Source organism: Sorangium sp. So ce367 (genome assembly GCF_051520455.1).
GTDB lineage: Bacteria > Myxococcota_A > Polyangia > Polyangiales > Polyangiaceae > Sorangium > Sorangium cellulosum_B.
Window position 1 is genome coordinate 3,215,343 of sequence record NZ_CP150334.1, and the last position, 113,927, is coordinate 3,329,269.

Sequence of the window (113,927 nt, forward strand, 5' to 3'; positions counted from 1 at the left end):
GAACTCCTCCGCGAGGAGCTGGATGTCCACGTAGTGCTTGCCGTAGGCGAGGATGTTGCTGAGGCACAGGAAGGAGAGCTTCCTGACGACAAGGCCGCTCTCCTCGCGCACCTCGCGGACGGCGCAGTCCTCGAACGACTCGCCGAGCTCGAGGTGGCCGCCGCACCACGAGTAGCTGCCGTCGCCGTGGCTGCCGCGCCGCCGCGCGAGCAGCACGCGCCCGTCGCGCACCAGCATGACGCCCACGCCGACCAGCGGTCGCTCCACGGCGTTCCCTCCGACGATCGCCTCTCCCAAGGACACCTCCCCGCACGCGACGCCGCCGTGCGTGGAGCGCGCTCTAGCACGGCGCGCTCTGGCACGGCGCGCTCTGGCACGGCGCGCTCTGGCACGGCGCGCAGCGGCGCCGCTCGGAAGGCGTCCGGTCGACCCGCCGCCCCCGCTGCGCCAGCCGCGCCGCACGGAGCCACCTCGCGCATGTGCAAGCGCCGGTACCGATTGACTTTTCAGTGAACACGCGTACCGTGCCAGACACGATGGATGCGTCCTTGCCCTGGGAGTTGAACCCCGTCCTCCAGCAGAGCCGGCTCGTCCTCCTGGCGCAGACGGCGGTCGATGTCCGCAACAAGGCGTTCAGCGAGGCGAACCGCGAGGAGGGCGATACCAGCTGGGGCATCGGCTGCAAGGCGCACGAGCGGTTCGGTCATTCCCTCTGCAAGCTGGCAGAGAGCGGAAAACATCCCTGGCTGTCCGTCCATCGAGACGGGCTGTACTTCATGCCGCACATCGAGGGCGTCGCCGTGCGCGTGTACCGCGGTCCGGCCGACAAACCCTCGCAGCGGCACCTCGAGGCCGCGCGCAGCGAGCACGGTCGCCGCTCGGAGTCGCGACAGATGGCCTTCTCGTTCATGGGGCAGGAAACCGAGCCGGATGGCCCGTGGTTCTGGATGATGGCCGTGGAGACGGACGTCGAGGGGAGGGCGCTCCGCGCCGTGTTCTTCCAGGCCAACGAGGCCGGCGGGACCCGACACGCATGGGAGGCCCCGGTCGAGTGCGTGTCCGCCGAGCCTGCGCCTGCGCCCGAGCCTGGAGACAAGCCTGCGCGCCCGGCGCGACCGCGCGCGGCACAGGGCCAGCCAGCGAAGGATGCGCTCCTGTCGCGCGACGGACGGCCGCTGGTCCGCGCGCAGACGATGACCCTTCCGCTCGTGTCACAGCCGAGCTGACGGCCGGCGAACGAGGCAGAGCCGCTGGAACGAGGGCTGTCCTGTCGCGGGGTGCAGAGTCGTGCGCTCCGCGACAAGGCGGTGAGCCCCCGCCGACACACCCGCGCAGGAGCCCGGGCTATACCGGTATTCCCATCGTCCGGCGGAGCGCGTCGAGCTCCTCGGTGAAGCGCCCGTTCCCGCCCCGCAACACGAGCGGCGGCTCGACATGGCACGACGCCACGGCCTCGGCGCGGCGCAGGGCATAGACCGAGAACAAGGCCGCCTTGCCCTCCTTGGGCACGACGTCGCGCCACACCTCGAGCGCGAGCCCGGCCGCCGCCGCCGCCGCCTCGACGCGAGGCCGCTGCCGCGCTCCGGCGCAGGCCACGAACGGCGCGCCGGGGGCGAGCAGCCGCGCGGCCGCGAGGCAGTAGTCCTCCACGCCGCCGCGGTGCTCGAAGCGGCACGGCCCGCACTGGACCCGATAGGACTCGATGCCGGTGCCGACAGGCAGGTACGGCGGCGTCCCCGTCACGAGCTCCGCCGGCGCCAGCCCGTCGAGCACCGCCGGATCGCGCAGGTCCCCCCACCGGACCTCGCCGCGCGCGTCGACGCCGTTCCACGCGACCGAGCGCCGCGCCATCGAGGCGCTCACCTCCTGCGCCTCCACGCCCACGCAGCGCGCGTCCGGGAAGCGCCATGCGGTGAAGAGGAGCACCGTGCCGATGCCGCAGCCGAGGTCGACCGTGCGGCGCGGGGGCGCGTCCGCGACCCGCTCGGCCGCGAACCAGGCGGTCACGAGGTCGTCGGCCGACCAGCGGTGCCCGTCGAGCCGCTGCAGGATCCGGAAATCGCCCGAGAGATAGCAGAGGTCCTCGCCGGGGCCGGGCCAGACCTCCGGGCGATCCGGCGTCACCGGCCGCGGCCCAGGGGCGACCCACCCGGGCGGCCGACGCGCAGGGCGCACGACCCCGCCGCTCGGCGCGAGAGAGGGCTGGACATCAGGAGGAGCGATCATCGACCCCGTGTACCACGCCCCTGCGGCGTCGGGGGCGCGCGCAATGCCGCTGGAGCGCGGCGGCCTCGCGGCGTCAGTCGTCCGGGGGCGGGGTCACGCAACCGTCATCAAGCGAGGGATCATCGCAAAAGAGGCAGGGGGTGGCCTTGCAATCCATCGCAGGGCACGACGCGGGGCAGGCCGGGTCATTCGGGTCGCAGTGGATGAGCTGCCATGTGAGCGAGCTCATGTCCTCCGGGTCCGCCGGGCAACGGCACCCGGTGAAGGCGTGCGACGCAGTCAGGGTGAGCGTGTGGCACTCCTTCTCCGGCGTCACCCCGTCTGTCGGGAGCGTGAAGCTGTCGAAGTCCAATTCGATCGTGAAGGCGCGCTGTCCGCCTTCGATGGTCCCGGCCGCGATCGACCCCGGGGACACCTCTCCTCTCCGGTACGGCCTCCCGAAGCGGCTGCGCCTCCCATAATCGATGTACTGGGCAGTCTGCACGGGGTCGCCGTTGTCCTCGGACAGAACGGTCAAGCTTAAATTCAGGATACCTTCTCGCCCCGGGATGATGTGGATGGGAAGGTGGGGAGGAGGGAAGACCGCAGAGAGCACCGGCGCGGTCTGCTCGGGATGCTCGTACGTCGGCGGCTCGAGCACGAGGCAGCCCGTGGTCGACGTGACGATCGCTGCCGCCGCGAACGAGCGGACGAGCGCGGCGGAATAGCGCGGGCGCGCCGCGAGGACAGGGGCACGGCGAAGGGGAGGGCGGGACGGGGCGATCATGGTGGCGCTGTGCAGGGGCCGATCGGGTCGGGGGCCGTGCTGGATGCTGGGACTTTACCCGCTGGGGCGACGCGCGGTCGATCTAGCTGGAATCTGGCGGCCGCCGCCCGCGGAGGCGCGCCCGCGGCCCCTCCACGCGCGCGGCGGCGTCACTTGCGCGGGCTCGCCGGCGCGCTCTCCAGCGCGTAGACGACCTTCACCTGCGTGCCGAAGGGGACCTCGCCGGACGACACGGGCGTCCCCATGTCCGCGGAGTACCCGCCGGAGGCGAGCGCGGCGCGGGGGGCGTAGATGGGGCCGTGCTCGACGACCTCGCTGATCGAGACGACGCGGCCGAGCGAGACGCCCTGGAGCCTGGCGAGCGCCTCGGCGCGAGCCCGCGCGTCCGCGATCGCCTTCTCCCGCGCGCGCGCCTCGAGCGGGTCGGTCTCGTCGAGGCCGAACGAGACGCCCCAGACGTTGTTCGCGCCGGCGGCCACGGCGGCGTCGAGCACCGCCCCGACCTGATCGAGGTTGCGGATGACGACCATCACGGTGTTGCTCACCTGATAGACGTGCGACGGCGGAGGCGGCGCTGCCGGCGCCAGGTCGGCAGGCGGCGGCTTCGGCGCGGGCGGCTGAGGCGCCTTCGGTCCGCGCCCCGCGGGAGCCGCGGGCGCCGCGGCCGGGGCCGCCGGCGCCGGCGCGACGGGGGCGGGCTGCGCGTAGCCCATGGCCATCCAGGGCGGCACGTCGGGCTGCCGCACGAGCTGGATCGAGTAGTTGCTGGTCTGGATGTCCTTCTCGGCCAGGCCGGCGTTCTTGAGCGCGGCGAGGATCTCGGTCATGCGCGCCGCGGCGAGCTTCGTCGCCTCGTGCACCGTCGGCGCCATCACCTCGATGCCCATCTGGGCCCGGGCGATGTCAGGCCTCGCGCTGACGTCGCCGCGGCCGACGACCGTGATGGTGTTGACCTCCGGGGCGGCGGCCACGGCCGGCGTCGCCTGCGCCGCGCACGCGGCGAGCAGCGGTGTGACGGAAAGCATGAGCCCGGCGAGGTACGCGCGGGACAGGGAGCGCTGGTTCTTCATGCCCGTGCAACGCGCGCCGCCCAGGTCGGCTTACAGGGGGCGCGCGCTTCGACGCCCGCGCGCTCGCCGCCGCGAGCAGACCGACGGGCCGCTCGCCGAGCCGCTCCGGCGGCGCGCCGGCGATGCCCGAGGCGGCGGCGTGGCTCCCCCCCCGGCAAGTTGTTCCACGCCGCGCCGGGTGCGCTATGGTCGTTCACGTGCTCACAATACCCAGCGATGAAGAGGCGCTCGGAGGTCTGCAGGGTGCCACGATCGGCAGCGACCTCTCGCCAAGCATCGGCTACCGGATCGTGTCGCGCGCCGGGGCCGGGACGATGTTCGTCTCGTTCTACGCGGTCCGCACCGCGCCCGAAGGCGAGACGCCCGTGGTCGTCAAGATCCTCCGGCCGTCGCTCTTCAGGCAGATGGGTCCGTCGGCGGCCGTCATCGTGAAGAAAGAGGCGGTGTCCCTCGGCCGCCTCAACGAGCAGGTCCCTCCGACCCCCTTCGTGGTCCGGCTCATCGACACCGGCACGTTCGAGGTCCGCCGCGGCACGAAGGCGCTCAACCTCCCCTGGATCACCATCGAGTACGTGCACGGTGGCGTGCAGGGCGTGACGCTCCGGCAGCGGGTGCAGGGGACCATCCAGGCCACGGGCCACGCGTTCGATCCGGCGCGCGCGACGCGCGCCATCGAGTGCATCACGAGCGGGCTGTCGGCGGTGCACGACGTCGGCGTCGTCCACCGGCAGCTCACGCCGGAGAGCATCCTCTGCTGCGGCTCCGGCGACGACGAGCTGTTCAAGATCAGCGACTTCGGCATGGCGCGGCCGCGCGGCATCCGCGAGACGATCATGGCCGGCGTCGTCGGCAACGCCGGGGTCGCGCCGCCGGAGATGCTGTCCGCCGATCCGAGCACGATCGGCCCGTGGACCGACATCTTCAACCTCGCGTCCGTCATCTTCTTCCTGCTGACGGGCGAGGAGTACATCATCGCGGAGTCGCAGGCGCAGGCGCTCATGGCCGCCATGGCGCGCACGCGCCGGAGCATCGTCGAGACGCGGTGGCTCCACCCCGCGCTGCGCGGCAACGACCAGGCGTGCAAGTCGATCGACTTCGCGCTCCGCTGGGCGTCCACCGGCGAGGCCCAGGAGCGCCTCCAGGAGGCGGTGGCCGTGGCCGCGATGCTCTCGCCGTACCTCCGCCCCGCGTCGCCGATCTCCGCGCTGGAGCAGCGGATCGTGGCGAGCGCGGGGGAGCAGCGCGTGCGCGCCGCGGAGGAGGTCGGTCCGATGACCGTCCCGTCCACGCACATGAACGCGCCGGTGCAGCTCAAGGGCGAGCTCGGCCAGACGCTGCTGTCGCCGCGAAACGCCAAGGCCGCCGAGCGCCCGAGCCAGGACCGCCCGATCGAGGCCGAGATCATCAGCGCGCCCCCGCGCGCCTCGCGGGAGCCCGCGCCGCGCCTGTCGGCGGTCGTCGAGCGCTGGACGTGGAGCGTGCTCCACCACCCGAGCCTCGATTCGGTCATCCGGAGCGTGGCCTGGGACGGCTATGGCCGGTGCCTCGCGGCGGCCACGGGGGGGCTGCTCTTCTGGAACGGGACGAGCTGGAGCGAGGCGTCGTCCGGCGGCCTCCCGAGCCCGCAGGGCGTGCGCTTCGTGCACCGGATCGGGCCCGGCCGGTGGCTCATCGGCGGCGACGCATCGACGCTCGCCGTGTACACGACGGGCGGCGTGACGGGCGTCTTCCAGCTGCCGGGAGAGCCGCAGAGCCACGTCGCGCTGAGCGGCGACCTCGAGGACATGGGCATCCTCGTCTCGACGACGCCGAACGATCCGCGGCCGCTCCTCCACGCGTTCATCGCCAAGCGCTGGCTGCGGCCGATGCCGGCCGACGGCGTCGCGCTCCTCGCCGCGGTCGCGCGCGTCGAGGACGAGCGGTGGCTGGTCGTCGGCCGGTCGACCAAGGGCGAGGGGCTCGTCGCGCTCTACGCGCCGCTCGACTGGCACCTGGAGCGCATCCCGGCGCCGCCGGCGCGCGCGTTCGTCGCGTGCGCCGGGCGGCCCGATCTCGGCGTGGGCATCGCCGTCGGCGCGGAGGGCAGCGTCGTCTGGCGGTACGGGCAGAGCGTCTTCACGGAGATCATCGAGCCGCGGCGCGCCCTGTCGTCCGCGACGATCGACGCGGAGGGGCGCGCCTGGGCGGGCAGCGCGGGGCGCATCTGGGTGCGGCGCGGCGGCATCCCGCCCATGGCCGGGGTGTGGGAGTGCGTCTGGGAGAACGACGCCTGGGTCGGCCCGGTGGTGTCGCTGTTCGTCGACGGCGAGGTGGTCGTCGCCATCACCGCGGACGGCGGGATCATCGAGGGCCGCGTCACCGGCTGACGAGCCCGGTGAGCCGCCATCACCGCGGCGCGCGGTACCTGCCCACGACGATCGTGATGTCGTCGTCCGGGCTGGGGCACCAGCCGTCGACCTCCCGCAGGATCCGGTCGCGGATGTCGTCGACCGGCGCGTCCTGGGCGGCCTCGACGGTGGCGCAGAGCCGCGAGAGCCCGAACTGCTCCCGGTGCGCGTTGCGCGCCTCCGTCACCCCGTCGCTGTAGAGCACGAGCAGGTCGCCGTCCTCGAGGACGAGCTCGGCGTCCGTGGTCATCGCGTCGATGGACGGCAGGACGCCGACCCACACGCCGGAGCTCGGGATGCACTCGCTCCTCCGCGTCCTCGCGCGGCACACGAGGATGTCGTCGTGCGCGCCCGCGAACGTCACCCGCCCGTCGCGCTCGTAGCGCAGCAGCAGCAGGGTCGCGTGCTCGTCGCGCTTCAGCCGGTCGCGGATGTTGTCGTAGATCGCGCGGTTGAGCGCCGAGACGACCTCGCCCGGGCGGGCGCGCGGATCCCTGCGCGTCATGGCCGCGACCATGCTCTGGATCATCAACATGACGAGGCCCGCCACGAGCCCGTGCCCCGCGACGTCGCCGATCCCGAGCCACCCGCCGTCCCGGGTGGGGAGCACGTCGTAGTAGTCGCCGCCGACCTCCGCGGCCGGCCGCATCATCGCGGAGAGATCGAGCCCCTCCACATGCAGGTGCGCCGGGACGAGCGTGGTCTGGATGTGCTTCGCGACCAGGGTCTCCTGGTCGACCCTCTCCTGCTCCAGCCGCTCGCGCACCTCCACGTGCCGGACGATCTCCCGGTGCATCGACACCGCCTTCATCGCGGAGCCGATCTGGAGGCGCGCCGCGTCGTAGACCATCTCGTTCGCGCCGCTGTTGACGAGCGCGACGCCGTAGTTCTCCGTCTCGCCGAACGTGAGCGGCATCGCGACGACGCTCCAGCGCTCCGACGAGCTCAGGAATCCGGGCGGCGCGAGGCGCGAGGACGCGAAGCTCGCGGGCGGCGGCTCCACCTCGCGGCTGTTCTCCATCAGAAAGAGCGACTGCAGGGTGGCGCCCCGGGGATCGTCGAAGAGCGATATGGCGACGTGCGTGAGATCCAGCTTCGGCAGCTCCGCCGCGAGCGTGCGCCGGAGCGTGGGCATGCCGAGGCAGGTCGAGAAGAACATGCCGGTCCAGCTGAGGTTGACCGACGCGCGCTCCAGGTACAGCCGCTTCTCGCCCTCGGCGCGGACGGAGGCGTGGCTGATCAGGATGCGGCACGTGTGCCAGAGCCGCTCGAGGCGGTCCTCGGAGGCGCCGCCGGGCGCCCGGCCGATCTTCGCGCGGAGCAGCGTGATCGCGCCCTGGAACTGGTCGAGGGCGACGCCCTCGCGCCCCGCCGCGTCGAGGAGGTCCTGGAGCGCCGTCAGGAAGCGGCCCTCCTGCCCGCTCAGCTCCTCCTCGAGCGCGGAGAGCAGCTCCCGGGGCCACGCCTCGCGCGACGCCGCCGGGACGGTCACGCACCGCGCGAGCGCGCGCTCCAGCGGCTCCCGCTGCGCGGCGATGGAGAGCGGCTCGCGGCGCGGAGGCGCCGCGGTCGCGCGCGGGAGGGCAGCGTAGTAGCCGCAGCCGCACGACTCGCGCCGCGTGAGCTCGACGGGAAGGAGGCTGCACTCCGGCACGCGCTCGCCGCGGAGCTGGCGCACGACCGTCTCGACGGCGAGCGCCCCGAGCTCCTTGATCGGGTGGCGGACGGTCGTCAACGACGGCCTGGTGACGCGCGAGACGGCGACGTCATCGAACCCGCACACGAGGACGTCGCCAGGGACGTCGATGCCGTGCGCCTTCAGCGTGTCCATCGCGCCGAGGGCCATGTTGTCGTTGCCGGCGACGACGGCATCGAACTGGACCCTGCGCCCGAGGAGCTCGCGCATCGCGCGGCGGCCGCCGTCGATCAGAAAGTCGCCGTACACGAAGAGGCGCTCGTCATAGGGGAGCGCGCGCGCCTCGAGGGCCCTCCGGTACGCCACGGCGCGCAGCTTCGCCTCCTCGTTGTTGGCAGGCCCGCTGATGTAGGCGACGCGCTTGCACGCGTGGTCGTCGAGCACGTGCGCGACCGCCGCCTCCCCCCCGACCGCGTTGTCGACGATGACGCTCGGGATGCCGTCCAGCGCGAGCCCCACGCTGCACACGGGCAAGGGCGCGAGCGATCGGCAGAACTCGCGCGCTCCGTCGGGGCCGACGTGGTTCGTGAGCGCCGACGACATGATCACCGCCCCATCGACCGTCGTCGCGCCGATGAGCGAATAGATCCCGCCCCGGGCGTCCAGCGTGTAGCCCTGGCGGGCGCGCGTCTCGCCGAAGGCCACGATGAGGTTGACGTCGTGCGCCTCGGCCGCGCGCTCGACCCCGAAGCGCGCCTCGGACTGGTACTCGCCGCAGAGGTAGTCGGTCAGGAGGGCGATCGTGTGGCGCTTCGCCGCCATGATCTATCGCTCCCCGTTCACTTGTCGTGGATGGAGACGAGGCCGGGGGACATGCGCTCCAGGGCCGCCAGGCTCCGCCGCTGCCACCCGAGCCTCGCGTCCGTGACGAACCGGATCTTGCAGCTGGGGCCCTGGCCGGTGACGCCGGCGATGAAGGCGATGAACGCCTTCAGGCAGCTGGAGTTCAGGAAGTACAGCGCGCGTATGTCGAACTCTACCGCTGCGAGCGAGAGGCGCCGGACCTCGTGCTGGACTTCCTTGCAATAGGCGCCGAGCGGGGCGGCCGCCGCCATGTCGCCCGTCCCGGTGAGCTTGATACTCAGGCGATCGCCGAGCAGCGCCGGCTCGATGCCGAAGCTGTCCGTGGTGATGCGATCAACCCTTAGGCTGTCCATTCATCCTCCACCGCTCGAGCGGCGCGTGCGCGATGATCGTGAGCTCGTTGCCCTCGATCTTGTAGTCGACGTCGAGCCCTCCCTCGGCGCGGACGCGCGCGAGGCCGAGGCCGGAGACGCCCTCGACCATCGCTGTCTCCGTGATGAGGTCGTCGTAGTGCTTCAGCGGGTCGCTCGCGGTCTTCAGGTCGAGCAGCCGCTTCTCGACCTCTCGCAGCCGCTCCGGCGACGCCTCGTTGCGCGCGCGGATCTTCATGATGTGCGACCGCTCGTCCTCCTCCAGCGCGAGCTCGAGGCTGACGCGAGGTCCGGTGGAGTATTTGGTGATGTTCTCGGCGAGCTCGTGCGCGGCCATGTAGAACCGCGAGCTCACATTCGCGTCGTCCAGCACGGCGCCGCAGAAGCTGGACACCAGCCGCAGCACCGCCGTCGCCAGGCGCTCGCTCGGAAAGAAGGTGATGCAGAGGAATAGCGAGGCGCTCTGCGTCGGTTCGGGGGATGACACAATCTGTTATGCTACGCCGCCCTCGCGCAGGATCCAACCACTAGTTCCGCTGGCGGCGCGGCTTCTTGCTCCCCTCTCGTTCCCCTCACGTTCCCCTCTCGTGAGAGCGTGAGCGCGGAACAAGGGAGGGCACCCGGAGCGAGCTCCGCCATCGCGCCTCCGATGTGATGCGGTTCTCACCTCGGAATGTGATGCGCTTCGCAGTTCGCGCGACGAGCGCGCTTTCCTCCAGGGCATAACGCGACGCGTCGCCCACGGCGGAGTGGCATGCTCGTTGATGACGAACGTGGCGTCCATCGGTGCCCAGGTGTGTCCATGGATCCGGTGCGGCCACCGCGCGGCTCGCGCACATGCGCCTTCACCTGAGGGAAACATCCGGCCGGGCGACCCAGCAAGGAGGGTATTGCTGTATGGAACAACGATGCTTCTCGCTCGGGCCGCCCTGGCCACTCGGGCCGTCGCGCCGCCGCCCACGTCGCTTGGCGGCGATGACGGGCGTCCCTTTTCTCGTGATGCGCGGCGTCCTGGCCGGCGCCGCTGCAGCGGCGGCGATCGGCTGCAGCTCCGCGCCCGGGACGGAGGGCGAGCCCGGGCGCCCCTCCGGCGCGATTCCCGGCGTCGGAGAGGGGGATTCGGCGGCGCTCGGAGCGGCCTCGGCGGCGCTGTCGAGCGATGGTGCGGTGTGCGTCACCATCCAGCGTGGAACGCTCGGCACGGTGAGAGACGCGACACTGTGGCAAAACGCTCCGGGGTGGAACGACTCCGCATCTCCGAACCTCTCGACGGGGTGGGCCGCGGGCGCCGGCCGCCGCCGGTCTGTCGTGTACTTCGGGCTCTCTCCCGTGCCCGTCGGCGCGACGGTCCTCTCTGCCTCGCTGGTCTTCCATCAGACGTACGCGGTGGAGAGCAGCGCTGTGAGCGTACACCGCGTCACGGTGCCGTGGGACGAGCGCACCGTCACCTGGTGGAGCATCGGGGACAGCGGCTTTGAAGGCGAGAGCGCGGCGACCCTCGCGGCCGAGGCCGGCGTCGGCGCTCGCGCGACGGACGTGTCGGCGCTCGTGCAGTCGTGGGCGCTCGGGACGGCGCGGAACGACGGCGTGCTGCTCGACGAGGAGCGCGCGCACACGACCTACCTGAGGAGCAGCGAGATCGGCAGCGCGCAGGAGCGCCCGAGGCTCGACGTCTGTTACGTGACCTGCTCGGACGGGGTGATGAACGGCCTCGAGGTGGGCCTCGACTGCGGAGGGCCGCGCTGCGCTCCCTGCGCGGGCCCGGCGGCGGCCACGTCGAGCGCCGCCGCGTCGAGCGCGGCCACGTCGAGCGCCGCCGCGTCGAGCTCGACCGGCGCGTCGAGCGCGGCGGACGATGAGCCGTGCGCCGACGGGGCCGCGCTGCCGCCCGATCCGCTGCCGCCCGCGCGGCTCTCCCAGACCGGGCTCTACGCCGACATCACGACGCGATCGCGGGCAGCGGGCACGCGCGAGTTTCGTCCTGCTTACGAGCTCTGGTCGGACGGGGCGGCGAAGCGGCGCTTCGTGTACCTGCCGCCCTGCTCCACCGTCGACACGAGCGACATGGATCACTGGTCGCTGCCGGTGGGCGCGCGCTTCTGGAAGGAGTTCCGCGCGGAGGGCGTGGCCGTGGAGACGCGGTTCATCCACCGGTTCGGGCCCGGCATCGACGACTGGCTGTTCGCCGCGTACGCGTGGGATCCGGCGAGGAACGACGCGTTCCTCGTCGAGGCGGGCGTCGAGGACGCGCGCGGGACCGCGCACGACATCCCGCGGACCGCGGACTGCTGGGAGTGCCACGGAAAGCTCCCGGAGCGCGTCCTCGGCTTCAGCGCGCTGCAGCTGAGCCACGATGGACCGGGCGAGACGATGGCGTCCCTGAGCGACGCCGGGTGGCTCACCGTCCCGATGCGGGGAGGGGTGCGCCCGCCGGGAGACGCCCGGGCGGCCGCCGCGCTCGGCTATCTCCATGCGAACTGCGGCAATTGCCACAACAGCACCGGCGTCGCGACCCTGCGGACACGCCTGCTCGCGGCGAACACCACGGTGGAGAGCACCGATACGTATACGACCGGCGTGGGCGTGACACCCAGCTTCTGGGAGCCCGGCGCGCTCCACCGGATCACGCCGGGAGATCCCGAGTCGAGCGCCGTCGTGCGGCGGATGGAGCACCGCGGCTCCAGGGCGCAGATGCCGCCGATCGCGTCGGACGCCGCCGACGCGGCGGGCCTGGCGGCTGTTCGCTCGTGGATCGAGGGCCTCGGGCCGCCGCCCGAGGCAGGGAGCGGCGGTGGCAGCGCGGGCGGCGCCGCAGGCGGCGCGAGCGTTGGCGCCAGCGGCACGAGCGCGAGCTCCGGCAGCGGTACCAGCGGCAGCGACGGCTCCGGCTCCAGCTCCGGCGCCGGCAGCGACGGCTCCGGCTCCGGCGCCGGCAGCGGCGGCTCCGGCGTCGCGTGCGCCGGGGTGCCGCGCCTGAAGCTCACGCAGGTCGCGGCCGGCCTTGCGACACCCGTCTTCCTCGCGAGCCCGCCGGGCGACCGATCGAGGATGTTCGTCCTCGAAAAGGACGGCGTCGTCCGCCTGATCAAGGACGGTGTCCTCCGGTCCACCCCGTTCCTCGACATCCGCGGCGGGACATCGTGCCCGCCCTCGCCGCCCGCGAGCGCGAACCCGCTCGTGTGCGCGCCCAGCCCGACCGCGGAGGGCGGGCTGCTCGGGATGGCGTTTCACCCGGCCTACGCGGAGAATGGCAGGTTCTGGCTCTTCTACACCGCCGCGCCCAGGGGCAACGTCACGATCGCCGAGTTCCGCCGCTCGGCCTCGAACCCCGATGTCGCCGACACGTCGCCGGGGAGCGTGCCTGTCCGGACGCTCCTCGACGCGAGGCACGGCGGCTGGAACCACGTGGGCGGCACGCTCGCGTTCGGCCTCGACGGCTACCTCTACGCGTCCGTCGGCGATTCGGCCGTCACGCCGTATTCGGCCTCTCCGGCGAAGGATCTCTCGTCCCCGCTCGGCAAGATCCTGCGGATCGACGTGGACAGCGGGCTCGGCCCGCCAGGCAACCTCTCCGGCGCGGGCGTGAACCCGCTCGTCTGGGACTACGGACTGCGCAATCCATGGCGCATCAGCTTCGACCGGAGCACGGGGGATCTCTACATCGCCGACGTGGGACAGAACGCCTGGGAAGAGCTCGACATCGAGCCCGCGCGCACCGGGCGGCGCAATTACGGGTGGCCTGCGATGGAGGGCGACCACTGCGTCGCCGCCGGGTGCTCCCGCGTCGGCGTCGCGCCCGCCGTGGAGCACAGCCACTCGAGCGGAGAGGGCGGCTCGATCACGGGCGGCTACGTCTATCGCGGCTCGGCGATTCCGTGCCTCCGGGGAAGGTACGTTTACGGCGACTACGGGACACACCGCTTCTGGACGCTGCGGTGGGACGGCTCGAGGGCGCGGGATCACGTCGAGATCACGGCGGACCTCGAGTCGCGCCTGCCCGCGGCCTCGTTCGGCGAGGACGCCGCGGGCGAGCTTTACGTCGTCATGCTGACCGGCGAGGTGTTCCGCGTCGATCCGAGGTGAAGGCCCCGCGCCCCGGCGGCGCTATCCCGCGAGCTGCCCGTCGCCCGCCCGGAGCTTCGCGAAGCGCGGGCGCCAGGCCCGGCTCTGGGCGAGCAGCGGCGCGGTGCGCGCGAGGAGCAGCGCCAGATCCTCGGGGCGGCCGGCATCGACCAGGGCGCGCGCCCGCCAGTAGAGGAGCTCGACCCGCTGATCGGCGCTGAGGACGCCGCCCAGCTCGCCGGGCGGCTCCCCCTCCTCGCGCGCCGTCGCCCGCGTGCGCGTGCTCTCCATGCCGGACCTCGGGTCCTTCACGGCGAGCTGCATGACGCCGAGGAGGGCCTGGGCGTACGGCGGGAGATCCGCGACCGCCCCCTGCGCCCTGAGCCACCGGAGCTGCCGGCTCGCGTCCGCGTGCTCGTCGCGCATCGCGTGGATCCGCGCGAGCAGGAGCGCGCTCCTGTAGGCCGGCCTGTCCTTGAGCTGCTCGTCGAGCGAGCGCGCCTGCCGCACCAGGGGCAGCGCCTCGTCCTCGTGCCCCCAGAGATAAAGCAGCTCCGCGAGCTTGATCGTCGCGTCGCGCTCCGCCAGGGCGCTCGCCTCCTCGCGGGCCAGCTGGACCGCGCGCCGGAGGTCCGCCATCGCGCGATCCGGGGCGTCGAGCGCCGGCCAGAGCTCCGCGCGGCGGACGAGCGCCGCGCAGAGGTGGGCCCGGTCGCCGCGCTCCTCGCAGCTGCGCACGGCGTCGTCGAAGCGCCGCTCCGCCTCCTCGAGCTGGCCGGACCGCGCGAGCACGCAGGCCAGCAGCGTGAGCCCGGTCACGTGCGTGTCGTGATCGGCCTCGCGGACGCGCTCCACGCCGTGCGTGAGCCGCTCGAGGGCGTCGTCCAGGTTGCCCTTGCGAAACGCCGAGCGGCCGGCGGCGACCTCGAAGCGCGCGGCGAGCGCTGCGTCGGCGCGGCCCTCGCGGGCGTCGAGCAGCGGGATCACCTCCTCGACGCGCGCCGCCGACTCCTCCCAGGCGCCCGCCCAGTCGAGCGCGGTCGCCTCCTCGAGCAGCGCCTCCGCGATCATCCGCGGGTCCTTCATCGTCCGGGCCAGCGCCCCCGCGGAGCGGAGATCGTCGAGCGCCTCGCCGGTGCGCAGGACGCGGTAGCGCACGCGCGCGCGGCCGAGGAGCGCGAGGTACCGCTGGCGCTGATCGTCGCCGTCGGCCCAGAGGAGCGCGGACGCGTAGTGGCCCTCCGCCACCGCGTTGTTGTGCTGGTCGCGCTGGAGATCGCCGAGGAGCAGGTACGCGTGCGCCGCGCGCGCGCGCGCCCCGGCGGCCGCGGCGTGGCGCGCGATCGGCTCGAGCAGATCCGGCGCCCTCGGCCGGGCCTCGGCCATGAGCTCCCAGACGGCGAGCGCGTGCCGGTGCATCGCCGCGCGCTGGTCCTCCGCGAGCAGCGCGTAGATGGCCTCCTGCAAGAGCGCGCTCCGGAAGGCGTAGCTGGCGCCGCCGCAGAGGGTGCCCTCGCCGTGCGCGGCGCCGTGCGCGCCGCGGGGGACGAGGAGCCCCCGCGCCACGAGCGCGCGCAGCGCGCTCGGTACGTCGACGCGCGCGCGCAGGGCGCTCGGGACATCGACGTGGTCGACGCTCGCCGCCGCCGCGTCCTCGCGCTCGCCCTCGCGTTCGAGCGCGCGTTGCACGCTCGCCGCCACGTCCTCCGAGAGCTCGAAGCCGAGCACCGCGCAGAGCCTCGCGCACGCGGCGAGCTCCGGCGGGAGCGCCTCCAGCTGCCCCGCGGCGAACCACTGCCACGCGGGCGACGGCGGGAGCCTCTCCAGCTCGGCGGTCGCGAGCTGGTGGCCGCTCGATCTCGCCCGCAGCCGCACGAGGCCCGCGCGCTTGGTCGCCCGTGTGAGCTCCACGAGGGCGCGGGGGTTGTAGCCGGCCCACGCGCAGATGCGCCGGAGCGTCGCGCTCGGCGGAGGCTCCGCGGGCCGGAGGAGCTCCGCGCAGAGCAGGAGCCCCGCGGCGTCGTCGAGCGGCGGGAGCGCGACGTGATCGCGCGCGTGGCTGCGGGCGCTCAGCGCGTGGCGCCGCGGCGCCGGCGAGCAGCGCGCCGGGGCGCCGGCGAGCAGCACCCAGAGCGAGACCGACGCCTCGCGCCGCGTCGCGAGGTCGAGCGCGTCGAGCGTGGCGCTGTCGGCGAGGTGCACGTCGTCGACGATCACGACGACGGGCCGCTCCATCGCCCTCCGGCGGAGCCCCTCGGCGAGCGCCCGGATCACGCTCCCGCGGCGCGGCGGCGGCCGGCCTGCGGAGCCGCCCGGCCAGCCGAGGATCGCGGCCACGGCGGGCCACACCTCGCCGCCGAGCGGCTCTCCGAGCCGCTCGACGCAGAACGCGCGCGGGTCGCCGGGCGCCGCGAGGGCGCCGTCCCTCGCGCCGAGCACCTCGGCGAGCAAGGCGGCCGCGGTCCGGCCGTAGCCGCCCCCGGGGCGCGCGCCGAGCTCCGGCTCGGCGCGCAGCGAGATCACGAGCGCGCCGGGGTGCGCGCGCCGGCTGCTCTCGGCGATCTCCTCGGCGAGGCGCGACTTGCCGGCGCCGCGCTCGCCGATCAGCGCGCAGAGGCCGGGCCCGAGGCCCGCGAGCGCGCGCTCGCGGCTCTCCTCGGCGGCGCTCTGGGCCTCGCCGCGCCCGACGAGCGGCGGCGCGGCGCGCGCGGCGCCGCGATGGCCCGAGGGCGGGGGCGCGTCCGGGGCGAAGAAGTAGCGGCCGTCCTCGCTCGCCGCGGCGACGTCGAACCCGGCGTGGGCGGTGACGAGCTCGGCGCTGAGCGCGATGCCGCGCCACGGATCCGAGGGCAGCCACGACTCGGGCCGCTCCACGGCGATGCCGGCGGCGTGGACGCCCTCGGCGTCGCGGCGGAGCTTCAACGGCGCGACGTGGATCGCGAGGGGCGCGCCGACCGAGGCGACGATCTCCCGCCCCGCGAGGAGCGCGCGCTCCGCGGCCGCCTCTTTCGGGCCGGGGAAGATCGCGACGAAGCGGTAGCCGCGCTGCCGCGCGAGGTGCCCGCCGTGGCGGGCCACGGCGGCGCGGACCTCGGCCTCGGCGCCGCGGGCCTCCAGGGCGAGCACCACCGTGTCGTGCCGGTCCGTGGAGCCGGTGGCGGCGTCGTCTCCCGCGATCGCCGCGGCGCCGGCGGCGCCGCCGGTCAGGGCGAGCGCCTCGGCGCCCGCCGACGCGAGCGCGGCCCGCAGGCCCGCGGCGTCGGCCGGGCGGCGCGCGCGCTCCTTGGCGAGGCAGGCGAGGACGAGGGCCTCGATGGACGGCGGGACCGGGGCGATCCCGCTCGGCCTGGGGGGGAGCCGGCCGAGGTGCCCCTGCGCGACGTCCGCGGGATCGCCCGCGAACGGAGGGCGCAGCGTGAGCAGCTCGAAGAGGAGCGCGCCGAAGGCGTAGAGATCCGCGCGCGCGTCGAGCGGCTCGCCCCGGAGCCGCTCGGGCGACGCGACCTCGGGCGTCCCGAGCATGGCGCCCAGCGTGGTGAGCGCGCTGTCCGCCGGGTGGCAGACGACGCCGCGCTCGCGCTGCGTGAGGCCGAAGTCGAGGAGCCGCACGCCGCCGTCAGGCTCGAGGAAGACGTTCTCGGGCGCGAGATCCAGGTGGACCAGGCCGCGCTCGTGCACCACCTGGAGGCAGCTCAGCACGCCGAGCGCGACGTCGAGGGCGGAGCGCAGGTCGGGCGCGGCGGGCAGGCCCTCGAGGTGGGCCGCCAGCGTCTCGCCGCGGAGCCGCTCCATCGCGATGTACGCGCGGCCGTCCTCGAGCACGCCGTTCTGGAACAGGCGAGGCGAGGCCGGGGGACCGAGCTGCTCGAGCGCCCACGCCTCGCTGCGGAACCGCTCGCGCGCGAGCAGCGAGTGGGCCCTGCTGATCTTGAGCACGGCGGGAGCGCCGTCCTCCGACCGCGTCGCAGCCCAGAGGACCGAGAAGGCGCCCGCCGCGAGCGGCGAGCCGACGCGGAAGCCCGCGACGGACGGCGGCGTCTCGGCGTCGAGATCGACCGGCGCCGGGCGGGACGGCGCCGTGGCTCCGTCCGTCGAGCAGGAGGTGAGCACTGCGAGTCGGCGATGGCAGGAAGGGCAACGCGGCAAGAAGACCTCGGATGACCTCGGGTGGGGCCCGGCGCGATCCGTGACCGATATTACCGGTGTTGCGGGTTGTCACGAGCAGGAAAACCGCATTGCGCGACACCTCCTTATGCCCATGGCGAAAGTGGGTGCTCGGTCTGCTCGGTCACCCGCGACATCGTGGGTGTCGTGTCGACACCGGAGGACAGCGGCGTCCCTCGCGCTGCGCGAGAGGGATCGCGGCTGTTGTCCTCCGAGCAGCTGTGCGAGCGATCGGCAGGGGTGAATCTCCGTCGAACACCCACCTTCGGAGAGGCGGAGTCGGGTCCGCGCGTGACTGTCGCGCACGGACGTCGGCGGGGCTCGGCTGAGCCGCGCCGGTCCGCGAGCTGTGGTGTATGCTGTTCCGAGCGGTCGGAGGGCTGGATGATCCATCGACAGACGGGCGAGATCGAGCTCACATCCGGGCTTCGCATCGGGCCCTCGTACTCGGAAGCGCAGTTCTTGTCGTCGCCGCTCGCGCGGATGGCCAACGCCCTGAGCCAGACGCAGCCGTGGAGCGGATACCGGATGTCGCGCCAGCGCATCGGCTTCAGGACCTTCCGCATCACGCTGCACTTCTGCAGCGGCAAGATCGCGTGGGTCGAGCTGTTCGAGGTGGGCGCCGAGTCGAAGGCGTTCTGGAACGACTGGTCCGAGAAGGAGGAGGCGGAGCGCAAGGCCAGCCACGACGCCTGGCTGGCGTCGATCCTCGGCGCGCCGCCGTACGAGTATCCCTGGGGAAAGATCACCTCCCAGCACGATCCGCGGGGCGGCTACAGCAGCATCGTCGTGCGCTTCGGCTAGCGCGCCGGGGCGCCGGGGCTCGATGCCGTCGCTGGTGCACGGGCCGGCGCCGCCCTCGGCGGGGCACCCCGGGGCGCCGCCGCCCTCGGCGTGGGATCCGGGGCGCTACAGCGCTCGCCGGTAGCGGATCTCCGGGAGGCTGCCGGCGCCGACCCGCGCCCACCGCCGCGCGCCGTCGCGGGTGAAGCCGGAGAGCTCGTAGAAGCGGCGCGCGCGGGTGTTCCCCTCGAGGACCCAGATCGTCATGGTCCTGTGGCGGCGCCGGGCCAGGTCGGCCTGCGCCGTGTCGAGCAGCGCGGCGCCGAGCCCGCGCCCCCACGCGGCGGGCAGGAGGTAGATCGTGTAGAGCTCGCCGACGTCGCCCGGGTCGTCGTCGTCGCGCGTCGGCCCGGCGCTCGCGAAGCCGAGCCCGGCGTCCTCGGCGCAGAGCACCCAGGTCCGCGTCCCGGTCGCGCCGTCGCGGCTCAGGATGCGCTGCCAGCTCACCTCGCGCGCCGGCACGGAGAGGGCGTTGAGATCGGCCGCCGGCACCAGGCCCAGGTAGGCCGCCTGCCAGGAGTCGACCTCGATGCGCGCGATGACGGCCGCGTCGGCCGGCCGCGCCCGGCGGATGACCGCCCCTGTGATCCGCTCTGACATGGTGTCTCGCACCCCAGGTTGGCTTTCGCCGCGGCGCCTCGCCGGGGCGCCGCCCGGCGCGCTCGCCCGCCGGAGGCGCGATCAAGCGGCCCCCGACGCCGCATTCATCATGATGCTCCATCCCTCGCCCGCGATCGTCCCCTAAGGTCCTTTTGTGCGCGGTGACGCTGCCGAGCGCTGCAAACGGAACCGAAGGAGGGAACCATGCTGTGCAAGGAGATCATGAAGCAAGACATCCAGAGCGTCCTGGCCGACGACACCATCCAGACGGCCGCGTGCAAGATGCGCGACGCGAACATCGGCTTCCTTCCTGTCTGCGATAGCGCCGGGAGGGTGCTCGGGGCGCTGACGGACCGCGACCTCGCCATCCGGGTGCTGGCCCACAACCGGCCGCTGAGCACGAAGGCGGGCGACGTCATGACGCGCGGGGTGGTCGCGTGCCGGCCCGACGACGACGTGCAACGCGCGGAGCAGCTGATGGGGCAGCACCACAAGTCGCGCGTCCTGTGCACCGAGGCGGACGGCCGCCTGGTCGGCATCATCAGCCTGTCGGATATCGCGCAGAGCGAGGACGACAGGCACACCGCGCAGACCATCCGCCGGGTGACCGAGCGGGAGGCGGTGCAGCACGAGAGCACGCGATAGCTCGCCTGAGCGCCGCCAGCGCGCCTAGCGGCGCCTTCACCCCGGCGCTTCGCCGCCGATCGCGCCTATCGCTTCGGCCGTGAGAAGGCGCGTCCTCCGGCCCGACGCGAGCGTGAGGTGCTGTCCCCAGCTCGTCTGGTGCGGCATCTCCCCCTCGACGAGCTCGCTCGCCCGGATCTCGAAGCCCGCCGCGCGGTAGGCGGGGCGCAGCGTGTCATCGACCCACGCGTCCGAGAGCTCGGGGAGCCCGAGCCGCGCCGCGTAGGGCCGGTCGTCGAAGACGCTCTGGTTGAGCAGCGCGATGAGCTCCCCGCCCGGTCGGACGAGCCGGCGCAGCGCCTCGAGCACCGGCGCCTCGGGCAGCACGAGGGCCGAGAGCAGCGAGGCCCAGGGGAAATTGAGGGTGAGGGTGTGGGCGAGCCCGGTGAGCTCCTCGGGCAGCGCCTGCACGGACGCGACGACGAAGAGCGCGTTCGGCCGGCCGCCCCGGGTGACCTTGCGGCTGGCGCGCCACGACACCTCGCGCATCCGCTCCCCCGCGGGGTCGACGCCGATGCAGTACGTATCGGCGTTGGCGCCGGCCGAGCGGTACACGAAGCGGCCGTCGCCTGTGCCGACGTCGATGAGGACGCGCGCGTGGCCGGCGAGCTTCGCCTCGAGGTCCGCGCGCGTCCACGTGACGGACGTCTTCCCGAGCTGCACGATCATCGTCGCCTCGAGCGCCGCTCTCCCCGGTTCCTCGCTCAGCCGGGGGCGCCCCCGCCCCCCGGGCGGTGCCCCTCGGCGCTCGCCGCCGCCAGCTCCCGGCAGGCGAGCGCCCGCGCGAGGTCGTCGCTCGCCTCGCGGAGCATCCGGACCAGCATCGGCAGCCGCGGCGCCGCCGGCGCGCCGTCCGGGGCCCGCCCGAGCGCCGCGGTCCGCGCCTCCGCGCGGGCGACGAGGTCCCGCTCGACGCGGTACGAGGGGAACAGATGCGTGAAATACGCGGACGCGAGCTCGTGCGTCCGCGTCTCGAAGACCTGCTGCACCCGCTCGAAGAACGCCTGCGCGTACGGCTCGAGCAGCGCGCGCTGGAACGACCAGTTGAAGCCCGACATCGCCGCGCTGGTGAGGTGCAGCGAGCCGTACCCTTCCTCGTGGAAGCGCGCCCACGCCGCGGCCTTCGCCGCCGGATCCGGGCGCGCCGTCTCGGCGCGGAGCGCGGCGCGCTGGCCGCGGTCCGACGGGTCGCGCTCGCGCTCGGCGGCGAGCCGCTCCTCCGCGCCCTTCATACCGCGCGCGATCCACTTCACGGCGACCGTCCAGCGCATCTCCTGGTCGATCTCGAGGCCGTCCACCTCGATCTCGCCGTCCGCGAGGCGCGCGGCCAGCGCGAGATCCGGCGCGGAGTACGCCGCGTTGAAGAGCGCCCGCGCCCACACGATCTGCGCGTCGCCGCGGGGGGCCGACCGCAGGGCCGCGAGGGCGAGGCCGGTGAACGCGCTCGCCTCGGCCTCGCGCAGCGGATCCGGCACGTAGCGCGCGAGCGCCGTCACCGCGTTCGTGAGCACCGGGTCGACGAGCGAGAGGTCCGGCTCGGCGGGCAGCTTGTCCCTCACCAGCGCGAGGTACGCCGGGGAGGCGAGCTTCTGGTCGCGCACCATGCTCCAGAGCGACGACCAGAGCAGCTGGCGCAGGAGCGGATCCTCGACGCGGCCCATGTGCTCGCGCACGAACGCGAGCGAGGCCGGGTCGAGCGCGATCTTCGCGAACGTGAGGTCGTTGTGGTTGGGGAACACGAGGAGCGGCGCCCGCTGCCCCCGCGCGGCCGCGACCTCGGTCGCCGCGCCGTCGATCTCCGCGGGCACCGAGTCGACGACGAGCGCGCCGTTCTCCTCGCGCGCGAGCGCGACGTCGATGCGGTGCGGCCGGAGGGTCGGGTAGTCGGCGGGCGCCGTCTGCAGCACGCGGAGCCGGCCGATGCGGTCGCCGTCGGGCTCCCACTCGGCCGTCAGCGTGTTGAGGGACGCCTGCTCGAGCCAGAGGCGCGACCACGCGCCGAGGTCGCGGCCGGAGCCCTCCTCCAGCGCGGACAGGAACTCGCGCAGCGTCGCGTTGCCGTACTGGTAGCGCTTGAAGTACCGGCGCATCCCCTCGCGGAAGGCCGGGAGGCCGATCGCCGCGACGAGCTGCTTCATCGCGGCGGCGCCCTTGCCGTACGTGATGCCGTCGAAGTTGAGGAACGTGTGCTCCGTGTCGGCGAGCTCCCCGGCGATGGGGTGCGTCGTCACGAGCTGGTCCTGCCGGTAGGCCCAGCTCTTCATGACGTTGAACGCCTTCCACACGGCCGGTTGGAACCGGGTCGCCTGTTCCATCGCGAGGAAGGCCATGTACGTGGCGAAGCTCTCGTTCAGCCAGAGATCGTTCCACCACCGCATGGTCACGAGGTTGCCGAACCACATGTGGGCCATCTCGTGGAGGAGCACCTCCGCGCGCGTGAGGCGCTGGTGGTCCGTCGGCGGGTCCCGGAAGATCATGCGCTCGCTGTGGGTCACGGCGCCGACGTTCTCCATGGCGCCGGCGTTGAACTCCGGGACGAAGACCTGGTCGTACTTGCTGAAGGGGTAGGGGTAGTCGAAGAACTCCGGGTAGAAGTCGAAGCCCTGCTTCGTGATCGTGAAGAGCTCCTCGGCGTCGAGGTGCCTCGCGAGCGACCTGCGGCAGTAGAGCCCGAGGGGGATGCCGCGGTGCTCGTCGCGGACGCCGCTGTACGGGCCGGCGATCAGCGCGAAGATGTAGGTGCTGAACCGGGTCGTCTCCTCGAACACCCGCGTCGTGCGCCCGAGGCCGGCGCCGAACGTGCGCGCGACGCGGGCGTTGCCGATGACCTCCCAGTCCTCGGGCGCGGTGACGGAGAGCCGGTAGCTCGCCTTGATGTCCGGCTGATCGAAGCAGGGGAACACGCGGTGGGCGCTGAACGGCTCGAGGTCCGAGTAGACGTAGTCCTCGCCGTCCTCCGGGTCGCGGAAGTGATGGAAGCCGTCGCCTGTGTGATCGTAGTCGTTCTCGTAGACGACGCGCACGCGCGTCTCCGGGGCGAGCAGCCTCCCCGGGAGGAGGATGCGGCAGTCGGACCACGCGGGCTCGATCTCGACGCCGTTGATCTCGAGCCGCTCGATGCGCCCGCCGCGGAAGTCGATGAACGTGTCGCCGTGGCCGCGGACGTCGAAGTACGCGACCGCCTCGCCTCGGTAGCCGCTCTCGCCGCGCGAGAGGTCGAGCGAGAGCTCGTAGCGCGCGCTGCCGATGCGCGCGGCGCGCTCCTCGGCCTCTTTCTGGGTGAGCACGTCCCTTCCAGGGCCGCCGGTCTTCTCCGTCATGACGGCACACCGTAGGACGAACCGCCGGAGGGTGGCCAGCGATCTGCCGCGGTCGCGGTCGCTGCGCCGTCGGGCGACCGCCGCGCCTCCGTGCCCATCGGCGCCCACCAACCATAGGGCGCGCGCTCGGCTGAGCGTCCGTGAGAGCGGCGAGGCCGCGACAGAAAGTCCTGTTAAATTGGAAATTTGTACTATGGACCACAGCGGGCGGCTCAGGGCGCCGGAGGGCTGCGGCGCCACACGAGCGCGACGGCGATCCCCGCGAGCGCGAAGGCCGCCTGGAGGAGGTGGACGAGCAGCGAGATCGCGACGGCGGAGCTCGCGGTGAGGCCGAGCAGCGAGGCGGCGAGCGTGAAGGCCCCGTCGGTGGCGCCGATCTGGCCCGGGATGAGGTCGCCGGCGGCCGTGCCGGCGGCGCCCACGCCGTACGCGGCGAGCGCGCGGAGGGGGCCGCTCTCGGCGCCGACGACGGCGAGCAGCACGCCGTACTGCACCGCCTGGAGCGCGCGGCCCGCGAGGCAGGCGGCGAACGGCCAGGCCGGGACGGGCGGGCGCTCGTGGACGGCCTCCTGGAAGGCGGCGGCGAGCTGACCGGCGCGGGCGAACCGCCGGGTGATCCACGCCGAGGCGGCGCGCTGCCGCGCGGCGAAGGCGACGCCGAGGCCGCTCGCGACCAGGAGGGCCGCATGCGCGAGCACGCCGAGGGCGAGCGGAGAGGCGCCGCCGATGTGGAAGAGGGCGACGGCCGCGAGGAGCGACAGCGGGGCCGAGGACAGGAGCGCGAGCGACTGGTTCGCCGTGGCGATCGCGGCCGCGCGCGCGGCGCCGACGTGGGGGGAGAGCAGCGCGGCCTTGACCGCCTCGCCCGCGGGGCGGCCGGCCGGCATCAGCGTGATGACAGGGTAGGTGACGGCGTGGATGCGAAGGAGCTCCGAGGCCGGGATGCGCCGCGGCGCGCAGAGCACGCCGGTCGCGAGCGCCTCGCAGCCGACGCGCGCCGCCTCCAGCGCGATCAGGAGAGGCACGAACGGCGCGGCGCGGGTCACCGCGGCGAGCATCTCCGCCGCGCCGACGTGGCGGATGAGCGCGGCCAGGGCGGCCAGGCCGAGGCCGCCGAGCGCCGCGTGGAGCAGCGCCTTTCGCCGCGCGCGGCGGGCGGCGGGCGCGTCCGGGGCGGCGGGCGGAGCGGCCGGGACGCGCGCGTCGCCGCCGGGCGCGGGCCTGGGATCGCTGCCGGCGCATTCCGCTGCCGCTCGGGCCGGAGGCAAGGGAGTCATGGGAAGGGGATGCGCTGCGAGGAGCATGCCGGCGCCGTGTGGGTGCAGCGTGCGCACGCGGCGGTGAGCTGCCTCGCGGAGCGCACGCGCCGTGGGCATGCGGCGTGCGCACCCGGCGGTGAGGTATCTCGCAGAGCGCAGACGCTCGGAGCGCGCAGCGCGCCCGCGGCGGTGAGGTATCTCGCAGAGCGCAGACGCCCGGAGCGCGCAGCGCGCGCACGCGGCGGGATGCCACGCGGAGCGCGGGCGAGCCGAGTGGCGAGATGTCAGGCACAGATCGTCCTCGTCCCTCAAAGGCCACCCGAGGTAGGGGGGATCAACGGAGTTGACTTCCTTGAACAACCACAAGCTTCATGGCGGGAATTTTACAGGTCCTGGTCCGAGGGCCGTGGTCGCGCTGCTGGTCGCCCTCTCGACGGGCGGTCTGGTCGCGTGTGGCTCGGCCCCGGTCGACGGTGTGCCGGCGAACCGTGCGCCGGTCGACGGCGGGTCGGGCGGCGGCGGGTCGGGCGGCGGCGGGGACACCACCCCTCCCGAGATCCCGCCCGCTGCGCCGGGCGTCATCGCGCAGCGCCTGACCAGGCTCCTCTGGAGGGACGAGGCGCTGGCCGGCGAGATCAGCGCGCGGCTGCGCGCCCCGGTGCAGGCGCGCGCCGTCCAGGAGCTGGCGCGCGAGATGCTCCAGGATCCGCGCGCAAGGAGCGGCGTCGGGCGCTTCTTCGGCTGGTGGCTGCGCTCGAAGCTGCTCCTGGGCTTCACCCCCGAAGGCGAGCCTGTCGACGATCCGCTGCTCGCGTCGATGCGCAAGGAGATCGAGGCCTACGGGAGCGCGGTCGTCCTCGACGAGGACGGCACCCTGGATACACTGATGTTCGCCCCGTACACCTTCGTCGACGCGCGCCTCGCGGAGCACTACGGGATGAGCGGCGTCGAGGGCGAGGAGCCCACGCGCGCGCCGTACGGCTCCCCAAACCGGATGGGGCTCTTCACCAGCGCCTCGGTGATGCGGACGTTCAGCAGCCCTTACCCGGTCACCTGGCCCGTGAGGCGAGGCTGGCTCGTCCGCTCCGCGCTTCTCTGCACGGCGCTCCCCGACATGTCGCCGCCCGAGGAGCCCGCGCTGGGGCGCTCGATCCGCCGGCAGATGATCGAGGTGACCGCTCCGGCGTCGTGCGCCACGTGCCACGGCGAGCTGAACCCGCCGGGGTTCGCCTTTCTCCGGTTCGACAGCATGGGCCGCGAGCTCGCGGACGACGGCGGCGAGCCGTTCGACACCTCCGGATGGATCACCGGCGTACCCGGCGAGCCGAGGTACGGAGATGTCCGCGAGCTGCTCGAGATCTTGAAGGAGCTCCCGGAGGTCCACGGGTGCATCGCGAGTCTCCTGATGCACTACGCGACCGATCCTCTCTCTCACCCCAACGCGGTTGTCCCGGAGGCGCTGGCGCCGCGCGTCGCCTCGCTGGCAGCGGCCTTCGGCCGGTCGGGGCGCAACCTGCGCGAGCTGCTCCTCTCGGTGGTGGGGACCCCCGAGTTTCTCGGCGAGCAGGAGCTCACGTGGGGACCTCCGGACGAGCAGCCGTGAGCGCCCCCGGGCGGTCGTGGACGCGACCGCTCTCCTGGCGCCCTTGGCCTCTCGGCGGCTCTGATCCCTCCTGCCTCGCCTCCGGTGCGCTCAGGACGCGCTCGTCCTTCCCGAACGGCGCGCGCGAAGCACGGCGTCGGCGCTGAACACCGCGAGCCCCGTCCAGATGCAGGCGAAGCTCACGGCCTGGGCCGTGCTGAACGGCTCGTCGTAGACAAGCACGGCCAGCAGGAACTGGCCGCTCGGCGCGAGGTACTGGAGGAAGCCGACGGTGGTCAGCGACAGGCGGCGCGCCGCGTTCGTGAACCAGACGAGCGGCAGGGCCGTGATGATGCCCGTCGCAGCGAGCAGGAGGTGGGTCCGCAGATCGGCGCGGCCCGCGGCGCCGGCGCCCTCGGCGTGGAGGGCGGCCAGGTAGGCCGCGCCGAGCGGGGCGATGAACGACGTCTCCAGGGTGGAGCCGGGGAGCGAGCCGACGGCGGCGACCTTCCGCAGCAGGCCGTACACCCCGAACGTGCTCGCCAGGCCCAGGGCGATCCAGGGGATCGAGCCGGCGCGCACCGCCAGGTACACGACGCCCGAGGCGGCGAGGCCGAGCGCGAGCCACTGGGCGGGCCGCAGCCGCTCGCGCAGGAAGAGCATGCCGAGGAGCACGCTGAGCAGCGGGTTGATGAAGTAGCCGAGGCTGGCGTCGAGCACGCGCCCCACCGCGACCGCGTAGATGAAGAGGACCCAGTTCGCCGACACGAGCGTGCCGGTCACCGCCATCGCCGCGACGACGCGCCGGTCGCGCAGGGCGGCGCCGAGCGCGCGGCCCTGCCCTGTGGCCAGCGTGAGCGCCACGAACGAGAGCAGGCTCCACACGGTGCGATGGGCCAGGAGCTCGACCGCGCCGACGTGCCGGAGCTGCTTCCAGAAGACGGGGACGACGCCCCAGGAGCTGTAGGCCGCGATCCCGTAGGCGACGCCCCACGCGGCCTCCTTTCGGCTGTCGCGGGCATCTTCGGGCGTGGGCATCGGGGTCGTGCTTCCTCGGCGGCGTCGCTCGACGCCGCCCGCCGCCCGGCGCCGCTGCTACGAGGCGCCGCTCGCGTTCGATCGGACGGCGAACATGGCGAACCTGCTCGGCCATTTCAAGCCCTGCCTGCGAGCGCCGGGCTCGCAGGCTCGCCGCGAGGCCGCATGGCATCGGCGTTGCTGGATGCGGGGCGCGGCGCTGAGTCCGCAGCGAGCACAGCGAGGTGGGTATGCGAAGTGTCTACGCTTCAGCAGGGCTATGTGCAGCGATGATGGTCGCGTGCACGGGAGAAACGACCGGCGAGACGCGGCCTGGAGGCGCACAGCCTGAAGACATGGGGTTCGTGACCGTCCAGTGGTCCATCGAGGACAAGACCGACGCCGCTCAGTGCAAGGCGCGCGGCGCGACGGCGGTCGAGCTGGTCCTCATCAACACGAAGAGCAACGAGGTCACGCGGCAGGTGGTCCCCTGCGAGCGGTTCGACGCGAGCGTGCAGCTCATCGCCGACGACTATGTCGGGACGCTCTCGCTCGTCGACGACAACGGCAGGCCGGTCAGCGATCCGCAGGCGGTGGGGCCGTTCGAGGTCTCCGGGGACGAGTCGACGACCCGCAAGATCAGCTTCCCCGCCGCCGAGCGGCAGCGAGGCACGCACCGGCAGCCCGAAAGGCCGCGGCGGTAGGCCACAGGCGAATCGCGCCACGCGCGCCCGAGCCCCTTCACGCACCGCTGGCGGCCGCCCGCCCGCGGAGGAGCGCTATCGAGCCGCCCTCACGACGGTGAGGGCGCTCGGTCCCTCCCCGCGCCGCCGGGGAGCCCGCCCCCTTCGATCAGCCGGAGGAGCTTGTCCTTCGTGGTCAGCCCCACGTGACGAGCCACCTCCTTGCCCCCGGCGAACGCGACGACGGTCGGAAAAGCGCGGATGCCGAGGCGGCGGGCGATGGCCGGGCACCGATCGCCGTCGACCGCCACCACCTTCAGGCGCCCTGCGCCTTCCTCCGCCAGCTTGTGCAGGATGGGCGCGAGCGCGCGGCACGGCGGGCACCACTGCGCGGTCAGCTCGACGAGGACGGGCACCCCGGCCTCCAGCACCTCGGCGTCGAAGCTCGCCTCATCGATCTCGCGGACAGGATTCGTGGACATGGCGTGAACCTCCATGCCCTGGCAGGTCTCGAGGGCGGCATCCATTACAGCGCTCGCCCGTTGTAATGTGGTCGCGGCTCGACACCTGACCTCCTGGACCATGGGCGCCATCAAGGACGCGGACGATCTCCTCAACCATGTGTCGCACCTTGTGCGCTCCGAGCGTTCGGCGCTCGCGGCGCTGGCGCGCGCGGAGGGGGTGACACCAGAAGATGCGGTCGACTGCGTGCAGGAGGGCCTCTGCACGCTGCTCACGCTCGCGCAGCGGGGCGCCCTCCCGGAGGACGTCGGCGCGTGGGGGGGCGTGCTCGCCGGGACGGTGCGGAACGCCGCGCGCAACCGGCGCCGCCGTCACTTCCGCGCCCGGCCGCACGACGACGTGGACGCGCACCCGGAGGCCGCGGGGGACGTGCCGGCGACCGACGAGGCGATCGCGCGCGCCGAGGAGCACGTCCGCCTGCGCGCGTGCGTCGAGGAGCTCTGCGAGATCCAGAAGGCCGTCGTGACGCTGCGCATGCTCGAGGAGCAACCCGGAGAGGACGTGGCGCGCGCGCTGGGCATCTCGGCCGGCCACGTCGCGGTGCTCCTGCACCGGGCCAAGCTCGCGCTGCGCGCGTGCATGACGTCGCCGCACTGAGCCCGCGCGCCGCGCGTGCTGCCGCGCGCCCTCGCGAGTGCGCGCGCGGCGCGGGCGCGCCGGTGTCTGCTATGTCTTGGGCGAGACGTCATGAGCTCTTCTTCGTCCGCTTCGCCAGCCTTGCGCATCCTCGCGCCCGATGAGCCGCCCGCGTTCGAGGTGGTGAACCCCGAGGGCCGCTCCAGCGCGGTCCTGCTCTGCGACCACGCGTCCAACGCGGTTCCGAGGAGCCTCCCCGAGCTGGGCAGGCAGCACGAGGCGCTCCGCGAGCACACCGGCTGGGACATCGGCGCGGCCCGCCTCTCGCGCCGCCTGTCCGCGCTCCTCGACGCGCCGCTCGTGCTCTCCGGCTACTCGCGGCTCGTCATCGACTGCAACCGGCCGCTGGGCGCGCCGACGTCCATCCCCGAGATCAGCTGCGGCGTGCCCATCCCCGGCAACGCCATCGACGCCGCCGAGGCCCGCGCGCGGGCTGACGCGTGCTTCTGGCCCTACCACCGCGCGATCACCGCGCTCCTCGACGCGCGGCGGCACCGCCGGGAGCGCACGGCGATCCTCAGCGTGCACAGCTTCACGCCCGCGATGCCCGGCCAGGACCGGCCGTGGCACGCGGCTGTCCTCTACGGGCGCGACCGCAGGCTCGCCGCGCCGTTCCTCGAGGCGCTGCGGCGCGAGCCCGGGCTCTGCGTCGGCGACAACGAGCCCTACCGCGTGACCGAGGGCGGCGACTACGGGATCCCCACGCACGGCGAGGCCCGCGGCCTGCCCTGCGTGCTCCTCGAGATCCGCCAGGACGGCCTGCTGAGCGACGAGGGCGTGGAGTCCTGGGCCCAGCGCCTCGCGGCGAGCTACCGGGCCATCGAGGCGAGCGGCGTCGACCTGAACGCCCTCTCCCCGGACGCCTCCGCCGGTCGGTGACGTGGACGGGGCTCGGGGCCCGGCTGACACCTCCGAGGCACCTTGTCTCACGTGTGACGGCCTGACGCAGGCGAGCCTCCGCCGGGGGCGGCGGAGAGCGTCACTCCGGGACGGCGCACATCGCTGCGAACAGCCCGATTCCCATCGGTTTCCGGCAAAGGCTCGGGGCGGCACCGTTCGTGTATCGCCGGGCTCATGGCAGCGCTCGGCCCTCGCGCCGGCGCTCGTTCAACGGAGTCGATGGAGGTACCGATGAACCATGCAGTCAATCCGAGGTGGTGGGATGATCACAAGACGTCCGGCTGGGACCGCGTGAAGGAGGCGCTGCGCCGCGACTGGGAGCAGACCAAGGCGGACTTCACCAGCACCAAGGGGCAGGAGCTCAATCAGGACGTCGGCGATACGGTGAAGCAGGCGCTCGGCAAGCAGCCGATCCCGCCGCGCTACGCGCCGAACACCGACTGGGACCAGGTCGAGCCGGGGCTGCGCTACGGCTGGGGCGCGGCGGGCCATTACAGCGATCACACCGACTGGGACGATCGGGTCGAGAGCAAGCTCAAGGAGGAGTGGAACGACCTCAAGAGCGGGCGCACCTGGGACGAGGCGAAGAGCGCCGTGCGGCGCGGGTGGGATTCGGCGCGGCGCAAGGTCTCCTGAGCCGCGCCCTCGACCGGATCACCGCTTCGACGGCGGGAGCAGCTCCCTCAGCGCGTCGTGCAGGCGGCGGTACGTCACGACGTCGCCCCGCGCCACGCCCTCGCGCACGAGATCCCGGGCGACCTCCGGGCCGATGCCGGCGAGCACGCAGGTGCTGCCGAGCAGCCTCACCGCCGTCGCCACGCGCAGGAAGAGCGCGAGCGCGCTCGCCTCCATCCGGTCGAGCCCGGTGACATCGATGACCACGGCGCGCGCCCGCCTGGCCGTCACGGCGGAGAGGAGCCGCTCCATGAGGAGCGCGCACCGCTCCTCGTCGACGAAGCCGATCACGGGGACGCAGAGGATCCGGCTCCAGACCTCGATGATGGGCATGGACAGCGCCCGGATCGCGGCGCGCTGGTGCTCGATGAGCGTCAGCTTCTCGGTGATCTCCCGCTCGTACGCGAGGTCGCGCGCCCGCGCGAGCTCCTCCTCGGCGCGGGCGCGCGCGAGCGCCTGCGACGCCGCGGGTAGGAGGCGGCGCACGAGGCTGACGTGGCGCGCGTCGAAGAAGGCGCGGTCCGGATGGACAAGCACGAGCAGCGACCGCAGGGGGCCGGCGTGGAGCGGCGCGTGGAGCGCGGAGCCGTAGCGCGCGAGCACGGGCTCCGGCTGGCGCTGCCACTCGGCGAGCTGGCGGAGGTCGAAGCTGGCGACCGGCCGGCCCTCGAGCGCGCGTGAGAACGCGGGCCCGGCCTCCCATTCGGTCGCCGAGAGGCCCGGATCGGTCGCGACGAGGGCGCGGCCGTCCGCCCCCTCATCGAACGCGATCACGAGCCCGGCGGCGGCCCCGAGCCGCTGCGCGGTCGCCTCGACGACGCGCGCCAGCGTCTCCGTGAAGCTGCCCGGCTCCGTGAAGCGCAGGAGCACCTCCGCCAGCCCTTCGGCCTCCAGCCGGAGCGCTCGCTCCTCCTCATGCGCGCGCCGAAGCTCGGCGATCGTCTCGTGGGCAGCCTCGTCCATCAAATCTCAGTCTCCGAGCAGGACGACGCTGATGGAGAGGTTCGCGTGCTGGTTCTTGCCCCGGGTGAAGCACCCCTGCTCGCCGAAGGTGAACCTGCCGAGGAACGGCGTCTCCCCGAGCGACGCGGCCACCCCCTGGACGACGCGATCGAGCTCGCCGCGCACGGCGAGCATGCACCCCGCGCAGAAGATCACGAGCGCGCCCTGCGCGCGGAAGGAGGGCGGCGCGGCCCCCAGCGCGGCGTCGACAACGGAGCGGACCCGGCCGATCACGCTCTCGCGCGATCCCTGCATGAGCACGAGCTCGTCGCCCTCGTGGATGTTGGCGCCGAGCGTCATGGAGTTGTCCTGCTGCACGGTGTCCGGGTGGATGAGCAAGAACTGGGGGACCTTGCCGATCCAGCCCGAGGGCCGCCCGAGGGGGTGGAGCGCCGTGTGCTCCAGGATCGTCCCGCCACCGAGCTGCGCGGAGATCAGGCCGCTGGTCCAGCGGTTGTAGACCTCGGCGGCCGGGAGCCCGTCGATCTCGGGCAGGCGCCTGCCCTCGGCGCGGGTCACGCGACAGCGGTGCTCGGTGGGGGCATAGCCGCTGCTGAACGCATAGGAGATCTCCCCGGACGGGTAGAGGGCGGTCAGCAGCACCGCGCCCTCGTGGGCCAGCCCGCGCTCCATCTGCGATTGCCTGCCGACGATGGAGTCCGCCGCGGTGGAGCCGCCGAACACGGGCACGTTGGGGCCCACGACGTCCTCGATGCCGAGCAGGACGTCCTCCTCCGCGCCGGTCTGCACGCTGAGCCAGAGCAGGGCCGGGAGCTCGCCCGAGCGCCCGGCGTCCTCGATCGCACGCGCCGCGGCGCGCGCGCCGGCGGCCCGCGGGGCGCCGCCGATCCGCTCGGCCGCGACGCCATAGGCGCCCTGCGCGTCGGCGACCCCGAGCAGGGCGAGGCCGGGGCCGGGGGCGCCATGAACGCCGGCAGCGGTCATGACCGACTGGCACGAGCTCGATCCGTGGACGCGAACCGACGGCGGCAGCGCCGCGGTGGCGCGCGCGAGCTCGTCGACGTCATAGGAGGCCGTGTAGCTCAGGAAGACGTGATCGGGCTCCGCGCCGAGGCCCGCGCGCAGCGCCGACATGGCCTCGGCGAACGCGGCGCTCGCCCCCGCAGCGGTCGACGACGACGTGGCGATCTTCATCCGCGCGGCCCTCCCGTGCCCGCGGTCCGTGCCGCCGGCGCCGGTGCGCTCCACAGGCCGTCTGTCGCGTTCATGACCTTTTCCTTCATCGGCGTTCTTTCCGCTTGCGAGGCGCCCGGTGATCCCCTGCGCCGGCGCTTATACACAAAACCGCACCACGCCGCCCCTGCGCTCAGCCGCCGATAAGGTGCCGCGCGTAGCCGTACACGTAGACCGTGATGATCGCCGCGGCAGCCACGTTGAGCAGGAAGCCTGTCCGGATCATCGCCGGGAGCCGCACGTACCCGCTGCCGAACACGATGGCGTTGGGCGGCGTGCCCGTCGGCAGCATGAAGTCGCAAGACGCGGCGATCGTGGCCGCGAACAGCACGCCGAGGTCCTGCGGGAGCACGTTGAGCGCCACGTTCACCGTGGCGGTGTTGGAGGCCAGCGCCGACAGGGCGATCGTGCCGGAGCTGGCGAGCCCGATCTGCGCGAGCAGCGGCGCCTCGGCGACGACCGCGAGCTTCGCGGCCATCCACGCCGAGAGCCCGCCGCCCTCGATGCCGGCCGCCATCGCGAAGCTGCCGCCGAGCAAGGCCAGCGTGCCCCAGGGCATCCTGCGCAGGGAGGCGAGCGAGAGGGCGCGCAAGGCGAGCAGGCCGAGCGCCGCCAGGACGGCCACGGTCGCCTCGTAGTGCTTGCCCTGCACCTTGAAGCCGCCCGCGGCGCCCGAGCCCAGCGCGGCGCCCAGGCCCTCGAGCGCGGCCTGGACACGCGGCGCGAGCGCGGCGCGCAGCGGATCGCCGAGGATCCAGAGCGCGCTCGCCGCCGCGAAGACGGCGGCGACGGTCTTCTCGCCGCGGCTCATCGGGCCCATGGCCGCGAGCTCGCGGTCGAGCGCGTCGCGCGCACGGCCGGGGCCGAGCCCGTCCCGCTTGCCGACGCGCCACAGGGCGAGCCAGAGCAGCGGGACGAAGAGGACAACGAACGGCAGGGCGATCGCCATGTACTGCAGAAAACCGAGATCGTGGCCCAGCTTGTCGGCGAGGAAGCCGCAGAAGATGGAGTTCGTCCCGGTGCCGATCTTCGTGCCGATCCCGCCGACGTTGGAGGCGTAGGCCACCGCCAGCATGATGGCCGTCCCGTAGTGCGTGAGCCTGCGCCCCCCGGCGGCCGACTCCAGCTGCGCGAGCAGGGCGAGCCCGATGGGGACCATCATCACAGCGGTCGCTGTGTTGGAGATCCAGAGCGAGATGGAGCTCGTCGCGACCAGCATGCCGAGCAGGAGGCGCTTCGGGTCCGTGCCGACGGCCCGCATGATGTGGAGCGCCACCCGGCGGTGAAGGCTCCACTGCTCCATGGCGGCCCCGATCGCCATGCCGCCGAGGAAGAGGAAGATGTACGCGTCGACGAACGGCGCGGCGGCGCGGACCGCGTCGCCCGCGAGCCCGCGGCCGAAGACGCCGAGCAACGGGAAGAGAACGAGCGGCAAGCAGGCGGTGAGCGCGACGGGGAGCACCTCGAAGAGCCACCACAGCGCCATCCACGCCGCGACCGCGGCCGCGTACGCAGGGCGGTGGCCGTAACCAGGCACGGCGTGGAGCCCGCTCGGGATGAGCGCGATCGCGAGGGCGACGGCCGGACCGGAGGCGACGCCGAGGCAGCGAAGCAGGCTGAGCCGCGCAGGCGGCGGGTGGCCTCGATGAGGAGCGCCCGTCGGCGCGGCGGCGTGATCAGGGGGGCCCTGCATGGCGACTCTATCGCACACGCGCCTCCTCGCCGGCAGGCCGCGCCCTGCGCGCGGCGGGCGCGGCGCGCGCGTGCTAGGCGTCAGCCGCTCCGCACGGCGCTCGCGCCGCCCGCAGGGCAGGAGAGCCGCCGTGTCCGATCCCCTCGTCGTCAACGATGCGCTGACCGCCCCGGCCGCGCTCCTCAGCTGGAGCGCCGTTCGCGCGTCGGGGCCCGGCGGTCAGAACGTCAACAAGGTCGCCTCCAAGGTGGAGCTGCGCTTCGACTTCGGCGCGTGGCCGGAGCTCGCCGACGACGCCAAGGCGAGGCTGCGCGTGCTGGCGCGCGGTCGGCTCGACGCCGAGGGGCGGCTGTTCATCGTGAGCCAGCTGACGCGCGACCAGCTGCGCAACCTGGACGACGCGCGCGAGAAGCTGCGCGCGCTGATCCTGCGCGCGCTCGAGGTGCCGGTGCAGCGAAGGCCGACGCGGCCGACGCGTGCGTCGAAGGCGCGGCGGCTCGACGAGAAGCGGCGCACGGGCGAGAAGAAGCACGTGCGCCGCAGCGGGGGCGATCACGAGTAACGGGGCGCGGGGGGGGAGGGCGTCCAGCGCGCGCCCGCGCCGCGGCGGCCCTCGCTCAGCGCTTGCGCCGGGAGCCGGCGACGACCTCGGCGGCGGTCGTCGCGGTCGCCGCGCGCTTGATCCATCGCCGTAGCTTGCCCAGATCCTCGCAGCCGGCGATCGCGCGGGCCACCTCGGCCGGCGTGGCGACCCCGCGCGACTCCAGCACCGTGAGGATGGCCTCCTGCGCCATCCTGATCTCGCCGCGCGCCTCGCCGCGCACCTCGCCGCGCGCCTCTCCCCGCGCCTCACCGCGCGCCTCGCCGCGCGCTTCACCACGCGCCTCGCCGCGCGCCTCACCGCGCGCTTCGCCGCGCGCCTCGCCCTCCGCGAGCGCCGCCTCGAGCGCGGGCACGCGCTTGTCGAGCAGCGCGCGCGCCACGGCGTCGTCCGAGGACGTGGCCTCGAGGAGCGCCTGGATCGGCAGCGGGCGCACGAGGCAGGGATCCTCGATGACCGCATCCTTGGGCAGCGGGCGCCAGCCGTCGGTCTCGCGCGACCACTCCATCACCCGGCGCTGCTTCACCAGGATGCAGAACACCCGCCGCACGCCGCGGGCGATCAGCAGGCGCGCCTTGGTGGTCGGAACGGCGAGGGCCTGCTTGTCGCTGACCTCGAACGCCAGCTCCTCCAGCCGCCGCCGGCCCGCGCGGTCGGGCTTCTGCGCGAAGACGCTGGCGTCGGCCGCGTAGTCGCTGCCGAGGTCGGTCCGGGTCAGCATGTCCACGGCGCCCCGGTAGCCCTCGGCGACGTGGGCGCCGAGGACGTAGGTCAGATCGAAATGCTGCGTCGCGTGCGGCGGATCGGCCGGGGCGGCGTAGACCTCGACGCCGTGGAGGTACTCCACCCGCGTCTCGGGCGGCGCCAGCCGGTCGTCCACGTGCGGGCGCGCCCTGCCGGCCGGAGGCGCGTGGACCGTGCGACCGGAGGCGCCGGCACCGGGAGCGCGGAGGACGTGATCGTGCCTGCGCATGAGCTCCATCCTAGCGCACCCAGCGACCGGCGGGCATCGCGGCGCCGGCGTCCGCGCGCCTCCACCGCGTGGTGAGGCTCAGGCGCTCGCTCTCAGACAGCCCAGCTCGTAAAGCCCCATCCACCCGACCTCCGGGTCGGTGCAGGCGCCCTCCCTGAGCTGCTCCACGAAGTCCTCGATCGGCTTCTCTACCACGTCGATGAACTCCGTCTCATCCAGCGCTTGCGCCCTGTCGCGCGCGCAGTCCACCGCCAGGAACGCGTGACGTTCGATGGTCGAGTAAGCGCACTCCAGCGGGCGGCCGAGCGGCACGAGCCGCCCGGCGACATACCCCGTCTCCTCGAGGAGCTCTCGCGCCGCCGCCTCCTCCGGGGCCTCGCCAGGCTCGACGCCGCCGCCTGGGAGCTCGTCGAGGATCCGATCGGGCCCCGGCCTGTACTGGCGCGCCAGGATCACCGTCTTCTCGCGCGAGATGGCGAGGACGCAGACGACTCGCCCCTCTTTCTTGAGCGAGAACGTGCGGACCTGCCCGTCCGGGAGCTCGAAGGTGACGTCCTCGATCCTCCGCCACGGCGAGTGCTGGACCACGCGCCGCTCCAATGCCTTCCACCGTACGACCGTCATGATCAACCACCTTGGAGCCGCGACCGCTCCGGCGCCGCCACGCGGAGGGGCGAGGCGCACGGACAGCCGCGCGGCGAGCACGGCTACCAGGCGCGACAGCCGACATCAAGAGGGCGCATCGGAGGGCGCTCATCGCGCGAGTCCGTCCGGGCTTCTGCCGCTCTCGCCGCTCTCGCTCAGGCGGGGGCCGGCCGGGCGCTCATGGGAACGGCCTCCCTCGCGACGGCGAAGTGCCGCCGGATGAAGTCGTTCGCGAACATGCCGATCGGGTCGAGCTCCCTCCGGACATCGGCGAAGTCGACGTACCGAGGATATGCCCTCTCCGCGTACTCTCGGTTCGTGAAATTGATCTTCCCCCAGTGCGGCCGGCCTTGATGGCGCTCGATCATGAAGGTCTCGATCTCGGCGAAGATGGCCTTCCAATCTTCCGCCTCGGAAGGGAAGTGCGCGAAGGTCAGGAACACCGAGTCGCGACCGTGGGCGGGGCTCATCCACGCCGTCTCCCTGGTGACCGTCCGCGCCAGGATGTACCCGTTGATCTTGAACGTCCTCCGCTCCATGAGCTCGAACAGCGAGGTGACCGCCGGTCCCAGGCCCTCGATCGGGATCGCGATCTCGGACTCGATGTGGCCAGCGACGACCTTGAAGCGAGGATCGTGAGCGAAGAGCAGGAGATCGTACGATTTCCCGACCTGGTAGGAGCTCGTGCTCACCGCGGCCAGCGCCGCCGTCAGAAAGCGCGGCTTCAGGTCGATCGGGACCCGCCGCGCGGCGTTCATCAAGACGCTCAACGTGAGCCTGTCGCCCACGGCGAGGAGCGGGTTGCGCAGCCTGTCCCAGAGGGACGGCGCTGACAGCTCCTCCCTCTTCGCGGCGTAGATGTGCTGCCTGCCGTACGGAAAGAAGAACACCTTGTTCATCGCGTACGGGTCGGAGAGCGAGAGAAAGTGGGCGGCGTTCGCGATCGCCGCCTCGGTCTCGAAGACCTTCTGGTGCTTCAGCACGTTGAACGACTCGCGGACCGCGAGCGTCGCCTCGACGACGATCCCCAGGCAGCCAAGGTTGGTCCTGACCGCATCGAGGTACTGTGCGTTGCGCGCGCTGGATATCTCGATGACCTTGCCAGACGACAGCAAGAGCTTCGCGGAGAGCACGGCGCTGGAGAACGAGCCGGTGCTTCCGGAGCCGTGGGTCGCGGTCGCGATGACACCTCCGACGTGCTGCGCGTCGACCTCTCCCAGGTTGACGAGCGCGAGGCCGGCGGCGTCGAGGTGATCGATGAGGTCCGCGACGCGCATCCCTGCCTGGACGGTGACGGTCTTGTTCTTCCGATCGAGCCCGATGAGCTCGTTGATGCGCGCGAGGCTGACCATCCATTCGTCCGTGCACACGATGTCGGACCAGGAATGTCCGGCGCCGACGATCCGGATCTTCTTGGACCTGGCCCTCGCGCTGTCGACGATCGCCACGAGCTCGTCGATCGACCCGGGCTCATGGAAGCTCTCGGGTTTGCACTGATGGTTGGCTCCCCAGTTTCGCCACGTTCCATCCGGACGAAGCGCATTGGACGTGGCGAAGAACCTCCTGATGCCCTGTGTGATCGCGCTCGGAAGCTGGACGTTCCCGAGACGTTTCCGGTTTGCTTCCACGAATCTCAGCTGCATGAGACCTCCGCGAGACGCCCTCGGGCTCACACACCCGCAAATAGTTGAGCGGCGAGTGGCCGGCCAGCGAGAACCTCGGGCACAGCGGGAGATCGAGATGAGCTATGTCCCGGACGCTGTTCGCGCAGCGCATGGCAGGTGGATCGGAGCCGGGCGCCCGCGGCGTCGAGCCGCCGCGGACCTGCTGCTCGGCCAGGCGGCGCGCTCGGTCAAGACATTGGCGTCGCCGGTCAAGGACGGGACGCGCGCTCGGCACCATCCTCTCTGGCATGACCTACCTCATCCCGAGCCAAGAACAGGCGCACGCGGGTCTGCGTGCCATCAAGGTCGTCCTTACCTCGGCTGGCCCGCTCGACGGGTCGCGGCGCGACGCGATCGCCGCGGTGCAGCGGCACCTACTCCGCACCGACGTCGACATCGACGCGCTCGCCCCGATAGCGCCCGAGGAGCTCGCGCGCGCCGTCGAGCACCCTGCTCTGCGCGAGCAGCTCATCAACGGTCTCTGCGCCATGACCCTGTGCGGCGAGCGCGTCGACGAGCGCGAGCTGCTCGAGGTCGAGCGCTTCGCCGCGGCGCTCGGGGCGCGGCCGGACGCGGTCCGCCAGCTCCACCACCTGTACGAGCGGCGGCTGCTCCTCCTGCGCATCGACATCAGCCGGAGCTCGCTGCTCGGCAAGAACGTGCGGCGCATGCTCGATGAGGGCGGCCTGTATGGGCTCGCCAGGAACGTCGCGAGCTTCGCGGGCATCCTGGAGAACGAGCCAGTCGCCGCGCGCTACCGCTCGCTCGAGGCGTACAGAGAGGGCACCCTCGGCAAGGCGCTCTTCACCTTCTATCGAGAGAACGGCTTCTCGTTCCCCGGCGAGAAGCGCGGCGTGCCCGAGGGCGTGCTCACGCACGACCTGAGCCACATCCTCGCCGGTTACGGCACGGATCTGCGCGGAGAGGCGATGACGATCGCCTTTCAGGCGGGGTATCGCCGCGAGAACCCGTTCGGCATCCTCGTGTTCCTGCTGGTGCAGCTCCAGCAGGGCGTCCAGCTCACCGTGCTGGCGCCGTCGCAGCAGGGGATGCTCGCGACGCCCGGGCTCGCCGACGAGCTCGTGCGATCGTTCGTTCGCGGAACGAAGATGAGCGTCGACCTGATGGACGACTGGGACTTCTGGTCCGACATGGCGGTGGATCTCGACGAGCTGCGCCGTCGCTATGGCGTCGTCCCCTGGGAGGCCGCGGCCTGATCCGGGTCCTCCGCCGGAGCAGCCGAGAGGTGAAGAGGGCTCGCCGCCGCGCGGGGAGGCGCGCGGCGAGCCTGGGGCGCGCGCGTCACCCGCCGAAGCCGCCCGCGACCGTCTTCGAGAACGACGCGCCGCCCTGGCTGGCGCGCACCGCCGACTGGGAGAACAGCGCGAACGCCTTGCGGATGTCCGCCGCGTCGCTCTTCGGCGTCAGGATCCAGCGGTCCTCGATCCCCATGTCGCGATAGACGGCGCGGAAATCGGTGTTCCCGTCGTCGATGCCGATCGCCGCCACGATGTGGGCCTCGGCCCGCCGCATGTCACGGACGAGGGCGCACACGTCCCTGGCCTTGGCCCACGTCGAGCCCGCGTCGGCGCCGTCCGAGATGATCAGCGTGACGGTGCGCGCCGGGACGCCGCTCAGCGCGAACTCCTGCGCCTTCGCGATCACCGTTCCGAGCAAGACCACCGTCTGATCGTAGAGGGGCGTGCCGAGCATGGGATCGTAGTTCTTCGTGTCCATCTTCACGGCCTGGGCGATCGGGCAGTATGGATACAGCACCGCCCCGTTCAGGTAACGGTTGTGCGCCAGGATCGAGTCGCGCTGCCTCGAGTCGGAGAGGGCGCCAACGACCAGGTTGTGCCCGTCCCTCACCGACGGGGCGTTGCCGGCGAATTTGATGGATCCCGAGTCGTCGGGCATCACCGTGACGAGCACGACCTCCGACGACGCGACGTCGTCCACCTGCACGCCGAAGCCGGCCTGGATCTGCGCGCCCAGGTCGGTGATGTGCAGCGCCTGCATCGCCTCGGGCGAGAGCGCGCCGTCGTCCCGCGCCGCCTCGAAGAGCTGCTCGATGTCGAGCGAGCCATCGCGGCTCGTCCCGTTGTTGTTCTCCTTGTTCTTGCTCATCGGATCCTCCAAGGTCATGCGCCCAGGCACGGAATCGGGTCGGTGCTCTTCACGAGGTTCATCCCGGCGGCGGCGAAGCGGGCGAGCGCCTTGTCCGCCTCGGCGGTGAAATCGACGGCGAAGCCCCCCTTGCCGTCGGGCACGGTGACCGGCGACATGCAGTCGGTCATCACGTAGATCTTCTTGGCGAGCGCGCGGTCGGTGAGCGCGATCTCCGTCAAGATGTCCTCGATCGAGCTGCGGACGCAGTGGCTCGCGGCCTGGCCGGCGATGATCACGGCGTCGGCGTGGAGCAGCGTCCTCAGGAAGCCCGTGCTCCGCTGCGCGAGCGGCTGGCCGTCGTGCCGCGTCAGCACCTCGGGCTGCATCACCGAGTAGTTCTCGGTGAGCGGGTTGCCGCCCTTGACCTCGACCCACGACTGCACCCCGCGCGCGAACGCGTGGAACATTCGCGCCTCGTGCACGACGCCCGCGAGCGCGTGGCCGTCGCTCCCGAGGATGCAGTGCGGCGGCCACAGGTAGAGCTTGTATTTCCCGGCCTTCTCGAGCTCCTCGCAGTAATACCGGACCTGCTTCATGAGCCACGGGTAGCTCCCGCCGCAGAGCCACTTCGCCACCGCCGGGTTCGGCCGCACCTCCCCCGCGTCGATCTGCGCCGTCGTGATCTCGCGGTGCGCGGTCAGCGGGCGGTCCTCGCGATCCACCCAGAAGGCCGGGAAGAAGATCTGGTAAGCGAAGTGGGTGTCCATCGTGACCGTGACGTTCGTGATCGACGCGAGGTTCCTGTAGATGAACTCGGCGATGCGGCGGCTGTCGTCGACCGCGCCCGTGGCGCTCCTGCCGGCGACGTAGAGCGAGCCCTGCGGGAAGCAGAAGTCCTTCTGCACGTCGATGAGCAGGAGGTGGACGTTCTGCGCGTCCGCGGCCGACGGCTTCACGCCATGCGCCTTCCGCCACGCGGCGGCGGCGCCGTGCAGCGCCTCTTCATTGGGGTGAAAGCCCCACCGCTCGGCGTTTTTGGCGTCATAGAAGGCGGGCAGGGGGAGCTCTGTCGATTTCATGGTCTCTCTCTCTCCTCTCGATCGGCCCGCGAGCGCGGGCCGTCAGCTCAGCGTGGATTCACGAGATACGAAGCAAGGTGATCGCCTGTGCGTCGACGACGAACAGGCCCTCTGGGCCGACGAGCAGCCGGGAAGCCTGGGTGACGAACGGCTCGGTGCCGGGGAACTGCCGCGTCTCCACGAGCGCGCCCCCGCGGACCTCGACGCGGACGACGCCGCTGTCGGTCGCCGAGAGCAGGAACCCGGAAGCCGCGCACTTGCCGGTCAGCGCGCCGAGCCACGAGCCGCCTTCCCCGTCGCCGTCGGCGACCGCCTCGACCGCGCCGTCCTCGCGCACGACGACGCACCGGTGCACGGTCCGGCCGGCTTGCTCGGCGGCGAGGAACAGCCATGCGCGCCCGGCGCGGGGGCGCCCGCGGCCGTCGTTCGGACGCCCGCGGCCGTCGTTCGACGACGAGCTCGGGCCGGCGTCGAAGACGCAGGTCGCCGCGGTGAGCTTGCCGCCCGGGAAAGGCAGCTTGACCGTGTCCTTGAGGCCGGGCCGATCGGCGTCGAAGACGAACGCTATCGAGACGTTCCCGGCGCGGTAGAAGCCGAGCCCGAAGGTGGGACCCACCCAGAACAGCGTTTGTCCGGCGAGCACCTCGCCCATCGGCACGGCGTCCGCCTCGCCCGAGAGTGCGGCGGCGCCCGGCTTCCCGCTGCGCAGGAGCTGCCCGCCGCGCGTCCAGTAGCGGGCGCGCGCGTTGACGTCGAAGATGGGCCTCGTCCCGACGCAGTCCACCTGGATCCGCTCGGGCGCGGCCCCCGGCGAGAGCACCACGAGATCGCCGCCCCGGCCGATCAACGTGGCTTTGCCGTGCACCGCGAAGCGCGTCGCGGGGTGCGGCGCGCCGGACATCACGACGGACCGGTCCTCGCGCAGGAAGCGGCCGCCCTCGTTCACGAGATACGAGAGCCCGCCCGGGCCGAGGGCCGCGGCCAGGATCACCCCGCGCGTGCTCAGGATCCGCGTCGCCAGCACCTCGCCGTGGACGACCGTCGACTCCTTCACGACGGCCGGCGCTGCGCCCGCGCAGGCCTGGCAGGCAGGGCGCGCGTGCTCGACGCCGCACGAAGGGCACCTCGTCCAGGCGAGCGCGTCGAGCAGCCGGCGCGGGAACACGCCGCGCCGGTCCTCGACGAAGACGCGGTAGAGCGCGTCCAGGAGATCGTCCGGCAGGACGCGGTACGGGATGGCCGGCTTCGGATACCGCACCTCGCGGTCGAACACCGTGATGCGGCGGAGCGGCCTCGCGCTCTCGGGCACCCGCGCCGACGCGGACCGCGGCCGGAAGACGCCGCCATAAGGCCCCACGCAGAGCAGGCTCTGCATGACCATCACGGCGAACGCGTACCAGTCGGAGTCCTGCGAATACGGCCTCGACAGGAGCGGCCGGGGGAGCGAAGGGTCGCAGAGCAGCGGATCCACGAAGCGCTCGGTGAACACCTGGCAGAGGTACGGGCCGAACTGGAAGCTGTCGGCGTCGATGACGAACACCTCGCCGCCGGCGACGAGCACGTTGAGATCGTTGAAGTCGCCGATCACGACGCCCCGGTCGTGGATCGCCGCGACCGCCCTGTGGAGCCGCGCGAGCACCTCGGAGACCGCGGCCGACGAGAGCCCGCCGTGGCGCATCGACGGCTCGCCGTAGCGCAGGAGCGGCTCGGCGCCGCGCACGAGGCGCATGGCGTAGCCCACGACGCGCTTCCTGGTTTTATCGGTCGCGAGCTCGAGGGGCGCGATCACCTGATCGGGCAGCGCCGGCGGGAACGCGCGCAGCTTGTCCTGGTGGCGCTCGATGCGCACCTCGGCGGCGCGCTGCTCGGCGTCCTGCCCGGCGTAATCCGGGTGATCGGGCGTCTTCCAGACCTTGAGCGCGCGGCCGTCGCCGAGGTCGAACACGTCCGCCTCCCCGCCTTTGCCGATCGAGGCCCGAGGGTCGAGCCGAACCCGCTTTGAACCAAGATAAACGTCCACAGTCGCCTCCTCAGGACGCAATCGAGCGCAATTGAGCGCAATTGAGCGCAGACGCCCTGTCGTTTCCCTCCGCGACTCCTGCGATCCCGCGCAGGGCCGCGCCTCAATCGCGGGCGCCCTGCGCCCTCCGCACGACGACCACCGTCGTGTCGTCTCGGAGCAGCCCGCCCTCGCGCTCCATCCGCTCTTCCTTCCACACGGGCCGCGTCACCGATCGGTTGATGAGCGCGAGCCGCCGCCTCACCGCGTCGGGGTTCCGGAAATACCGGTCGTCCTCCCAGAACCTCGACAGCGGGCCGACCTCGCCGCCCCCCGGGATCTGCCGTGACGACGACTCCAGCAGATCGATCGCGCCGTCGGTCCCGAGCAGGGCAGTCCGGAGCGCGCTCGACGGGAAGGCGCGGTGCACGGTGAAGCGCGGCGCCTCGCCGCCGGGCGGCCGATCGAGCAGGCCATACGCGAGGTACGGGGGCTCGTCCCTCGGGAAGGGGCCGAGCCGCAGGAGCTCGTCGCCGAGCGCGATGAGCCCGTCGCCGAGGGAGAACGCGCACGCCCTGTCGCCGGAGATCGCGAGGCCGACCACGGTGAAGAGGAAGAAGGTCGACACGACCTCGGTGAAGCTGCCGCCCATCCCGGCGGCCACGTCGCGGAGCGGCGCGAGCGCCCCGCGCCGCACCTCTTCCCACGTCGCGGGCGAATCGATGTCTCCGCCGCGCCGGAGCGCGCCGAGCACCTGCTCGGTCACGATCCGCGCCCCGAGCGCCGCGCCCACCTCGCTGCGCGCGCCGCTGCCGCAGCCGTCGCAGACCACCGCGACGAGAGCGCCGCCCTCGGCCCGGAAGGCACAGGCGTCCTGGTTGGGCCGCCCCGCGACGAGGTGATCGGTCCCGGTCACCGTCCCTCCGGCGACCTCGAAGGCCGAGCCCCCTCCCATGTCAGCCAAGAAAGCGACGTCGCGAAGCATGGAGTTCCCTTCTGCGCCCGGCGAGGGCGCGCTGCGGCCGGACCCGGGCAGACGGAGGCCGGGCGCGCGGTCCTCCCGGCGCCGGAGCTCCACCGTCCGCTCGGCGGTCAACGCCGACCGTCAGCGCCCGCGCCCGGCGAGCACCCGATCGTTCGTGTATCTTACACACCAAGCTTAGTGTTCATCGTACACGTTGTCAACCCGGGCGCCGGCGTTCCGGCCGCGCTTCCTCGAGGCGTTCGAGCGCGTCGCTGACGCGCGCGCGGGCACCCCGCGTCAGATCTCGAAGCTGAAGCCGTCCTTCTCGAGCCGCTCGTACTTCCGGCGGTCGAACCGGTAGAGCCGCGCCGCGCGGTGCGCGACGTCCTGCTCCACCTCGTCGAGCTCCACGAGCAGCCCGGTGCCGAGCGCCTTCTTTCGGAAATTGCGCTTGTCGAGCGGGCGCTCGAGGATCGCCTCGTAGAGGCGCTGGAGCTGCGACAGCGTGAACTTCGGCGGCAGGAGCTCGAACCCGATCGGCCGGTATCGCACCTTGCCCTTGAGCCGCTCCAGCGCGACCGGGAGGATCTCGTCGTGATCGAAGGCGAGCGCCGGGGTGTCGTCCACCGCGAACCACGCCGCCTCGCGCGCGTCGGTCGCGGCCTTGACCCGGTGATCCCGGAGCTTCACGAGCGCGTAGTACGCCACCGAGACCACGCGCTCGCGCGGGTCCCGCCCGAGGGCGCCGAACGTGTAGAGCTGCTCCAGGAACACCCCCGAGAGCCCCGTCTCCTCCGCGAGCTCCCGCCGCGCGGCGTCGTCGAGCGCCTCGTCGACGCGCACGAACCCGCCCGGGAGCGCCCACCTGCCGCGGAACGGCTCGAGCTCCCGCCGGATGAGGAGGACCTTGAGGTCCTCCTCGTCGAGGCCGAACACGACACAATCCACCGTCAGCGCCGGCCGCGGGTGCTCGTAGGAGACGGACATTCAACCCTCCGTGTAATTTGCACACGAATCTTGGTGTCGATCGGACACCATGTCAACCAGCGCCGCGGAGCTCGGCTCCTCGGCGCGGGGGAAACGTCATCGACCGACCGACAGCCCCTCGACGGCCAGCGCGCGTGCGCGGTAGAAGGCTCCCATGAAGGGGGACGCGGAGTCGGGCACGGTGGGAGCGAAGACGCGGGAGGAGCTCGAGGCGGAGCTCCGTGAGGCGCGGCTGCTCCTCCGCGCGATCCTCGACCACATTCCGATCACCGTGTGCCGGTACGACCGTGAGGGCGTCTTCACGTTTCACGACGGCAAGGGGCTCGAGGCCGTCGGCGCGAAGCCGGGTCAGTTCCTGGGAGCGAACGTGCTTGAGCTCTTCGCGAACGACCAGGCGACCCTGGAGACGAACCGGCAGGCGCTCGCGGGCAAAGGCGCATACAACATCTACGAGGCGTACGGCGCCTCCTGGGAGACATGGCACATTCCCGTGCGCGACGGCAGCGGGGAGCCCGACGGCATGATCACCCTCAGCCTGGACGGCTCCGCGGCGAAGCGGCGTGAGCAGGAGCTCCAGGCGAAGATCGAGCTCATCGAGACGCAGCAGGAGGTCATCCGCGATCTCTCGACGCCCATCATCGAGGTCTGGGACAAGGTGCTGACCCTCCCCATGGTGGGCGTCGTGGACAGCCTGAGGATCTCCGAGGCGATGGACAACCTGCTCTCGGCGATCGTGAACAAGGACGCGCGGTACGCGATCCTCGATCTCACCGGCGTCGACGCTGTCGACACGCGGACGGCCGGGTACCTCATCGAGATGATCAAGGCCATCCGGCTCCTCGGCGCGGAGGGGATCATCACGGGGATCCGGGCGAACGTGGCGCAGACGATGATCGCGCTCGGACTCGACCTCTCCGGCGTCACGACCGTCGGCAACCTCCGCGCCGGACTCAAGCTCTGCATGCGGCGCATGGCCGCGGCGGGCGAGGGGGGCGAGCGCGCCGAGGCGGCCAGCGCGCCGGCGAAATAGCGGCTTCCGGCAGGCGCGCGATGCGCGGGCGCGCTCCCGCACGCGCCGGGCGGCGGCGGCTCAGCGATGGATCACGACGCGCGTGGACGGGTCGTCGCGCGTGGCCTGGACCGCGTACCACTCATCGGGCACGGCGGGCTCGGTCCAGTGGAAGAGCCATTTCGCGTCGACCGGCGAGAGGTTCACGCACCCGCCGCTCTGCCCTTCGCCCCAGCGGTCGTGCCAGTAGGCCGCGTGGAGGAGGTACTTGCTGAAGAAGTGCTGGCTCCACGGCACCTCCGCCTCGATCCAGTCGTCCGCGTCGACGTGGGGCGTGATGAGCGTCTTCGTCACCCATTTGCGGCCGATGCTGTACTGGCCGAGCGGGGTCGTGGAAGGCGGCACGAACGGCTCGACCTTCTCCGGCTCCTCGGCCCCGTTGCGCCCAGCCGAGATCAGCGTCGCGAACACGGGGCGGTCGTCCTCGTACGCGATGAGCCAGCCGTCGAGGGCGGCGATCTCGACCCACGTGTTCCTGGGCCCGTCCGCCGGCGCCGAGGGAGGCTCCCCGCCGAGCCGGATCGGGCGGCCCCACGGGTTCCGCGCCCTCCGCGGCTGGACGACCACCGCGTCGCGCTCGAGCACCCAGTGCCCGTCGTCCCGGGTCTCGAGATACGTCAGCTCGCCGACCCGCTTCGATCGGCCCGTCAGCCCGACCCGGGCGAGGCGCTCCCACACGGCGTCCGTCTTCGCGGGCGGGCCTCCCTCCGTGAGGCGGTACTTCGGGCGCGCCTTGCGGCGAAAGAAGGCCATCGGCAGGCGCGCCTCGGCGCCGAGGTGCACCCCCTCGAAGGTGGCGGGCTCGTACGGCTTGACCTTGTCCTTCGGTATGAACGTCAGATCCGACGCCCAGAGCCATGTCGCCCCGCCGGCCTCGACCTCCTCGGTCCAGGCGACCGACGAGCGCGGGCGGACCTGCATGTGCCGCAGATCGTGGAGCCCTTCGGGCCACGCCGGCGCGTCGATGCCGTCCACGCGGAGGAGGCGCTTGAGGCCGAGCGACTCGCCGTAGCGGTACGGGAGCGGCCGATCGGCGAGCGGGGCATGGGGGATCAGCGCCTGGCGCACGGGATCGGCGGTGTCCAGGGTGGCGCGCTCGCCGTCGACGCACACGTAGCCGCGCGGCTCCACGGCGTAGAACGCCGGGCAGCCGCCGGCGCCGCGGATGGGCTCGAGGCTCTTCAGGCGGACCGAGCCGCCGATCGAGAGCATGCCGATCCACTGGGCCTTGGGACGCGGCGCGGACCGGATCCACACCTCGCGGCCCCTGGAGTACACGCGCGCGGATCGCGCCCGCGCCGCCTCCACCTCCGGGACCGGCGCGGCCGGGGCCGAGGCGGCCAGCGCCTCCGGCGGCGGCTCCGGCGCGCTGGCGCGCGCGGCGGGCGCGCTGGAGGGCGAGGGCTCCGCGACCGCCACGCCCGCGCTCCCGGCCGCGTCTGCGCGCGAGCCGGCGTCTTGCCGCGATGGCGTGCACCCGAGCCAGAGGGCGCCGAGGGCAGCGAACCACGAGCGGCCAGACATAGGCACGTGACCCTAGCACGTCGAGCCCGGCCGGCGGAACGACGTGCCAGTCTGGACGAAGGCGCTCGCGCCGCGAACGGAGCGGAGGTCGCCGCTCGTGCGGCGATCTGCGGCGATCGCGCCTCGGCGCCAGGATTTCGATCGCCGCGGGTGTCACGCTCGCCCCGCTCGCGCCTAGAGCCGAGGAAGGCCGGCGAGGACAGCCGGTCAGAGAAGACAAGGAGAGATCCCATGCGTCGTTGGCTCAAGGTGACCCTGATCGCGGCCGTCCTCGGAATCCCGGCGGTGGCCTATGCTGGGACGCAGCTCACGGGCGGCTGTCCGTGCGCCGATTGCCCGTGTCCGGACTGCCCCTGCGGCTGAGCACCCAGCGCCCTTGGAACCGCGCGCGCGATCGCTGCTCAACGCGTCGATGAGACGCCTCGCCGACGGCGATCGCTCGGCGTTCGAGCCTGTCTACGCCGCCCTCTGGCCGGCGATCGGCGCGTTCTGCCGCCGCATGCTCGGGGGCGGCGCGGACGCGGAGGACGCGTCCCAGCAGGCGCTGCTCAAGGTGTTCGACCGCGCCAGCTCGTTCGATCCCGACGGGGACGCGCTGACCTGGGCGCTCGCCATCGCGACGTGGGAGTGCCGCACGACGCGGCGGCGGCGTTCCCGGTCGAGGGAGGCGCCGGACGAGCATGTCCCGTCGATGGCGGCCGACGTGCCCACGCCGGAGGAAGCCGCGATCGCCCGGGATCTGGACGACGCGGCGCGCGAGGTGCTCGGCGCGCTGGCCGAGGCGGATCGCGAGACGCTGAGGGCGACCCTGCTGGAGGTCGATCGCGATCCGTCGGTGTCGAGCGCGGCGCTGCGCAAGCGCCGCGAGCGCGCGTTTGCGCGCCTGCGGGAGGCGTGGAGGAGGATCTATGGAACGTGAGGCGCTTGCGGGCCTGAGCCTGAAGGAGAGGGCCTATCGCGCGTACGAGCGGGGGAGGGCGAGGAGGGCCGCCTGGGCAGCGGCGCCGACGATCGCCGTGGCGCTCGTGGCGACGCTGATGAGCGACCGCCCGGCCACCACCGCGATCCTCGGCGCGGCGCTCTACGTCGCGGCGGCGCTGCTCTCGTGGCGCGGGCAGCAGCTCGGGCGAGGCGTGCTTCCCGGCGTCGCGGCGGGGCTCGTGCCCTTCGCAGCGGCGCACGCGGCGCGCATTTACGGTCACCTGTGCACCCCGGAAGGGTGCGTATCCATCTGCGTCCCTGCCTGCCTGGCGGGCGGGGTCGCCGCCGGCGTGCTGCTCTCGCGGGTGCTGCGCCGGTCGGAGCGGCTCGGGGCGTCCTGGGCCTCGGCGTGCGGCGTCGCCGCCCTGACGGGCGCGCTCGGCTGCGCCTGCGTCGGCTTCGGCGGCGTGGTCGCCCTCGCGGCGGGGCTGCTCACCGGCACCGCCCCCCTCGCCCTCCGCCCCGCCCGCTAGAGCGACGGTCACCCGCTTCGGATACGGGCCCACCTCGGCGTTTTCGGTGCTCAGCGCACCGGAGTGCGCCTCCGCGCCGAAAACGCCGATCTGGGCCCGTCTCCTGTGCGGGTGACCGCCGCTCTGCTGGCGTTCTGCTGGGTGCAGAGGGGGCGGAAAGCGCTGTAGGCTCTGCGCATGGCGGAAGCCGCTCGCAAGCGAATCGCGCTGGCCCTCATCATCGTGGCGGTCGTCCCTGTCGGCCTGATCACCCGGTTCCACGGCGGTCCGGTCTGGTTGCGGAACAGCGCTGGCGCGGTGCTCTATGAGGTCGTGTGGATCGCCGCGGCGCAGATCGTGTGGATCTCCGCGCGCACGCACCGGCTGGCGCTCGCGGTCTTCGCCGCGACGTGTGGGATCGAGCTGCTCCAGCTGAGCCAGGCGCCGTGGCTGTGGGCCGCGCGCAGCACCACCCCGGGGCGGCTCCTGCTCGGCGCGAACGGCGGCTTCGATCCCGCGGACTTCGCGCTGTATGGCCTCGGTTGCGTGCTGGGTTATGGGCTGTGCCGGCCGCTCCGGGCCTCCGCCTGACGCCTGCGCCGCGCCGGGCGCGTGCGCCGGTTGCCGCGCGTGCCGCGAGAGGCCAGGCTGGCGATCGCGAACTCCAGGAACCAGGAGACGATGGCCATGTCCGAGGCTCACCACACCGGCGGCTGTTTGTGCGGCGCGATCCGCTACCGTGCGCGCGGCGCGCCGGTGAGCGTCAACATCTGCTACTGCAGCCAGTGCCGGCGCCAGTCCGGCGCGCCCATGCCGGCGTTTGCCACCTATCCCGACGAGCAGTTCGAGCTGCTCTCCGGCTCGCCTGCGGCGTATCGGTCGTCCAGCTTCGCTGTCCGCCAGTTCTGCTCGACCTGCGGCTCGTCGCTCTTCTGGCGCCGCGATGGCGCGCGGGAGCTCGATATCTTCCTCGGCACCATCGACCGCCCGGGCGACCTGCCGCCGCCGTCCTTCCAGCTCTGGACGGCGCACCGCGTGCCGTGGCTGCCCGCGATCCCGGGGGCCACCGAGCACCGCGCCGACAAGACCACCGTCTAGGCGAGCGCCTCGATCGCGTTGATCGAGAGTGAAGTGAGACGCCAAGGACAGAGCGAGTTCGATTCTCGCTCGACTCAGCACTTCGTGGGCGCAGGCAGGCTCGCGCCCGTGGGCTCCCGTCGCGGGCTCGCCCGCCCCACGGCGGCGGCGGCGATGGCGGCGAGCGCCCCGACGATGGCGAAGGCATAAAAGCCCCACGGGTACGCCACCCCGGCGTCCAGCAGCGTGCCACCGACGATCGGACCGCAGATGGCGCCAAGTCGCCCGACGCCGGCCGTCCAGCCAAGCCCGGTCGCCCTGCTGCCGTCCAGGTAGACGCGCCCAACATAGGCGTACACCAGGGCCTGCGCGCTGAAGACGAAGCAGCCGGCGAGCAGCACGGCCCCATAGACGCCGGCGCCGGGGAGCCGGACGCTGAGCAGCGCAAGGAACACCGCGGCGGCGCTGAACCAGCCGATGACGGACGGGCGCACGCCGAGCCAGTCCGCCACGTGGCCAGCGAGCACCAGGCCGATCACCGCGCCCACATTGAGCGTCAGCAGCATGCTCAACGCCGCGCCGAGCTCGTATCCAGCCTGCCGCATCATCGCCGGCAGCCACGTGTTGAGGCCGTAGATGAGCAGCAGGCCCATGAACGAGGTCACCCAGAACGCCAGTGTCGGGCGCATCAGGCCGGGCCGGAACAGCGAGGCGACCGGGCCCAGAACGTGGCGCAGCGACCGGCGCGGCCGCGCCACCTCGAGGAACGATCCGGATTCCGGCAGGTAGCGGAGCATGAGCGGGATCACGACCAGCGCGGGCGCCGCGCCGATGACGAACATCGCGCGCCACCCCAGCGGCCTGATGACGACGATGCCGAGCAGCGCCGTCAACACCGCGCCGACGTGGTACCCGGTCATGATCGTGGTCGTCGCGCTGCCGCGTTTGCCGGCGCGCGCGTGCTCGGTCACCAGCGCGATCGCCGTCGGCAGGCAGCCGCCCAGCCCGAGGCCGGCGAGGAAGCGGAAGAGCCCGAACACGAACGCGGACGGCGCGAACGCGCACAGGAGCGTGAAGAGGGAGAACTCGAGGACGGCCAGGAGCAGCGCCTTGCGCCTGCCGATGACGTCGGTGACGGTGCCAATGGTCATCGCGCCGATCGCCATTCCGATGAGACCGACCGTCGACAGCATCGCCGCGCCGTCCGGGTCGAGGTCCCACACCTCGAGCTGGAGCAGCACCGGCAGCACCGTGCCGAGCACCACGAGATCGAATCCGTCCAGCAGAACGGCCGCCCAGCAGAGCGGGACGACCCAGCGACCGCCGCCCGGCACGCCAGTCACTTCACCGATAGACATGGTTTCCTCCGCTGCCTCATCGCCCCTTCAGCGCGCTCTCGGCGCCGCATGGCGGATGTGACGGGAGGTACAACGTGGCGGGGAGACGCTTCTGGGTCGATCAAAATGAACATCGACGACATCGAGTCACACCGATGGCTCCCGCGTCCCCGTCCTGACCGGACGTGGACGACGGCGCCGGGGACTCAGCCTGGAACGGCCGCGCGGGCGCCCCCCAGCGTCAACGAGGCCATCGACCAGGGCGCCACGGGGATCGGGGCGGCGGCGTCGGCGCCGCCCCTGCAGGCAGCGTTCTCCTCAGGGGCCTTCGCCGGCGTCGCCTCCGCCGGCGGCCTCCTTCGCTTCGTCCTCGGCGATCTTCGCGCGCACCTCGTCCATGTCGAGCGAGCGCACCTTCTCGATCACCTGATCGAGCGCCGAAGCGGGCAGCGAGCCCGCCTCCGCGAACAGGAGGACCTTCTCGCGAAAGATGAAGAGCGTCGGGATGGAGCGGATGTTGAAGGCCTGCGCCAGGTCCTTCTGGTCGTCCGTGTTGATCTTCCCGAACACGATGTCCGCGTGCTTCTCGGAGGCCTTCTCGAAGACGGGCCCGAAGACACGGCAGGGGCCGCACCAGGGCGCCCACCAGTCGACGAGGACGATGCCGTTCGACTCGACCGTCTTCTCGAAATTCTCCGCGCTGAGCTCGATGGTACTCATCGGCGGAGCATACCCCCGAGACCCGCCCGTGTCGCCGAGCGAGCGGCCAGGCGCCGCCGGCGCTCAGGGCGCGTTGCAGACCATGATGTGCTCGATCGCCTCGACGAGGAGCTGCTCGACGCGCTCGGGCCCGACGTCGGCGGCGCGGGCGAACCGCTCCAGATCGAACGGCGTGGGGTTGACCTCGAGGTAAGCGAGGATCTGGAGCGGGTGGCCGGCCCAGCGGATCACGCAGAAGCCGACCACGTTGCGGCTCGCCCTGGCCTCGCGCAGGCCGAGGGCGAGCTCGACGCTCGGCGTGTCGTGCCCCTCGTCGAGCACGATGCGCGGCGCGTGCCCCGCCTTGCGGAGCTCGGCGGCGAACTCCTCCATCGGAGGGCGGAGCAGGCGCTCGCGCAGGTCGTCGAACTCGCGGAGGAAATCGGCCTCCGCGGGGGCGCGCGCCTCCTCGAGGCGCCGCGCGTAGCGGGCGGCGAGGCGCTCGATGCGGAGCCGGTTGTGCTCTTTCAAGGGCCGCCTACGGGGCGAGAAGGAGCACCTTGAGCTGGCTCGGGACGATGCTGACCCCGGGCGCGTTGACGGCGTTCTGCATCGTGACGCTCGTCATCCGCGTGGCCGGCGCGCCGCCGACGAGCACGGTGAAGGCCGCCGTCACGTGCCGCGAGGGGCCCATCACCGTGTGCGAGACGACGCCCGTCTCCAGGCCGGCGTTGTCGCCGTTCGTCAGCGGCACCTGGGTCGTCATGTTGTGCGCCGGCGTGCACATGAACAGGACGTTGTAGACCGCCGGCACCCCCATGGGCTGCGCCGCCAGGTTGGGGTAGGGCACCGGCAGGTGCGCCGGCGGCGTGAGGCACACGTCGGGTCCGCCCAGGGCCATGCCTCCCATCTGCGTGTTCGCGAACATCTGTGCCTCCCGTCAGCCGAGGTGGATCTGCCCGCCGTCGATCTTGGTCAGCTCGCCGCTCGAGACGAGCGTCGCCTGTGCCTTGATGTTCACCGCGGACTTCGCGGTGACCTCGTAGTACTGCGCCCGCACCTGCTCCGACTCGGCGATGAACCGGTACGCCCGGTCGAGCCGCTGCACCCAGCGCTCCGCGATCGACTCGACCGACCGCGCGACCGTCTTCACGCGGTCCACCTGCGCGACGAGGTGCTCGCCCACGTACGTCATCGCCCCGACCGCGAGCGAACCCTCGCTCGCCGCGACGCGCACCTTGCCCGCGGCCACCGCGGCCTCGGCCGGCGTCACGAGGCGCACGCCCTCGGCCGCGGCCACCGTGACGCGACCGCGCGGGGCGCTCACCTCGAGGTCCCCCTCGGCCACGAGGCGCGTCGGCGCGTCGCCCTCGCGGTCGAGCACCGCGAGCACGTGGCACCCCGCGTCGTGCAGCGCGACGAGCACCCGGTCGCCGAGCGCCGGCTCGACGAGGCAGCTCACGGCGCGCTTCGCCGCGTAGTCGCCCGACCCGACCCGCACCTGGAACGACCCGTCCGTCGCTCCGATCACCGCGCCGACCTCCTGGATCGCGAAGGTCTCCACCCGCTGTCTGGCCAGATTGTCTCGCATCGTGTCTCTCCTGCTGTCGGGAGGGGCATCCCCTCAGGGCGTCCAGCGCTCGGCTTCGAGCAGCTCCGGGTCGTCGCCGAGCGCGGCGGACCGGCTCGTGAAGGTCGCGCCCGCGTCGCGCGTCTGGTGGAAGCGGGCGCGGAAGAGTTTCGCGCGGGAAAGATCCGCCTTCTCGACGCTCGCGTGCGAGAAATCGGCGTACGTCAGGTCCGCGTCGCGGAAGCTTGCGAGCGGGCACGACGCCCGGTGGAAGATGGCCTGGTAGAGGTCGGCGCCGGTGAGGTCCGCGGCCTCGAGGTCGGCCTCGGAGAAGATCGCCTGCCGCGCCTTGAGGCCCGCGGCCGACACGCCGGCGAGCCGCGCGCCGAGGAACAGGCCGCGCTCGGCGTCCGCGCCGTCGAGCTTCGCCGCGGTGAGGTCCGCGCCCTTGAAATTCGCCTGGACGAGCCGGGCCCCGCGCAGGTCGCACCCCGCAAGATCGGCGTCGGTGAGCTGCGAAAGGGTCAGGTCCATGCCCGACAGGTCCTGCCCGCGGAGGCGGGCGCCGATCAGCACCGCGAGGTGGAGCGTCGCGCCGCGCAGGCTCGCGGTCGACAGATCCGCCTTGATGAGGCAGGCCTGCTTGAGCTTCGCCCCGTCGAGCGCGAGGCGCGCGGCCTCGGTCTCCACGAGCGAGAACCGGTCCAGGTTGGCCTCGCGGAAGCTCGCCTCGTCGGCGCGCCCCTTGACCATGCTCCCGATCGTGAGGTTCACGCGGTCGAAGCTGGCCCGCGAGGCGTCGCACTCGGCGAAGCTCGCCGAGACGAGGTCGCTCTCGTCGAGGCGCGCGTGGAGCAGCGCGCACCGGCTCCACACGGCGTGGCGGGCCCGCGCGCCGGACAGGTCGGCGCTCGAGAGATCGCACCCGTTGAACATGGACTCGCTGATCTTCGCGCCCTTCAGCCGGGCGCCGCGGAACGTCGTCTTCTCGAACACGACGCCCGACAGGTCGAGCCCGGACAGGTCGAGCCCGGACAGGTCCTCCCCGGCGATGACCTCGCCCTCGCTCACCTTCGCGAGCAGCTCGTCGCGGGTCACTTGCCCTGCCCCGTGAACACGACGTGCTTGATGTGCGCCTCGGAGAAGGAGGTCCGCTGATCGCCCTTCGCGTCGAGCAGGTTGGCGCGGAAGAGGTTCGTGTTCTCGAAGCGGGCGCCTGGCACCTTCGCCTTCTGCAGCATGGCGTCCATGAGGTTCGCGCCCGTCAGATCCGCCTCGGTGAGGTCCGACCGTATGAACCGCGCGCCCTTGCCCGAGAGCTGCGCGAGGCGCGCCTTGCGGAGGTTCGCCTCGCTGAAGTCCGCGCCGTCCGCCGAGGCGCCCTCGAAGATCGCGCCCTCCAGGTCGACCCCGCGCAGGTTCGCCCGCGCGAGCTCGGCCCCGGAGAAGTCCGCGCCCGGCAGCGCGGAGGCGGAGACCATGCGCAGGGCCGTGGCCTTCGCCCTCCGGAACGAGGCCTTCTCGCCCTTGAACTCGACGAAGGCCGCGTCCTCGAGCTCGGCCTCGCCGAAGTCCGCGCCCGCCCCCGCGCACTGAAAGAACGTCGCCTTGCGCAGGCTCGCGCCGGCGAAGCGCGCGCCCGCGAGGTCGAGCTCGAAGAAGAGGACGTCGTCCGCCGCAGCGCCGCTGAAATCCGCGCCGGGCACCCTGGCCTCCAGGAAATCGGCCCCGGCGAGGTCGGCCCCCGAGAGCTGCGCCCCCTCGAGCCACGCCTTGTGGAGCACCGCGCCGCGGAGGTCGGCCCCGTCGAAGCTCGCGCGCGCCGCGCGCGCCTCGCCGAGGTTCGCCCCGCGCAGCGTCGCCTTCCCGAGCCGCGCGCCCTCGAGCCTCGCGCGCGTGAGCACCGCGCCCGTCAGATCGGCCCCGCCGAGATCGCACGCCGACAGATCCGCGCCTTCGAGGAGCGCCTCGCGCAGATCGGCGCCGGCGAGGCTGAGCCCGTGGAGGTCGGCGCCCGTCAGATCGCGCCGCGTGAGCGGCTCGCCGGCGGCGAGCGCCCGCTCGACCTCCGCGCGCAGATCGGATTTCTTCTGCTCCTCCGCGGGCTCGGTCGGCGGGTACAGGTGCGCGAAGGCGCGGTATGCGCCCACGACCCTCTCCTCGGTCCTGCGCAGGCTCGCGGCGAACGCCGGGTCCGCGAGCTTCGCCTCGAGGTCATCCATCGGCGCGCCCGCCTTGCGCCCCGCCTCGGCGAGCTCGCGCAGGCGGGAGAGCTCCTCGTCGGCGCTGAACTTCGGCGGGCCGCCCCCCTCGCGCTTGCTCTTCGCGACCACCTGATCGAAGTCGAGCCCCTGCTCCGCGCAGAGCTTCCGCGCCTCGTCCTCGGCATTCCTGCGCTGCGCATCGGACTGCTTCTGGAGCTCCGCGGCCTCGAGATCCATCCGGTCGGCGAGCTCCGCCAGCTCGTCGGGCTTCGGCTCCTCCGGGCGCTTGATCTCCCGCGGGAGCTTCTCGTCCGGGTTCATCCCCAGCATCCGCAGGGTGAGGCGCGCCTGATCGAGCTCGCGCTGCGCCCGCGCGATCGAGCGCTGCTCCAGGGTCCGCTCGCGGCGCATGAGCGCCTCCATGTCGCTGATCGCCTCGTCCGGAAACGACGGGGCGTCGGGCTCGGCCTTGGGCAGGAGCTCCTTGTCGTTCAGGGCGTGGAGGTGCCCCTTGTCCTTGTCGAGCCGCCTCGCCAGCACGGCGCGGTAGTGCTCGACGGGCTTCGGCGCATCCAGCCGCTCCAGGCCGGCGATCATCAGGCGCACGTCGTCGGCGTCGTCCTCCGCCACCGGGACGACCCCGCGGAAGATCGCGACGCCGCGCTCCAGGTCGGGGAAGAGGAGCACCGTCTCCAGGCGCGTCGCGACCTCCCGGAGGTCCTCCTCGCCGTCCGCCTCCTCGGCGCCCCGCTGGCGCACGAAGCACCGGGCGCGGAGCCTCGGCGCGTGGGTCCCGAGCTGCGGCCGCGTCGGGTGGAGGTTCTTGAGCCTGATCGGCTCTCCTCCCTGAAAGTAGTCCGGCAGCCGCTGGTCCTCCGGGGCCACCTGGAAGTACTCGGGGTCGAGATCCCGGGCGTAGCCGGGGAAATCGTGCTGCAGCCACTCGGCGCCATATGTGCCGAGCTTGGCGAGCCGCGAGGCGAGCGTGGGATCGAGCGCCCCGAAGCACGCGGGCGGCGGCCTGTCGCCGGGCGACTTGAGGAGGTACCGCGGGTCCTCGAGGTGGGGCAGGTAGTGCACCTTGGCCTCCTCTTCCTCGATTGGCCCGAGCCCCATGCCCTTCGGGTTCAGCGGGTAGTCCGGGCCGCCGAACGCATGTTCCCAGACGAGCGGCATCTCGGTGATCGGCTCGGGCTCGGTCGGCGCGCCGTGGTGCCACCGCCGCTTGCCGACGACCGCGAGCGTCTTGTCGACGAGCGGCTTGTCGGCCGGGCCGACCGTCAGGCTCGCGGCGAAGGCCGGCCGGGGCTCCCCCCCGGGAGAGAACGCCTTGCCGAAGACGAGGACCTCGCCCCGCGGCTTGGGCAACCCTTCGTCCAGGAGACCGTCTCTGCCGAGCGCGGGCGTCACCCGCTGCCACATCGAGACCTCGGGCAGCGGCACCTCCGGGGCGTCGAGCGGAAAGAACACCAGGAGCCCGACGCTCAGGTGATGGCTGCGCCGGATCGTGAGCACGCGCTGCATGACGGAGAGGCGAAGGGGCTTGATGACGCGCATGGAGCTCGAATCGTGAGTTGTGGCCGGAACGCCTGTGAGGGCGAACGCCGGCGAGAGGTGGGCGAGCGCCGCGCGCCTCGCCCGAGCGTCAGGTGACCGTCCCGAGCGTCAGGTGATCATGAAGATGCCGCTCTTCTTGATCTCGGCCACGACGTTCTTCAGCTTGAAGTTCTCGTTCTCGATGGTGACGGTATCGGCCTTGAAGATGGCGTTCTGGATGACGAGCTCCGGACCGTTCTTGATGGTCACCACGGGCCCCAGCTTGAGGTCCAGCGTGCCTGCGAGGTTCGCCGACGACTTGAACCCAGCGACGACCTCCGCGGTGGCGCTGAGCGACAGCGACAGCTTGGTTCCGAAGGTGAACTCGTAGGCCTGCGTCAGCTTGACGTCGAGGGACGTCCCCTCGGTGATCGTCTTGAAGGTGCCCACCTTGTGATCGTACGTGCTGCCGTTGGTGAAGCTCTCGGCGTCGCTGTGCTTGAACTCCTTCGTCGAGCCTGAGGTGTGCGACTCGAACGAGCCCATCTTGATGTCAAGGCCGTTCCCCATGGTGATCGACGTGCTCTTCCCGAGCACGAGGGCGCGGACGCTCCCGATCGTGTTCAGGTTGAAGTTGCCGAGCCTCGTCGTGTTGTGGTCGCCCGCGATGGTCTCGTTCTTGTTTCCCATCGCCTTGATGTTGTAGTGGCCCTGGGCGAAGACGTTCACGTCGGCGGCCAGGGACTTCACATGGACGTGGCCGGCCTCGGAGACGAACGTCGCGTCCCCCTTGGCCTTCTCGGTGAGGGTGCCGGCGACGGCCTGCGTCGTGATGTCGCCCGCTGTGGCCGTCGTCGTGATGTCGCCCGTGGTGGCCGTCGTCGTGATGTTGCCTGAGGCGGCGGTCGTCGTGATGTCGTTCGTCACGATGCTCGTCCAGCTGGCGCCGACCAGGAAGTCCATGTTCACCCCGCTGTCGAGCAGGATGTTGCCGTCGGTCTTCCCGATGAGCTCGTGCCCGTCGTTGGGCGACCCCATGCGCATGTACGTGTTCGAGTACGGCGTCGAGAGCGTGATGCGCTGCGATCCGGCCTGGTCCTCGAGCTCGAGGCGGTTCCTGCCGCCGGTCTGGATGACGTTCTTCGTGTGGTTGCCGCTCGTCACCGGGCTCGGCGTGAGCACGTTGGGCACGACGCCGGAGATCACGGGCCGATCCGGGTCGCCGCCGAGGAAGCTCAGCACGACCTCGGTCCCCCGCCGCAGCGGGAAGTGGAACCCTTCGACGCCGCCGCCGTGCGGCTGCATCATGCGCACGTACGTGGACCCGCTGCCGTCCCGCGGGCTCGCCTCGTCGAACTTGAACTTCACCAGGTAGCGCCCGTGGTCGTCGATCTGCGCGTACTCGCTCGACGCGGAGCCGTCGACCGTGCCGTTCTCGTAACCGTAGATGCGCGGCCACGCCGTCCGCGACTCCGCGCGGAACTGCGTCGCCGCCGGGATGGCCGAGACCTCGACGAAATAGACCTCCTCGTGCGCGAGCCCGGCGAGCTCCGCGAAGTCGCTGTGCCCGGCGGACTGGTTGCCGTGGTGGCGCAGCTCGACAGCGAGGTACTTCGCGTTGAGCCGCGCGCGCGGGTGGTCCTCGAGCTCGAATGTGGTCCCCGAGCGCAGGTGGAGCCGCGCGCCTGCGGCCTGGTAGACCGCCTCCCTGGCGAGGTACTCCTCGGCGCGCAGCTGGGCCAGCCGCTTGCCGGCGTCGGCGCTGAAGAAGCGCTCGCCGTGGAGGCTGATCTCCCCTGTGCCGTACTGGGACACCGGGGCCGCGCCGGTGAGGGGGAACTGCGGCCGGACATAGTCGTAGTCCTTGAGCTTCACCCGCGACGGCAGCGCCCCGTGCTGGCAGGAGAAAGTGCGGAACGAGCCGGAGGCGCTGCGGTCCTCGCCGGTCTGCGGGTGGTAGCGGACCGGCGCGCCGAGCGCCTCGGCGGGGTAGCTCTTGTCGTCGCAGAGGACGAGCTTCTCTCCGTCCTCGGTGTGTTCGAAATAATAAAAGATCCCCTCCCGCTCCATCCAGCGCGAGATGAAATCAAAGTCGCTCTCGCGGTACTGGCAGATGTGCTCCTCGGCCTCGTAGCTGCCGAGGTTGAGCTCGACATCGCCGCCCGTGATGCCGTTCTCCTCGAGCACGAGCCTGATCACGTCGGGCACGCTCTTCTTCGTGAAGATGCGGCTGTGCTTCGACAGGGTGAGCCCCCAGAGCCGCGGCACCAGCACCGCGCGCAGCAGCGCGCGCCCGCCGAACTCGTGCAGGAGATCGACGCCGGCGAGCATGCCGGCGAACACGTAGGGCGGGGTCGTGTCGGACTGGCGATCGATCGAGAGCCGCGCCTTGGCCCCGACCATCTCCGCAAAGTCCGTGTCATCGTCGCCTTCGCTCGGGATGGACAGGAAGATCTCGAACCTGTACGGGCGCGAGATCGCCTCCACGCCGCGAAATCCGACGACGCGCGCCGGGCCCTCCAGGATGCTCGAAGAGAAGTTGATGAGGTCGCTCATGGTGGTGTCTCTTCCTGGCGCGAGGAGGTGAATCAATCCGCCTTGAACATACCCAGGCGGCCCGTCCTGTGGAGTTAGGCAAAAGAGAGCCTGGGCGTCAACCTTGTAAAGAAACGTTAAACTCCTCTTCGGGTTCGGGCGGTGGGGTCTCGACGATGTCGCGCAAGATCGCGCCGCTCGACTTCGCGTTTGCGAGCGTGACGCCGTAGAGGTTGGCGCCCGTGAGATCCGCTTCGCGCAGATCGGCGCCATCGACGTTGGCGCGGGGGAGCCTCGCTTCCTTGAGCTTCGCCGCGCGGAGGATGGCGCCGGCGAGGTTGGCGTTCGCGAAGCTCGATCGCGAGATGTCCGCCTTGCTCCCGTTGACGTCGGTGAGGCTCGCCCGGTCGAAGACCGCCTCGATCAGGCGCGCCTGCCGCAGGTCGGCGCCGTCGAGCGCCGCGCCGTCGAAGCGCGCGTGCGAGCCTCTGGCCGAGGTGAGGTCCGCGCTCGTGAGGATCGCCGACGAGAGCGCCGCGCGGTCGAGCGTTGCGCGGGAGAGATCGGCGCGCGTCAGGTCGGCCGCCTGGAAGCTCGCGCCGGTGAGATCCGCGCCGCTCAGGTTCGCCCGGGCGAGGCGCGCGGACGCGAAGTTGCACCGGGCGAGCCCGGCGCCGGCGAGGTTGACGCGCTCGAGCGAGGCGCCGCTCCAGTCGATCCCCTCGAGATCGGCGCCCGCGAGATCGAGGTCGTAGAGCGGCTGGCCGCTCCTCAGGCGGGCGAGCACCGCCGCGCGCAGGCCGCGAGCCTCCGGCTCCGGCTCGGGCGACGCGGCGGCCGGAGGAGGCGGAGGCGGCGGCTCCGCGACGGCGGCGGCCTCGTCGGGCGCGGTTGGCGGCGGCGGGTCCACCACGGGGGGCAGGTCGACCATGGGGGGCGGGTCCACCAGGAGGGGCGGGTCCACCACGGGGGGCAGGTCGACCAGGAGGGGCGGGTCCACCAGGAGGGGCGGGTCCACCACGGGGGGCAGGTCGACCACGAGGGTCGCCTCGTCGAGCCCGCCGAGCGGGGGCTGCACGCGCGCCGGCGGAGAGGCCTCGGGCCCGGCATGGGCGAAGGGCATCGCAAACGGCACCGACCCCGGGAGAGGCGCCGGGCGCGGCGGCGGCTCCGGCGCAGGCAGGAAGGGCAGGGGAGGCGGCGCGAGCAGCGGCGCGACCTGCTGTGTGACGACGCTCCAGTGCGCCTCCTGGGGCCGCGAGAAGGGCAGGGGAGACGGCGCGAGCAGCGGCGCGACCTGCTGCGTGACGACGCTCCAGTGCGCCTCCTGGGGCCGCGAGGAGGGCAGGGGAGGCGGCGAGAGCAGCGGCGTGACCCGCTGCGTGACGGCGCTCCAGTGCCCCGCCGGGAGCGCCGTCTCCCCGGCGGCGGGCGCGCCTTCCGGCGTCGCGATCGCGAGAGAGCCCTCCGCCGCCGGGGGCCACTGGACGGGGCGCCCTGCCATCTCGACGCCGGCGACCACCCGCATCCGCGCCGGCTCGTCGCCCGGCAGCAGCGCGACGTTCCCGCGAAAGATCAGCCAGCAGAGCAGGCGGTCCGCATCGATGGTCAGCGTGTCGGCGACGAGCTCGATCGGCTGCCCGTGGTCGTCGCCTCCAGGCCCGAGCCGGTGGAGCCGCGCGAGCCCGCGGGCCGAAGGCAGGCAGGACTGGATCCGCGGGCAGTGCGGGTGCAGCCCCTCCAGGAGGATCCACTCGTCGCCGCGGAGGAACTCGATCTGCTGGTCCGCGGGCGCGGCGACGAAATAGCGGAAGTCGAAGCTGCCCCCGAGCTCCGGCGCCGCAAGATCGGGCGCCTGATCCCGCGCGAGAAAGGCTCTCCTCGGGGCCCAGTGCCCCGCGACCGGCCCGAAGCCCGCGGGCCTCGTGGGATCGGCCGGATCGACGATGTTCGGGAGCGCCGTCCCGGTGCCGACGCCCACCGGGTTCGCGTCGATGTGGGGCCCGCCGTAAGCGCGCTCGTACGCGAGCGGCATGAGGCCGAACGGACGCGGATCCGGGGCCTCTCGCGTGCGGTCGCCGTAGACGTGGAGCACCTTGTCGAGGACCCAGCGATCCTCGCGGAAGAGCGCGACCCGCACCGAGAGCGCCGTCGCGGTCGTCCCCGCCGGCGCGGCCGCGTGCCCGCGCACGAGGACCCCCGCGCACGGCAGGTAAGGGGCTGTCTCGCTCGCCTCCTCCAGGCTGCCCCAGCCGTCTCGGAGCCGATCGGCGCGGATCAGGCCCGACGGGGCGGCGAGCTCGGCGCTCGTGTCGTGGACGAGGGCAAACGTGGCCTTGACCACGACCGTGAGCCGCTCCGCGCCCTGCGCGCGCCACAGGACGGCCCCGCAAGAGGCCGGAGTCAGGGCGACGACGGAGACAGGCCAGGACGATTGCACGGGCGTGAGCTCGACTGGCCCGCGCGCCTTCACCGCCGCGGAGGGCTCTCAGGCAACGGACGATACGCGGCGCGTCGCTCGGGCGCAAGCGCGGGAGTCGGCGGTGACGACCCCTCGTGTCGAGTCTCCTCACGCGACCATGTCGCTGTGAAGATCTCCCGGCGAGCGACGCATCGGGCGTGCTCGCTGGTGCGGTGCAAGGACTCGAGTTCTCCGCCACCGGCGGAGGGCCCCGCGTCCCGGCGCCGCGCGGGCGCCGTGCTACACCAACGGCAGCTCACCGTCGAAGGAGCGCGCGCCATGACCGATGCGTCTGTTCAAGCCCTCGCCGATGCGATGGATCTCGGGTCGTTGCTGCAGGAAATCCGGGATCGACATGGCGAGTTCGATCTCCTCGCCCACTGGAAGCAGGGCGAGTTCCACCACGACGTGGTCCTCCGGGTGCACCGCTTCGCGCCGCTGCCGGCGCCGGTGCTCGTCGTGAGCACGAACTGCAACGGCGGCGTAAAGGAAGTGCTCTGCTTGGGCGACGTCCCGGAGCGTTATGCCCTCTGGCACCATCGCTGCCCCGGGGTGCCGGAGTTCTCTGGCGAGCTGCCGCCCATCGCCGCGCAGGCGCGGACGTCGCACTACTTCGATCCGTGCGAGCTGCTCGCGGCCGACGCGCGCAGCGAGCTGCGCCCCGAGTTCCGCGAGCGCGACGTGGGTGGAGGATGGCGCGCGCGGTGCGGACAGGCCGACTCGCCGTTCGACGCCGAGCCCGGAGGAGCGCGCGGGTCAGCGAAAGGGGAGACGTGCTCGTGATGTGCCGGTGATCCCGGCGGCGCGAGGCCTCTCCGGCGGGCGAGCTCGCTCAGCGGCGCCTTTCGCCCATCGCGCCTCGCCCCGTGGCGCGGGCCGCGCAGAACGCCGCGTCCAGCCGCCAGGCGGCGCGCGTCGCCTCGCCCGCCGTCGCGCCGCGCGCGCCCGCCGCCGCGGCGATCGCCTTCCTGAAGTGCGCGCCGGCCCTGCGGCGCTCGATCGCGACGAGCGCCAGGCAGAGCGCGACGAGCAGCACGTCGCGGGCGCTCGGCTCCGGCAGCGTCCACGCGAGCCAGCCGGTGGCGATCGCGAGCATCGCGGTACAGAGCTCCCAGGACGCGGCGCGCTCGGTGCCCTCCGACTCCGCCGTGGCGGCCAGCGCGCGCGTCACGCTGGGTGGCGGCTCGAGCTCCCCTCCGGAGAGCTCCGGCGCCCCAGCGCCGGGATTAACGCTCGCGCCGGCGCTCGCCGCGGGGCGCGCCAGGGACGCTGCGACTGCGTTCGTTGCCGCACCGGGATGGATTGAGCTCATACAAACACCCTCCTCGCCTTGCCGTCCGGGCCTGCACGATCCCCAGACTCGCACGTTGCGCGCCAACGTGAAAAGAGCGACCCGACGTGCTCGGCGAGTCTGGAGCACGCATCGCGTGCGCATGTGTTGTGCAGGACACGCAATCGGTGCATCTGTTGTGCAGAACACGCAGTCGGCCCGTGCCGCTCGAGGCTTGCTCGCACCGGGGGCGTAGGGGGGCTTGTCGCTCTATATCGTACCTTCGTTGGTCTGGCGCGAGGCGCGGGCTTTCCTGGCGGGGAGGACGGACGCGGCGGCGTCCATCAGGGCAGGGAGATCGGGAGTGCCGTCGCCGTCGCTCGCGCGTCGCCGGGCCTCGACGGCGCGGCCGGGGGCTCCGGCGTGGAGGGCTGCGCGATCTCGCCGGATTGCAGGAGGCGCGCGCGCACGAGATCGCGGCTGACGCCGAGGCGCGCCGCCGTCAGCCCCAGGTTGCGGTCGCAGCGGCGGTAGGCGGTGCGAATCACGATCTCCTCGACCCGCTCGTGCACGTTCGGGAAGCTGGCGTCGAAGAGGGCGGCGATGGTGTTCTCGAGCGTGGCCATCAGCCCGTCGATGCGGCTCGGCGGCTCGAGCGCGGCCGCCTTCGGGCGGAGGCTCGTGAACCGCAGATCCTTCCCTGTCACGCGGCCCGCGCGGCAGACGAGGAGCGCCTGGTGAATGACGTTCTCGAGCTCGCGGATGTTGCCCGGCCACGTGTGCGCGAGCAGGCGGTCCACCGCGGACGACGTGAGCACGCACGGCGTGGGCCCCAGGCGGCGCCCGTACATGCCCAGGAAATAGCGCGCGAGCGGCAGGATGTCGCCCGGCCGCTCGCGCAGGGCGGGGACCGCGATCGCCGCGCCGCTCAGCCTGGAGAGCAGGTCCTCACGGAACCCGCCGACGGCGACAACGTCGTTCAGCGGGACGTTCGTGGCCGCGATGATGCGCACGTCGACAGGCACCGGGGTCCGTGAGCCGAGCCGGACCACCTCGCGGTCCTCCAGCGCGCGCAGCAGCTTGACCTGCACGCCGAGCGGGAGATCCCCGATCTCGTCGAGGTAGAGCGTGCCGCCCTCGGCGGCCTCGAGCAGGCCGTGCTTCATGGTGAGCGCCTTCGGGGACGCCCCCTGCTCGTGGCCGAAGAGCTCGCTCTCCGCGAGCGCGGGTGACAGCGCCGCGCAGCTCACGGCGAGGAAGGGCCGGCCGCGGCGCGCGCTGAGCTCGTGCACGTGCCGCGCGATGATCTCCTTGCCGGTGCCGATCTCGCCGGTGATGACCGCGGCCGCGTCGCCGGCTGCGACGTGCCTCGCGCGGCGGAGCAGCTCTTGCGATCTCGGGTCCTCGAAGAGGAGCGCCTTGGCGCGCTCCGTCGGTGCCGTTGTCGACTCGGGGGTGGGGAGCGTGAGCAAGCGCATGGGGGTACCGGCTCTCAGGCAGCCACCTCGCGCGCCGGCAGCGGGAGGCCTTCCCGGATCACGCTGTCGATGAAGGGCCTCACGATCTCTTCCAGCTTGCTCCCGAGCTCGTCATCGACGTCGAGCACCCCGTCCTCCCCGAGCCGCAGCGCCTTGTCGAGCAGGAACAGCCCCGCGACGACGTGCCGCGTCCCGAGCGACTGGAGCACCGGACGGAGCGCGTAATCGATGGCCAGCACGTGCGCGAGCGTCCCGCCCGTCGCGAGGGGGAGAGCCGCCTTCCCCGCGAGCCCGAACTGCGGCAAGAGGTCGAGGAACGCCTTGAGCGCCCCCGTGTACGAGGCCTTGTAAATGGGCGTCGCGATGACGAGCCCGGCCGCCTCCGCGACGACCCGCGCCGCGTCCGCCAGGGCGGGGGAGTCGACGCGGCCGAGCAGGAGATCTTCGGCCGGCAGCTCGCGGACGTGGATGGTGGTGACGCGGAACCCCTCGCGCACGAGCCGCGCGGCGATGCGGGCCGCGAGCGCCGAGGTCTTCGAGCGCGCGGAGACACTTCCGGTGATGATGGCAATGCCTGACATGAGCGCAGCATACCAAGGCCCGAGAGTGATGTCTACTATAACGGATGAGTCATCCGTCGCGGCGGATCACCCTGCCGCGGGGGTCGGCCCGGGGGAGGGGCCGTGTGTGGGCGCGCGTGGGACGATCGGTATCCGAGCGCAAGAGAACAAGAGAAGAAGAGGGCGCCGGTGGGGGGCCGGCGCCCTCTTCATGAGCGAACGCTCGCTCTCGCGCTCACGAGCGCTCGCTCGCGGTCAGTTCTCGAACCGCACGTTGTCGAGGTAGTACGGACCCGAGTTGCTGTTCAGGTTGAGGTTGAACTGCAGCTTCACGTCGCTGGCCCCTGCGTTCAGCGCGTTCTTGGTAGCCGTCTGCAGCTGGGCGAACTGGATCCTCACGAACTGGCCCCGGGGGAGCGGGGTGAGCGGGACGTTGCCGGCCCACTGGTTGTGGATGCCGGCCGAAGGGATCGAGATCAGCACTTCGATGTTCCCGACCCAGCTCGGGTTCGGCTGGACGGGGGACACGAAGAGATCGAGCGTGATCTTGTTGCCCACCGGCGCGAGGTTCGCCGAGCTGAAGCTCGGGCTGACGATCGCGTTGAACGCGGAGGGCGTCTGCACCTGGAGCGACGAGATGCCCTCCACCACCCGGCCCGAGTGGAGCGACAGCTGGGCCTGCGTCGACGTCCACGCGCCCGGCTTCTCGAACCCGAGGATCGGGTTGTTGAGGAGGAACTCCGCCATCACGTTCTTCCGGAACGGGATGAACACGCCCGTGAGGGACTCCGAGATCTTGAAGCGCTGCCCGCCCGGCTCGTCCGGATCGGCCTCCATCTGCTCCGAGGTCTGCGTGAACGGCCTCAGCTTCGCCAGCGTCGCGGTCGTGCCCAGATCGAGCTCGACGGTCGGGGAGCCCGTGGCGTCGCCGATCGGCTCATGGCACCCGCTGCACGAAAGGGAGAACGCGCGCCCCACGACCTGATCCGGGGTGAGCGCGCTGCCCATCGCGGTGAGCTTGCTCTGGATGCTGGTCCTGAGGGCCGAGGGCCCGGCGCCGAACGTCGCGAAGTAGTTGTTCTGGAGGCCGATCATCTGGCTCTCTCCGGCGTTCATCGTCGTCGGATAGCTCGGCTCCAGGGCGAAGCGGTTGATGTCGTCGGCCGCGGCGAGCCGCTCGACCAGGCCCGGGAACGACGTGCTCCTGAAGGCGACGGCGCGCGCGTCGGTCGAGGCAGGATCGAAGAGCGGCGCGGCCGGGTTGTCCTTCACGAACGACGGGGTCACGACCAGCGTGGCGCTGCTCCCCGAGCCGCTGTGAAGGAGCCTGAACTCCCGGAGGTTCCACGTCGTGAAGGGCTCCGGCGGATCGCCGTCGACCTCGGGGGCGAAGAGGAACTCGTTGGTCCGGATCTGGCCGCCGAGCGGGCCCGCGTTCTGGCCGTAGTGATCGATGTGAATGGCGGGCTCGAACCCCCCGGGCAGGCCGTCGAAATAGAAGGCGAGCAGCTCGTTCCTCCGCTGCTCCAGGCTCTTCGCCGGATCCGACAGGTTGTACCAGAAGTCGACGACCGGGCGGCACCCTTCCCGGCCAAGGCTCGGGGTCGGGTTGGGCAGCCGGCCCTCGAAGATGATGAAGTTGCGCATCTGGAACGCGCTCTCCGGGATGCCCGAGCGCCTGGCGAAGACGACGCGGTATTCACCGCAGTTGGCGCCGTCCGGCGGGGCGAGGTCGAAGCGGTTCGCCAGGGTCGTGGCGACGTAGGCGTTCGGGGCTTCCTCGTCGGCGAAAGGATCCCTGTCGGCCTCCTCGCCCACGACGCGGGGGCAGTCGATCGGCCACCCGTTGATGGACCCGGCCGAGCCGGGGATCACCACGTCATCGCAGTGCGGGCCGAGGCCGATCCCGTCCGCGGCCTTCCGGTTCGTGTCCATGAACTGCCGGAAGAGCTGGAGGGGCGTCAGGCTGACGCCCGCCTGATCGATGAGCTGCTGGAACACGTCCTTCAGCTTGAAGGCGCCGAGGATGTCGGTGTTCGTGACGACGAGCGATTTCCGCTCTTTGATGGGGAAAGGAAGCGAGAGCGCCTGGCCGGCCTCCGCGATCTCCCCCTCGGCGAGATCGGCCGGAGCGCCGTCCGTGGGCCCGAGATCCGCGCAAGAAACCGGCAGTATCGCGAGCGCGGCCAGCGCGGCGCGCCGCGCCCCCTGCCACGCGCCGGGGGAGGCAGGAACAGAATGAGAGCGCACCGGACTGCTCGAACTCGACTGCTTCGACGACATGAAACCTCCTGAAATGACCCCGAAGAACGGCGGAGCCGCGCGAGAGCGCGATCGCTCGCTCGCGGATGGACGGGGCGGCCCGAGGAGGACGACCGCCGGCGAGCGCCTGCGTCGGTCCGCAAAGAGACGACGCCCGGCGCGCGCCGCGTGGGCGACGTGCCTCGCCGAGGCCGACGCTGCCACGGCAGCCTGGCCTCATCGAGCCGCTGAATCCACCGTTCTGCGATGAAACGCCCCGGCGCCGCCGCCTCTCGGCGCGGCCGCCCGTGAACGCGGGTCGTATGTTAATACTGTTTACGTACAGGGCAAGCGATATGAACGCTCGTGTTTGTGCTCGCGTTAATTTTTCGCGGTCCGTGCGAGCGTAGTTTTCGTGTCCATTTCATGTCGTCCGCGCGAGCGTCGATGTCGTCGCCGCTGGCGCAGGCGAGGTGTTCCCGCTCGTGTGCTCGAACGTGGTGTGGAGTTTGCTGGTCTTGCTGGCGGAGCCGCGGTCGTGGAGGCAATCACCGAGCCGCGCCGACGATCCGGCGCAGCGGCTCGGCGAAGGAGCTCGATGGATACCGCGCGAAGAACGCCGCCGCGCGCGCCCGCGCCTCGTGGGCGCGCCCGAGGCGCATCAGCGCGCGGATCGCGATGAACTCCCGCTCTTCCGCGAGCCGCCCCTTCGGGAACTCGGCCTGGTGCCTCTCCAGCGCGGCGAGGGCGGCCTCCGGATCCTGCGCGAGCGCCGCTCTGGACGCGTCGACGAGGTTGGACTCCCGGACCAGGTCGTCGCTGTCGGCCGCGGCGGTCGCCTCCGGCGCTGGCGCCGCCGGTCGAAGGCTCCGCGGCGCCTCGCGGCGGAGGGCCGAGGGGGTCGGGCGCGGCGCCTCGGCCGCCGGCGCGTCGGCCGCCGGCGACCCGGCCGCCACGCGGCCTTCCGCGCGGGAGAGCAGCCGCTCCAGCGGCAGATCGGTGAGCGCCGGAGGTGGCGCGATCGGCGCGGCGGCGTTCGGGGCCTCGCTCAGGACAGCGTGGAGCCCTGCCCCGCCCGCCCCGATGCCCGCCACGAGGAAGATCCCCTTGATCCACGCCGGCATCGTCGCGCCGGCGCCGGCGGCCGCGCCCGCGGCCGTCTCGAGCGGCGCCACCCGGGCCGCGGTGCGCGCGAGCTCGGTGGCAGTCATCTGCCGGATCGGCGCGGCGGCGCGGAGCAGCTCGCGCGCGCCGGGCGGGGCGCCTCCTCCTTCCTGGTTCCATCGCTTCGGATCGCTCATCTGGCCCCCCTGCGCGCGCGCTCGGCCTCGGACTTCTTCAGGAGCGTCGCGAACTCCTTCCGCGCCGCGTGGAGCCGCGAGTAGACGGTCCCGACGGGGACGCCGACCAGGCGCGCGATCTCGTCGCACGGCATCTCTTCGATCTCGAACATGACGAACACGGCCCGGCGATCGAGATCCATGGCCTCGAGGATGCCCTCGAGCTGCTGCCGCGCCTCGCGGCTGGAGGTGATCTCTTCCGGGCCGCGGGCGGAGTCCGGCACGTCGTCCACCACCTCGCCGAGCCGCTCCCGGCGCGTGTGGGCGCGGCGGCGGTGAGACGAGGCGACGCGGCGGCTGATGGCGAAGAGCCAGGTCGTGATCGGGCAAGCCCAGTCGAAGGACGGGAGCCGCTGCTGGACGACGACGAAGACGTCCTGGAAGGCATCCTCCAGGTCAGGGTGCTGGATGCCGAACCGCTGGAGGGTCGCCCAGACGAAGTTGCCGTGCTCGGCGTGCAGGGCGACGAGGCTCCGCGGCGGCTGCTTGGCGTCGCGCAGGACGTCGGCTCGTAAGCACTGCTCCACGGAAAACTGAATGCCGGCAGCCCGGGGCTCCTTCATCAAAATGTGAGGCCGACCCCCCCGAACACCGCGGCGGCGAGCGCGGCCTGCTCCAGGCCCGTCGGCAGCCCGCCCTCGAGCTGGAAATCGTACCGTGTCACCGGAACGAAGAGATCGATGCCTGTCTCGATCCGCAATGGCCCGAGGACACGGACGCCGAGCCGCGTGCCGGCCCCGAGGCTGAGCCACGCGCGGGAGCCGACGTCGGTCGGCGACCCTTGCCATCGCGAACTCCTCGCGAGAGGCACGCCTGACGTGCACCGACGGCTGCGAGCCCGCGCCGTGCAGGTGGCGATAGAGTAGATCGCTGCGGCGCGGTGAGCGAAACGGAACCCGGCGAGGAGGGCTCCATGATGACAATGCGCATGCGGGGTACAGAGGTTATCGAGGTTCGCTATGCGCTCGAGCAGCTCTTCAGCGATCAAGAGCACGACTGGGTGAGCGACACGATCGCTCCGGTTCTGGCGTGGGTTCCAGGCAGCTCCAAGAGCAAGCGGAGCCAGCCGTTCCGATTCGTGGTCGACCACGTCGTCCCCGGGCGGTCGAGGACCGTGCATGTCGACCTGACCTGGGACCTTCCCTTGCTGGAGCGCCTCGTTCCTGGAGTCGAAGCCCACGCACGGAGGCTGCGCGACGGGCGGACGGCGCAGCGGGAACACGTGACCGAGCTGGCAGCGTACGGGCTGACGTTCGTGGCGATCTCCACGATGATGCCGGGCCGGCGGGTCAAGACCATGCGCAAGGGCTCTGCGCCGGACATCCTGTTCGACGTCACGCCGGGCTCTCTCCGCGGCGTCGAGGCGGCGGGGCGCGCCACCGGGGGCCGCAGCGCGCTCTTGGCGGTCCGGGGTGGCGCGGCGTCGAGGCGCGAGACGCGGGCGAAGGACGGGAAGGCTTCGGAGCTGCGCGCCCGGCGCGACATCGCCGAGGTCCATCTTTCCCTCTGGTGCGCCTCGCCCCGGGTCAGCATGATGGAGCAGGTCAAGCCGTGACGAGCGGAACGGAGTTGTACGAGTTCGGCCTGGCGAGCAGCGGGAAGCTCAAGCTGCGGGCGACGGCTCGCCTCGCGGAGGGGGGGCCTGACGCGACCTTCGAGGCCTGCGTCCTGCTGCACGAGGCCGCGCGCCTCGAGCGCCGGGCCGTCGAGGTCTTGCCGGCCTGTCCAGCGGCGACGCGCCTCGCGGCCTCCGTCGAAGAGTGCTTCTGCCTCGTCGAGGGGCGAAATCCGCCGGCGGCTGGCGAGGTTTGGGGGAGGATCCTGCGCGAGAAGCGCGACGTGGACAGCGGAACGGCAGAGGCGCTGCTGTCACGGCTCGCGCCGCGTTACGAGGGGAGCCGTCGTGGCTTCGCGAAGCTCATCGGGAACTGCACGACGCTGCGGCGGCTCAGGACCGCGGGCGCGCTCGTGCCCACGTCGGCGGCCGAGCGGGCGCGCGCGCTTCGCGAGGTGAACCTCGTCCTGTCGAAGTTCCCCGGAATTCCTGGCTTCTGGTGGGCGGCGTACCGCCTCGCCGAGGCCGGGGGTGGTCTTGAGACGGCGTGGGATGCTCTTTCAAGGGCTCACCGGCTCGAGCCCGACAACCGGCAGTTCACCGCCATGGGGGTCCTCGTCGCGGCGCGCGCGCTGTCCGCAGCGGATGCCGACGAGCACCTCGGCCGGGCGAGATCCTCGCTCGACAGGGCCGGGGCCGAGGTGTGCCTGATGTATGCTCTCGCGGAGATCGAGCTGGCGAGGGCGGACGGCGCGCGATCGCGGTGGCTCCGGGCGCGAGAGGCGACCAGCGTCGGGCTGGTTCAGGCCCGGTCCGAGGAGCTGAGGCGGGAGCTCCATGCGACGCAGCTCATCCTCGATAGCCTCCTCGCTGGGCAGGATCCGACGTTCGACGCGCTCTATCTCGCCGGGCTCGGCGCGGTCGCCGCGAGCGCTCCGCCGAAGAGCAACGTGATCGAGCTTCTTTCGTGGGAGGCGGAGCGGCGCGTGCAGGCGATGGAGCGTCGCGCGGCGTAAGCGCCCGACCGACGCCATCGCGTATTCGACAGGCCTCGCACGTCCGGTCTATGGCGCGAGCGCCGCGCGGCCTGCTCGCGGGGGATCGAAGCCTGCTGCTGCCCACCGTATTCAACAGGCCTCGGTCCTCCCGGCGAACGCCATGTCAGCCCAGCAGATCGGGCCAGTGCCCGAAGGCGTGCTGCTCGCGGTGAGCAACAAGGATCCTGTGCCGCGCACCATCTGGAAGTCCCCCGCGCTGGATCCATCTCCCGGCGCGTTCGCCCGCCCACACGCGCGCTCCTGCTCCTCGCGACCTCGCACGCCGCGGGGCGCCCGGTTCGAGTAGCATCCGACCCATCATCTTCGATGCCCGCGAGCCCGCAGCCCATGCACTCCCGCCCGACCACCATCGGCGTCCTCACGCCCTTCCTCGACGGCTTTTATTTCACCTCGGTCCTCAGGGGGATCCATCAGGCGGCGCAGCAGCGCGGCCATCGTGTCTTGGTGGTGCGCGGCACGCCAGCGTACGTCCAGGCGCCCTCGCTCGCCGGGGGCCAGGTGGACGGGTGGATCGTCGTGCTCGCCACGGATGGCATCGAGCTCCTCGCGCAGGCGCGCGTCCCGCTCGTCACGGTCAGCTCCTGCGCCCCCGAGGCGGGCTGTCCGACCGTCATGCCGGACAACCGCGAGGGCGTCCGGAGCGCGGTGCGCCACCTGATCGAGCATGGACACCGGCGCATCGCGTTCGTCGGTTGCATGGATCAGGACGACATCCGCGCGCGCTTCGACGGGTACATGGAGACGCTCGTCGAGAGCGGGATCCCCTTCGATCCCGGCCTCGTCTTCGACGCCGACAACAACTGGCACTCCGGCGGCCAGCGCGCCGCAGAGGCGCTCATCGCGCGCAGGGGAGAGCTCACGGCCGCGGTCGTCGCCACGGACAAGAACGCGCTCGGGATGATGTCGGCCCTCCAGGCCGCCGGATACCGCATCCCCGACGATCTGGCGATCATCGGCTTCGACGACATCACCGATGCGCAGTGGTCGACCCCTCCGCTGACGACCGTGCGCCAGCGCTTCGACGCCCTCGGAGCGCTCGCGTACGAGCTCGTGCTCGCGCGGCGCGCAGGCCAGGTCGTGCCGTCCGGGCCCGTGCTCGCGCCGACCACGTTCGTCAGGCGGCGGACGTGCGGGTGCGACCCGCTCCTTGGCTTGCTCCACCGGAAGGGCGCGGCGCCCGAGGACGACCTCGGCGCCATCGAGCGGCAGATGGTCGAGCTGCTCCTCCGCCTGCCGCTGCCGCCCGAGACGCCCCCCACGGCCGTTTGGCCCGGCGTCTCCGCCGTGATCGCGGGATATACCGCGGCGCTCGAGGGCGCCGCGCCCCCGCCCGCGGCCGAGATCGACGAGGCCTGTCAGCAGGCCGTCCGCCTCACGCCTGACGTGGAGAGCCTCATGGGGATCGCCCGCCTCCTCGGCCGGTCCGGAAAGCGACGCCGCGCGCCCCTGGACAGGGAAGCAGCGGAGTCCGCGGAGGAGCGAGCCGAGGAGTTCCAGGAGCGGCTGCGCCTCTCGCTCATGCTGGCTCGCGTCGAGACCGAGCGGCAGTTCGTCGACGAGCTCGGGGCGCTCACGCGCTCCGATCACGAGGTGAGCCTCGCGCTGCTCGGCGGCACCGAGGAAGACTCGCGCTCGCTCTCCTGGCTCGACTCGACCGCCGCCGTCTGGGGCTGCCTCGCGCTCTGGGAAGACCCGGCGACCCGCGCGCGCCTCGTCATCGCCGGCGCCTACAGCCGCGATGGCAGCCCGACTCCCTCGCTCGGCGCCGTCTGCGCGCGGGAGGACTTCCCGCCCGCCGAGCGCTTGCCAGCGTCGACCGCCGGCGGCCCGTTCATGGTGACGCTCCTGCCGATCCGCACGCTCCGCCACGACTGGGGGGTCCTCGCGATCGTCGGCCCGAGCTCGATCGAGGTCGCCGGCGACGAGGGCACCATCTCCATCTGGGGGGCGCTCCTCGGCGCCGCCCTCGAGCGGGACGCGCTCGTGCAGTCGCTCTCCGAGCAGCACGCGAGCCTCCAGGAGGCCTATCAGCGCGAGCGCGCCCTCTCGGCCGCGGTGCGCGAGCTCGGTTGTCCGCTCATCCCGCTCATGCCCGGCGTGCTGCTCGTCCCGCTCGTCGGCGAGCTCGATGGAGATCGCGCCCGGCAGATGCTCGAGCGGGTGGTCGATGGGGTGAGCCGACACGGGGCGCGCTGCGTGCTGCTCGATATCACGGGCGTCCCGAGCATCGACGCACAGGTGGCCCACGCGCTCGGGCAGACGCAGCGCGCGGCCTCCCTGCTCGGCGCCCGCGTCCGCCTCGTCGGCGTGCGGCCCGAGCTCGCGATGCGCCTCGTCGCCCTCGATATCCACCTCGGCGATCTCTCCAGCCACCAGTCGCTGGCGTCGGCGCTCGAGGACCTCGCGTCGACAGGAGTCCCCTCGCTCCGCACGAGACGGAATAATGCGGCGGAAGCGCCGCCGCGTTCGTCGCGCAACGCGACCTCGGATACGGGGCGTCGCGGAGGATGGGAGTGACGCTCGGCGCGTCGCGCTGAGCGCGCGCGCAGCGCCGTGGACCGCCCCACCCACTGCGCGCCGCCCACGCTGGTCTCGTCTGGGGCTGAGCACGTCTCGAACGTGCATGTCGTCTCCCACGGTGCTTGTCGAGCGCGCAACATGCGCGGGACATCGCGAGATGTTGCGAGATGTTGCGAACTCTTCAACGATGTGCCGTGTCTACCCGGGCCCCGCCCGCGCTGGACAGGGGATTCGCCGCCGGGCGATACTCGACCCATGCGCGTCGGTGACGTCGTCGGGGAGCGGTTCGAGCTGTTCGCGCTCGCCGGCTCCGGCGGCATGGGGGAGGTTTACCGGGCGCTCGATCGGGAGACCGGCGCCACAGTCGCTCTCAAGGTGGTGCTCGGGGCGGGCGCGCACGAGGCGCGGTTCGACCGGGAGGCAAGGTTCCTGTCGGAGCTCTCGCACCCTGGGATCGTGCGGCACGTGGCCCACGGGAGGACTTCCTCGGGGAGGTCCTATCTCGCCATGGAATGGCTCGAAGGAGAGGACCTCTCGCGACGCCTCCTGCGCGGCCGCCTGACCGTCGAAGAGACGCTGACGCTCGGCGTGAAGGTCGCCGAGGCGCTGGCGGAGGCGCACGCCCGCGAGATCATCCACCGCGATCTCAAGCCGAGCAACCTGTTCCTCGTGGGCGGGCAGATTGAGCAGGTGAAGATCCTGGACTTCGGGATCGCGCGGCGGCTCGACGCGACGCCGATGACGCTGACGGGGGTCACCCTCGGGACGCCGGCGTACATGGCCCCGGAGCAGGCGCGCGTCGGGCACAGCGCGCTCACGCCGCGCGCCGACGTGTTCGCCCTCGGCTGCGTGCTCTTCGAGTGCCTCGTGGGCGCCCCCGTGTTCGTCGGCGAGAACCTCCCCGCGATCCTCGCGAAGATCCTGTTCGGCGACGTCCCCTCGATACGCTCGCTCCGCCCCGAGGTCCCCGCCCAGCTCGACGCGATCGTCCACCTGATGCTCGCGAAGGACCCGGAGGAGCGCATCGCCGACGGCGCGACCGCCGCCGTGATCCTGAGCACCCTGCGGGCCGCCGGGGCCTCGGCGCGCGGGGCCGCGTTCGAGCGCCCCGAGGCGCTCACCTCGAGCGAGCGGCGGCTGCTCTCCGTGCTGGTCGTGGGGAGGGAGGCCACGCCGGCCACGGCCGACACCGCGCCGCTCGATCAGACGCTCGATGTGACCGTGGGGGCGCAGCTGCGGAAGGTCGTGGAGGCGCACGGAGGGCACATGGAAGCGCTCGCCGACGGCTCCGCCGTGGTCGCCATCGTCGCGGGCAGGGACGCGACCGACCAGGCGTCGCGGGCGGCGCGCTGCGCGCTGGCGCTCCGGAAGCTGGCCCCGACCCGGCCGATGGCACTCTCGACGGGCCGGGCGCAGCTGGCGAGGCAGCGGCCGGTGGGGGAGGCGATCGACAGGGCCGCGCGGCTGCTCGACGTGTGCGAGGCGAGGCGGGCCCACGCGCGGCAGCCCGACCCGGGCGGGCCGTCCATCGCGATCGACGACGTGACGGCGCGGCTGCTCGGCGCGCGGTTCGAGGTGTCCGGCGAGGGCGAGCGGAGGGAGCTGCACGGCGAGCGCGACGTCGCGGGGAGCGCCGGGACGCTGCTCGGCAAGGCGTGCGCGTTCGTCGGGCGGGAGCGCGAGCTGCTCACGCTGACGACGCTCTTCACCGAGTGCGCCGAGGCGCCGATCGCCCGCGCCGTCCTCGTGACGGCGCCCCCCGGCATCGGCAAATCCAGGATCGCCCACGAGTTCACGCGCGCGGTCCGCGCGCACGACGAGCACGTCGAGATCTGGACCGCGTGCGGCGATCCGCTGCGCGTGGGCTCCGCGTTCGGCCTGCTCGGGCAGGCGATCCGTTGCGCGTGCCGCATCCAGGACGGCGAGGCCGCCGCGGTCCGCAAGCAGAAGCTCCTCGGGCGCGTGGCGCGGCACGTCCCCGGCCCCGATCGCGAGCGCGTGGCCGTGTTCCTCGGGGAGATCGCCGGTGTCGAGCTCGAGGGCGAGGAGAGCGCGCTGCTCTCCGCGGCCCGGGGCGACGCGGAGACGATGGGGCGGCAGATGCGCCGCGCCTGGGAGGACTTCCTCGCCGCCGAGACGTCGGCGCGCCCCGTCGTGCTCGTGCTCGAGGACCTGCACTGGGGCGATCTGCCGACCGTGCGCTTCGTCGACGCGGCGCTCGGCTCGCTCGGCGAGCAGCCGTTCTTCGTGCTCGGGCTCGCGCGCCCCGAGGTCCACGAGATGTTCCCGGCGCTCTGGAGCGGGCGCGCGCTCAACGTGATCCACCTGACACGGCTGCCGCGGAAGGCCTGCGAGCGCCTGGTCCGCCACGCGCTCGGCGACGACGTGGACGCGGAGACCGTGGCGCGCCTCGTGGCGCACGCGGATGGCCACGCGTTCTACCTCGAGGAGCTGATCCGCGCCGTGGCCGAGGGGATGGACGACGCGCTGCCAGAGACGGTGCTGGCGATGGTCCAGGCGCGGCTCGGGGCGCTGGACGGCGAGGCGCGCAAGGTGCTGCGCGCGGCGAGCGTGTTCGGCGACGTCTTCTGCAAGGGGGAAACAATTTCCACACGCAAAAACAATGCTGAGTGGTTTCGAGCAGTTACCCGCTGTGTGCCCGGCATGGGCGGCGGCTAGCGGGCGGACGCCGTCGAGGCTGCACGCGGGCCATCGGAGCGCGCCGGTGCGGTCCTGGGGATCGCGGATCATCGGGGGCGCGGTTCGGAGCGTGGTGCGCCTGGGCAAGAGTTACGGCGGCGCCGAGCCGGACGCCGGGAGCTTCCGTCGTGCACCGCTGCGACGCCCGGAGGCAGGGCTCCCGAGTCGAGTGCGTCGTGCCCGGTCGTCGCCCGTTGCGATCGCAGGGGTGCAAGCCGCTCGTGGTCGTCGCACGGCAAGATCGTGTGCCACGCGGCGCGGCCCGCCCTTACCGCGCGGGTACCGTCGATCGAAGACGCGAGGCTGGTCAGCGGCGTGATCGAGCGCTTGATCCGTTTGCTCTCCCGCTCCCCTAGCCGGAGTACCGCGCGCGGTGATCGAGGTGATGGCGCTCCTGGGCGATCTGCAACGCATGCGCGAGGTGATCGGCTTAGGCGCGGCTAAGCAGCTCGACGACCCCGAGAGGCCGCCGGGGCAACAGCGGCGCCGACGTCGAGCAGCGGAGCGGCCTGCGGGATCGTCCGGGCTGCGGCCCCGCGGAGCCCTATCGGGCCATCCGTAGCCGGTCTCATGGCTGCCCGCCGATGGGGCCACGACGTGTGACGGTCGCGCCGACGCGAACGCGCGAGCGACGTCGTGCAGCTCCAGGCGCGTGAGCGCTAGCGCGTCGCCGGCGCCGACCGCGCAGGCCACCGTCAGGCGCCGAACTCGCGGGCGGCGTGGCCGCGCGAGCGATGTCATCCCGCGCCACGCGCGTGGCCGTCACAGCGCCGGTCACCGCTGCCTGCGCGCGGCGCCGCGCTGGGTCGGGCTTGCAGCCGACACGCGCAGCCCGGGGCGCGTGGCCGGTAGCGCGCTCTCGCGGCGGCGTGGACAGGCAGCGGGCGCCCGCGGGTCGACACGCGCTGGAGCCGCGCAGGTCGCTGCGCGCCGGCGCACGCTCTGGACGGTACGACCCACGTCCGTGGCGGTGTCCTCGTCTAGATTCCGTTTGACGCCGATCCCGTGATCAGAAGAATGGCCCACGTCGCCACGTTGCTCGTGTGTTTCGGACGACGGGGAGAGAGACGATGAGGACGACAGACCGGCAGATCTCAGCGTCAGCAGTGTTCGCTCTCCTGCTCAGCGTCGTCGTTCCGACACAGGCAGACGCATCCGAGCTGAGTGCCGGAATCAGCTTCGGGGGGATCCAGGCCGGCACCGTGACGCGCCTGGCGGTGAGTCCGCACGCGGGAATATCGTGGCGCATCAACGGCGACATCACTTTCAATATTCACGATCTACTCAGTATTGTTCCCCCAGTCCAGATAGGTGGGTCCGGTGTCTACAATAGCACCATTGCCGCTCTCGGATACAGCTGGAAGAATGGCGATTTTAGCGCTGGCCCATCCGTTGCGTTCTACTTCATGCCGGCTTGCGGAAGCACATTGTGTGGGCACGTCGCCGGGATGGCTGTAGGCGCGCATGCGCAGACCAACGCGTACGTTGCAGGCCCCCTCGGCGTGTCGGTGAGCGCCAATGTGGATTGGGTCGGCGGGAGCAGCCTCGTGCTCCCAGGTTACGTGTCCGTGATTGTCGTCGTCGGCCCCGTGCTTCGATGGAGTATAAAATGAACGCAAGAATAATTCTGTTGCCGATTCTGGCTGTCGCCATCTACACGCTGGCGGCCTGCAACTTGACGGTAGGAGACTGCTATCCCATCGAGGAGTGGGTGAAGGGCGAAGGTGCAGGTGGACCAGTCGGGCCGTCCGTTCCTGTCTATACCTCCGTCGCGTCGGGGGACTTCGGGGCGGAGCCGCCGAGCGGACCGGAGTACGGCAGCGAGCGCAAGCTCCAGTGCAACAAAACGGACGACGAAGACGAAGACGAAGACGAAGACGAAAGCCCGAGCGACAGCTCGGAGAGGCCGACAGCTAGCCCGACGAGCCCGCCAGATCCCTGCCAGCAGAGCGGCACTCCGACCATGGGGTGCGCAAGTAAACGGTTCGGCCCGTCTGATTTCAAGTTTGTCACGATCGTCGCCTACGACGGGACCGTAGCAGGTGGTTGGCAGGAGGCAAAGTCAGGATTGATCATCTACCTAGAAGATGGCGTAGCAGCGTGTTTTCTTCGCATTGGGATGCCGATAAGAAATCACCTTTGGGGGGCTATATCGGCTGACAATGCGGCAATGTACAGCGCTGAAGTGACAAATATGGTCGCAGGTGAGATGGAGAGGACGGGTCGCTTTGCGCTGCCACCTGGCATATTCTGCTCAGAGTTTTTCACGAACGTAAAGAATATGTTCGCGGAACAATACAAGAAACTTGGTGTGGTGGTCAACAAGTCATGAAGCACACGGTCGGTCAACTACTGGAAGTAGTCTACCGGTATTTCCCCCGTGGGATCGGCGGTCCCGACCCGAACCAATTTTGGCAGGACGACTCCCAGCGCGAACAGACTGAAGAACACGCTCGGCTCGTCGCTGCGCGGATCCAAGCATCGAAGGACGAACGCTGGCATGCCATGCGACGTCGCATATCAGAGCGATTCCCTGACGTGCTACTCATGGACCGATCACTTCACCTGCCCGCCGGAGCCTGTGACGCGTGTTATTCGTTCACGGTCGATCTGCCGAACGCACCCGACCGTCGAACGCTTTGGTTTCACGTAAGTTTTCTGGCTCCGTACTATGTCGTATACAGCTATCGCATGATCGATCTCGTCAGGCCGCCTGCCGGCTTCGTGGTTCCGTATGGTATCAATTTCTCCATTCCACGAAGTGCTCTGGGGCCAGAACTCGTACTGAACCCATATGATGAGAGGCTACATAGCGCGACCGTCACCCGGCATGAGCTCACCTTCGATTTGGCGCCAGACGAGCGGCCTTGCGCGACGTGGATCGCCCATGACATCGAGTCGACCTTCGGTTGCGAGCCCATGCCACCGGAGGTCGGTGCCACCCTCGTGCCCGGCGTGGTGGTTGGCATGCGCGGTGCGACGTTGTACGATTGTCTTTTTACCATAGATAGTCAGTGGGTGGAACCGTCGCCGCCAGAGCGAGGAGCGGTCGTGACGCTCGACCCGAGTAGCTTGACAGAACGGTTCATTACGGTGCTTACCGTGCTCCACGCGCACTACCAGATAGGACTACTGCTCGATTTGCCCAGAATGATTCAGCAGATGCCGGAGCCATATCGACAGTCGTTTGGGCTCTATTGGTCGGCGTCTACAGACGGCTTCCTGCACAAGGACAAGATGCTGGAGGAGCTTGCTCGCATGCGTCCGCACGACGAATCGCCGAAGACTCTCCGCGCCATGGCGGCCAAGCGCGAGCTCGAAGCGCTGGTCGCTTCGTGGGACGGTGAAGGCGAGCCGCCGGCCGCCATGGTCGCTTGGGCCTCCAGCTTCCTGGCGAGCTGGCCCGTGGACTCGGTCGCCGATCTCCGCGCCGATCTCCCATGACGTGACTTCGGCTATTCAGGAAACCGCAGCGTCTTGTGGGCCTTGCCGCTCTCCCCCACCGTCGTGCTGCCATCGTGGTTCCAGCTGGTGCCGCCCTTGCCCGGCTGTCCGGTCTCGATGGTGACGCCATCGAGCGTGAGCTGGTCCTCGTCGAGGTAGGCGACGCCGATCGAGTCGCCGCCGCGCCCCGGGCCGCCGTAGCCGCCGGGCCCTCCTTGGCCGCCCCGGCCGCCGAAACAGGCGGCGAGTTCATCCCCGAGCGTTCCGCCCGGTGCGCCTCGGCCGCCTATGCCGCCGCGCTGGGGTTCCCCGCCGTCGCCGCCATTGCCGCCAAAGTCCGCCGTGATCTTGGTGTCGCGCACGGTCACCCGGGCGTGAAGCGCGATGACGCCGATGGACGGCGGTGCGTTCGCTCCCCCGCGGCCTCCTCGGCCTCCGCAGCCACCGGCCCCTCCCGAGCCGCCTGCTGGGCCTCCCTGGGAGGCCACACCGCACACGGCGAGCCCGCCCCAGCGACCGCCGCCGCCGCCGCCGCCCTGGCCCGGCGTGCCCCAGGTCCCCTCGGCCCCCGTGTCGCCCTCCCATCCTGTCTCGGTGAGGCGCCCGCTGCCCTTGCCGGGCGCGCCCTGCGTCCCCGGAGCCCCCGGGCCCCCCTCGGATCCGCTGCTGCAACTGACGTTGTCCCGCTCCCCGATACCACCGCGTGCGGGCGGCAAAAGGTCCGCGGGCTCCCCGTCGCCTCCATCCTCGGCGCTGTCGGGCAGCCCATCGCCTCCCTTGCCACCGATGCTCGTGAGCCCGCTCTCGCACCGGTTCACGGCCGCAGGGCCGCCGGCGACGACAGCCGCCGAGCAAGCGTCCCCACCGAACATGCCATCCGGTCCGGTGGGTTGCGAGGTCTGCCACTTCTCGCCTGCCTCCCCTCTCAGTCCACCGCGGGCGGAGATCTCGCTGCGAAGGATCTCCACCGCGGTGCTCGACTGAACGAGCACTCCGACCTGGCCCGCCGACCTGACGTAGAGATCGGCGAGCGTCGACACCCCGTCCGCGGCCCCCGTGTCCTCGGGGCCCGCGGGCTCGACGATCACCATGGGGCCGAAGACCCGATCGTGCGTAAACGTGGTCTGCGGGCGTAGAGGGTCGCGGTCCCATCTCCTGCAGTGGAAGCCCCCGAGGAGATCCACGCCGGAGGGCACCCGGATCTCCTCCACGACGAATCCGTCGTTGCAGAGGAACACGCGCCCTCGTCCAGCGCGCGCGAGCTCGACGGCGCGCGCGACGGTGTACACCGGCTTCGCCTTCGTGCCGGGGTTCCTGTCGTCGCCGAAACCGTAGTTTCCGGCGAGGAACACGCCGCAGCCGTCGTCGAGGATATCGGCGGCGACGTGCTCGACGCAGACCGACTCGGGAGGCGGCTCGTTCTCGCACGAGGTGCCTTCACACGGCGTCACGCCAGGGTCGTTTACGCCGGGAGCAGTTCCGCAGCCAGTAGCCCACGGCGACAACAGAAGGACGAAGGTAGCAGCGGTGGTCTTCCTCATGGGCCTCTCCTGACGTGCGCCGCCAGCACAGGGCGGTTCATTGAGGCGGCTCCGGGTCTGGCGCATCGAACCGGTACCAGAACTGCGCAGTCCCATCGTTCCCCTTGCCGAGCGGGCGTTCCGGGGTTGAATTGCCGCCGATCCCCCCGGTGCCGGCTTGTCCGGGCGAGACCGTCGCCTTGTACCCAAGGGTCACGGTGGCGCTCACGGAGCCGATGCCGAGCGAGTGGCCACCGAGACCGCCGCCGGCATCGCCCCCGCGGCCGCCGTTGCCGCCACCACCGCCGGCGCAGCCTCGCGACCAGTCGGGCCCAAGACTGTGCCCACCGTGGCCGCCGTCGGGGCCTAATCCTCCCCACTGGCCCGTTCCGCCGACCCCACCATTGCCGCCCTTGGCTCCGAGGACCTTGCTGTCCTCGACCGTGAGGTCGCTTCCCTGCAAGGCCACAATCCCGATGCTCGCACCGCCGTAATCGCCCCCTTTGCCCCCCTTGCCACCGCAGCCGCCGCTGCCCCCCGATCCGCCGGCCGCACCGCCCTGGGGCCGACCCGCCGGACACGCGTTCATGGGGTCGCGCCCTTTGCCACCGCCACCCCCGCCGCCACCCTGACCGACGCCGCCCGGCTTGCCGTTCTCCCCGCGGGGGCCGACCCATCCCTCGACGCCCAGGAGGCCGGCGCTTGCCGCTCCGGCAGCGCGGTCCGCGTCGGCGCCGTCTCCTCCGCGGCCCCCATCCGCGCACGGCATGCTGGACGCGCCGGTGCCAGCCGAGCCGCGATTGTCCGGAGTCCCGACCGGCTCCGGCAGTCCTGACGTCCCATGGTCACCCGTCTCGAGGCCTCCATCGCCCCCCTGGCCACCCGTCGACTCGATCCCCTCGCCGCACACGGTCACGACCGGAAGGGCGCCCGGCGCCATGTTCGCCGTACACGCATCCACGCCGTCGTTCCCCACCACGCCGGCATTCGCACGGAAGCTCGGCGCGTCCTCGCCCGGCTCTCCGTCCTTGCCGTCGCCTGCGAGGATCACGCTCGACTGCACGATCGCCCTGGCCCCATGCTCCAGGATCATCGCGATCGACGACTTGCCATCCCTCGCGGAGGCGTCGGCCGCCTCGACGCGCACGCCGAAGATCACCGACGTCGCATCCTCCTCCGCGCTGACCGCATCGTCGTCCCCCCCGAGGACCCGCACCGGGATCCCCACGGGCGGCGCGATGACGGTCAACACGTTCTGCTCGTCGAGCGGCCCTCCATAGGACCAGGCGCCGCCGGCACACAGACGGCCGCCCCAGATATCGACACCCTGGGGGAGCGAGATGGCCTCCTCGAACAACCCGCCGCACGCGTACACGCGCCGGGTCGGCGCCTGGCCGTTGCGTCGAACGTGCGCGGCGAGGCGGATCGCGCGTTGCAACGTCCTGACCGGCGCGTCCTTCGTGCCGGGGCTGTTGTCGATGCCCTCCTCGCTGACGAACACCCCGCACTTGTCGAGCGCTGGCGCTGTGCCGGGCTCTCCCGCGCACGGGTCGGGCGTGTGCTCCGGATCGGGAGCACACGCCAGCTTTTCCGAGCAATCATCGGAATAGGCAGCGCAAGCTGTCAGCGTGCTAGCTCCCCACACGCAGACTGCGAGCGCAACGACCGACGTCACGGCGCCTCGGCCTGCCAGCGAACCCATTCTCTTGGCCCCCCGCGTGCTCACCATGCCCCCTCGATTCGCGCGCCGATTTCGTTCCCATTCGCCACGGGCGATACGTTGACCCGGTCATGAGCCGGCTTGAATCTCAGGAAGGAGAAGTCCGTAAAGAACGATGCGACGGTCACAGCACCGACGACACCGCCCGTGATCACCGTGGCCAGACCGGCGCGGCCGAACATGTTTCGCGCGTCCTGCAAGCGGGCCAGCTCGCCACACGGCGAGTTCCGAGGCGCTTGCCAGCACATCGACGCGCTCGATGACGGCTCGCTTTGGAGCCGATCCCGCCGGGCGCTCAGATCGTCATCGAGCTTGCCCGCCCGGACGAAGAGGATGGTGCCCACCGTCACGCTCGCCGTCGTGACGGCGATCCCCGTGATGCGCAGCGTCCCCGGCCAGGAGGCCCACGGGCTGGGAGCCTTCGCGCGCGCAGCGGGCAACGTGCGTAAGGCGGGCGGCGTCGCTGGCGCGGTGTCCTTCGTGCTGCTCGCCTCCGTGGCGCTCCCCGCCGCCGCAAGGGGGCACTCCAGCGTCATCTGGTGCTCTGCGCCCACCACGCCGAGGAAACCCTGAAACGCGTCTGCGTGGCCCGGTGCCCGAGCCCGCACCATGACGTGTTTGCCCGGCTCGAAGAAGAGCGTGTAAGTGCGCGCGGTCCTCCCGATGCGCTCGCCACCGATGAGCACCTCGGCGTCAGGCGGATCGACCGAGAGCACGAGCGTAGCGACGCGCTTCACTGCCTCGCGCTGTCCTTCCTCGAATCGCCGCTCGAGCGCGTCCGGCAGCGCTTCGCGCTGTTCGAGGCTCTTGGCAAGGTGCTCGGCCGCGTCGCGGTACTTGTGCAACGCGACCTCGCAAAGGCCGAGCTCGCCGGCGATCTCCGCCCGCTCTCGCTCGGTGCTGGTCGTCGGGTCCGCGGCGTCGAAAGCAGCCTTGTAGGCAGCGTATGCCTCGCTCCACCGCCCGGCATTGCGCGCCCTCTGACCGCGGCGAACATGGTCCTTCACCGATGAACTGTCGTTCGGTCCCGCCTTCGGGGTGGAGATCGGCGGCGCTGGCAGACTTCGTGAAGTCTGTTGCGCCTTCGGCGGGACGTCATCAGCGCTGGCCGAGGTCGAGAAGCCCGTTGCGGCCCCGAGCGTGAGAAAAATCGAGAGCGAATGCGCAATGCGACGCATCCAGTGACGGTACATACACCGGTCCTTCGGCGTCAACCGGCAGAAACCGCGACACCTCGGCCGTTTGGGCGAGAATTCGCGGTCGTATGACGGAATGTGCTCAGCCGTCCTCGCAGGTCCGCTTCCGCGTGGACGAAGGTGTTACCTTGGATCACATAATCCGACCCAAATTGCTCCTCGGTTCTTTTTTGTGAAGCAGCTTGGCCGGCTCAAGTGTGCTGCTTACCGTGGACAAGCCAGCGTCCGTCTCCCCCGGCTTCGAGCTCTTCCGGCGCCTCGCCCGGCGCCACGGTGTGCCGGAGCGAAACGCCGAGGATATCGCTCAGGAAGCGCTGCTGCGGGGGCTGGAGGCCGACAAGCGGCTCGACCCGGGGCGAGATCCAGCCCCGTACCGCGTCACGATCGCCGTCAACCAGGCGCGCAATCACGTCCGTGACGCACGCCGCCGCGGCGAGGTGCTGACGTCGTTCGATGAGTGCGAGATCCGAGACGGGTGCCCCACGCCGGAAGAGCTGCTCCGGACACGGCAGCGGGAAGAGTTCGCGCGGGAGCTGATAGACCAACTCGATCCCAAGTACCGGGATCTCGTGATCAAGCACGATCTCCAAGAGGTCCCGCTTGCCGAGATCGCCACCGAGCAGGGACTCCCGCTGGACACGGTGAGGACGCGACACTGGCGGGCGCACCAGGAGCTCAGGGTGCAGTGGGATCGGTGGCAGGCGCAGCAGCACTCTGAGGGACGGGACGCCAGCGTCTGCGTGCCGCTCGCGCTGGGCTTCGGCCGTCGCGCGTCTTGGGTGGCTTCGCTGCGCCGTCTGGGCGTGAGAATCCTCGTCCAAGGCGCGCTTGCAATGCTGACCGGCGCGCTGGTCTCCTCAGCGTCATCGTTGCCCGACCCGGAATCGTGGCTCGGGGCGGCGGCGTTCCGCGGCCCTGCCACCTCGCCCGCAGCGCAGGACGCCGCGGCGTTCCTCGTGCGAGACAGCGCGCCAGGCACCGCGGCGCCCGCCGGTGGCGAACGCGCGCACGGCGCCGCGGCGCCGGCCGCGTCGATCGCGCGCGAGATCGCGTCGCCCAGGGAGCAAGGAAGCGCGCAGGTGATGGCGAGCAGCACGGCCGCCCCCTCAACCACGACAGATCGCCGGCCCGCGTCTCCGGCGAGCCCCGTTCGACCGACCGGCGCGGAGCGCGAGCGGAGCCTGATCGACCAGGCCCGAAGGGCCATCAAGGCCCGCAACGTCACGGCGAACGTCGAGGCTCTCCGGCTGCTGAACACCCACGCGCGGGAGTTCCCCCGTGGGCGGCTCGTCGCCGAGCGCGAAGCACTCCTCCGGCAGCTTCGCTGAATCCTCGGCTGTCCTTCGGCAGCTAGCAGGCGGTGCCCCTGGTGATGTCTTCGGACAGCACAAGGCCGAGATCCGCCTTGTTCCAGACAAGAACGTTCACGTCCAGGAGACGAAACGCGATGGATAGGATGGAGGATCTACTTGGTGCGATGTGGCTCGTCTCGCCGCTCGGGCTCGCGATGATCGCATGCGTCGCGATCGGCTTCGCGGTCACCGCGCGCGAAGCGCTGGGACGGGAGCGGGGGCTTCGCGAGGCGCGCGAGCAGGCGCATGCTGAAGAGGAGGCAGCCCTCACCGATGCGAAGGCGCAGGCAGCGGGGGAGCGTGACCGTTACCGGCGCCTCCTGGACTGTCACGTCGATGCGGCGCTCGCCGAGCTGAGAGACGCCCGAGGGCGCCCCGTCCCCTGGCCGGGAAGGGTCCTCGAGTCGTTCTGCGCGACGACGCCTTCGTGGAGGAGGAAGCTGGCCGAGTGCACGGGGTTGGAACCGAGGGAGGTGGAGCGGCTGCTGAGGAGCGACGTGCCCATGACGCCCGGCCTCGCGCGGCAGCTGGAGACCTTCACCGGCACGCCGGCGCGGTACTGGGAGCGCCTCTGGCGGCTGCACGACGACCGCCGGACGGACGAGGAGGATACCGTGGTGATCCAGGTCGGCGAGCCCGTCACCGAGCGCGAGAGCTCGGCACGTCCCGCGTCGTCGCCGGCGCAGAGCTCGACACCGCCGACGGTACCTCCCCGCGCGCTCGACGTTCCCCCTCCTGTGGTGCCGTCTCCCGAGCTTGCGGCCAGGAGCCCGCGAGCGAAGCTCCCGCCGCCTCCACTGCCGCGGCTTCGGTCGCCGCTCGCTGTCCGCGCCGCCACAGGGACTGAGCCCGCCCGGCGCGCTGCGACGCTGACGAGCTTCCCGGTACAGCGTGATGAAGGCGGGCCGGGTTGCCCAACAGCTGAGGATTGGGAGGACGTAGAGCGCTCTCCGCTGAACACGACACTTCCGGGAGTAGGGAGCCATGGGTGAGCGCAGCCGTGCCTCGCATTCATCATAGGGTGTGATTTCGCAAGGGGGGGTAAAGTCATGGATTGTCCGGATGAAGGAAAGCGCGCTGCGGCGTACGCGCGCTTGTTTTGCCCGATGCTGGTTCGTGCGGTGTTGCTCTGGTTGGAGAGGATGGGGGTCCCTCAGTGCCAGCGTGGCGACGTCGCGGGCCAGGTCTGGCTCAACGCCTGCGAGAGCTGGCCCAGGTTCGATCCGAAACGCGGCAGGCCGGAGCGCTGGTTGAACGCGATCACCGTACACGTTGCCTCCCACTACCACGAGCGTGCGCGAAAGCGCAGGGAGGAGTTGGTCAGTTCGATCGAGGTGCTTGATCCAGCGCCAGATGCTGCTGCTGTGATGGAGTCCGACAACGTCAGGGCCAGCACCATGGATGCAGTGAATGAGCTCGATCCGGTGCTGCGACTCGTTCTCGTGGCACACGATTTAGGCGGAGTTTCGATGGTCCAGATCGCCCAAGATGCAGGGCTGCCCCTCTCCACGCTTTACAGGCGACGCGCACGGGCCATCGGTGAGTTGCGTAATATCCTTATGCTTCGGGAAGCCGGCGAGATCTCTTCGCGGGGAGTGGGACTGCAATGAGCGTCAAGGGCCTGGTTGTTCACTTCCGGCGCGACCTGGATGACGACGAGGCGGAGCGAATGATCGACGCTCTGATGATGCTGAAGGACGTCGCCAAGGTATCATCTGTCAAGGCCGGTTACGAAGACGAACTGAACCGGCAGCGGGTCAAGCGAGAACTGCTAAGCAAGATTGATGGGCTTCTGAGAGATGACGAGGTCCCGATCTAGCTGCCGACGAACCCGCGTCGTCGTGGTATCGACGTAAAAGGCCCGCGGTGCCGCCATCGGGCCGCGCTCGCGGGCGACGCTGGCGCCCGGACGACGTCGTGCCGCTCCAGGCGTGCGCCTCTGATCACGATGCGCGAGCCGAGCGCGGCGAATCGGCATCGTGTGGGTTCTGCGCGCACATGCCAGGGGTCGCGCTGGATTCCATTTCCACAAGACTTGGTGTTCACCGTGCGCAGTTGAAGCCGAGCGGACGCGAGGGAGCTCGGCGAGCCTGCGATGTCGGCCGGCAGCCCCATGGTCTTGTACGCGATCGACGGGTGCAGGGCCCCAACGTGGCGCCCGCGTTCAGCGTCGCCATGCGCGGCCCGGATCGGCGCGCGTGGACGTCCGCGCGCGAGGCGCCCTGGGAGACATTTTCTCGGGAGACAGTCGGAGGCGCCAGGCTGGCCGATCGCGCGCGCCATCGTCCGGTCGGCCAGGTCTGACGTGAAGGGCCGCCGCTGGCGCTTGGCCTCGCGCCCGTGACGGGCGCGGGGAGCGTGGGCGGCGTCACGGAGGCGCGCGCCGATCGCCGCGACGCCGGCCCGCTGGCGTGGCGATGTCGCCGTCCGTGCGCCAGCGTTGTCCGCCTCCCGGCCCGGCGTGGCGCCGTGGGCAGGACGGCGCTCGACGGCGTTGGCGGAGTGTTGGCGACCACGCGGCTGGAGCTACACGACGTCGCCCATGCGTGGCCGTGCCGCGCGCGGGCGGCTCGTCGGAGCGCGCCGTGGGGCAGGTCGCGGTCACCGCATGTAGAGCGTCAGTAATAATGACCCCCGCGCGACAGTAAAACTGACCCCCCTCCCTCGCGCCAGAGCGGAGGAAACGGCATGGAAATCAGGGACTTGGACGTGGCACCTCTCGGTTCGGAGGTGCAGGAGATGATCGAGCCGGACGTTATCCGGCAGATTCGCGAGTTCACGGCCCGAGGGTGGGGGTCCAAACGGATCGCCGCGGAGCTCGGCGTGGCTCGCAACACGGTCCGCCGTTATTTGCGCGGTGGAGCCGCCGCCGAGGCGCAGGTGCGCCCTGCTCGTCGCTGCTTGGACGAGGATGGCCGCGCCGAGGCCAAGCAGCTCTTCACCGGCTTGGCGGAGGGCAACGCCGTGGTCGTCGCAGGCGAGCTTGTCAGCCGTGGCATCACGGTAAGCCCGAGGACCGTACAGCGCGTGGTGGCCGACCTTCGCCGCGGGCAAAGGGCTGCCGACGTGGCCAGCGTACGGTTCGAGACCGCCCCTGGTTATCAGATGCAGATCGACTTCGGTCAGAAGCAGGTCCGCATCGCCGGCACATTCGTGCGGGTGCACCTGCTGGTCGCCGTATTGAGTCACTCACGAAGGCTGTTCGTCAAGGCTTTTCTGAGCGAGCGACAGGACGATTGGCGCGAAGGCATCGCAGAAGCCTTCCGCCACTTCGGCGGCGTGCCTCGCACTGTACTCGGGGACAATGCGCGCTCGCTGGTGCTCGGCCGCGAGCGCGAAACAGGCACCGTGACGTTCCACCCGGCTTACCTCGCGTTCTGTCGCGATTGGGACGTCACCCCGCGCGCCTGCGGGCCCTACCGGGCGCGCACCAAGGGCAAGACCGAGTCGGGCGTCAAGTACGTCAAGCGCAACGGGCTGGCGGGGCGCGAGTTCGAGTCCTTCGCCGCGCTCGAAGCCCACCTGGTCCGGTGGATGGGCGAGGCCGACCAGCGCATCCACGGCACGACCCACGAGGCGCCGATGGTGCGCTTCGAGCGCGATGAGCGGCACGCGCTCCGGCCGTTGCCGTCACGGCCCCTGCCGGTGCGAGAGCAGCGGCTCCGACGACGCGTAGCCAACGACGCCCTCGTCGACGTCGACACCATCCGCTACAGCGTCCCGCACCGGCTTGTGCGCGACACCGTGGACGTCGTTGTCGGTGAGCGCGAGGTCCGCATCTATCGGGGAACGGAGTTGGTGGCGCGGCACGAGCGCTCCTTCGAGCCTCATGCTCGTGTCGTCGAGCCCCGCCACTTTGACGGGCTGTGGCGAAGGCCTGCCGCGCCGACGCCGCTAGATGCGCCCCTGAGCGCCCTGGAGGCCATGGGGCGCAGCCTGTCGGACTACGCGGCCGTGATCGGGGAGGTGGCCTCGTGAGCCGCGAGATCGTGCATGCGCGCGTTGTCGAGAGCCTGAGCCGGCTCAGGATGCGCTCCATCGCCGAGCGGCTCGATGCCCTGCTCTCCGAGGCGGCCAGAACCGAGCCGACCTACCTCGATTTCCTCGACAAGCTCCTCTGCGAGGAGATCGGGTCCAAGCAGCGCAAGCGGGTGGCGATGGGGATCCAGATCGCGCACTTTCCGGCGATCAAGACCCTCGAGGACTTCGACTTCAAGTTCCAGCCCTCGATCGACCAGAAGCTCGTCCGCGAACTCGCCACCGGGCGCTTCATCGCTGAGGCCGAGAACGTGCTGGTGTTCGGTCCTCCCGGGGTGGGCAAGACGCATCTGGCCATCGCGCTGGGGCGGGCCGCCGTCGAGGCGGGGCACTCGGTGCTCTTCACGAGTGCGACCGCGCTCCTGGCGACGCTGTCGAAGGCGGAAACCGAGGGGCAGCTCGCGGAGAAGCTCTTGTTCTACACGAAGCCGAAGCTTCTGGTGGTCGATGAACTGGGCTACTTGCCCTTCGAGAGGCAGAGCGCCCATCTCTTCTTCCAGCTCGTTGCCAGGAGGTACGAGAAGAGCAGCACCCTGATCACGACAAACCAGGTGGTGACGCAGTGGGGCACGGTCTTCGGGGACGAAGTCCTCGCCGCCGCCATCCTCGACCGTCTGCTCCACCACAGCCACACCCTGATGATCTCGGGAGACAGCTACAGGCTGAAACAGAAAAAGAAGGCGGGTCTGCTCGGCGGGAACACCGCGCCGATCAGGTGATCCATGGGCGCGGGAGGGGGGTCAGTTTTACTGTCGCAAGGGGGTCAAAAGTTACTGTCGCTTGACACCGCACGCTGACGGCCGAACGCCGGGGGCTGCGCACGATGCCGCCTGTGGAGCAGCGTCGCCCGCTAGCGCGGGCCGACGACCGCGCGTCTGGAGCCACCGAGGGCGCGAGGGTAGCCGCTTCTGCCACATCCGAACCTCCGTTGTTGTGGTGTTTCGGGTTCGGGACGGAGCCTGAACGAGAGCCCGTGAGGAGGCCCGAAATGGTAATTCTGACGATCCGGTATCTCGTCGCGAGTTACCGGGATCTGGTCAGGTGTGGAAACCGCTCTGCTGACGCGCAGTTAGACCGCTTCGAGGGAGCGCCGGACGGGCCAATTTGGGGGGGTCGCGAAGGGGTCGATTTGGTAATTTCGCGCGGGGTCCGCTGAGGAGCACCTGCGAGCCGCCGACGTCGGATTTGTCGCACACGTGGCGACACGGCAGCGCGCGGCGGGCATGACCGCGGGGCGGCCCGCAGGGCGCGGCGTGAACTCTTCCCAGCGGACGCCGAGGCGGCCTGGGCCTGGAGCCGAGCACGCGGCAGGGAGCGAACCCGGCGCACGGGGCCGCGGAGCTCGTCCAGGAGGGAGGCCGGCGCAAGGCGGAGCTCGCCCAGGTGGACGCCAGCGCGGCTCGCGGCCGCGGCGTCGGGCGAGCTGGCCCCACTCGACGGCCGGGCCGTGGGATCGCCAGAGGGGTAATCCAGCACACCGAGGTCCCGTGATCGAGCCCCAGCGAATGCCTTTCAGGCCACGGTGCCGGGCGAGAACCGGCGTCCTCTTGGTCGCACGCTACATCAGACTTTAATGCCGTCGCCCTCGCCAGGAGCCGACTCTTGTAGTGTGCTTTAACGCTCTTTAAAGTTGAACGGAAAATGAAGGCTTCGCTCTGGCAGGTTTGTGGTTCGGTGCTTTTGTAGGCGCATGAGCTCGCGGCGCTGGTACGAGCTCGCGTGCGGAGTTGCCCGCGCGCCGAGCCACATCCTGGAAGAGTGTTTCCAGATGAACAAGCAGACCCGGTGCCACCTGCGCGCGATCGCACGGCTGCACCCCGAGATCGGCAACCTCTGTGATCAGCTTGAAGCGCCCTGGAACGCCGTGCGAAGGATCGCGCACGCGCCGGGGGCGGCGGCGCAGTGGGAGCGCGCGGCGCAGGTGCTCGGTGAGCTCGTGGAGAAGCGCCGGGCGACGGAACCGCGCCGGTCGAGGCTGGAGGCTGTGCGCCTGGAGGCGCTGAAGCGAATGGGACCGCCGATGGAGGGGGGAGGAAAACTTGCAAGCAGCCTGCGAGCCGCGTGGGAGGCGGCGGAGCGCGGGACGTCCGCGGTCCCAAGCCCACGTCCGGGTGAGCGGCATGCTCGTCTGCGGTGAAGCGCTGCCCGGCGGGAAGCGCGCTAGTCAGGCAGTCGTGCTCGCGCCGCTCGGTAGAGGCGGCGCCATGCTCGCTGTCGGATGGCCTCGAGCTCGCATGCGTCCACCTCGACGCCGCAGTCGCTCCGCCTCGAGTACCTCGATGCCGCAGCCGCCCGGGACGCCGCGCAGACGATGGGCACCGCACAACACAACGACGAGCGTGGCGTCGAACTCGCGCGCGAGGTCAGCACCGCCGCCGATCGCGCTGAGCTCGGCGCGGCTCCCGCGGTCCTGGACTCTCGACTCGCTCCAAGCGGTGCGAGGCGCGGTCTGCTTCACGGCAAGGCGGAGAGGAAACGAGGAGGAGGAGGAAGGGCTAGCGCATGCGGCTCACGATGTGGGCCGCGCGGAGCGCGCCGCTAGCCCGAGGTGGGTTCGCGTCTACGTCTCAGCGGCCGCAGCCGCGGTCATGGTCGCGATCGTTGCGGTTGTCCTCGCAGTCAAGGTCGTCGCGGTGGGGGGCACAAAGGTAGCCGTTGTTGTACTTGTCGAGCTTCTCGGAGAGCGGCTCGCCGGTCGCCCACGGCGCGTTCCTGCTGCAATTGTCCTTTACGTTGCTGCCGAGCGGGTACTTCTTGAGCCAGGCGTCGGCCTTGGCGATGGTGTCCTCGATGCAGCTCGACTGGTTGCCGATACCCACGTTGAGCTTGGCGACGATGAGGTGCTTCGCGATGATGTAGGTGACGTCGCCCCGCGTCGGACGGCTGATGATGTCGAGGAGCTGGGACTTCGTATACGTCTTGCCGCCGATGGTCAGCTTCGTGATCTTCCAGGCGTTCGGGTGGTTCTTCCAGTAGCCGGGGGAGCCGGTGCCGGGGGACGAGCACTTGCAGACACCGCAGTCGGCCGCGCAGCTCGAGCAGTTCTCGACGCCTGCCTTGCAGACCCCATCGCCGCAGACCGGCGGGCAGGCGCCGCAGTCGGCCGCGCAGTTCGAGCAGGTCTCACCGACCGCGCAGACCCTATCGCCGCAGACCGGCGGGCAGATGCCGCAGTCGCTCGGGACCTCGAGGCAGTTCTCGCCGGCCTCGCAGACGCCGTTGCCAGGGACCGCGGGGCAAGCGCCGCAGTCGCCGGTGCAGTTCGAGCAGTCCTCGCCGTTCTCGCAGACGTTGTTGCCGCAGACCGCGGGGCAGGCGCCGCAGTCGTCCGAGCAGGTGCCGCAGTCCTCGCCGGCCTCGCAGGTGCCGTTGCCGCAGACCGGCGGGCAGGCGCCGCAGTCGTCCGCGCAGGTGCTGCAGCTCTCGCTGGCGTCGCAGGTGCCGTCGCCGCAGACCGGCGGGCAGACGTCGCAGTCGGCGCTGCAGCTGCCGCAGTCCTCGCCGATCTCGCAGGTGCCGTTGCCGCACTGGGGCGGGCAGGTGCCGCAGTCGACGGCGCAGCTGGAACAGCTCTCGTCGCCGGCGCAGACGCCGTTGCCGCAGGAGAGCCGGTAACCGAAGTCCGCGTCGAGGAGGTCTTGTGCCCAGCCGAGCGAGACAACGCCCACGTTGTCGAGCCCGCCATCGGGGTCGGCCGTCGGCTCCTGTCCGGCGAGCGGGCCGCTCGTCATGAAGTTGTCGGGCGTGATGACCACCGAGTAGGTGCCCGCCGGGAGCGTATCGAAGAGGTAGAAGCCGGGCTGGCCGGTGTAGGGGCTCGTACCGGTGATGGTGAAGTCGATCAGCTGGGCCCCCTGGAACAGCTCGACGCGGACGCCGTTGACGCCGAGCTCGCCGGTCTCCGGCTCGTAGAGCCCGTCGCCGTCGCTGTCGAGCCAGACCGTATCGCCGATCGACGAGTAGGTCACATAGCCGAAGTCGGCGTTGGCCACGTTCTCACCCGCGTCGAGGGACACGCCGAACGGCTCATCGTCGCTGGTCAGGATGTGGCCGAGCGGGAGCGTCGTGTCGTCGACGTCGACGACGTAACAGCCCGCCTCGAGCTCGGTGAAGCGGTAGACGCCGTTCGCGCCGGTCACGGTGCTCTGGAGCCCGGCGCCGTCGGCGACGCCGTCGCAGTTCGCGTCGCCGAAGAGGTCGACGACGACGTCAGAGATGCCGAGCTCGGAGGCGTCCTCGATGCCGTCCGCGTTCGCGTCGAACCACACCTTGTCGCCGATCGAGCCCTTCGGCGCGGTGTAACAGACCTCGAGGATGGGGCGATAACCCATGTCGGTGTGGGCGCTGCCCTTGTACGACGTCTTCCCGCTGGCGCCCTCCTCGAGGAGGATCCCGTAGCTCGGTGCCGTCCCGTTCACCCAGTTCTGCACGATCCCGGTGAGGTCGACCGAGCTCCACCCGGTGACGTTGGGCACGAACGAGGTGAACGCGGCGGGGTCCATGCCGCCGAAGTTGTTCCACGTGACGAGCTCCTCACTCCAGGGGGCGAGCACCTGATGGACGTACACGGTCTTCGCGGTGCTCGTGTACGTCAGGGCGTAGAACTTGGCCGACGTGACGAGAGAGCCGGCGGGGATGGGGCTGAGATCGAAGCGGAACAGGGCGCGCTTCTCTCCGACCGAGCTGGAGTACCCGGTGTTGACCTCAAAAGGGGACGGGACGTGGTAGCTCGGGGCGAGGCTCCAGATCTCGGCGTTGTAGATGTCGCCCAGGGTTCCCCGCTTGATCACGGTGCATGTCGGGTTTGGCGCCGTGGTGTTGGCGAGGCTGGTGGCAGTGATGAATAGGGTGGCGAACGCGGCACAAGATGCGATTGCGATCTGCTTCACTGGTAGCTCCTTGAGGTCCTTACGGGTGAACCACGGTTGGAGCGTCATCCGAGCAGGCGCCATGACGCATGGGTCAGGCGAGGTCAGTTTTGCGGGCTCTCGTCGAGCGGCGCCCCACGGCTGATCGGGATCAGATCAAGCACGCGGGGACGTCCGACCCGATTTGAGGGCGGATGCGCAAAGGTCCAATGTTCAAGCTATCAACGATGACTCGAACCGTCTAGAGATATTTCGCAAACCACGAGAAAAAATCTTGTGGCGCGTGGAGCTCTTGAGGTGATTCGGAGCTGATGTCAGATGTTGGGCGTCCTCAGTACCTCCTGCCGGCGAGCTGCCGCATCGAGCCCTCGCTCGAGCGCCTCGCCGCCGTCCACGTGCGCGAGAGTGACCAGGAGTGGCGCTGAGCTCGCCGATCGAGGATCTCGTCGGCGATACGACCGAGTTCGACAGGTTGACGGCGACGCCCCCGAGCTCTCGACGCTGAGCCTCGGTGTCCAGTCCCAGCTCCCAACGTGGCCCCTCGATCTTCACTTGCCCCAAGCCCCTAGCGACCGACCGAGCTCGCAAGCGTCCACCTCGACCCCGCGCGCCCCGCGTGATCAACCAGGCGACAATGTAGAGCACGTGCTTGAGGACGCCGCCGACGTGCGGCCGAGCTCTACCGGGTGGACGGCGCCGGCCCCGCGCTCGCCGATGCTGAGCCGGTGCCCGAGTTCACCGGCGTCCACCTCGACCCCGCGGTCGCCCGGCTGCCCAGCGGAGCGACGGACGCTCGGCTCGCGGAGGTCGAGTCCCAGGACCTTGACGTCGGCCGCGCTGCGCTTGCCCTGTAGACATCAACCAGGCCGCGTTGCGCGCGCTTGTGGGCATCAACGCCGGCGCGATCGCACAGGTCCCTCTCCACCTCGGTGGTGGCCGCTGCGTCGAGCTCTGCTCGTCGCGCTGTACCCTCGGTGAGCCCCCTCGCTCGCCTCGGCCGCGGCGGTTCCCGCGTCTCGGGATGACCGGCGCTCGCGCCGCCGCCGATGACGGGGAACGAGATCGAGCACGTCGATGGCGACCGCCCCGAGCTAGCCTACATGCGGCTCGACGCCGCCCCCGCCCCCGCGGTAACGCGGGATCTTGCAGGCTGGCTCACGCAGCTGGACTCATCGTTACAGCGGCGACCTTACACGCCACACACCTGTTCGTCAGACACCGATATTCCGATCCGCACGCTCGACAGCGTTGGTGCATTCTGCCACTCTTACTGAGAATACAGCCTTTTCGGCGGAGGGCTGACATGGCTCAAAATTTCATGGTAGCGCTCATGTTAGTCGTCGTCCTAGCCGGAACCGGCACCGGATGCATCGCGGACGGAGAGGAGCTGGCAGCGCCCTTGGGAGAAGCGCCGATCGCGCTTGAGATCGTTAATGCACTTAACCCTAATGCGCTGAACCCCAATGCGCTGAACCCCAATGCGCTGAACCCCAGCGCGCTGGCTATTGGCGCCTTGAACCTCAGCATTCTTAGGCCGAATTCGCTGACCGCCATCCTGGATCCCGGGCCGGACGGCTTTCTCTCACGCGAGCACCTGAGGTACGCCATCGAATGCGCGTTCGGCAGCTCGCAATCCTTTCGTTTCAGTTGGACCGACGGCGCTGGGATCGACCACAACGAAGTCTATACAGGTATGCTCGGGCTTGCGAAGAGCTGGGCGTGGGAGCCGCTAGATGATGACGGACAGCGTTGGGTCTCGGCGTGCCTCGCGGCGCGCACCAACTACTACGGCGTCCGCGTCATGATCTCCTCGCGTGGACCGACCAGGGCGCTCAGCGAATCCAATGCGCGAGAATCGTCCACGTATACAAGGGAGGAGGGAGCATTCTGGGGCAACATCTATGCGAGTTCTCCGGCGCTCTATGCCTGCCATGTTCCAGGCAACAATGGGAACTCGCGTGCGGCGCTTCGTGACTGTGCCGCCGGCCACGTCGACGAGGCAACTGGTACCGTCGAGCCGTGCGGAACGATCCGTATTCTTGGCCCGTGTGCCACCTTCTGCGACCCCATTGCCCACAGGAAGGGCATCTATCACCCTTCATGTTTCCAGGATCCGGCGGACCGCCCGTCCACCACGAACTTGCAGCCTATTACGGTTTTCCTCGAATGAACGGGCGATGTCGAGCTAGCGCATGGCGGCGTCGGCCTCCCGCCCAAAGGAAGGAACGACCGTGCCCCCGGTTCTTGGCGCCGCTCCGCTGTGGCACGGTCGTTCGTCGGCCATTGGGTTGACGAACAGCACCGCTCCGCGCGATGCACCCGCCGACGTCGCATAAGTCCATGCTCTAGGACCGTCGATGACGGCCCCCCGTACCTGTCCGACCCGGGCCCAGCGCGGGGCATTGCGGGCGGTAGCGCACGAACCTCGCGAGTCGCCGAATGGCCTGCGACCGCCCTGTTGGCCAGGGCACATCGACGGGTGCGACGCGATGCCCCATGGGATGCAGACGTGAGTCCAGAGGACCGAAGGGGGAGGATTCCCCGATGAACCATCCGTCCCACCACGTCGTGGCAGAATTCAGGTTGTATGTCTTGAATGAAGATTTTGATTGATGACCACCCGGAAAAATGCTCTAGTTATCCTGAGGGGTCATGCAGCCAATTGCTCGAATCGCCATCTCATGCCTGTGGCTTCTAGGGTTGTCTCTCTCGGCCTGCGTCGACGATGGCCTGGAGGAGGGGGAGGATCCCGGAGCGGTGTCGCAGCCCATGTTCACGAGGAACGCGCTCTCAGCGAGCGCGCTCACGGCGGATGATGGGGTGATCGCAGCGTTGATGGACACCCCGCTGACGAGCGAGGCGATCGCGCGCGAGCCCATGCTGATGCGCGCACTGCGCGATCCGCTCTCCCGGCAATTTCTGTCCTACGCCGTGAGCTGCGCGCTCCCGGGAGGCGAGTCGGTGAGCGTGTCGATCGACGGTGAGCGTTACGGGTTTCAAGGGGAGCTTGGGCTCGCGTCCCGCTGGGGCGCGCGCTCCGGTCACTGTAACGCCGATTGCAGGGGCTGGGTGTCTGCCTGCATGATGGCGAGGGTGAACCACCTCGGGGAGACGGTGCCCCTCTCGATGCGAGGCAAGGACAAGGCGCTCTCCTCGGATGCCGCGGAGCGATCGGCGTTCCCGTCCCGCGAGGGGGCGTATTATGGTGACGTATTTGCCCGACCGCAGCTCCGGCTCGCATGCACTTCCCCGGGATCGACGCTCATCCGCCGCGTCTGCGGCGGGACAGGCAACGACACGGAGGGATGTGTCGTCGACGTCCTCGGGGACTGCGACGATCTCTGCAGCCGCGAGGCGTCGGACGGGAGCTTTCGCAGCTGCAAGGGCCAGGGCAGGACGATCACGGCGGTGGTGACGATCTTCCGGGAGTGAAGCCACGCGCGTTGAATGCCTGCGTGCGATGAAATCCGCCGCAACGGTGTGCCCGCTGGGGCACGTCGCCCCCACGGGAAGCGCCCGGAGTGACATCGGTCCTCCGGAACTCACCCGATTCTATGGCGCGCCTGTACTGTGAGCACACCGAGCCAAACGGACCGAGCACTGCCTTGCCGTCGCCCCTCTGGGGCGAAGCGCGAGGGTCGAGGGTCGCGGCGGGCAGCGGCGAGCTTGGCGCGGTCGCCATCGACCTGACTGGTTGACGAACCTCCGCGCTGCGGATGCCGTTACTCACATGCACCCGTCGGGGGCGGGTTGACCCCTGTGCATTGTCGGACGCGGCGCCGCCGCGACGTCGAGGAGGAGGACGTCGGCGAGCTCGGGGCCGTCGATGCCCTTGCCGGGGGGGAGCGGCCCACGAAGATCGAGGAACATGTCTGGGGCTGGCGACTGACCGTTCGTCGATCGGTTTGGTGGACGAACCACTCCCCGCCCAGAAATCCGACCCGCAGGATTTTCCTTGACTTGGATGGTCAATCTGGGCTTGAGGCTGCGCCGAGATGGTGCGACGCGCGCCTCGACCTCCTCCACGGCCCCGCGCCGGGCCGCTGCGCCAACCAGATGGACATCGACGCCCCCCCATTGCTTCATGGCGAAGCGCCACCAGAGGCGGACGGCACAGATGGCAGCGAAAGCTCTGAACATCATCCTCGTGGAAGACGATGACGTCGACGTGATGGGCGTGCAGCGAGCGCTTCGAGACGTCACGGCAGCGTTCTCGTTGTGGATCGCCCACGACGGCGTCGAGGCGCTTGCTGTCCTGCGGAGCAACCAGGTTCCGGCGGAGCGGCGTCTGGTCCTGCTCGACCTCTCGTTGCCCCGGATGAACGGCTTCGAGCTGCTTCGATCTATGCGTGCCGACCCGGCGCTCAAGAGTACGGTGGTTGTGGTGCTGACGAGCTCCACGAACGAGAGCGACAAGGCGGCGGCGTATCGACTCAACATCGCCGGTTACCTGCTCAAGCCCATGGGCTCAGCGCGCTTCGCTGAGGTTATGGACACGCTCACCCTTTACTGGAACTCGACACAGATGCTCTAGGCTCATTGGGGGCGGACATCGACGCGGCCCCGAGTTCGTCGCTCGAGAATCTTGACGGCGCAGCTGCCCTGTCTGACGACGGCGCCGAGCGGGCTGATACGCCTCGACTGCCACGCGCGGCGCCGAAATCGCGCTCGAGGTTCCTCACCACCGCGACTCCCGAGCTCGACCAGCGGACGTCGATGCCGGCGCTCGGCCTCGCTGTCTGCTCGGGCGCCATCTAACACGACGCCGGCGGAGGCTTCCGAGCTCGCTGTCGCTCACCATCACACCGCGGCGCTCCGCGTCGAGGACCTCGATGCCGCGCCCGCCCTGTCTGCTCGGACGCCATCAAACCATGGACGCGGAGCTGGCCGACGGGCGCGCCGAGCGTGCGCGCGGCGTCATCATTACCGCTGGTCCCGAGCTCGACCAGGTGAACATCGACGCTGGCGCCGCTGGTGAGCGCACCGCATTTCGTACGATTTGTGCCACTTGTGAGCCCGCGGCCCCAAACAGCGGCGCCGAGCTCGGCCGATGGGTCCCTGGACCTCTGCGCTGCGCCGCGTCACAAGTCTCGTCGAGCTGCGTGTCAAGGCACGGTATTGCACCCCCGCGATCACGACTCGCCACTCATGGGGATGCTGCTAGATCTTCAGGCACTCCTCATGCACCGACCCAGCTGGATGAAGCTGATCGTGGTACGATCGGATGCCAAGGAAGACCCAGAACTCTCAGGTGACGCGAGACTGGTGGCGCTGTTTCACTGGTTGCGCGGAGAGGGCTCGCCTCAGCTCGTCATCACCAACCCGGCCACGGGTCAGCGCATGACAGACCCGCTCGAGGCCGAGTGGGGACGATTCCCGCTCCAGGTGAGCGTGCTCGCGAAGTTTGAGGGGGTGCCGAGCACGAAGATTGAGGGACGCGCGGCGTCATGGCCATCACGGCCTTGGGCATAGCCGGGCCGCGACGCCAGGACGGACACGAGCACGAATTTTGAGGGCCTTTGAGCGCGAAGATCGAGGGACGCGCGGCGTTATGAGCCGAGCGCGGGCGGGGTCGCCTCAAAACGGGATGTCGTCGCCGAGCCGCTCGTCGCCGAGCGCCCGCGAGTGATCCGCAGGGAGGAAGGCGCGGTAGCCGTCGAGTGCGGCGTGGAGCTCGCGGACGGCCTCGAAGATGCGGCGGGCCGCGCGCAGGCCCGGAGTGCGGGGCGCGGGCTCCTCGGGGGGCGCGAGCAGATCGGGGTGCTGCGCGAGCAGGACCTGGATGAGGAAAAGCAGCGTGGCGTCGAGCAGCGCGAGGGGCTCGGGGATCGGCAGCGTGACGTTGGCGGTGCGTGGCATGGGCGCCTCCAGGTTCACCGTTTGCGGTTAGCGGACTTGGGCCTCGGGGCCGCGCCGAAGATCTCGAGGAAGAGCTTCTCGTCGAGCCGCGGCAGCTCGCGCTCGGCGGCGGCGGCGAGCAGCTCGTCGGCGAGGTTCATGAGCACGCGGTAGTTCCCGGCGGAGTGGTCGGCGAGCGTGGCCTTGAGCTCCGCGGTCATCAAGGAGGGGTTGCCGGCGGCGGCGAGCACGTGGTCGAGACACGCGAGCAGCTCGTCGCGAGAGGCGTAGTCGAGGACGAGCCGGCGGCGGATGCGCGAGCCGAGCGGCAAGAGCTCGGCGGTGCGGAGACGCTCGGGGAGACGGGAGTCACCGGCGAAAACAACGCAGAGCAGCTGCCTCGAATCGAAGTCCTTGCTGGAGAGGATGCGCAGCTCGTTGAGCACGGGCGTGCTCGTCTCCTGCGCCTCGTCGAGGATCAGCACGGGTCGCCGAAGCGTCGTGGCGAAGTGCTCGGCCCAGCGCGTGCGAAGCGCCTTGAAACCTGCCCAGCGGTTGCTGGTCGAGAGCGGGACCCCGAATAGATCTCCGAGCTCGCGGTAGAAGTCGCCGGCCCTGCTCTGGGGATGCTCGATGGTGCCGACCACCACGTCGGTCAGGGCGCCGAGCCGTGCAGCGAGCAGGCGCAAAGCGATGCTCTTGCCGGTGCCGGGATCGCCGGTGAGCATGGCGAAGCCGCCGTGGGCCAAACCGAGCTCGACGCGACGAAGGAAGGCGTCGACGGGCGGCGAGACGTAGAGGGCCTCGGCGGGCACGTCGGCGCGGAAGGGAATGTACTTCAAACTGTAGAGAGACAGGAGTCGACTCATCATGGTCAATCGTCCTCCGTGTTCTTGGGCAGGTAGGCGGGCGGCAGGCCCGTGGCCGCGTACTCGGCCATCAGCTGGCGCAGGAGCGGCGCGATACCGGCAGGCTTCCTCGACGGAGCCAGCGGCGCGGTGATCTCGGTGAGCGCGCGACGCGCCCGGTCCGCGTTCCGCTCCTTGTCGAGCGGAAAGAGCGTGGCGAGGTGCTCGCCCGAGCGCGGGTCGACGAGCTCTGCGCTGGAGAGATCCCAGCGCGCGACACGAATCCGGGGACGTTCGAGCACGCGGTACGCCGAGGGGACCTCGAAGCGCACGCCCTCGATCGTGACCGTCCCGTCGCTCCGGCGCTGGTGGCGCGAGATCTCCATGCGGAAAGCCCGGCGCAGCGCCTCGGAGTCGGGGCTCGGGCGGCTCACGTCGGGGCCTTCGAGGTAGCGATCGAGCGGAGTCTTTTTGAGCTCGCTGTGGACGGTGCGATGATACTCCTGCTCGACCCACGCCTGGGTCGCAGTGTTGAGCAAATCGAGCGTGAGGTTCGGTTCGCCCTCGAGCATCGGCATGAGCCGCCCTTCGACGAGCGTCCAGAAGTGCTCTTGCTTGCCGTTCTGATGAGGGCTGTTCGGCAGCGTGAGATATTGCGCGATGCCGAGCCGCTCGAGCCCCTCTCGCATCTCGGCGGCCTTCATGGCACCTCCACGATCGCTGTAGGCGCCGCGCGGCAGCCCCCGCTTCTGGATCCCCTGGCTGAAGCCGTGCACGAGGTTCTCGGTGCTCTCGCAGTCGAGGTACCACTGCGCGTGGCAGCACACCCGCGAGCAGTCGTCGAGCAGGCCGAAGAGATAGGGTGTCTTCAGCTCCCCGCTGGCCGTGATGACCTTTCGCTTGCCCTCGTGGAAGTCGTAGTGCCAGAGCGCGTTGACGTAGGCCAGCTCGTACGAGCGCGTCTCGCGCGGCACGATCTCCGATTCGACCGCCCTGCCTTGGCGCCGCTTCTGGATGCGATACATGCCGCGGGCCTTCATGAAGCGGCGCACTGTGGCGTAGCTGGGCACCGGGGCGAGCGCGGGGGTGGTCTTTGCCAGCGCGACGAGGTTGTCGTGGTGGAGCTGCCAGGTCCAGCGCGGGTGATCGCGATATTGACTCTCGATCGCGGACGCGACCGCTGTCGTGATTCTCGGCTGCGAGCCGGCGTGCTTCGGGACCTTGCGCGCGAGCACGCTGATCGGGTCATCCGCGCTGCGTGCCGCGTAGTACATGCGCTCGATGGTCTTGGGCGAGAGCCGGATCACCGAGCCCTTGGTCGGGTGTCGCCAGGACTTCGCGGCGAGCTCGGCGATCCGACTCGCGAGCTCGCCGGGCTCCGGCGGAGAGGCGAGCAGGTGGCTGATGATGGAGAAGCGCATCCGCGCCCAGCGCAGGCGCATGGGCGCCTGGTCGTCGTGGCTCATCGATTCCTCCTCCGGATCGAAAGACGCAGACGGGCCCTTGGCGGGCGCGCGCGCGTCCGGTGCTCGTGGCTCATGAGGTCTCCTGCGCGGTCGGCGAACGGACCTACCGGGCGGAGAAACCCTATCTCACCGCGGAAACCACGCCGAATGACATCTTCTGCGTGGCGCCGTGGTCATGCGATGTCCCTCAAAAAACATGATCCATCGAGGACCGAGCCCGTCGTGAGTGGCGCGAGCAGGTGGAGCATCGTGCGCATTTGCTCGTCAGCCGTACCGGGGAGCCGCTCGATGATTGACCTTGGGATCCTGCCGACATCGACGCCAACGAGCCGGGCGCGGATCGCGAGAAGGACCTCCGTCGCGAGGAAGGGGCCACGCCACCAGGTGAGCCATCGGCGCGTCGTCCTCCGCGGGACGCCGGTCGGCTGCGCGCTGGCGACGTCGATCGCCTGCGCGGCAAGGCTCGCCACGATCACGACGACGGCGAGGTACACGCGCCGGCCGAGGAATCGCAGCGACGGGGGCGTCGCGCGCCGCCGGCACCCCTCGCGGCCGCAGCAGAAGCTGAAGCGGACGACGAACGCTTCGCCCTCCGGCGCGATGAGCGCGCCCCGCGGCTTGCGGGGGTAGTTGCCTGCGTGCAGCGGGCCCCCGCACGCCGAGCACCGGCTCGCCGCCACCCGCCGCGCGATCGCCCGGTCCAGGGCCTCCAACGTCGCGAAGAACTCGCCCTTGAGCGTGAAATGGTCGAACATGGGCTCCTCCGTTTCTGGCAACTCGGAGGCGAGCCCCCTCGGAGGACTTCGACAAGTTTTCTGAGGGGGCTTCGTTTGTCGCCCCTCAAAGAACGCGCTCAGGATGGCGCCCGGGGGCCGCCATCTTCTTGGCGCTGCTCACAGGAGGCCATCGAGGCGTTGCGCACTCGGTAGAGACCGCCCCGTGCCCGCTGGCGAACGGCCGAACTCGCGTGCGTCCACCTCCACGCCGCGGCCGCTCCGCCTTGAGGACCTCGACGCCACAGCCGCCCGGTCTGCTCGGCACCGCGTATGCCGCACAGACGACGGGCGCCGTGCCGAACTCGCGCGCGAGGTTATCACCGCCGCCGTTGCCGAGCTCGACCAGGTGGACGCTGCAGCTCCCCTACCTGCTCCGGGCCCATGGCCCCGGACGCCGGCGCACGCAGGACCGGCAGGCAACGAGCTCGCTCGCCGCGCTGCGCATGAAGACCTCGACGGTCCCGAGCTCGCCGGCGTCGGCCGTGCGCGCGCCGAACGGCCCAGTGGCCGCTCCGTAGCGAGCTGACGCGGCCGCGCTATCTGCTTGAGCGCTGGCTTGTACATAGGGGCCCCCAACCTTGGCGTGCTGCGACCTGGAGGACATGATCCCCTGGCCGAGGGCGCCCCCGCGGCGCGCCCGTGCCGCTCCCTCCGCGGCAAACTGGCCGAGCTCGAACAGGTGGAGGGCCATAACACCAAGCTTGCCGACGTGCGCCTCGACCTCCGCGCCCGCGTCGCCGAGGGGAGCAGCAGTAGAGTCCGCCTCGATCTCCTCGCCGGGAGGTGCGGCACGAGTTCGGCCAGGTCGACGACGGCGCTCCGCCCTCGATCAGCGGACATCGACGCGGCCGCTCCGCCCTCGCCCAGGTCGACATCGACGGCCCCGAGCTCGCCGGTGTCTACCTCGACCCCGCGGCCGCTCCCCCGCCTGGCCCCCCCAAGCGAGCGGCGCCCGCTCGCGGGCTACAGCCGGCTTACCACGTCAGCGAGGCCGCTGGATGCCGAGGACGAAGCGTGGCGCCCATGCCGACGAGCGCGAGCGGGGCCACTTCGACCGACGCCCAATCCCGGGGATCCGAGCTGAAGGAGACCGCGACCGCGCCGCACCCAGGAGACCACGCTCGTTCATCAGGCAGCCCATCCTCTCATAACCCGCCCCGTCCGGTCCGCGGGGAAGGCGCGGACCCCGCCGCGGTGCTCCTCGACGCAGCGGCCCCTCTATCTGCTCGGGCGCCGTGTGCGCCAGTGCGATCGCGAACTCGCCAGCGGTCCAGCGTCGCGACGTGGCCGAGCTCGAGCAGGTGAACGGAGGCTCAGCCTCAGTAACACGAAATAAAAAAATCGTGCTACCTCCACGCTGACGGCGTGCTAAGGCTCGGTCGCCTGCTCGAACCCCGTGTCATTGACCGGCCCCGGTCGGATCGAGATGGCGAAGGAGCCCTCCAGAACATGGCGTCTCAACTCACTGGCGCGCTGTGCGCCGCGTTTGCTTCTGTGCTTCTGCTCGGTTGTGGAGACGATGATTCCGGCGACGACCAGGTAGTCGCCGAGGAACCGAACAAGGGTGTCCCGTACCTCGGCGTGGACGGCGAGTTCACTTCGGACCCGCTGGCCGCGGAGTGCCCGGACGATCCCCGCAATCCCGGGCGAGTGGCGCTCAAGCAGATGAGAGAGATGTCGTTTTACAGCGACCGAGAAGGCAGCGTGCCGCTCGCCGAGCGGTGCGCATACTCCTACGAGGGCTTCGCGCCGGATCCCCACTACTTCCCGGAGTACCCGGACTCGGTGTGGCTCGAGTTCGCGCTCACCTCCGGTGAGGACGGCTGCGAGGCGTTCCACTTCGTGATCATGCGCCCGCCTCACGGGAGCGGCGCGGTCAAACACATGCACATGCGGTACGGAGACGCCGAATCCAGGTTTGCTGAGCTGCTTGATATGAGCAAAGGCGACGAGCAGGACGCCGACCAGTGCAATCCCTGGTGGCCCGTGTACTGCTCGGCAGGGAGCGAGGGCTGCGACGGATGAGCTAGAGTGGATAGCAGATTGACAAACTAACGAATAGGCGGGAGGCGACGGGCTCGATGCAGCTGTCGCGATTCCGCTTTCCATGGGCGTTTCGCCACTGATGGCGGTCGCCTCGCCCATCCGCCAGCTCGACCTGCTTGCCGACATCGGGTGTGGCTTCCACTCGAACGACGCACGACGTGCTCCTGCCCCAGGACGCGGCGTCGCCGATCTCGCCGGCCACCGGCTACGAGATCGGCGCGCGGGTGACGCCGCTCCGCGACCTGACCCGGAGCGCGGCGGGGTTTCTGTTCGACCTGGACTCGGAGCTGGTCTGGAGCGGCAACGCAGGGAGCACTGAGGCGTCAGGGCAGACGCGACGCTACGGCGTCGAGGTCAGCGGCCGCTACCACTACAAGAACCGGCTGTGGACGTTCAGAACGTGTTCAACGCGAGGTTGGCGAGAGGTCCAGTCCGCGAACGAGTCTCGCCTGGCGTACGAGCCCGTGGCGGTCACGGGGATCCACTACTCTCCTGGCTGGCCGTTCACCGCCATCGGCTGGGCGATCCTCTCCTGGAAAAGAGGATGTGGCAGGCAGGCCGGACGGAGGCCGGGCGACGAGCGCGAACGCGTCCGTCTCCTGGCGGCGACCGCGCGGCCATCGGTCCGCTCGTCTGACGCCTCCAACATCTCGCTTGACCGGCTCGCCGGTCCGCCATATGTAGTGGTTCATGTTGGTGCCCCTGGCTTCGCCCGGGGCTCAAAAGGGAACCCGGTGTGAATCCGGGGCTGCCCCGCAGCGGTAAGCGAGAACGATCTCCACGACGAGCACTGGCCCTCGGGCTGGGAAGCGGTGGACCGTAGGAAGCCGGCGAGAGCCGGAGCGCTCGTGAGCCCGAAGACCTGCCAACATCCTGCGCTGGGGAGACATCCGGCGTCGGTTTGACCTGGAAGCCTCGAGGGAGGCGGGTAGGTCCGAGCTGGCGCAGACTCTCGCGCTTGTCCCGGTTCCGACCCCCTCCCGCGTTGTCTTCCTTTCGCCCGCGGGGGCGAGCGGTCGGTCCGAGGGCTCCTCCAAAGAGCCTAGCGCGCTCGTGCGCATCGGCTGGCTTCTTCGCTCTCGCGGCATCGACGCGAGCGGTCCGGGACCGCTCGGAACGAGCACGACGAGGAGGATGCCATGCTGAACGAACCGTTGATGAAGAGCAACGGCGCGGCGCAGTTGCGCGCGCTCCACATGCCCCCCAGAAGCGGCGCCAGTCCGGCGAAGACGCCCCCACGCCGTGTCTCCGCGTATCAGGTCGGCGTCTCCGGGGAGGTCGTCCTCGATGCCGCATTCTGACGTCGAGCGGATCGCGGCCGGACGCATCACCGAGGCCCGGCTCGTCGAGATGGTCTTTCCCGAGCAGACGAACCATTACGGGACGCTGTTCGGCGGACAGGCGCTCGCGCTGATGGACAAGGCCGCGTTCATCGTCGCCTCGCGTTACGCGCGCCGCTCTGTGGTGACCGCGAGCAGTGAGAAGGTCGACTTCCACGTGCCCGTCCGCCAGGGCCAGCTCGTCGAGCTCGTGGCTAGCGTTGCCGCGACGGGGCGCTCGTCCATCACCGTGGAGGTCGACCTCTACGCCGAGGATCTCATCAGCGGAGATCGGCAGCTCGCCACCCGCGGCCGCCTCGTCCTCGTCGCGCTCGACACGCACGGGAAGCCGACGAGCGTCCCACCGCTCCAACCGATCACACAGTCCTGAAAAGGGAAGAAGGTCTCACATGTCTGTGCTCGCTACATGTCTCGGATATCCGCGGTTCGGCATCGTTCGAGAGCTGAAGAAGGCCCTCGAGAGCTACTGGTCGAAGGGCTCGTCGGCGGAGGATCTCCAGGCGACGGCCTCGGAGCTGCGCCGCCGGCACTGGTCGTCGATGAAGTCGCTGGGGATCGACCAGATCCCGAGCAACGATTTCTCGCTCTACGACCACGTGCTCGACATGGCGATCGCCGTCGGCGCGGTCCCGGCGCGATACCGCGCCATCTCCGATCCGCTCGCTCGTTATTTCGCGATGGCGCGCGGCCTCCAGGATCGCGCCGCGGACGTCGACGTCGCCGCCCTGGAAATGACGAAATGGTTCGACACGAACTATCACTACATCGTCCCCGAGCTCGAGCCCGGCCAGCGGTTCGAGCTCGATGCGGCGAAGATCGTGGGTGAGCTCGAGGAGGCGCGCTCGATCGGCGTCGAGACCCGCCCCATGGTGATCGGGCCGGTCACGTTCCTGCTCCTCTCGAAGCTCGCGCCGGGGTCGCCTGCCGGCGCAAGCACCCTGGATCACCTGGATCAGCTGCTCCCGGTCTACGAGGCGCTGCTCGGGGCGCTCGCGGACCGGGGCGTCGCGTGGGTCCAGGTCGATGAGCCTTGCCTCGTGCTCGACCTCGACGCGCGCTCTCGAGAGGCCTGCCGGCTGGCGTTCGCGCGGCTCGCGGCGTGCGCGAAGCGCCCTCGGATCCTCCTCGCGACGTACTTCGGCGCGCTGGGCGAGAACCTCGCGCTCGCCGCGGGATCCGGCGGTGACGCGCTCCACGTGGATCTCGTGCGCGCGCCGGAGCAGCTCGACGCCGCGCTCGCCGCGCTCCCGCCGTCGATGTCCCTTTCGGCGGGCGTGGTGGACGGCCGGAACATCTGGCGCACCGATCTCGACGCCGCGCACCGACTGATCCGGCGCGCGGTCGCGAAGCTCGGGCCGGAGAGGGTTCTCGTGGCGCCGTCGTGCTCGCTCTTGCACGTGCCCGCCGACCTGTCCGCCGAGAAGAAGCTGGACGCCGAGCTGCTCCGCTGGATGGCGTTCGCCGCGCAGAAGCTCGGCGAGCTGCGCGAGCTCGCCGACTCCGCCTCGACGGACTCGCCCAGCTCGGCGCTCTTCGACGAGACGCGGAGCGCGCTCGCCGCGCGGCGCGCCTCGAAGCGGACCAGGAACCCGGAGGTCCGCGCGCGGGTCTCCTCGGCGAACGACGAGATGCGGAGCCGGGCGTCGGCGTTCCCCGAACGAGCGAGGAAGCAGCGCGCGCGCTTCGACCTACCGGCGTTCCCCACGACGACGATCGGCTCCTTCCCCCAGACGGGCGACGTCCGCGGCGCCCGCGCCGCGCTGCGCGCGGGCCGGATGACGCCGGAGCAGTACGAGCGCTTCCTGAAGGAAGAGACGCGACGCTGCGTGGAGAAGCAGGAGGCGATCGGTCTCGACGTCCTCGTGCACGGTGAGTTCGAGCGGACCGACATGGTGGAGTACTTCGGCGAGCAGCTCGCCGGCTTCGCCTTCACCGAGAACGGGTGGGTCCAGAGCTATGGCTCCCGGTGCGTGAAGCCGCCCGTGCTCTTCGGCGACGTGTCACGCCCGTCCGCGATGACGGTCCCGTGGTCCACGTTTGCGCAATCGCTCACGGCGAAGCCGGTGAAGGGCATGCTCACGGGGCCCGTCACGATCCTCCAGTGGTCCTTCGTGCGCGACGATCAGCCCCGCAGCGAGACGTGCGCGCAGATCGCGCTCGCGCTCCGGGACGAGGTGGCCGATCTCGAGGCCGCCGGCATCGCCATGATCCAGGTGGACGAGCCGGCGATCCGCGAGGGGCTGCCGCTGCGCCGCGACGCATGGGGGGCCTACTTGCAGTGGGCCGTGGAGGCGTTCCGGCTCGCCACGAGCGGCGTCCGCGACGAGACCCAGATTCACACGCACATGTGCTACTCGGAGTTCGGCGACATCCTCGACGCCATCGCCGCCATGGACGCCGACGTGCTCTCCATCGAGACGTCGCGCTCCAGAATGGAGCTCCTCACCGACTTCGCGCGCTTCCGCTACCCGAACGAGATCGGCCCGGGCGTCTACGACATCCACTCGCCACGCGTGCCGACCCTCGACGAGATGGTCGACTTGCTCGAGCGCGCGGCGCGCGTGCTTCCTGGTCATCAGCTCTGGGTGAACCCCGACTGCGGGCTCAAGACCCGCGGCTGGCCAGAGGTCGAGTCGGCGCTCGTCAACATGGTGGAGGCGGCGCGGCTCGCTCGCCGGCGGCTCACCGGCGTGACGGCGTGACGGGCGCCGATGTGGATCCGTCTCGTTGCCCGCTGTGCGACGCGACGAATGCATGCGGGATGGCCGAGGGGGCGGCGACGTGCTGGTGCTTCGAGACATCGATCCCCGCCAGCGTGCTCGAGCGGGTCCCCGAGGAGGCGCGCGGCGTCGCGTGCGTGTGCAAGGCCTGCGCGACGGGGCGGCGGGATCCGGCCAAGATGCTCGAGCTGATCAACCGGCTGGTGCGAAGCCGGTCATGAACGCGCGCGGCCTCGAGGCGGCCCCTGAAGGTGAGGCGGAGGGAGGACGTCGTCCTCCCTCACGCTTTCGACGCGCGAGCTCGTCGAGCGTGCCGGCGTCCGAGGTCATCGAGCGCGAGAATCGCGGCCGCGGCCACGCGGAGCTGAGCGCTGCGGGAAGAACCGGCAGCGTTTCAACGCTCGCCGTCGACAATTGACCGGAGTTCCGGCACGCCGGACATACGCACTTTTAGGCGGCGTCCTTCGCCGCACTTCGGGCATTGCACGTCGTCCGGTATCATGAACGACGCGCCAAGTTGGACCAGGCTGACGAGCACCGTGGCAACTCCCAGAATCCCTATGATGAGATCCACGCAGGGTTGTGGAGAAGTGTCCCGCTCATCACAAGTCCAAGTATCGTCAGCAGCGACGACGCACCGACCGCCGATGATCGATAGCGTACGAGCATATGAACAGATCCTGTGCCGGGTCACTTGGGATCGACAACGATCTTAAGCTCCACGACCATGCTATTGATGATGTTCTCCGAATTCATCACAACAGCAACCCAGCTTCCCGCCGGGAGCTCGCCGGTATGAGAGTACGAGCGGATCTTTAGTCCTTCGAAGCTCGGTATGTGTCGAAATTCCTTCTTTGCCTTGAAGTTCTTAAGCTGGGCGGAATCCATGAGAAGAACGCGAAATCCTTTGTCGGTATTCTTGATGCCTTTCGCGGTAACCTGAACGGGCCTTGGCGATGGGAAGGAGAAACCCCTTGCCTGCCATCCATCAGCGTCGATTGCCATCTCCTCGTCAATTACCACTTGAGGTGTGCGAACGTTGACCCCAGCCTAATCGGCAAGCGACTCTGTTACTTGCTTCGTTTCGTTGCAACCCGAGGCAATCGCCGCGCTGAGGGCGAACGGGATGCAGGAAGTGAATAGGGTAGGTTTCATCGTGATCCCTCCAGGTGTGAGACGCTGCGACAAAGACCAGCGCCAGGAACGGACGTCAAGAGGGACCGACGTCGCGGACGTGCGCTTGCCCCCATCCTCGCGATGCCAGCAGCCGCTCGCAGCCGCCGCCCCCTACCGACCCGTCGAGTATTCGCCGCCGGAAAGCGTCGGCACGCCCCACTCCGGACGCGACGAGGGACCGGCCTCGTGGCTCGCAAGCGGGATCGCCTTGCACGAGCCAAGGGGATCGGGTTCGGGTCGGCGAGAGTGGCACCGAGGGCGCTTCGAGGAGAGAATTTGAGCTAGCTATCCGGAATGCGCCTAAACATCGTCGGAGAGGGCGGCCGGCTACGCCCGAGGGAGGCAGTAGTCCATGGCCGGGCCGTCAAGTGGATCACGGCGAAGCCGGCGGAGCAGATCGGGACGGGTTGGTACTCATCGGCAAGCAGGGATCCGGGAGGAGGGGCCGACCGCCACGGCCGTGACCGAGAGCGCTCCCCCTCACGATGAGGTGAATTGGCGTGACTGGTACCGCTCGCTCTCGGGATGGCTAACAAGCCGTCTGCGCAATAGTGCAGCAACTATCCTGGGCGTCATCACCGTTCGCGCGGAGGATGCGGAGTCCGGTAGTCAGCTCTGCGAACGCTTGACCGGAGCCGAAGCACCTTCCATCGTGCCGAGATAGTCACGCGCCGACATCGACGGCGCTGGGAGCGCAGCGACGTTCGGGGAGAGCTGGGCGATGGACGAGGGGGCGGGCAGCGCAGCGACGTTAGGCGCAGGGCGGAGAGCTGGCAGTTCCTGTGCTCCATGCGCCGCTGATATCTGCGATGGATCGCGCCATGTGGTTCTGATCTGCCTGTCCTTCGTCGCCTCGACCTTCGAGGAGAACGAGCGGATTAGTGCTCGCTGGATGTCTAGTGGCAAAACATTCCACTCGTCGACTATCTGTTGAACGTAGGCATGTGCGTGCTTTCGAGTCTCGACGGTATCGTTGCCTGCCGTTTCCTTGAACTCGGCTTCCTTCGCCTCGATCGCTGCAAGCGCGTCGTCGAGGCGATTCAGTTCCATCTTCACGTCGTCGACGGTGAAGAGACCCTTTGCGACAAATTCCACCACTCGCTGTCGCGACATCTTGATCTCGCGGCGCTGGGCGGCAAAGTCTGGCTTCTCGATCTGACGCGGCGGTCTCGTTAGCGAAGTGAGGAGCGAGCGAGCAAACGTCAAGAATTGCTCGCTTGCGGCGGCGTCCGCGTCCGGCTGGCGAACCCACGCGCTGAGCTTGCACCGGACGCCTTTCTCCTTCTGCTCCACATGGCCACGGCAGACGTAGTAGCCCACCTTGTGTCGCCCGTTGCGGTCCACCGGACGGGCAGCGACGCTACCGCCGCATTCCGCGCAACGGCAGAAGCCGCGAAGCAGGTGGTTGGCTGTCGCAGACGCGTCCTGGGGTTTCCTCCCGCGGCGCCGGCCTCTCAGCGCAAGCTGAGCGTTGTTGAATGTCTCATCGTCGATGATCGCCTCATGTGCAGAGATCCACTCGGCCGGAAGTTGCACGACGCCGCGCGTGGCGCTCGGCCGCACGCTGGTCTTTGCGACACGGCCCGTGTAGGTTCGGTTGCGCAGCGCGGTAAGAACCCAGGCGCGCCCGAACGCCTTGATGCTGCCGTACTCCTGGCGGAGCCGCTTGGCGGTCGCGAACACGCTATGGCCTTCGAGGCAGAGCGCGAACATGCGACGCACCACCGCGGCGTGCTCTGGAACCACGCGGAGGGGAAGCGGCGTCTTCGTCCCTTTGGGCTTCGGCTGGCGTTCGTAGCCGAACGGCGGATGCCCTTCGACGAAGTGCCCTTGTGCGCGCAGGTGCTTCCGCCCCCCTTCGGTCCGCTCCTTGATCCGACGGCGCTCCTGCTCCGCCCCGACCGCCCAGTTGGCGAGCGTGTCCTCTGCCATCGGCGAGCGCGAATCGAACCCCTTGTCAATGGCGACGAACACGGCGCCCTTGCGCATGATCTGCCGAACGTTTTTGACAATGAAGACCACGTCACGCCCGAAGCGGTCGATGTCCGTCACGACGACCATGTCGCCCCGGCGGACGTCCGCCAGGAGCGCGGCGACCTTCTTCCGGTTCACCTCGTTCTCCTCGCCGCCGCTCTCTACCTCCGGGAACAGGATCGGCGCCGGCAGCGAATGGAGCCGGCAGTAGTTGCCGATCCTCTCGGCCTGGGCGTCCAGGGAGACGCCTGCGATCTCCTG

General features: G+C 70.8%; 97 protein-coding genes and 1 riboswitch (2 of these 98 cut by a window edge). Of the genes, 44 read left to right on the plus strand and 53 right to left on the minus strand.

The features are described 5' to 3' along the window. Positions 1-267 carry the 5' portion of a nucleotide triphosphate diphosphatase NUDT15 gene (locus tag WME97_RS12480; protein WP_437552126.1) on the minus strand. Its footprint begins 141 nt before the window's first position, so 267 of the gene's 408 nt are visible here — the first part of the coding sequence; its start codon is at positions 265-267; its stop codon lies off the left edge, out of view. Positions 268-536: 269 nt separating this feature from the next. Between WME97_RS12480 and WME97_RS12485 the strand changes: the two genes are divergently transcribed. After that, entirely contained in the window at positions 537-1,226 is a 690-nt protein-coding gene (locus WME97_RS12485; RefSeq protein ID WP_437552127.1) for a hypothetical protein, read from the plus strand. Between the two features lie 118 nt (positions 1,227-1,344). Here WME97_RS12485 and WME97_RS12490 read toward each other — a convergent pair whose 3' ends face one another. The 3 genes from WME97_RS12490 to WME97_RS12500 all read right to left on the minus strand — a co-directional run bounded on the left by WME97_RS12490 (position 1,345) and on the right by WME97_RS12500 (position 4,062). After that, positions 1,345-2,226 (minus strand): tRNA1(Val) (adenine(37)-N6)-methyltransferase, encoded by an 882-nt coding sequence (locus WME97_RS12490; RefSeq protein WP_437552128.1) that lies wholly within the window; start codon positions 2,224-2,226, stop codon positions 1,345-1,347. Positions 2,227-2,299: 73 nt separating this feature from the next. After that, positions 2,300-2,992, minus strand: coding sequence for a hypothetical protein (locus tag WME97_RS12495; RefSeq protein WP_437552129.1), 693 nt, complete (start codon positions 2,990-2,992; stop codon positions 2,300-2,302). 149 nt (positions 2,993-3,141) lie between these two features. Further along, positions 3,142-4,062 carry an SIMPL domain-containing protein gene (locus WME97_RS12500; protein ID WP_437552130.1) on the minus strand — a complete coding sequence of 307 codons (921 nt, stop codon included), beginning with the start codon at positions 4,060-4,062 and terminating at the stop codon, positions 3,142-3,144. Positions 4,063-4,259: 197 nt separating this feature from the next. Between WME97_RS12500 and WME97_RS12505 the strand changes: the two genes are divergently transcribed. Further along, a complete protein-coding gene (locus tag WME97_RS12505; protein WP_437552131.1) occupies positions 4,260-6,428 on the plus strand; it encodes a serine/threonine protein kinase in 2,169 nt (722 codons plus the stop codon). A 19-nt stretch (positions 6,429-6,447) separates the two neighbouring features. On the opposite strand, the gene WME97_RS12510 is transcribed toward WME97_RS12505, so the two are convergent. Genes WME97_RS12510 through WME97_RS12520 form a run of 3 tightly spaced genes read right to left on the minus strand, consistent with a single transcriptional unit; the run spans position 6,448 to position 9,807 of the window. Further along, entirely contained in the window at positions 6,448-8,907 is a 2,460-nt protein-coding gene (locus WME97_RS12510) for a SpoIIE family protein phosphatase (protein WP_437552132.1), read from the minus strand. A gap of 17 nt (positions 8,908-8,924) precedes the next feature. Next, on the minus strand, positions 8,925-9,302 hold the full coding sequence (locus WME97_RS12515; protein ID WP_437552133.1) for a hypothetical protein: 378 nt from the start codon (positions 9,300-9,302) through the stop codon (positions 8,925-8,927). Beyond that, on the minus strand, positions 9,283-9,807 hold the full coding sequence (locus WME97_RS12520; RefSeq protein WP_044964684.1) for a hypothetical protein: 525 nt from the start codon (positions 9,805-9,807) through the stop codon (positions 9,283-9,285). Before WME97_RS12520 ends, WME97_RS12515 begins: the two co-directional genes overlap by 20 nt. 488 nt (positions 9,808-10,295) lie before the next feature. On the opposite strand from WME97_RS12520, the gene WME97_RS12525 reads away from it, so the two are divergent. Next, positions 10,296-13,403: a PQQ-dependent sugar dehydrogenase gene (locus tag WME97_RS12525; protein WP_437552134.1), complete on the plus strand. Its 3,108-nt coding sequence runs from the start codon at positions 10,296-10,298 to the stop codon at positions 13,401-13,403. A gap of 21 nt (positions 13,404-13,424) precedes the next feature. On the opposite strand, the gene WME97_RS12530 is transcribed toward WME97_RS12525, so the two are convergent. Beyond that, positions 13,425-17,492 (minus strand): serine/threonine-protein kinase, encoded by a 4,068-nt coding sequence (locus tag WME97_RS12530; protein ID WP_437552135.1) that lies wholly within the window; start codon positions 17,490-17,492, stop codon positions 13,425-13,427. 438 nt (positions 17,493-17,930) lie between these two features. Here WME97_RS12530 and WME97_RS12535 point away from each other — a divergent pair, with 438 nt between their 5' ends. Continuing rightward, on the plus strand, positions 17,931-18,350 hold the full coding sequence (locus WME97_RS12535; RefSeq protein WP_437552136.1) for a hypothetical protein: 420 nt from the start codon (positions 17,931-17,933) through the stop codon (positions 18,348-18,350). Between the two features lie 105 nt (positions 18,351-18,455). Here WME97_RS12535 and WME97_RS12540 read toward each other — a convergent pair whose 3' ends face one another. Next, positions 18,456-18,989 (minus strand): N-acetyltransferase family protein, encoded by a 534-nt coding sequence (locus WME97_RS12540; protein WP_437552137.1) that lies wholly within the window; start codon positions 18,987-18,989, stop codon positions 18,456-18,458. A gap of 204 nt (positions 18,990-19,193) precedes the next feature. Here WME97_RS12540 and WME97_RS12545 point away from each other — a divergent pair, with 204 nt between their 5' ends. Then, complete coding sequence (locus tag WME97_RS12545; RefSeq protein WP_437552138.1) at positions 19,194-19,634, plus strand: CBS domain-containing protein; 441 nt, start codon at positions 19,194-19,196, stop codon at positions 19,632-19,634. A gap of 36 nt (positions 19,635-19,670) precedes the next feature. Here the strand turns inward: WME97_RS12545 and WME97_RS12550 are convergent, their stop codons facing one another. The 3 genes from WME97_RS12550 to WME97_RS12560 all read right to left on the minus strand — a co-directional run bounded on the left by WME97_RS12550 (position 19,671) and on the right by WME97_RS12560 (position 24,270). Continuing rightward, positions 19,671-20,342, minus strand: a complete 672-nt coding sequence (locus WME97_RS12550) for a class I SAM-dependent methyltransferase (RefSeq protein ID WP_437552139.1) — start codon at positions 20,340-20,342, stop codon at positions 19,671-19,673. 35 nt (positions 20,343-20,377) lie between these two features. Then, positions 20,378-22,993, minus strand: a complete 2,616-nt coding sequence (gene pepN / locus WME97_RS12555; RefSeq protein ID WP_437552140.1) for an aminopeptidase N — start codon at positions 22,991-22,993, stop codon at positions 20,378-20,380. 212 nt (positions 22,994-23,205) lie between these two features. Next, positions 23,206-24,270 (minus strand): lysylphosphatidylglycerol synthase domain-containing protein, encoded by a 1,065-nt coding sequence (locus WME97_RS12560; protein ID WP_437552141.1) that lies wholly within the window; start codon positions 24,268-24,270, stop codon positions 23,206-23,208. A gap of 334 nt (positions 24,271-24,604) precedes the next feature. Between WME97_RS12560 and WME97_RS12565 the strand changes: the two genes are divergently transcribed. Beyond that, positions 24,605-25,855 (plus strand): DUF1588 domain-containing protein, encoded by a 1,251-nt coding sequence (locus tag WME97_RS12565; RefSeq protein WP_437552142.1) that lies wholly within the window; start codon positions 24,605-24,607, stop codon positions 25,853-25,855. A 90-nt stretch (positions 25,856-25,945) separates the two neighbouring features. Here WME97_RS12565 and rarD read toward each other — a convergent pair whose 3' ends face one another. Continuing rightward, positions 25,946-26,872 (minus strand): EamA family transporter RarD, encoded by a 927-nt coding sequence (gene rarD / locus WME97_RS12570; protein ID WP_437552143.1) that lies wholly within the window; start codon positions 26,870-26,872, stop codon positions 25,946-25,948. Between the two features lie 335 nt (positions 26,873-27,207). Here rarD and WME97_RS12575 point away from each other — a divergent pair, with 335 nt between their 5' ends. Then, positions 27,208-27,555, plus strand: a complete 348-nt coding sequence (locus tag WME97_RS12575) for a hypothetical protein (protein WP_437552144.1) — start codon at positions 27,208-27,210, stop codon at positions 27,553-27,555. Positions 27,556-27,644: 89 nt separating this feature from the next. On the opposite strand, the gene WME97_RS12580 is transcribed toward WME97_RS12575, so the two are convergent. Then, on the minus strand, positions 27,645-28,016 hold the full coding sequence (locus WME97_RS12580) for a thioredoxin family protein (protein WP_437552145.1): 372 nt from the start codon (positions 28,014-28,016) through the stop codon (positions 27,645-27,647). A 100-nt stretch (positions 28,017-28,116) separates the two neighbouring features. Here WME97_RS12580 and WME97_RS12585 point away from each other — a divergent pair, with 100 nt between their 5' ends. The 3 genes from WME97_RS12585 (at position 28,117) to WME97_RS12595 (ending at position 30,228) form a co-directional block, all read left to right on the plus strand. Then, complete coding sequence (locus WME97_RS12585; protein WP_044964694.1) at positions 28,117-28,653, plus strand: RNA polymerase sigma factor; 537 nt, start codon at positions 28,117-28,119, stop codon at positions 28,651-28,653. A gap of 90 nt (positions 28,654-28,743) precedes the next feature. Then, positions 28,744-29,571, plus strand: a complete 828-nt coding sequence (locus WME97_RS12590; protein WP_437552146.1) for an N-formylglutamate amidohydrolase — start codon at positions 28,744-28,746, stop codon at positions 29,569-29,571. A gap of 252 nt (positions 29,572-29,823) precedes the next feature. Then, on the plus strand, positions 29,824-30,228 hold the full coding sequence (locus WME97_RS12595) for a hypothetical protein (protein ID WP_437552147.1): 405 nt from the start codon (positions 29,824-29,826) through the stop codon (positions 30,226-30,228). 18 nt (positions 30,229-30,246) lie between these two features. On the opposite strand, the gene WME97_RS12600 is transcribed toward WME97_RS12595, so the two are convergent. The 3 genes from WME97_RS12600 to WME97_RS12610 form a co-directional block, all read right to left on the minus strand. Continuing rightward, positions 30,247-31,230 (minus strand): STAS domain-containing protein, encoded by a 984-nt coding sequence (locus WME97_RS12600; protein WP_437552148.1) that lies wholly within the window; start codon positions 31,228-31,230, stop codon positions 30,247-30,249. Positions 31,231-31,236: 6 nt separating this feature from the next. Further along, positions 31,237-32,424, minus strand: coding sequence for an FIST signal transduction protein (locus tag WME97_RS12605; protein ID WP_437552149.1), 1,188 nt, complete (start codon positions 32,422-32,424; stop codon positions 31,237-31,239). 172 nt (positions 32,425-32,596) lie between these two features. Next, positions 32,597-34,156 carry an SLC13 family permease gene (locus WME97_RS12610; RefSeq protein ID WP_437552150.1) on the minus strand — a complete coding sequence of 520 codons (1,560 nt, stop codon included), beginning with the start codon at positions 34,154-34,156 and terminating at the stop codon, positions 32,597-32,599. A gap of 130 nt (positions 34,157-34,286) precedes the next feature. Between WME97_RS12610 and arfB the strand changes: the two genes are divergently transcribed. After that, a complete protein-coding gene (gene arfB, locus WME97_RS12615; RefSeq protein ID WP_437552151.1) occupies positions 34,287-34,718 on the plus strand; it encodes an alternative ribosome rescue aminoacyl-tRNA hydrolase ArfB in 432 nt (143 codons plus the stop codon). A 55-nt stretch (positions 34,719-34,773) separates the two neighbouring features. On the opposite strand, the gene WME97_RS12620 is transcribed toward arfB, so the two are convergent. The 3 genes from WME97_RS12620 to WME97_RS12630 form a co-directional block, all read right to left on the minus strand. Further along, positions 34,774-35,730: a Uma2 family endonuclease gene (locus WME97_RS12620; RefSeq protein WP_437552152.1), complete on the minus strand. Its 957-nt coding sequence runs from the start codon at positions 35,728-35,730 to the stop codon at positions 34,774-34,776. Between the two features lie 78 nt (positions 35,731-35,808). Continuing rightward, complete coding sequence (locus WME97_RS12625; RefSeq protein WP_437552153.1) at positions 35,809-36,354, minus strand: NUDIX hydrolase; 546 nt, start codon at positions 36,352-36,354, stop codon at positions 35,809-35,811. A 176-nt stretch (positions 36,355-36,530) separates the two neighbouring features. Then, positions 36,531-38,018 carry a D-arabinono-1,4-lactone oxidase gene (locus WME97_RS12630; protein ID WP_437552154.1) on the minus strand — a complete coding sequence of 496 codons (1,488 nt, stop codon included), beginning with the start codon at positions 38,016-38,018 and terminating at the stop codon, positions 36,531-36,533. A 269-nt stretch (positions 38,019-38,287) separates the two neighbouring features. Between WME97_RS12630 and WME97_RS12635 the strand changes: the two genes are divergently transcribed. Beyond that, a complete protein-coding gene (locus WME97_RS12635; RefSeq protein WP_437552155.1) occupies positions 38,288-39,256 on the plus strand; it encodes a hypothetical protein in 969 nt (322 codons plus the stop codon). Positions 39,257-39,341: 85 nt separating this feature from the next. Here WME97_RS12635 and WME97_RS12640 read toward each other — a convergent pair whose 3' ends face one another. The 5 genes from WME97_RS12640 to WME97_RS12660 form a co-directional block, all read right to left on the minus strand. Beyond that, positions 39,342-40,166 (minus strand): hypothetical protein, encoded by an 825-nt coding sequence (locus tag WME97_RS12640; RefSeq protein WP_437552156.1) that lies wholly within the window; start codon positions 40,164-40,166, stop codon positions 39,342-39,344. Between the two features lie 14 nt (positions 40,167-40,180). Next, positions 40,181-41,227, minus strand: coding sequence for a nicotinamidase (locus tag WME97_RS12645; RefSeq protein WP_437552157.1), 1,047 nt, complete (start codon positions 41,225-41,227; stop codon positions 40,181-40,183). 58 nt (positions 41,228-41,285) lie between these two features. After that, positions 41,286-43,247, minus strand: coding sequence for a hypothetical protein (locus WME97_RS12650; protein WP_437552158.1), 1,962 nt, complete (start codon positions 43,245-43,247; stop codon positions 41,286-41,288). A 103-nt stretch (positions 43,248-43,350) separates the two neighbouring features. Beyond that, a complete protein-coding gene (locus WME97_RS12655) occupies positions 43,351-44,211 on the minus strand; it encodes a protein phosphatase 2C domain-containing protein (protein WP_437552159.1) in 861 nt (286 codons plus the stop codon). 276 nt (positions 44,212-44,487) lie between these two features. Then, positions 44,488-45,177, minus strand: coding sequence for an NUDIX hydrolase (locus WME97_RS12660; RefSeq protein WP_437552160.1), 690 nt, complete (start codon positions 45,175-45,177; stop codon positions 44,488-44,490). A 154-nt stretch (positions 45,178-45,331) separates the two neighbouring features. Between WME97_RS12660 and WME97_RS12665 the strand changes: the two genes are divergently transcribed. Then, positions 45,332-46,207 (plus strand): STAS domain-containing protein, encoded by an 876-nt coding sequence (locus tag WME97_RS12665; RefSeq protein ID WP_437552161.1) that lies wholly within the window; start codon positions 45,332-45,334, stop codon positions 46,205-46,207. A gap of 60 nt (positions 46,208-46,267) precedes the next feature. On the opposite strand, the gene WME97_RS12670 is transcribed toward WME97_RS12665, so the two are convergent. Beyond that, a complete protein-coding gene (locus tag WME97_RS12670; protein WP_437552162.1) occupies positions 46,268-47,770 on the minus strand; it encodes a L,D-transpeptidase in 1,503 nt (500 codons plus the stop codon). A 231-nt stretch (positions 47,771-48,001) separates the two neighbouring features. Between WME97_RS12670 and WME97_RS12675 the strand changes: the two genes are divergently transcribed. From WME97_RS12675 to WME97_RS12695, 5 genes are all read left to right on the plus strand, one after another. Further along, the gene (locus tag WME97_RS12675; protein WP_269454239.1) at positions 48,002-48,133 is read left to right on the plus strand and encodes a hypothetical protein; all 132 of its coding nucleotides are present in this window, start codon (positions 48,002-48,004) and stop codon (positions 48,131-48,133) included. Between the two features lie 49 nt (positions 48,134-48,182). Further along, on the plus strand, positions 48,183-48,689 hold the full coding sequence (locus WME97_RS12680; protein WP_437552163.1) for an RNA polymerase sigma factor: 507 nt from the start codon (positions 48,183-48,185) through the stop codon (positions 48,687-48,689). Beyond that, positions 48,679-49,224 (plus strand): hypothetical protein, encoded by a 546-nt coding sequence (locus WME97_RS12685; protein ID WP_437552164.1) that lies wholly within the window; start codon positions 48,679-48,681, stop codon positions 49,222-49,224. The genes WME97_RS12680 and WME97_RS12685 overlap by 11 nt, the downstream gene beginning before the upstream one ends. 177 nt (positions 49,225-49,401) lie before the next feature. Beyond that, positions 49,402-49,794, plus strand: coding sequence for a DUF2809 domain-containing protein (locus tag WME97_RS12690; protein ID WP_437552165.1), 393 nt, complete (start codon positions 49,402-49,404; stop codon positions 49,792-49,794). 96 nt (positions 49,795-49,890) lie between these two features. Beyond that, positions 49,891-50,301 carry a GFA family protein gene (locus tag WME97_RS12695; RefSeq protein WP_437552166.1) on the plus strand — a complete coding sequence of 137 codons (411 nt, stop codon included), beginning with the start codon at positions 49,891-49,893 and terminating at the stop codon, positions 50,299-50,301. Positions 50,302-50,375: 74 nt separating this feature from the next. Here WME97_RS12695 and WME97_RS12700 read toward each other — a convergent pair whose 3' ends face one another. From WME97_RS12700 to WME97_RS12740, 9 genes are all read right to left on the minus strand, one after another. Beyond that, positions 50,376-51,638 (minus strand): MFS transporter, encoded by a 1,263-nt coding sequence (locus tag WME97_RS12700; protein ID WP_437552167.1) that lies wholly within the window; start codon positions 51,636-51,638, stop codon positions 50,376-50,378. 297 nt (positions 51,639-51,935) lie between these two features. Then, complete coding sequence (gene trxA / locus WME97_RS12705; RefSeq protein ID WP_437552168.1) at positions 51,936-52,337, minus strand: thioredoxin; 402 nt, start codon at positions 52,335-52,337, stop codon at positions 51,936-51,938. A gap of 63 nt (positions 52,338-52,400) precedes the next feature. Beyond that, a complete protein-coding gene (locus WME97_RS12710) occupies positions 52,401-52,847 on the minus strand; it encodes a hypothetical protein (RefSeq protein ID WP_437552169.1) in 447 nt (148 codons plus the stop codon). A gap of 7 nt (positions 52,848-52,854) precedes the next feature. Next, positions 52,855-53,244: a DUF4150 domain-containing protein gene (locus WME97_RS12715; RefSeq protein WP_437552170.1), complete on the minus strand. Its 390-nt coding sequence runs from the start codon at positions 53,242-53,244 to the stop codon at positions 52,855-52,857. A 12-nt stretch (positions 53,245-53,256) separates the two neighbouring features. After that, entirely contained in the window at positions 53,257-53,907 is a 651-nt protein-coding gene (locus tag WME97_RS12720) for a DUF3540 domain-containing protein (RefSeq protein ID WP_437552171.1), read from the minus strand. Positions 53,908-53,940: 33 nt separating this feature from the next. Beyond that, positions 53,941-54,984: a pentapeptide repeat-containing protein gene (locus WME97_RS12725; RefSeq protein WP_437552172.1), complete on the minus strand. Its 1,044-nt coding sequence runs from the start codon at positions 54,982-54,984 to the stop codon at positions 53,941-53,943. After that, positions 54,981-57,647, minus strand: a complete 2,667-nt coding sequence (locus tag WME97_RS12730) for a DUF2169 domain-containing protein (protein ID WP_437552173.1) — start codon at positions 57,645-57,647, stop codon at positions 54,981-54,983. The genes WME97_RS12725 and WME97_RS12730 overlap by 4 nt, the downstream gene beginning before the upstream one ends. Positions 57,648-57,755: 108 nt before the next feature. Then, complete coding sequence (locus tag WME97_RS12735; RefSeq protein ID WP_437552174.1) at positions 57,756-60,182, minus strand: type VI secretion system Vgr family protein; 2,427 nt, start codon at positions 60,180-60,182, stop codon at positions 57,756-57,758. Between the two features lie 97 nt (positions 60,183-60,279). Then, complete coding sequence (locus tag WME97_RS12740) at positions 60,280-62,601, minus strand: DUF2169 family type VI secretion system accessory protein (protein ID WP_437552175.1); 2,322 nt, start codon at positions 62,599-62,601, stop codon at positions 60,280-60,282. A 300-nt stretch (positions 62,602-62,901) separates the two neighbouring features. Between WME97_RS12740 and WME97_RS12745 the strand changes: the two genes are divergently transcribed. After that, positions 62,902-63,405 (plus strand): hypothetical protein, encoded by a 504-nt coding sequence (locus WME97_RS12745; RefSeq protein WP_437552176.1) that lies wholly within the window; start codon positions 62,902-62,904, stop codon positions 63,403-63,405. Between the two features lie 49 nt (positions 63,406-63,454). Here WME97_RS12745 and WME97_RS12750 read toward each other — a convergent pair whose 3' ends face one another. The 7 genes from WME97_RS12750 to WME97_RS12780 form a co-directional block, all read right to left on the minus strand. Beyond that, positions 63,455-63,934 carry a hypothetical protein gene (locus WME97_RS12750; protein ID WP_437552177.1) on the minus strand — a complete coding sequence of 160 codons (480 nt, stop codon included), beginning with the start codon at positions 63,932-63,934 and terminating at the stop codon, positions 63,455-63,457. Between the two features lie 302 nt (positions 63,935-64,236). After that, a complete protein-coding gene (locus WME97_RS12755) occupies positions 64,237-65,370 on the minus strand; it encodes a sigma 54-interacting transcriptional regulator (protein ID WP_437552178.1) in 1,134 nt (377 codons plus the stop codon). A 14-nt stretch (positions 65,371-65,384) separates the two neighbouring features. After that, the gene (gene ssuE, locus WME97_RS12760; protein ID WP_437552179.1) at positions 65,385-65,951 is read right to left on the minus strand and encodes an NADPH-dependent FMN reductase; all 567 of its coding nucleotides are present in this window, start codon (positions 65,949-65,951) and stop codon (positions 65,385-65,387) included. Between the two features lie 234 nt (positions 65,952-66,185). Further along, the gene (locus WME97_RS12765; protein WP_437552180.1) at positions 66,186-68,180 is read right to left on the minus strand and encodes a hypothetical protein; all 1,995 of its coding nucleotides are present in this window, start codon (positions 68,178-68,180) and stop codon (positions 66,186-66,188) included. 539 nt (positions 68,181-68,719) lie between these two features. After that, the gene (locus WME97_RS12770; RefSeq protein WP_437552181.1) at positions 68,720-69,472 is read right to left on the minus strand and encodes a hypothetical protein; all 753 of its coding nucleotides are present in this window, start codon (positions 69,470-69,472) and stop codon (positions 68,720-68,722) included. Continuing rightward, a complete protein-coding gene (locus WME97_RS12775) occupies positions 69,469-70,074 on the minus strand; it encodes an RNA polymerase sigma factor (protein WP_437552182.1) in 606 nt (201 codons plus the stop codon). The genes WME97_RS12770 and WME97_RS12775 overlap by 4 nt, the downstream gene beginning before the upstream one ends. Further along, positions 70,074-70,322, minus strand: coding sequence for a hypothetical protein (locus WME97_RS12780; protein ID WP_437552183.1), 249 nt, complete (start codon positions 70,320-70,322; stop codon positions 70,074-70,076). Before WME97_RS12780 ends, WME97_RS12775 begins: the two co-directional genes overlap by 1 nt. A gap of 102 nt (positions 70,323-70,424) precedes the next feature. Here WME97_RS12780 and WME97_RS12785 point away from each other — a divergent pair, with 102 nt between their 5' ends. From WME97_RS12785 to WME97_RS12815, 7 genes are all read left to right on the plus strand, one after another. Further along, entirely contained in the window at positions 70,425-71,066 is a 642-nt protein-coding gene (locus tag WME97_RS12785; protein ID WP_437552184.1) for a hypothetical protein, read from the plus strand. Next, a complete protein-coding gene (locus WME97_RS12790) occupies positions 71,063-72,082 on the plus strand; it encodes a hypothetical protein (protein WP_437552185.1) in 1,020 nt (339 codons plus the stop codon). Before WME97_RS12785 ends, WME97_RS12790 begins: the two co-directional genes overlap by 4 nt. A gap of 369 nt (positions 72,083-72,451) precedes the next feature. Next, positions 72,452-74,641, plus strand: coding sequence for a substrate-binding domain-containing protein (locus WME97_RS12795; RefSeq protein ID WP_437552186.1), 2,190 nt, complete (start codon positions 72,452-72,454; stop codon positions 74,639-74,641). A 258-nt stretch (positions 74,642-74,899) separates the two neighbouring features. Further along, a complete protein-coding gene (locus WME97_RS12800; protein WP_437552187.1) occupies positions 74,900-77,323 on the plus strand; it encodes a protein kinase domain-containing protein in 2,424 nt (807 codons plus the stop codon). A 1,091-nt stretch (positions 77,324-78,414) separates the two neighbouring features. Continuing rightward, positions 78,415-78,957, plus strand: coding sequence for a hypothetical protein (locus WME97_RS12805; protein ID WP_437552188.1), 543 nt, complete (start codon positions 78,415-78,417; stop codon positions 78,955-78,957). Next, complete coding sequence (locus WME97_RS12810) at positions 78,954-79,676, plus strand: hypothetical protein (protein ID WP_437552189.1); 723 nt, start codon at positions 78,954-78,956, stop codon at positions 79,674-79,676. The genes WME97_RS12805 and WME97_RS12810 overlap by 4 nt, the downstream gene beginning before the upstream one ends. Next, positions 79,673-80,788 carry a hypothetical protein gene (locus tag WME97_RS12815; protein ID WP_437552190.1) on the plus strand — a complete coding sequence of 372 codons (1,116 nt, stop codon included), beginning with the start codon at positions 79,673-79,675 and terminating at the stop codon, positions 80,786-80,788. The genes WME97_RS12810 and WME97_RS12815 overlap by 4 nt, the downstream gene beginning before the upstream one ends. An 11-nt stretch (positions 80,789-80,799) precedes the next feature. On the opposite strand, the gene WME97_RS12820 is transcribed toward WME97_RS12815, so the two are convergent. The 3 genes from WME97_RS12820 to WME97_RS12830 form a co-directional block, all read right to left on the minus strand. Further along, complete coding sequence (locus WME97_RS12820) at positions 80,800-82,329, minus strand: hypothetical protein (RefSeq protein ID WP_437552191.1); 1,530 nt, start codon at positions 82,327-82,329, stop codon at positions 80,800-80,802. Between the two features lie 37 nt (positions 82,330-82,366). Beyond that, positions 82,367-83,809, minus strand: coding sequence for a hypothetical protein (locus WME97_RS12825; RefSeq protein ID WP_437552192.1), 1,443 nt, complete (start codon positions 83,807-83,809; stop codon positions 82,367-82,369). A gap of 221 nt (positions 83,810-84,030) precedes the next feature. Then, positions 84,031-85,206 carry a hypothetical protein gene (locus tag WME97_RS12830; RefSeq protein ID WP_437555370.1) on the minus strand — a complete coding sequence of 392 codons (1,176 nt, stop codon included), beginning with the start codon at positions 85,204-85,206 and terminating at the stop codon, positions 84,031-84,033. A gap of 227 nt (positions 85,207-85,433) precedes the next feature. On the opposite strand from WME97_RS12830, the gene WME97_RS12835 reads away from it, so the two are divergent. From WME97_RS12835 to WME97_RS12865, 7 genes are all read left to right on the plus strand, one after another. Beyond that, positions 85,434-86,552 carry an RNA polymerase sigma factor gene (locus WME97_RS12835; protein WP_437552193.1) on the plus strand — a complete coding sequence of 373 codons (1,119 nt, stop codon included), beginning with the start codon at positions 85,434-85,436 and terminating at the stop codon, positions 86,550-86,552. A gap of 128 nt (positions 86,553-86,680) precedes the next feature. Further along, positions 86,681-87,568 (plus strand): helix-turn-helix transcriptional regulator, encoded by an 888-nt coding sequence (locus WME97_RS12840; protein ID WP_437555372.1) that lies wholly within the window; start codon positions 86,681-86,683, stop codon positions 87,566-87,568. A 57-nt stretch (positions 87,569-87,625) separates the two neighbouring features. Next, positions 87,626-88,186 carry a sigma-70 family RNA polymerase sigma factor gene (locus WME97_RS12845; protein WP_437552194.1) on the plus strand — a complete coding sequence of 187 codons (561 nt, stop codon included), beginning with the start codon at positions 87,626-87,628 and terminating at the stop codon, positions 88,184-88,186. Then, positions 88,183-88,395, plus strand: coding sequence for a hypothetical protein (locus WME97_RS12850; RefSeq protein WP_437552195.1), 213 nt, complete (start codon positions 88,183-88,185; stop codon positions 88,393-88,395). The genes WME97_RS12845 and WME97_RS12850 overlap by 4 nt, the downstream gene beginning before the upstream one ends. Positions 88,396-89,315: 920 nt before the next feature. Next, on the plus strand, positions 89,316-90,554 hold the full coding sequence (gene istA / locus WME97_RS12855; protein ID WP_437555374.1) for an IS21 family transposase: 1,239 nt from the start codon (positions 89,316-89,318) through the stop codon (positions 90,552-90,554). Beyond that, positions 90,551-91,333, plus strand: a complete 783-nt coding sequence (gene istB, locus WME97_RS12860; protein ID WP_437544978.1) for an IS21-like element helper ATPase IstB — start codon at positions 90,551-90,553, stop codon at positions 91,331-91,333. Before istA ends, istB begins: the two co-directional genes overlap by 4 nt. A gap of 971 nt (positions 91,334-92,304) precedes the next feature. After that, complete coding sequence (locus tag WME97_RS12865; RefSeq protein WP_437552196.1) at positions 92,305-92,751, plus strand: hypothetical protein; 447 nt, start codon at positions 92,305-92,307, stop codon at positions 92,749-92,751. A 430-nt stretch (positions 92,752-93,181) separates the two neighbouring features. On the opposite strand, the gene WME97_RS12870 is transcribed toward WME97_RS12865, so the two are convergent. After that, the gene (locus WME97_RS12870; protein ID WP_437552197.1) at positions 93,182-95,503 is read right to left on the minus strand and encodes an SdrD B-like domain-containing protein; all 2,322 of its coding nucleotides are present in this window, start codon (positions 95,501-95,503) and stop codon (positions 93,182-93,184) included. Between the two features lie 665 nt (positions 95,504-96,168). Between WME97_RS12870 and WME97_RS12875 the strand changes: the two genes are divergently transcribed. The 3 genes from WME97_RS12875 to WME97_RS12885 all read left to right on the plus strand — a co-directional run bounded on the left by WME97_RS12875 (position 96,169) and on the right by WME97_RS12885 (position 98,914). After that, positions 96,169-96,336 carry a hypothetical protein gene (locus WME97_RS12875; RefSeq protein WP_437552198.1) on the plus strand — a complete coding sequence of 56 codons (168 nt, stop codon included), beginning with the start codon at positions 96,169-96,171 and terminating at the stop codon, positions 96,334-96,336. Between the two features lie 449 nt (positions 96,337-96,785). Beyond that, entirely contained in the window at positions 96,786-97,652 is an 867-nt protein-coding gene (locus tag WME97_RS12880) for a hypothetical protein (RefSeq protein WP_437552199.1), read from the plus strand. Between the two features lie 587 nt (positions 97,653-98,239). Beyond that, on the plus strand, positions 98,240-98,914 hold the full coding sequence (locus WME97_RS12885) for a hypothetical protein (RefSeq protein WP_437552200.1): 675 nt from the start codon (positions 98,240-98,242) through the stop codon (positions 98,912-98,914). A 294-nt stretch (positions 98,915-99,208) separates the two neighbouring features. On the opposite strand, the gene WME97_RS12890 is transcribed toward WME97_RS12885, so the two are convergent. Then, entirely contained in the window at positions 99,209-99,352 is a 144-nt protein-coding gene (locus WME97_RS12890; protein WP_437552201.1) for a hypothetical protein, read from the minus strand. Positions 99,353-99,599: 247 nt separating this feature from the next. Here WME97_RS12890 and WME97_RS12895 point away from each other — a divergent pair, with 247 nt between their 5' ends. Then, positions 99,600-100,016: a response regulator gene (locus tag WME97_RS12895; protein ID WP_437555376.1), complete on the plus strand. Its 417-nt coding sequence runs from the start codon at positions 99,600-99,602 to the stop codon at positions 100,014-100,016. Between the two features lie 665 nt (positions 100,017-100,681). Then, complete coding sequence (locus WME97_RS12900) at positions 100,682-100,954, plus strand: hypothetical protein (RefSeq protein ID WP_437552202.1); 273 nt, start codon at positions 100,682-100,684, stop codon at positions 100,952-100,954. Positions 100,955-101,059: 105 nt separating this feature from the next. Here the strand turns inward: WME97_RS12900 and WME97_RS12905 are convergent, their stop codons facing one another. The 4 genes from WME97_RS12905 to WME97_RS12920 form a co-directional block, all read right to left on the minus strand. Continuing rightward, positions 101,060-101,341 carry a hypothetical protein gene (locus tag WME97_RS12905; protein ID WP_437542214.1) on the minus strand — a complete coding sequence of 94 codons (282 nt, stop codon included), beginning with the start codon at positions 101,339-101,341 and terminating at the stop codon, positions 101,060-101,062. A 14-nt stretch (positions 101,342-101,355) separates the two neighbouring features. Beyond that, positions 101,356-102,192 carry an ExeA family protein gene (locus WME97_RS12910; protein WP_437542216.1) on the minus strand — a complete coding sequence of 279 codons (837 nt, stop codon included), beginning with the start codon at positions 102,190-102,192 and terminating at the stop codon, positions 101,356-101,358. A gap of 2 nt (positions 102,193-102,194) precedes the next feature. After that, entirely contained in the window at positions 102,195-103,634 is a 1,440-nt protein-coding gene (locus tag WME97_RS12915; RefSeq protein WP_437542218.1) for an IS481 family transposase, read from the minus strand. Between the two features lie 173 nt (positions 103,635-103,807). Then, on the minus strand, positions 103,808-104,389 hold the full coding sequence (locus WME97_RS12920) for a hypothetical protein (protein WP_437542220.1): 582 nt from the start codon (positions 104,387-104,389) through the stop codon (positions 103,808-103,810). A 350-nt stretch (positions 104,390-104,739) separates the two neighbouring features. Here WME97_RS12920 and WME97_RS12925 point away from each other — a divergent pair, with 350 nt between their 5' ends. From WME97_RS12925 to WME97_RS12950, 6 genes are all read left to right on the plus strand, one after another. Beyond that, positions 104,740-104,928, plus strand: a complete 189-nt coding sequence (locus tag WME97_RS12925) for a hypothetical protein (protein WP_437552203.1) — start codon at positions 104,740-104,742, stop codon at positions 104,926-104,928. A 931-nt stretch (positions 104,929-105,859) separates the two neighbouring features. Next, on the plus strand, positions 105,860-106,435 hold the full coding sequence (locus tag WME97_RS12930; RefSeq protein ID WP_437552204.1) for a hypothetical protein: 576 nt from the start codon (positions 105,860-105,862) through the stop codon (positions 106,433-106,435). Positions 106,436-107,133: 698 nt separating this feature from the next. Continuing rightward, positions 107,134-107,340, plus strand: a riboswitch (cobalamin riboswitch). Between the two features lie 255 nt (positions 107,341-107,595). After that, entirely contained in the window at positions 107,596-107,757 is a 162-nt protein-coding gene (locus WME97_RS12935; RefSeq protein WP_437552205.1) for a hypothetical protein, read from the plus strand. Next, on the plus strand, positions 107,744-108,166 hold the full coding sequence (locus WME97_RS12940) for an acyl-CoA thioesterase (protein ID WP_437552206.1): 423 nt from the start codon (positions 107,744-107,746) through the stop codon (positions 108,164-108,166). The genes WME97_RS12935 and WME97_RS12940 overlap by 14 nt, the downstream gene beginning before the upstream one ends. Before the next feature lie 19 nt (positions 108,167-108,185). Continuing rightward, a complete protein-coding gene (gene metE, locus WME97_RS12945; RefSeq protein WP_437552207.1) occupies positions 108,186-110,498 on the plus strand; it encodes a 5-methyltetrahydropteroyltriglutamate--homocysteine S-methyltransferase in 2,313 nt (770 codons plus the stop codon). Continuing rightward, a complete protein-coding gene (locus WME97_RS12950) occupies positions 110,495-110,737 on the plus strand; it encodes a cysteine-rich CWC family protein (RefSeq protein ID WP_437552208.1) in 243 nt (80 codons plus the stop codon). The genes metE and WME97_RS12950 overlap by 4 nt, the downstream gene beginning before the upstream one ends. Positions 110,738-111,206: 469 nt before the next feature. On the opposite strand, the gene WME97_RS12955 is transcribed toward WME97_RS12950, so the two are convergent. Together WME97_RS12955 and WME97_RS12960 are read right to left on the minus strand one after the other, a co-directional pair. After that, positions 111,207-111,539, minus strand: coding sequence for a hypothetical protein (locus WME97_RS12955; RefSeq protein WP_437552209.1), 333 nt, complete (start codon positions 111,537-111,539; stop codon positions 111,207-111,209). A 762-nt stretch (positions 111,540-112,301) separates the two neighbouring features. Next, positions 112,302-113,927, minus strand: the 3' portion of a protein-coding gene (locus tag WME97_RS12960) for a recombinase family protein (RefSeq protein WP_437552210.1). Its footprint extends 69 nt past the window's final position; the window shows 1,626 of its 1,695 coding nt (coding positions 70-1,695); its start codon lies beyond the right edge, outside the window; the stop codon is at positions 112,302-112,304.

What these genes read in the sequence shown, in the direction of transcription:
- WME97_RS12935 (WP_437552205.1), top strand. Translation starts at nt 107,596, where the DNA reads ATGCTGAACGAACCGTTGATGAAGAGCAACGGCGCGGCGCAGTTGCGC.
- ssuE (WP_437552179.1), bottom strand. Translation starts at nt 65,951, where the DNA reads ATGTCAGGCATTGCCATCATCACCGGAAGTGTCTCCGCGCGCTCGAAG.
- WME97_RS12630 (WP_437552154.1), bottom strand. Translation starts at nt 38,018, where the DNA reads ATGCAGCTGAGATTCGTGGAAGCAAACCGGAAACGTCTCGGGAACGTC.
- WME97_RS12500 (WP_437552130.1), bottom strand. Translation starts at nt 4,062, where the DNA reads ATGAAGAACCAGCGCTCCCTGTCCCGCGCGTACCTCGCCGGGCTCATG.
- WME97_RS12660 (WP_437552160.1), bottom strand. Translation starts at nt 45,177, where the DNA reads ATGTCCGTCTCCTACGAGCACCCGCGGCCGGCGCTGACGGTGGATTGT.
- WME97_RS12880 (WP_437552199.1), top strand. Translation starts at nt 96,786, where the DNA reads ATGGCTCAAAATTTCATGGTAGCGCTCATGTTAGTCGTCGTCCTAGCC.
- WME97_RS12800 (WP_437552187.1), top strand. Translation starts at nt 74,900, where the DNA reads ATGCGCGTCGGTGACGTCGTCGGGGAGCGGTTCGAGCTGTTCGCGCTC.
- WME97_RS12715 (WP_437552170.1), bottom strand. Translation starts at nt 53,244, where the DNA reads ATGTTCGCGAACACGCAGATGGGAGGCATGGCCCTGGGCGGACCCGAC.
- WME97_RS12665 (WP_437552161.1), top strand. Translation starts at nt 45,332, where the DNA reads ATGAAGGGGGACGCGGAGTCGGGCACGGTGGGAGCGAAGACGCGGGAG.
- WME97_RS12805 (WP_437552188.1), top strand. Translation starts at nt 78,415, where the DNA reads ATGAGGACGACAGACCGGCAGATCTCAGCGTCAGCAGTGTTCGCTCTC.
- WME97_RS12735 (WP_437552174.1), bottom strand. Translation starts at nt 60,182, where the DNA reads ATGAGCGACCTCATCAACTTCTCTTCGAGCATCCTGGAGGGCCCGGCG.
- WME97_RS12905 (WP_437542214.1), bottom strand. Translation starts at nt 101,341, where the DNA reads ATGCCACGCACCGCCAACGTCACGCTGCCGATCCCCGAGCCCCTCGCG.
- WME97_RS12895 (WP_437555376.1), top strand. Translation starts at nt 99,600, where the DNA reads ATGGCAGCGAAAGCTCTGAACATCATCCTCGTGGAAGACGATGACGTC.
- WME97_RS12820 (WP_437552191.1), bottom strand. Translation starts at nt 82,329, where the DNA reads ATGAGGAAGACCACCGCTGCTACCTTCGTCCTTCTGTTGTCGCCGTGG.
- WME97_RS12755 (WP_437552178.1), bottom strand. Translation starts at nt 65,370, where the DNA reads ATGCGCTTGCTCACGCTCCCCACCCCCGAGTCGACAACGGCACCGACG.
- WME97_RS12890 (WP_437552201.1), bottom strand. Translation starts at nt 99,352, where the DNA reads ATGTTCCTCGATCTTCGTGGGCCGCTCCCCCCCGGCAAGGGCATCGAC.
- WME97_RS12845 (WP_437552194.1), top strand. Translation starts at nt 87,626, where the DNA reads ATGGATTGTCCGGATGAAGGAAAGCGCGCTGCGGCGTACGCGCGCTTG.
- WME97_RS12850 (WP_437552195.1), top strand. Translation starts at nt 88,183, where the DNA reads ATGAGCGTCAAGGGCCTGGTTGTTCACTTCCGGCGCGACCTGGATGAC.
- WME97_RS12785 (WP_437552184.1), top strand. Translation starts at nt 70,425, where the DNA reads ATGATGACAATGCGCATGCGGGGTACAGAGGTTATCGAGGTTCGCTAT.
- WME97_RS12685 (WP_437552164.1), top strand. Translation starts at nt 48,679, where the DNA reads ATGGAACGTGAGGCGCTTGCGGGCCTGAGCCTGAAGGAGAGGGCCTAT.
- WME97_RS12910 (WP_437542216.1), bottom strand. Translation starts at nt 102,192, where the DNA reads ATGATGAGTCGACTCCTGTCTCTCTACAGTTTGAAGTACATTCCCTTC.
- WME97_RS12920 (WP_437542220.1), bottom strand. Translation starts at nt 104,389, where the DNA reads ATGTTCGACCATTTCACGCTCAAGGGCGAGTTCTTCGCGACGTTGGAG.
- WME97_RS12750 (WP_437552177.1), bottom strand. Translation starts at nt 63,934, where the DNA reads ATGAGCTCAATCCATCCCGGTGCGGCAACGAACGCAGTCGCAGCGTCC.
- WME97_RS12535 (WP_437552136.1), top strand. Translation starts at nt 17,931, where the DNA reads ATGATCCATCGACAGACGGGCGAGATCGAGCTCACATCCGGGCTTCGC.
- WME97_RS12675 (WP_269454239.1), top strand. Translation starts at nt 48,002, where the DNA reads ATGCGTCGTTGGCTCAAGGTGACCCTGATCGCGGCCGTCCTCGGAATC.
- WME97_RS12830 (WP_437555370.1), bottom strand. Translation starts at nt 85,206, where the DNA reads ATGCGTCGCATTGCGCATTCGCTCTCGATTTTTCTCACGCTCGGGGCC.
- WME97_RS12770 (WP_437552181.1), bottom strand. Translation starts at nt 69,472, where the DNA reads ATGAGCGATCCGAAGCGATGGAACCAGGAAGGAGGAGGCGCCCCGCCC.
- WME97_RS12595 (WP_437552147.1), top strand. Translation starts at nt 29,824, where the DNA reads ATGAACCATGCAGTCAATCCGAGGTGGTGGGATGATCACAAGACGTCC.
- WME97_RS12815 (WP_437552190.1), top strand. Translation starts at nt 79,673, where the DNA reads ATGAAGCACACGGTCGGTCAACTACTGGAAGTAGTCTACCGGTATTTC.
- metE (WP_437552207.1), top strand. Translation starts at nt 108,186, where the DNA reads ATGTCTGTGCTCGCTACATGTCTCGGATATCCGCGGTTCGGCATCGTT.
- WME97_RS12645 (WP_437552157.1), bottom strand. Translation starts at nt 41,227, where the DNA reads ATGAAATCGACAGAGCTCCCCCTGCCCGCCTTCTATGACGCCAAAAAC.
- WME97_RS12670 (WP_437552162.1), bottom strand. Translation starts at nt 47,770, where the DNA reads ATGTCTGGCCGCTCGTGGTTCGCTGCCCTCGGCGCCCTCTGGCTCGGG.
- WME97_RS12510 (WP_437552132.1), bottom strand. Translation starts at nt 8,907, where the DNA reads ATGGCGGCGAAGCGCCACACGATCGCCCTCCTGACCGACTACCTCTGC.
- WME97_RS12580 (WP_437552145.1), bottom strand. Translation starts at nt 28,016, where the DNA reads ATGTCCACGAATCCTGTCCGCGAGATCGATGAGGCGAGCTTCGACGCC.
- pepN (WP_437552140.1), bottom strand. Translation starts at nt 22,993, where the DNA reads ATGACGGAGAAGACCGGCGGCCCTGGAAGGGACGTGCTCACCCAGAAA.
- WME97_RS12940 (WP_437552206.1), top strand. Translation starts at nt 107,744, where the DNA reads ATGCCGCATTCTGACGTCGAGCGGATCGCGGCCGGACGCATCACCGAG.
- WME97_RS12495 (WP_437552129.1), bottom strand. Translation starts at nt 2,992, where the DNA reads ATGATCGCCCCGTCCCGCCCTCCCCTTCGCCGTGCCCCTGTCCTCGCG.
- trxA (WP_437552168.1), bottom strand. Translation starts at nt 52,337, where the DNA reads ATGAGTACCATCGAGCTCAGCGCGGAGAATTTCGAGAAGACGGTCGAG.
- WME97_RS12610 (WP_437552150.1), bottom strand. Translation starts at nt 34,156, where the DNA reads ATGCAGGGCCCCCCTGATCACGCCGCCGCGCCGACGGGCGCTCCTCAT.
- WME97_RS12605 (WP_437552149.1), bottom strand. Translation starts at nt 32,424, where the DNA reads ATGAAGATCGCCACGTCGTCGTCGACCGCTGCGGGGGCGAGCGCCGCG.
- WME97_RS12525 (WP_437552134.1), top strand. Translation starts at nt 10,296, where the DNA reads ATGACGGGCGTCCCTTTTCTCGTGATGCGCGGCGTCCTGGCCGGCGCC.
- WME97_RS12625 (WP_437552153.1), bottom strand. Translation starts at nt 36,354, where the DNA reads ATGACGGTCGTACGGTGGAAGGCATTGGAGCGGCGCGTGGTCCAGCAC.
- WME97_RS12745 (WP_437552176.1), top strand. Translation starts at nt 62,902, where the DNA reads ATGACCGATGCGTCTGTTCAAGCCCTCGCCGATGCGATGGATCTCGGG.
- WME97_RS12590 (WP_437552146.1), top strand. Translation starts at nt 28,744, where the DNA reads ATGAGCTCTTCTTCGTCCGCTTCGCCAGCCTTGCGCATCCTCGCGCCC.
- WME97_RS12900 (WP_437552202.1), top strand. Translation starts at nt 100,682, where the DNA reads ATGAAGCTGATCGTGGTACGATCGGATGCCAAGGAAGACCCAGAACTC.
- WME97_RS12930 (WP_437552204.1), top strand. Translation starts at nt 105,860, where the DNA reads ATGGCGTCTCAACTCACTGGCGCGCTGTGCGCCGCGTTTGCTTCTGTG.
- WME97_RS12575 (WP_437552144.1), top strand. Translation starts at nt 27,208, where the DNA reads ATGGGGTTCGTGACCGTCCAGTGGTCCATCGAGGACAAGACCGACGCC.
- WME97_RS12695 (WP_437552166.1), top strand. Translation starts at nt 49,891, where the DNA reads ATGTCCGAGGCTCACCACACCGGCGGCTGTTTGTGCGGCGCGATCCGC.
- WME97_RS12810 (WP_437552189.1), top strand. Translation starts at nt 78,954, where the DNA reads ATGAACGCAAGAATAATTCTGTTGCCGATTCTGGCTGTCGCCATCTAC.
- WME97_RS12680 (WP_437552163.1), top strand. Translation starts at nt 48,183, where the DNA reads ATGAGACGCCTCGCCGACGGCGATCGCTCGGCGTTCGAGCCTGTCTAC.
- WME97_RS12545 (WP_437552138.1), top strand. Translation starts at nt 19,194, where the DNA reads ATGCTGTGCAAGGAGATCATGAAGCAAGACATCCAGAGCGTCCTGGCC.
- WME97_RS12635 (WP_437552155.1), top strand. Translation starts at nt 38,288, where the DNA reads ATGACCTACCTCATCCCGAGCCAAGAACAGGCGCACGCGGGTCTGCGT.
- WME97_RS12490 (WP_437552128.1), bottom strand. Translation starts at nt 2,226, where the DNA reads ATGATCGCTCCTCCTGATGTCCAGCCCTCTCTCGCGCCGAGCGGCGGG.
- WME97_RS12915 (WP_437542218.1), bottom strand. Translation starts at nt 103,634, where the DNA reads ATGAGCCACGACGACCAGGCGCCCATGCGCCTGCGCTGGGCGCGGATG.
- WME97_RS12620 (WP_437552152.1), bottom strand. Translation starts at nt 35,730, where the DNA reads ATGCGCAGGCACGATCACGTCCTCCGCGCTCCCGGTGCCGGCGCCTCC.
- WME97_RS12700 (WP_437552167.1), bottom strand. Translation starts at nt 51,638, where the DNA reads ATGTCTATCGGTGAAGTGACTGGCGTGCCGGGCGGCGGTCGCTGGGTC.
- WME97_RS12655 (WP_437552159.1), bottom strand. Translation starts at nt 44,211, where the DNA reads ATGCTTCGCGACGTCGCTTTCTTGGCTGACATGGGAGGGGGCTCGGCC.
- WME97_RS12840 (WP_437555372.1), top strand. Translation starts at nt 86,681, where the DNA reads ATGGAGGATCTACTTGGTGCGATGTGGCTCGTCTCGCCGCTCGGGCTC.
- WME97_RS12865 (WP_437552196.1), top strand. Translation starts at nt 92,305, where the DNA reads ATGAGCTCGCGGCGCTGGTACGAGCTCGCGTGCGGAGTTGCCCGCGCG.
- WME97_RS12720 (WP_437552171.1), bottom strand. Translation starts at nt 53,907, where the DNA reads ATGCGAGACAATCTGGCCAGACAGCGGGTGGAGACCTTCGCGATCCAG.
- WME97_RS12775 (WP_437552182.1), bottom strand. Translation starts at nt 70,074, where the DNA reads ATGAAGGAGCCCCGGGCTGCCGGCATTCAGTTTTCCGTGGAGCAGTGC.
- rarD (WP_437552143.1), bottom strand. Translation starts at nt 26,872, where the DNA reads ATGCCCACGCCCGAAGATGCCCGCGACAGCCGAAAGGAGGCCGCGTGG.
- istA (WP_437555374.1), top strand. Translation starts at nt 89,316, where the DNA reads ATGATCGAGCCGGACGTTATCCGGCAGATTCGCGAGTTCACGGCCCGA.
- WME97_RS12585 (WP_044964694.1), top strand. Translation starts at nt 28,117, where the DNA reads ATGGGCGCCATCAAGGACGCGGACGATCTCCTCAACCATGTGTCGCAC.
- WME97_RS12540 (WP_437552137.1), bottom strand. Translation starts at nt 18,989, where the DNA reads ATGTCAGAGCGGATCACAGGGGCGGTCATCCGCCGGGCGCGGCCGGCC.
- WME97_RS12600 (WP_437552148.1), bottom strand. Translation starts at nt 31,230, where the DNA reads ATGGACGAGGCTGCCCACGAGACGATCGCCGAGCTTCGGCGCGCGCAT.
- WME97_RS12550 (WP_437552139.1), bottom strand. Translation starts at nt 20,342, where the DNA reads ATGATCGTGCAGCTCGGGAAGACGTCCGTCACGTGGACGCGCGCGGAC.
- WME97_RS12730 (WP_437552173.1), bottom strand. Translation starts at nt 57,647, where the DNA reads ATGCGCGTCATCAAGCCCCTTCGCCTCTCCGTCATGCAGCGCGTGCTC.
- WME97_RS12690 (WP_437552165.1), top strand. Translation starts at nt 49,402, where the DNA reads ATGGCGGAAGCCGCTCGCAAGCGAATCGCGCTGGCCCTCATCATCGTG.
- WME97_RS12560 (WP_437552141.1), bottom strand. Translation starts at nt 24,270, where the DNA reads ATGACTCCCTTGCCTCCGGCCCGAGCGGCAGCGGAATGCGCCGGCAGC.
- WME97_RS12795 (WP_437552186.1), top strand. Translation starts at nt 72,452, where the DNA reads ATGCACTCCCGCCCGACCACCATCGGCGTCCTCACGCCCTTCCTCGAC.
- WME97_RS12515 (WP_437552133.1), bottom strand. Translation starts at nt 9,302, where the DNA reads ATGGACAGCCTAAGGGTTGATCGCATCACCACGGACAGCTTCGGCATC.
- WME97_RS12485 (WP_437552127.1), top strand. Translation starts at nt 537, where the DNA reads ATGGATGCGTCCTTGCCCTGGGAGTTGAACCCCGTCCTCCAGCAGAGC.
- WME97_RS12640 (WP_437552156.1), bottom strand. Translation starts at nt 40,166, where the DNA reads ATGAGCAAGAACAAGGAGAACAACAACGGGACGAGCCGCGATGGCTCG.